The sequence below is a fragment of the Sphingobium sp. SA916 genome, assembly GCF_002894065.1.
GTDB lineage: Bacteria > Pseudomonadota > Alphaproteobacteria > Sphingomonadales > Sphingomonadaceae > Sphingobium > Sphingobium fuliginis.
Map to the genome: position 1 here is coordinate 114,050 of NZ_LXYF01000030.1, position 108,944 is coordinate 222,993.

Annotated in this window: 113 protein-coding genes and 2 pseudogenes (1 of these 115 cut by a window edge); 77 read left to right on the top strand and 38 right to left on the bottom strand. The window is 63.2% G+C overall.

Annotation, left to right across the window (positions count from 1 at the left end):
- Positions 1-1,773, top strand: partial view of a heavy metal translocating P-type ATPase gene (locus A8G00_RS08350; RefSeq protein WP_004212886.1) — the 3' portion only. 729 nt of this gene lie to the left of the window's left edge; the window shows 1,773 of its 2,502 coding nt (coding positions 730-2,502); the start codon falls outside the window, past its left edge; its stop codon occupies positions 1,771-1,773.
- Positions 1,770-2,519 (top strand): HAD-IIB family hydrolase, encoded by a 750-nt coding sequence (locus A8G00_RS08355; RefSeq protein ID WP_004212890.1) that lies wholly within the window; start codon positions 1,770-1,772, stop codon positions 2,517-2,519. The genes A8G00_RS08350 and A8G00_RS08355 overlap by 4 nt, the downstream gene beginning before the upstream one ends.
- Positions 2,520-2,715: 196 nt before the next feature.
- Here the strand turns inward: A8G00_RS08355 and A8G00_RS08360 are convergent, their stop codons facing one another.
- A complete protein-coding gene (locus A8G00_RS08360; RefSeq protein ID WP_103000451.1) occupies positions 2,716-5,607 on the bottom strand; it encodes a Tn3 family transposase in 2,892 nt (963 codons plus the stop codon).
- Positions 5,608-5,732: 125 nt separating this feature from the next.
- Between A8G00_RS08360 and A8G00_RS08365 the strand changes: the two genes are divergently transcribed.
- Positions 5,733-6,353: a recombinase family protein gene (locus A8G00_RS08365; RefSeq protein WP_008832583.1), complete on the top strand. Its 621-nt coding sequence runs from the start codon at positions 5,733-5,735 to the stop codon at positions 6,351-6,353.
- On the top strand, positions 6,350-6,880 hold the full coding sequence (locus A8G00_RS08370) for a GNAT family N-acetyltransferase (RefSeq protein WP_007686150.1): 531 nt from the start codon (positions 6,350-6,352) through the stop codon (positions 6,878-6,880). Before A8G00_RS08365 ends, A8G00_RS08370 begins: the two co-directional genes overlap by 4 nt.
- A gap of 66 nt (positions 6,881-6,946) precedes the next feature.
- Here A8G00_RS08370 and A8G00_RS08375 read toward each other — a convergent pair whose 3' ends face one another.
- The 7 genes from A8G00_RS08375 to A8G00_RS08405 all read right to left on the bottom strand — a co-directional run bounded on the left by A8G00_RS08375 (position 6,947) and on the right by A8G00_RS08405 (position 15,542).
- Entirely contained in the window at positions 6,947-8,242 is a 1,296-nt protein-coding gene (locus A8G00_RS08375; protein ID WP_013039108.1) for a hypothetical protein, read from the bottom strand.
- A 248-nt stretch (positions 8,243-8,490) separates the two neighbouring features.
- Positions 8,491-8,895 carry a copper-binding protein gene (locus tag A8G00_RS08380; protein WP_007406376.1) on the bottom strand — a complete coding sequence of 135 codons (405 nt, stop codon included), beginning with the start codon at positions 8,893-8,895 and terminating at the stop codon, positions 8,491-8,493.
- Positions 8,892-12,035, bottom strand: a complete 3,144-nt coding sequence (locus A8G00_RS08385) for an efflux RND transporter permease subunit (RefSeq protein ID WP_007406408.1) — start codon at positions 12,033-12,035, stop codon at positions 8,892-8,894. The genes A8G00_RS08380 and A8G00_RS08385 overlap by 4 nt, the downstream gene beginning before the upstream one ends.
- Complete coding sequence (locus tag A8G00_RS08390) at positions 12,032-13,522, bottom strand: efflux RND transporter periplasmic adaptor subunit (RefSeq protein WP_007406384.1); 1,491 nt, start codon at positions 13,520-13,522, stop codon at positions 12,032-12,034. The genes A8G00_RS08385 and A8G00_RS08390 overlap by 4 nt, the downstream gene beginning before the upstream one ends.
- Positions 13,519-14,781, bottom strand: coding sequence for a TolC family protein (locus A8G00_RS08395; RefSeq protein WP_013039107.1), 1,263 nt, complete (start codon positions 14,779-14,781; stop codon positions 13,519-13,521). The genes A8G00_RS08390 and A8G00_RS08395 overlap by 4 nt, the downstream gene beginning before the upstream one ends.
- A 63-nt stretch (positions 14,782-14,844) precedes the next feature.
- Positions 14,845-15,102 carry a hypothetical protein gene (locus A8G00_RS08400; protein ID WP_007683334.1) on the bottom strand — a complete coding sequence of 86 codons (258 nt, stop codon included), beginning with the start codon at positions 15,100-15,102 and terminating at the stop codon, positions 14,845-14,847.
- 77 nt (positions 15,103-15,179) lie between these two features.
- Positions 15,180-15,542, bottom strand: coding sequence for a hypothetical protein (locus A8G00_RS08405; RefSeq protein ID WP_007406428.1), 363 nt, complete (start codon positions 15,540-15,542; stop codon positions 15,180-15,182).
- 243 nt (positions 15,543-15,785) lie between these two features.
- Here A8G00_RS08405 and A8G00_RS08410 point away from each other — a divergent pair, with 243 nt between their 5' ends.
- From A8G00_RS08410 to hutC, 18 genes are all read left to right on the top strand, one after another.
- Positions 15,786-16,142 carry a hypothetical protein gene (locus A8G00_RS08410; RefSeq protein ID WP_004212653.1) on the top strand — a complete coding sequence of 119 codons (357 nt, stop codon included), beginning with the start codon at positions 15,786-15,788 and terminating at the stop codon, positions 16,140-16,142.
- A gap of 140 nt (positions 16,143-16,282) precedes the next feature.
- A complete protein-coding gene (locus A8G00_RS08415; protein ID WP_103000452.1) occupies positions 16,283-16,762 on the top strand; it encodes a heavy metal-responsive transcriptional regulator in 480 nt (159 codons plus the stop codon).
- Positions 16,759-16,980 (top strand): hypothetical protein, encoded by a 222-nt coding sequence (locus A8G00_RS08420; RefSeq protein ID WP_007406426.1) that lies wholly within the window; start codon positions 16,759-16,761, stop codon positions 16,978-16,980. The genes A8G00_RS08415 and A8G00_RS08420 overlap by 4 nt, the downstream gene beginning before the upstream one ends.
- 59 nt (positions 16,981-17,039) lie before the next feature.
- On the top strand, positions 17,040-17,360 hold the full coding sequence (locus tag A8G00_RS08425) for a hypothetical protein (RefSeq protein ID WP_007406382.1): 321 nt from the start codon (positions 17,040-17,042) through the stop codon (positions 17,358-17,360).
- A gap of 23 nt (positions 17,361-17,383) precedes the next feature.
- The gene (locus tag A8G00_RS08430) at positions 17,384-19,294 is read left to right on the top strand and encodes a 2Fe-2S iron-sulfur cluster-binding protein (protein WP_013039106.1); all 1,911 of its coding nucleotides are present in this window, start codon (positions 17,384-17,386) and stop codon (positions 19,292-19,294) included.
- A complete protein-coding gene (locus tag A8G00_RS08435; RefSeq protein WP_007406424.1) occupies positions 19,294-20,022 on the top strand; it encodes a hypothetical protein in 729 nt (242 codons plus the stop codon). The genes A8G00_RS08430 and A8G00_RS08435 overlap by 1 nt, the downstream gene beginning before the upstream one ends.
- The gene (locus tag A8G00_RS08440) at positions 20,019-20,741 is read left to right on the top strand and encodes a hypothetical protein (RefSeq protein ID WP_043150670.1); all 723 of its coding nucleotides are present in this window, start codon (positions 20,019-20,021) and stop codon (positions 20,739-20,741) included. Before A8G00_RS08435 ends, A8G00_RS08440 begins: the two co-directional genes overlap by 4 nt.
- Positions 20,728-21,171: a DUF1622 domain-containing protein gene (locus A8G00_RS08445; RefSeq protein ID WP_007683337.1), complete on the top strand. Its 444-nt coding sequence runs from the start codon at positions 20,728-20,730 to the stop codon at positions 21,169-21,171. The genes A8G00_RS08440 and A8G00_RS08445 overlap by 14 nt, the downstream gene beginning before the upstream one ends.
- A 14-nt stretch (positions 21,172-21,185) precedes the next feature.
- Entirely contained in the window at positions 21,186-21,626 is a 441-nt protein-coding gene (locus A8G00_RS08450; protein ID WP_007683338.1) for a four-helix bundle copper-binding protein, read from the top strand.
- 116 nt (positions 21,627-21,742) lie between these two features.
- Positions 21,743-22,048 (top strand): hypothetical protein, encoded by a 306-nt coding sequence (locus A8G00_RS08455; protein ID WP_007683339.1) that lies wholly within the window; start codon positions 21,743-21,745, stop codon positions 22,046-22,048.
- A 333-nt stretch (positions 22,049-22,381) separates the two neighbouring features.
- On the top strand, positions 22,382-22,783 hold the full coding sequence (locus A8G00_RS25575; RefSeq protein WP_013849877.1) for a hypothetical protein: 402 nt from the start codon (positions 22,382-22,384) through the stop codon (positions 22,781-22,783).
- 442 nt (positions 22,784-23,225) lie between these two features.
- A complete protein-coding gene (locus A8G00_RS08470; protein WP_007683341.1) occupies positions 23,226-24,746 on the top strand; it encodes an aldehyde dehydrogenase family protein in 1,521 nt (506 codons plus the stop codon).
- Positions 24,747-24,772: 26 nt separating this feature from the next.
- Positions 24,773-25,798 (top strand): alcohol dehydrogenase AdhP, encoded by a 1,026-nt coding sequence (gene adhP, locus A8G00_RS08475; protein WP_007683342.1) that lies wholly within the window; start codon positions 24,773-24,775, stop codon positions 25,796-25,798.
- A 25-nt stretch (positions 25,799-25,823) separates the two neighbouring features.
- Complete coding sequence (locus A8G00_RS08480; protein ID WP_007683343.1) at positions 25,824-27,530, top strand: copper resistance system multicopper oxidase; 1,707 nt, start codon at positions 25,824-25,826, stop codon at positions 27,528-27,530.
- Positions 27,527-28,513 carry a copper resistance protein B gene (locus tag A8G00_RS08485; protein ID WP_009823975.1) on the top strand — a complete coding sequence of 329 codons (987 nt, stop codon included), beginning with the start codon at positions 27,527-27,529 and terminating at the stop codon, positions 28,511-28,513. Before A8G00_RS08480 ends, A8G00_RS08485 begins: the two co-directional genes overlap by 4 nt.
- 98 nt (positions 28,514-28,611) lie before the next feature.
- On the top strand, positions 28,612-29,748 hold the full coding sequence (locus A8G00_RS08490; RefSeq protein ID WP_235181686.1) for an MFS transporter: 1,137 nt from the start codon (positions 28,612-28,614) through the stop codon (positions 29,746-29,748).
- A gap of 68 nt (positions 29,749-29,816) precedes the next feature.
- A complete protein-coding gene (locus tag A8G00_RS08495) occupies positions 29,817-30,254 on the top strand; it encodes a DUF411 domain-containing protein (RefSeq protein WP_020820514.1) in 438 nt (145 codons plus the stop codon).
- A 140-nt stretch (positions 30,255-30,394) separates the two neighbouring features.
- Positions 30,395-31,135 (top strand): histidine utilization repressor, encoded by a 741-nt coding sequence (hutC, locus tag A8G00_RS08500; protein WP_004213136.1) that lies wholly within the window; start codon positions 30,395-30,397, stop codon positions 31,133-31,135.
- A gap of 3 nt (positions 31,136-31,138) precedes the next feature.
- Here the strand turns inward: hutC and A8G00_RS08505 are convergent, their stop codons facing one another.
- From A8G00_RS08505 to A8G00_RS08520, 4 genes are all read right to left on the bottom strand, one after another.
- Positions 31,139-31,873, bottom strand: a complete 735-nt coding sequence (locus A8G00_RS08505; RefSeq protein ID WP_004213137.1) for a PepSY domain-containing protein — start codon at positions 31,871-31,873, stop codon at positions 31,139-31,141.
- A complete protein-coding gene (locus A8G00_RS08510) occupies positions 31,870-32,574 on the bottom strand; it encodes a PepSY domain-containing protein (RefSeq protein ID WP_020820516.1) in 705 nt (234 codons plus the stop codon). Before A8G00_RS08510 ends, A8G00_RS08505 begins: the two co-directional genes overlap by 4 nt.
- 10 nt (positions 32,575-32,584) lie before the next feature.
- A complete protein-coding gene (locus tag A8G00_RS08515) occupies positions 32,585-35,287 on the bottom strand; it encodes a TonB-dependent receptor (protein WP_015449259.1) in 2,703 nt (900 codons plus the stop codon).
- A gap of 738 nt (positions 35,288-36,025) precedes the next feature.
- Entirely contained in the window at positions 36,026-36,592 is a 567-nt protein-coding gene (locus A8G00_RS08520; RefSeq protein WP_015449258.1) for a TetR family transcriptional regulator, read from the bottom strand.
- Positions 36,593-36,661: 69 nt separating this feature from the next.
- Here A8G00_RS08520 and A8G00_RS08525 point away from each other — a divergent pair, with 69 nt between their 5' ends.
- From A8G00_RS08525 to A8G00_RS25585, 3 genes are all read left to right on the top strand, one after another.
- The gene (locus A8G00_RS08525) at positions 36,662-37,492 is read left to right on the top strand and encodes an SDR family oxidoreductase (RefSeq protein ID WP_020820517.1); all 831 of its coding nucleotides are present in this window, start codon (positions 36,662-36,664) and stop codon (positions 37,490-37,492) included.
- Positions 37,493-37,743: 251 nt separating this feature from the next.
- Positions 37,744-38,229 (top strand): hypothetical protein, encoded by a 486-nt coding sequence (locus A8G00_RS25580; protein ID WP_016743853.1) that lies wholly within the window; start codon positions 37,744-37,746, stop codon positions 38,227-38,229.
- A gap of 18 nt (positions 38,230-38,247) precedes the next feature.
- Positions 38,248-38,406: a CorA family divalent cation transporter gene (locus A8G00_RS25585; RefSeq protein WP_254908007.1), complete on the top strand. Its 159-nt coding sequence runs from the start codon at positions 38,248-38,250 to the stop codon at positions 38,404-38,406.
- A gap of 62 nt (positions 38,407-38,468) precedes the next feature.
- Here the strand turns inward: A8G00_RS25585 and A8G00_RS08535 are convergent, their stop codons facing one another.
- The 9 genes from A8G00_RS08535 to A8G00_RS08575 form a co-directional block, all read right to left on the bottom strand.
- Positions 38,469-38,876: a response regulator gene (locus A8G00_RS08535; protein WP_007683354.1), complete on the bottom strand. Its 408-nt coding sequence runs from the start codon at positions 38,874-38,876 to the stop codon at positions 38,469-38,471.
- Between the two features lie 81 nt (positions 38,877-38,957).
- On the bottom strand, positions 38,958-39,581 hold the full coding sequence (locus tag A8G00_RS08540; RefSeq protein WP_020820519.1) for a response regulator transcription factor: 624 nt from the start codon (positions 39,579-39,581) through the stop codon (positions 38,958-38,960).
- A complete protein-coding gene (locus A8G00_RS08545) occupies positions 39,571-41,106 on the bottom strand; it encodes a PAS domain S-box protein (RefSeq protein ID WP_020820520.1) in 1,536 nt (511 codons plus the stop codon). The genes A8G00_RS08540 and A8G00_RS08545 overlap by 11 nt, the downstream gene beginning before the upstream one ends.
- Before the next feature lie 59 nt (positions 41,107-41,165).
- Entirely contained in the window at positions 41,166-41,639 is a 474-nt protein-coding gene (locus tag A8G00_RS08550; RefSeq protein WP_004212732.1) for a DUF305 domain-containing protein, read from the bottom strand.
- Between the two features lie 90 nt (positions 41,640-41,729).
- Complete coding sequence (locus A8G00_RS08555; RefSeq protein ID WP_020820521.1) at positions 41,730-42,878, bottom strand: copper resistance protein B; 1,149 nt, start codon at positions 42,876-42,878, stop codon at positions 41,730-41,732.
- Positions 42,878-44,803, bottom strand: a complete 1,926-nt coding sequence (locus A8G00_RS08560; RefSeq protein WP_020820522.1) for a copper resistance system multicopper oxidase — start codon at positions 44,801-44,803, stop codon at positions 42,878-42,880. The genes A8G00_RS08555 and A8G00_RS08560 overlap by 1 nt, the downstream gene beginning before the upstream one ends.
- Positions 44,804-44,869: 66 nt before the next feature.
- A complete protein-coding gene (locus A8G00_RS08565) occupies positions 44,870-45,436 on the bottom strand; it encodes an RNA polymerase sigma factor (protein WP_007683367.1) in 567 nt (188 codons plus the stop codon).
- The gene (locus A8G00_RS08570; protein ID WP_007683368.1) at positions 45,433-45,873 is read right to left on the bottom strand and encodes a periplasmic heavy metal sensor; all 441 of its coding nucleotides are present in this window, start codon (positions 45,871-45,873) and stop codon (positions 45,433-45,435) included. The genes A8G00_RS08565 and A8G00_RS08570 overlap by 4 nt, the downstream gene beginning before the upstream one ends.
- Positions 45,873-46,145 carry a hypothetical protein gene (locus tag A8G00_RS08575; protein WP_004212738.1) on the bottom strand — a complete coding sequence of 91 codons (273 nt, stop codon included), beginning with the start codon at positions 46,143-46,145 and terminating at the stop codon, positions 45,873-45,875. The genes A8G00_RS08570 and A8G00_RS08575 overlap by 1 nt, the downstream gene beginning before the upstream one ends.
- A gap of 133 nt (positions 46,146-46,278) precedes the next feature.
- Between A8G00_RS08575 and copC the strand changes: the two genes are divergently transcribed.
- From copC to cueR, 5 genes are all read left to right on the top strand, one after another.
- Positions 46,279-46,656 carry a copper homeostasis periplasmic binding protein CopC gene (gene copC, locus A8G00_RS08580; RefSeq protein WP_007683372.1) on the top strand — a complete coding sequence of 126 codons (378 nt, stop codon included), beginning with the start codon at positions 46,279-46,281 and terminating at the stop codon, positions 46,654-46,656.
- Positions 46,657-46,660: 4 nt separating this feature from the next.
- Positions 46,661-47,605 (top strand): copper homeostasis membrane protein CopD, encoded by a 945-nt coding sequence (copD, locus tag A8G00_RS08585; protein ID WP_020820523.1) that lies wholly within the window; start codon positions 46,661-46,663, stop codon positions 47,603-47,605.
- Between the two features lie 36 nt (positions 47,606-47,641).
- Positions 47,642-48,316 carry a class I SAM-dependent methyltransferase gene (locus A8G00_RS08590; protein ID WP_020820524.1) on the top strand — a complete coding sequence of 225 codons (675 nt, stop codon included), beginning with the start codon at positions 47,642-47,644 and terminating at the stop codon, positions 48,314-48,316.
- A 107-nt stretch (positions 48,317-48,423) separates the two neighbouring features.
- Positions 48,424-50,781: a heavy metal translocating P-type ATPase gene (locus A8G00_RS08595; RefSeq protein WP_020820525.1), complete on the top strand. Its 2,358-nt coding sequence runs from the start codon at positions 48,424-48,426 to the stop codon at positions 50,779-50,781.
- A complete protein-coding gene (gene cueR / locus A8G00_RS08600; RefSeq protein ID WP_020820526.1) occupies positions 50,778-51,176 on the top strand; it encodes a Cu(I)-responsive transcriptional regulator in 399 nt (132 codons plus the stop codon). Before A8G00_RS08595 ends, cueR begins: the two co-directional genes overlap by 4 nt.
- Positions 51,177-51,202: 26 nt before the next feature.
- On the opposite strand, the gene A8G00_RS08605 is transcribed toward cueR, so the two are convergent.
- Both A8G00_RS08605 and A8G00_RS08610 read right to left on the bottom strand, forming a co-directional pair.
- On the bottom strand, positions 51,203-51,838 hold the full coding sequence (locus A8G00_RS08605; RefSeq protein ID WP_020820527.1) for a response regulator transcription factor: 636 nt from the start codon (positions 51,836-51,838) through the stop codon (positions 51,203-51,205).
- 413 nt (positions 51,839-52,251) lie between these two features.
- Complete coding sequence (locus tag A8G00_RS08610; RefSeq protein ID WP_025160581.1) at positions 52,252-55,221, bottom strand: Tn3 family transposase; 2,970 nt, start codon at positions 55,219-55,221, stop codon at positions 52,252-52,254.
- Between the two features lie 142 nt (positions 55,222-55,363).
- Between A8G00_RS08610 and A8G00_RS08615 the strand changes: the two are divergent.
- From A8G00_RS08615 to hmpA, 4 genes and pseudogenes are all read left to right on the top strand, one after another.
- Positions 55,364-55,813: pseudogene (locus A8G00_RS08615) on the top strand (integrase); the annotation flags it as partial.
- Positions 55,814-56,132: 319 nt separating this feature from the next.
- A complete protein-coding gene (locus A8G00_RS08620; RefSeq protein ID WP_020820530.1) occupies positions 56,133-56,612 on the top strand; it encodes a group III truncated hemoglobin in 480 nt (159 codons plus the stop codon).
- Positions 56,605-56,880, top strand: a complete 276-nt coding sequence (locus A8G00_RS08625) for a DUF1971 domain-containing protein (protein ID WP_020820531.1) — start codon at positions 56,605-56,607, stop codon at positions 56,878-56,880. Before A8G00_RS08620 ends, A8G00_RS08625 begins: the two co-directional genes overlap by 8 nt.
- A 39-nt stretch (positions 56,881-56,919) precedes the next feature.
- The gene (gene hmpA, locus A8G00_RS08630; protein WP_004206960.1) at positions 56,920-58,131 is read left to right on the top strand and encodes an NO-inducible flavohemoprotein; all 1,212 of its coding nucleotides are present in this window, start codon (positions 56,920-56,922) and stop codon (positions 58,129-58,131) included.
- 42 nt (positions 58,132-58,173) lie between these two features.
- On the opposite strand, the gene A8G00_RS08635 is transcribed toward hmpA, so the two are convergent.
- The 8 genes from A8G00_RS08635 to A8G00_RS24735 all read right to left on the bottom strand — a co-directional run bounded on the left by A8G00_RS08635 (position 58,174) and on the right by A8G00_RS24735 (position 61,816).
- The gene (locus A8G00_RS08635) at positions 58,174-58,419 is read right to left on the bottom strand and encodes a hypothetical protein (RefSeq protein ID WP_020820532.1); all 246 of its coding nucleotides are present in this window, start codon (positions 58,417-58,419) and stop codon (positions 58,174-58,176) included.
- Between the two features lie 17 nt (positions 58,420-58,436).
- A complete protein-coding gene (locus A8G00_RS08640; RefSeq protein WP_020820533.1) occupies positions 58,437-59,132 on the bottom strand; it encodes a superoxide dismutase in 696 nt (231 codons plus the stop codon).
- Positions 59,105-59,305, bottom strand: a complete 201-nt coding sequence (locus A8G00_RS24730; RefSeq protein ID WP_021318857.1) for a hypothetical protein — start codon at positions 59,303-59,305, stop codon at positions 59,105-59,107. The genes A8G00_RS08640 and A8G00_RS24730 overlap by 28 nt, the downstream gene beginning before the upstream one ends.
- The gene (locus A8G00_RS08645; protein ID WP_020820534.1) at positions 59,302-59,700 is read right to left on the bottom strand and encodes a hypothetical protein; all 399 of its coding nucleotides are present in this window, start codon (positions 59,698-59,700) and stop codon (positions 59,302-59,304) included. The genes A8G00_RS24730 and A8G00_RS08645 overlap by 4 nt, the downstream gene beginning before the upstream one ends.
- Positions 59,697-60,374 (bottom strand): carbonic anhydrase, encoded by a 678-nt coding sequence (locus tag A8G00_RS08650; RefSeq protein WP_020820535.1) that lies wholly within the window; start codon positions 60,372-60,374, stop codon positions 59,697-59,699. Before A8G00_RS08650 ends, A8G00_RS08645 begins: the two co-directional genes overlap by 4 nt.
- Positions 60,371-61,012, bottom strand: a complete 642-nt coding sequence (locus tag A8G00_RS08655; RefSeq protein WP_008828739.1) for a peroxiredoxin — start codon at positions 61,010-61,012, stop codon at positions 60,371-60,373. Before A8G00_RS08655 ends, A8G00_RS08650 begins: the two co-directional genes overlap by 4 nt.
- A 97-nt stretch (positions 61,013-61,109) precedes the next feature.
- Positions 61,110-61,346: a hypothetical protein gene (locus A8G00_RS08660; protein WP_129926611.1), complete on the bottom strand. Its 237-nt coding sequence runs from the start codon at positions 61,344-61,346 to the stop codon at positions 61,110-61,112.
- On the bottom strand, positions 61,343-61,816 hold the full coding sequence (locus A8G00_RS24735; RefSeq protein ID WP_125445753.1) for a hypothetical protein: 474 nt from the start codon (positions 61,814-61,816) through the stop codon (positions 61,343-61,345). The genes A8G00_RS08660 and A8G00_RS24735 overlap by 4 nt, the downstream gene beginning before the upstream one ends.
- A 64-nt stretch (positions 61,817-61,880) precedes the next feature.
- On the opposite strand from A8G00_RS24735, the gene A8G00_RS08665 reads away from it, so the two are divergent.
- Both A8G00_RS08665 and A8G00_RS08670 read left to right on the top strand, forming a co-directional pair.
- Complete coding sequence (locus A8G00_RS08665) at positions 61,881-62,729, top strand: LysR family transcriptional regulator (protein WP_020820537.1); 849 nt, start codon at positions 61,881-61,883, stop codon at positions 62,727-62,729.
- Positions 62,726-63,211 carry a DUF6306 domain-containing protein gene (locus A8G00_RS08670; protein ID WP_020820538.1) on the top strand — a complete coding sequence of 162 codons (486 nt, stop codon included), beginning with the start codon at positions 62,726-62,728 and terminating at the stop codon, positions 63,209-63,211. The genes A8G00_RS08665 and A8G00_RS08670 overlap by 4 nt, the downstream gene beginning before the upstream one ends.
- Before the next feature lie 29 nt (positions 63,212-63,240).
- Here the strand turns inward: A8G00_RS08670 and A8G00_RS08675 are convergent, their stop codons facing one another.
- The gene (locus tag A8G00_RS08675; protein WP_029986492.1) at positions 63,241-63,684 is read right to left on the bottom strand and encodes an Rrf2 family transcriptional regulator; all 444 of its coding nucleotides are present in this window, start codon (positions 63,682-63,684) and stop codon (positions 63,241-63,243) included.
- A 227-nt stretch (positions 63,685-63,911) separates the two neighbouring features.
- Here A8G00_RS08675 and A8G00_RS08680 point away from each other — a divergent pair, with 227 nt between their 5' ends.
- From A8G00_RS08680 to A8G00_RS08715, 8 genes are all read left to right on the top strand, one after another.
- Positions 63,912-65,546, top strand: a complete 1,635-nt coding sequence (locus A8G00_RS08680) for a nitrite/sulfite reductase (protein ID WP_020820541.1) — start codon at positions 63,912-63,914, stop codon at positions 65,544-65,546.
- A complete protein-coding gene (locus A8G00_RS08685; RefSeq protein ID WP_020820542.1) occupies positions 65,539-65,979 on the top strand; it encodes a DUF934 domain-containing protein in 441 nt (146 codons plus the stop codon). The genes A8G00_RS08680 and A8G00_RS08685 overlap by 8 nt, the downstream gene beginning before the upstream one ends.
- 161 nt (positions 65,980-66,140) lie before the next feature.
- On the top strand, positions 66,141-66,470 hold the full coding sequence (locus tag A8G00_RS08690; RefSeq protein WP_235181669.1) for a hypothetical protein: 330 nt from the start codon (positions 66,141-66,143) through the stop codon (positions 66,468-66,470).
- A 402-nt stretch (positions 66,471-66,872) separates the two neighbouring features.
- Positions 66,873-67,142: a hypothetical protein gene (locus tag A8G00_RS08695; protein WP_020820544.1), complete on the top strand. Its 270-nt coding sequence runs from the start codon at positions 66,873-66,875 to the stop codon at positions 67,140-67,142.
- A gap of 145 nt (positions 67,143-67,287) precedes the next feature.
- A complete protein-coding gene (locus A8G00_RS08700; protein WP_025160579.1) occupies positions 67,288-69,363 on the top strand; it encodes an FUSC family protein in 2,076 nt (691 codons plus the stop codon).
- Positions 69,360-69,584, top strand: a complete 225-nt coding sequence (locus A8G00_RS08705) for a DUF1656 domain-containing protein (RefSeq protein WP_020820546.1) — start codon at positions 69,360-69,362, stop codon at positions 69,582-69,584. The genes A8G00_RS08700 and A8G00_RS08705 overlap by 4 nt, the downstream gene beginning before the upstream one ends.
- Before the next feature lies 1 nt (position 69,585).
- Positions 69,586-70,485 (top strand): efflux RND transporter periplasmic adaptor subunit, encoded by a 900-nt coding sequence (locus tag A8G00_RS08710; protein ID WP_020820547.1) that lies wholly within the window; start codon positions 69,586-69,588, stop codon positions 70,483-70,485.
- Positions 70,479-71,888, top strand: a complete 1,410-nt coding sequence (locus A8G00_RS08715; protein WP_015449302.1) for an efflux transporter outer membrane subunit — start codon at positions 70,479-70,481, stop codon at positions 71,886-71,888. The genes A8G00_RS08710 and A8G00_RS08715 overlap by 7 nt, the downstream gene beginning before the upstream one ends.
- Positions 71,889-72,020: 132 nt before the next feature.
- On the opposite strand, the gene A8G00_RS08720 is transcribed toward A8G00_RS08715, so the two are convergent.
- The 3 genes from A8G00_RS08720 to A8G00_RS08730 all read right to left on the bottom strand — a co-directional run bounded on the left by A8G00_RS08720 (position 72,021) and on the right by A8G00_RS08730 (position 74,846).
- The gene (locus A8G00_RS08720) at positions 72,021-72,404 is read right to left on the bottom strand and encodes a hypothetical protein (RefSeq protein ID WP_103000453.1); all 384 of its coding nucleotides are present in this window, start codon (positions 72,402-72,404) and stop codon (positions 72,021-72,023) included.
- 146 nt (positions 72,405-72,550) lie between these two features.
- Positions 72,551-72,931, bottom strand: coding sequence for a response regulator (locus A8G00_RS08725; RefSeq protein WP_021318860.1), 381 nt, complete (start codon positions 72,929-72,931; stop codon positions 72,551-72,553).
- A gap of 130 nt (positions 72,932-73,061) precedes the next feature.
- Positions 73,062-74,846, bottom strand: a complete 1,785-nt coding sequence (locus A8G00_RS08730) for a chloride channel protein (protein WP_015449309.1) — start codon at positions 74,844-74,846, stop codon at positions 73,062-73,064.
- 94 nt (positions 74,847-74,940) lie between these two features.
- Here A8G00_RS08730 and A8G00_RS08735 point away from each other — a divergent pair, with 94 nt between their 5' ends.
- The 9 genes from A8G00_RS08735 to A8G00_RS08780 all read left to right on the top strand — a co-directional run bounded on the left by A8G00_RS08735 (position 74,941) and on the right by A8G00_RS08780 (position 81,089).
- Positions 74,941-75,336 (top strand): MarR family winged helix-turn-helix transcriptional regulator, encoded by a 396-nt coding sequence (locus A8G00_RS08735; protein ID WP_015449310.1) that lies wholly within the window; start codon positions 74,941-74,943, stop codon positions 75,334-75,336.
- Between the two features lie 424 nt (positions 75,337-75,760).
- The gene (gene metB, locus A8G00_RS08745; protein WP_021318862.1) at positions 75,761-76,933 is read left to right on the top strand and encodes a cystathionine gamma-synthase; all 1,173 of its coding nucleotides are present in this window, start codon (positions 75,761-75,763) and stop codon (positions 76,931-76,933) included.
- A 37-nt stretch (positions 76,934-76,970) separates the two neighbouring features.
- Positions 76,971-77,219, top strand: a complete 249-nt coding sequence (locus A8G00_RS08750; RefSeq protein ID WP_015449313.1) for a hypothetical protein — start codon at positions 76,971-76,973, stop codon at positions 77,217-77,219.
- Positions 77,220-77,296: 77 nt separating this feature from the next.
- A complete protein-coding gene (locus A8G00_RS08755; protein ID WP_021318863.1) occupies positions 77,297-77,626 on the top strand; it encodes a hypothetical protein in 330 nt (109 codons plus the stop codon).
- Positions 77,626-77,979 carry a DUF488 domain-containing protein gene (locus A8G00_RS08760; protein ID WP_021318864.1) on the top strand — a complete coding sequence of 118 codons (354 nt, stop codon included), beginning with the start codon at positions 77,626-77,628 and terminating at the stop codon, positions 77,977-77,979. The genes A8G00_RS08755 and A8G00_RS08760 overlap by 1 nt, the downstream gene beginning before the upstream one ends.
- Before the next feature lie 47 nt (positions 77,980-78,026).
- Complete coding sequence (locus A8G00_RS08765) at positions 78,027-78,257, top strand: hypothetical protein (RefSeq protein WP_021318865.1); 231 nt, start codon at positions 78,027-78,029, stop codon at positions 78,255-78,257.
- Positions 78,258-78,429: 172 nt separating this feature from the next.
- The gene (locus A8G00_RS08770; protein WP_146032578.1) at positions 78,430-78,723 is read left to right on the top strand and encodes a hypothetical protein; all 294 of its coding nucleotides are present in this window, start codon (positions 78,430-78,432) and stop codon (positions 78,721-78,723) included.
- Between the two features lie 9 nt (positions 78,724-78,732).
- Entirely contained in the window at positions 78,733-80,178 is a 1,446-nt protein-coding gene (locus tag A8G00_RS08775; protein WP_103000455.1) for a nucleotidyltransferase, read from the top strand.
- Positions 80,175-81,089, top strand: a complete 915-nt coding sequence (locus A8G00_RS08780) for an S-4TM family putative pore-forming effector (RefSeq protein ID WP_146032579.1) — start codon at positions 80,175-80,177, stop codon at positions 81,087-81,089. The genes A8G00_RS08775 and A8G00_RS08780 overlap by 4 nt, the downstream gene beginning before the upstream one ends.
- A 12-nt stretch (positions 81,090-81,101) precedes the next feature.
- Here A8G00_RS08780 and A8G00_RS08785 read toward each other — a convergent pair whose 3' ends face one another.
- Positions 81,102-81,698 carry a hypothetical protein gene (locus tag A8G00_RS08785; RefSeq protein ID WP_103000457.1) on the bottom strand — a complete coding sequence of 199 codons (597 nt, stop codon included), beginning with the start codon at positions 81,696-81,698 and terminating at the stop codon, positions 81,102-81,104.
- 222 nt (positions 81,699-81,920) lie between these two features.
- Here A8G00_RS08785 and A8G00_RS08790 point away from each other — a divergent pair, with 222 nt between their 5' ends.
- The 20 genes from A8G00_RS08790 (at position 81,921) to A8G00_RS08890 (ending at position 99,616) form a co-directional block, all read left to right on the top strand.
- Positions 81,921-82,682: a LuxR family transcriptional regulator gene (locus A8G00_RS08790; protein WP_103000458.1), complete on the top strand. Its 762-nt coding sequence runs from the start codon at positions 81,921-81,923 to the stop codon at positions 82,680-82,682.
- Between the two features lie 16 nt (positions 82,683-82,698).
- Positions 82,699-83,442 (top strand): LuxR family transcriptional regulator, encoded by a 744-nt coding sequence (locus tag A8G00_RS08795; protein WP_253257945.1) that lies wholly within the window; start codon positions 82,699-82,701, stop codon positions 83,440-83,442.
- A 72-nt stretch (positions 83,443-83,514) separates the two neighbouring features.
- Positions 83,515-84,126 (top strand): acyl-homoserine-lactone synthase, encoded by a 612-nt coding sequence (locus tag A8G00_RS08800; RefSeq protein WP_103000460.1) that lies wholly within the window; start codon positions 83,515-83,517, stop codon positions 84,124-84,126.
- Between the two features lie 10 nt (positions 84,127-84,136).
- Positions 84,137-85,066, top strand: coding sequence for a phytanoyl-CoA dioxygenase family protein (locus tag A8G00_RS08805; protein ID WP_103000461.1), 930 nt, complete (start codon positions 84,137-84,139; stop codon positions 85,064-85,066).
- Positions 85,067-85,130: 64 nt separating this feature from the next.
- A complete protein-coding gene (locus A8G00_RS08810) occupies positions 85,131-85,472 on the top strand; it encodes a hypothetical protein (RefSeq protein ID WP_103000462.1) in 342 nt (113 codons plus the stop codon).
- A complete protein-coding gene (locus A8G00_RS08815; RefSeq protein WP_103000463.1) occupies positions 85,469-86,137 on the top strand; it encodes a lytic transglycosylase domain-containing protein in 669 nt (222 codons plus the stop codon). The genes A8G00_RS08810 and A8G00_RS08815 overlap by 4 nt, the downstream gene beginning before the upstream one ends.
- A complete protein-coding gene (locus tag A8G00_RS08820; RefSeq protein ID WP_103000464.1) occupies positions 86,134-86,472 on the top strand; it encodes a TrbC/VirB2 family protein in 339 nt (112 codons plus the stop codon). The genes A8G00_RS08815 and A8G00_RS08820 overlap by 4 nt, the downstream gene beginning before the upstream one ends.
- Positions 86,469-86,819, top strand: a complete 351-nt coding sequence (locus tag A8G00_RS08825) for a type IV secretion system protein VirB3 (protein ID WP_103000465.1) — start codon at positions 86,469-86,471, stop codon at positions 86,817-86,819. Before A8G00_RS08820 ends, A8G00_RS08825 begins: the two co-directional genes overlap by 4 nt.
- The gene (locus A8G00_RS08830; RefSeq protein ID WP_103000466.1) at positions 86,812-89,223 is read left to right on the top strand and encodes a VirB4 family type IV secretion/conjugal transfer ATPase; all 2,412 of its coding nucleotides are present in this window, start codon (positions 86,812-86,814) and stop codon (positions 89,221-89,223) included. Before A8G00_RS08825 ends, A8G00_RS08830 begins: the two co-directional genes overlap by 8 nt.
- A 3-nt stretch (positions 89,224-89,226) precedes the next feature.
- Entirely contained in the window at positions 89,227-89,946 is a 720-nt protein-coding gene (locus tag A8G00_RS08835) for a type IV secretion system protein (RefSeq protein ID WP_103000467.1), read from the top strand.
- Positions 89,946-90,158 (top strand): EexN family lipoprotein, encoded by a 213-nt coding sequence (locus tag A8G00_RS08840; protein WP_103000468.1) that lies wholly within the window; start codon positions 89,946-89,948, stop codon positions 90,156-90,158. The genes A8G00_RS08835 and A8G00_RS08840 overlap by 1 nt, the downstream gene beginning before the upstream one ends.
- A gap of 18 nt (positions 90,159-90,176) precedes the next feature.
- Positions 90,177-91,121, top strand: a complete 945-nt coding sequence (locus tag A8G00_RS08845; protein WP_015449342.1) for a type IV secretion system protein — start codon at positions 90,177-90,179, stop codon at positions 91,119-91,121.
- Positions 91,122-91,455: 334 nt separating this feature from the next.
- Positions 91,456-92,154: a virB8 family protein gene (locus tag A8G00_RS08855; protein WP_021245264.1), complete on the top strand. Its 699-nt coding sequence runs from the start codon at positions 91,456-91,458 to the stop codon at positions 92,152-92,154.
- The gene (gene virB9, locus A8G00_RS08860) at positions 92,151-93,008 is read left to right on the top strand and encodes a P-type conjugative transfer protein VirB9 (RefSeq protein WP_007684609.1); all 858 of its coding nucleotides are present in this window, start codon (positions 92,151-92,153) and stop codon (positions 93,006-93,008) included. Before A8G00_RS08855 ends, virB9 begins: the two co-directional genes overlap by 4 nt.
- A gap of 3 nt (positions 93,009-93,011) precedes the next feature.
- On the top strand, positions 93,012-94,235 hold the full coding sequence (gene virB10, locus A8G00_RS08865) for a type IV secretion system protein VirB10 (protein WP_103000470.1): 1,224 nt from the start codon (positions 93,012-93,014) through the stop codon (positions 94,233-94,235).
- 3 nt (positions 94,236-94,238) lie between these two features.
- A complete protein-coding gene (gene virB11, locus A8G00_RS08870; protein ID WP_007684605.1) occupies positions 94,239-95,243 on the top strand; it encodes a P-type DNA transfer ATPase VirB11 in 1,005 nt (334 codons plus the stop codon).
- Entirely contained in the window at positions 95,227-97,188 is a 1,962-nt protein-coding gene (locus tag A8G00_RS08875; RefSeq protein WP_103000471.1) for a type IV secretory system conjugative DNA transfer family protein, read from the top strand. The genes virB11 and A8G00_RS08875 overlap by 17 nt, the downstream gene beginning before the upstream one ends.
- Entirely contained in the window at positions 97,178-98,041 is an 864-nt protein-coding gene (locus tag A8G00_RS08880) for an LPD7 domain-containing protein (protein WP_103000472.1), read from the top strand. The genes A8G00_RS08875 and A8G00_RS08880 overlap by 11 nt, the downstream gene beginning before the upstream one ends.
- Before the next feature lie 45 nt (positions 98,042-98,086).
- Positions 98,087-98,779 (top strand): HEPN domain-containing protein, encoded by a 693-nt coding sequence (locus A8G00_RS08885; RefSeq protein ID WP_103000473.1) that lies wholly within the window; start codon positions 98,087-98,089, stop codon positions 98,777-98,779.
- Positions 98,780-98,782: 3 nt separating this feature from the next.
- Positions 98,783-99,616: a DUF3883 domain-containing protein gene (locus A8G00_RS08890; protein ID WP_103000474.1), complete on the top strand. Its 834-nt coding sequence runs from the start codon at positions 98,783-98,785 to the stop codon at positions 99,614-99,616.
- 36 nt (positions 99,617-99,652) lie between these two features.
- Here the strand turns inward: A8G00_RS08890 and A8G00_RS08895 are convergent, their stop codons facing one another.
- A complete protein-coding gene (locus A8G00_RS08895) occupies positions 99,653-100,636 on the bottom strand; it encodes a YafY family protein (protein ID WP_103000475.1) in 984 nt (327 codons plus the stop codon).
- Between the two features lie 104 nt (positions 100,637-100,740).
- Between A8G00_RS08895 and A8G00_RS08900 the strand changes: the two genes are divergently transcribed.
- From A8G00_RS08900 to A8G00_RS08915, 4 genes are all read left to right on the top strand, one after another.
- Positions 100,741-104,040 carry a TM0106 family RecB-like putative nuclease gene (locus A8G00_RS08900; protein ID WP_103000476.1) on the top strand — a complete coding sequence of 1,100 codons (3,300 nt, stop codon included), beginning with the start codon at positions 100,741-100,743 and terminating at the stop codon, positions 104,038-104,040.
- A gap of 3 nt (positions 104,041-104,043) precedes the next feature.
- Entirely contained in the window at positions 104,044-105,153 is a 1,110-nt protein-coding gene (locus tag A8G00_RS08905) for a DNA repair exonuclease (protein WP_103000477.1), read from the top strand.
- Positions 105,150-107,780, top strand: a complete 2,631-nt coding sequence (locus A8G00_RS08910) for an AAA family ATPase (protein ID WP_103000478.1) — start codon at positions 105,150-105,152, stop codon at positions 107,778-107,780. Before A8G00_RS08905 ends, A8G00_RS08910 begins: the two co-directional genes overlap by 4 nt.
- A 142-nt stretch (positions 107,781-107,922) precedes the next feature.
- Entirely contained in the window at positions 107,923-108,795 is an 873-nt protein-coding gene (locus A8G00_RS08915; RefSeq protein WP_103000479.1) for a WYL domain-containing protein, read from the top strand.
- Positions 108,796-108,857: 62 nt separating this feature from the next.
- Here A8G00_RS08915 and A8G00_RS08920 read toward each other — a convergent pair.
- A pseudogene (locus A8G00_RS08920) lies at positions 108,858-108,944 on the bottom strand (integrase catalytic subunit); the annotation flags it as partial.

Genomic DNA, 108,944 nt, shown 5'->3' on the forward strand with positions numbered 1-108,944 from the left:
CTCCGGATGAAGAAGTTCGAGATCGACACGCTGATGTTGGTCGCTGCGGCCGGCGCCGCTGCGCTGGGCGCATGGGCCGAAGGTGCGCTGCTGCTGTTCCTGTTCAGCCTCGGCCATGCGCTTGAGCATTATGCAATGGGCCGCGCCAAGAAGGCGATCGAGGCGCTGGCGAAGCTCGCGCCCGAAACCGCGACCGTGCGACGCGGCGGGCAGACCAGCGAAATCCCGGTCGAGCAGATGGTCGTCGGGGACATTGCCATCGTCCGCCCGAACGAGCGCCTGCCTGCCGACGGCTTCGTCATCAAGGGCACCAGCGCGATCAACCAGGCCCCGGTCACGGGTGAAAGCATCCCGGTCGACAAGGTGCCGGTCGCAGATGCCGCAGCGGCACGCGCCAAGCCCGATGCAGTCGACGCGGAAAGCCGGGTTTTTGCTGGTACGATCAACGGCGGCGGCGCGATCGAGATCGAGGTGACACGCCGTTCCAATGAAAGCGCGCTTGCCAAGGTCGTGAAGATGGTGAGCGAAGCGGAGACGCAGAAGTCGCCGACGCAGCGCTTCACCGACCGGTTCGAACGGATCTTCGTGCCCGCCGTCCTGGTCCTGTCAGTGCTCCTGCTGTTCGCATGGGTGGTCGTCGACGAGCCGTTCCGCGACAGCTTCTATCGCGCGATGGCGGTGCTGGTGGCGGCAAGCCCGTGCGCGCTCGCGATCGCAACGCCGAGCGCGGTCCTGTCGGGCGTTGCCCGTGCAGCGCGGGGCGGCGTGCTCGTGAAGGGCGGTGCACCGCTCGAAAACCTCGGGTCGCTCAAAGCGATCGCTTTCGACAAGACGGGCACGCTGACCGAAGGTCGTCCGCGCATCACTGATGTCGTGCCCGTCGATGGCGCCGATGAAGGCGAGTTGCTGGCGCTGGCTGTCGCCGTCGAAGCGTTGAGCGACCATCCCCTGGCCCAAGCGATCGTCAAGGACGGCCGCGAACGTCTGAACGATCGTGCCGTGCCGACTGCCGGCGACCTCAAGAGCCTGACCGGTCGGGGCGTCACCGCGAGCGTGGATGGCGAGACGGTGTGGATCGGCAAGGCCGAGATGTTCGGAAGTGAGGGCATTCCGGCGCTGGGGCAGGGCGCGCAGGACGCAATCGCGAAGCTGCGCGAGAACGGCCGCACGACAATGGTGGTCCGCAAGGGGGACCGCGACCTGGGCGCGATCGGCCTGATGGACACGCCTCGCGAAGCTGCCAAGACCGCGTTGCGTCGGCTGCACGAGATGGGCGTGTCGCGGATGATAATGATCTCCGGCGATCACCAGAAAGTCGCCGAAGCGATCGCCGACGAAGTCGGGATCGACGAAGCGTGGGGCGACCTCATGCCCGAAGACAAGGTTGCCGCGATCAAGAAGCTCGCCGGCGAAGACAAGGTCGCGATGGTGGGCGACGGCGTGAACGATGCGCCGGCGATGGCAAGCGCCACGGTCGGCATCGCGATGGGCGCGGCGGGGTCGGACGTTGCGCTGGAGACAGCCGACGTGGCGCTGATGGCCGACGATCTGGCGCACCTGCCATTCGCAGTCGGTCTTAGCCGCCATACCCGTGGAATCATCCGGCAGAACGTCTTCGTCAGCCTGGGTGTCGTCGCCTTCCTGGTGCCTGCTACCATCCTCGGCCTCGGCATTGGGCCAGCGGTGGCGGTTCATGAGGGATCGACGCTGCTCGTCGTCATCAATGCGCTCAGGCTGCTCGCCTACCGCGATCCGGCAGGGAAGGCGGCATGAAGTGGCTGATCGCCTTCGACCTCGACGGCACGCTTGCCGAGAGCAAGCGGCCGTTATCGGAGGATATGGCCGCAATCCTCGCCCGATTGCTCGCCATCACGGATGTGGCGGTGATCTCGGGCGGGGACTGGCCGCAGTTCGAAAAGCAGATCGCCTCGCGCCTTCCTGCCGGCGTCGCGCTCGACCGTCTCTGGTTGATGCCGACCACAGGCACGAAACTCTATCGGTTCATCAATGGCGCTTGGCGCGCGGTCTATGCCGAACTGTTCGACGACGCGGAGAAGGCGAAGATCCGCACGGCCTTCGATCAGGCGCTGACCGATGCCGGTCTCGCCGACGAACGTATCTGGGGCGAACGGATCGAGGACCGGGGCAGCCAGATCACCTTTTCGGGCCTGGGGCAGGCAGCGCCGCTGAAGGAAAAGGAAGCGTGGGATCCTGACCGAAAGAAGAGGACCGCGTTGCAGGCCACGTTGCGCGCGAAGCTGCCGGAGCTCTCGATCAATCTCGGTGGCACGACATCGATCGACGTGACCAGAGCAGGGATCGACAAGGGCTATGGCCTGAAGCGCCTGAGTGCCGAGAGCGGTGTCCCGCTCGACGGGATGCTGTTCATTGGGGATGCGATATTCCCCGGTGGGAATGACTATCCCGCTGCTGAAATCGGCCTCGACACAGTGAGGGTGCGCGACGTCGCGGAAACCACCGCCGTCGTGACCGCCATCATCGCGTGTCTGCACCGATAGGATCAAGATACATGGTCGGCTCCATCGCGGAATGCCGCATTGTCAAAGCTCTGGCTTCTGTCGCTTAGGGCAGCGCTTCCTAAAACGAAAAGAAGGCAATGTGCGCGTCTCCGCGAACAAAGCCTCCAGCGATCAATCTAAGAGATTCCGCCGCGCTTCTCAATCGTAGGGGGCGTTTGCGGGAGGGGGCGGAATCCTACGCTAAGGATTTGGGCCAGCGATATTCCCCGGTTAGATTGATGTGTTCCCATCCCAACGGCGAGACGTGGGCGAGTAGATCAGGCGCGATATGGGTACCGCTGGCGGCCCGGGTATTGACGACCTCGCCGAGCTTCATGGTGTTCCAGAATATGATGATGGCGGCGAGCAGGTTCATTCCGGCGATGCGATAGTGCTGGCCTTCGCCGGATCGATCCCGGATTTCACCTCGGCGGTGGAAGCTGATGGCGCGCTTTAGGGCGTGGTGGGCCTCACCCTTGTTGAGGCCGATCTGAGCCTGGCGCTGGAGGCCGGCATCAAGAATCCAGTCGATCATGAACAGGGTTCGCTCGATGCGGCCCACCTCTCGCAATGCGAGGGCCAGCTCATTCTGGCGCGGGTAAGAGGCGAGCTTGCGAAGAATCTGGCTGGGGGCGACGATCCCCGCTGCGATCGTCGCCATGATGCGCAGGATGTCGGGCCAGTTGCGCTCGATGAGCGGTTCATTGATCTTACCTCCGACCAGCGCTCGCACATTGGCCGGCGTCGCGTTGGGCGTGAAGGCATAGAGTCTTTTCTGAGGGAGATCGCGGATACGGGGGGCGAACCTGTAGCCGAGCAAGGCGCAGGCGGCGAACACATGATCGGTGAAGCCGCCCGTGTCGGCAAAATGCTGGCGAACGCGGCGGCCCGCGTCATTCATGAGCAGCCCGTCCAGGATATAGGGAGCCTCGCTGACCGTTGCCGGGATCACCTGGGTTGCGAACGGCGCATATTGATCGGACACATGGCTGTATCCCTTGAGGCCCGGGACGTTGCCATATTTCGCGTTGATCAGATTCATCGCCTCGCCCTGCTCGGTAGCAAGGAAGAACTGCCCGTCTCTGGATGCCGATTGCCCTTGTCCCCAGAAGGCGGCCATGGGCAGGGCGGCGTGGGCCTCCACGATCATGGCGAGCGCCCGATCATAGGCGCTGCCTTCGACATGCCAGCGCGCGATCCGCAGCAATTCCCAGAAGCTGTGCGTGTTGGTCGCCGCCGCCATCTTGCGCAAACCGAGATTGACGCCTTCCGCCAGCAACACGTTCATCAGGCCGATCCGGTCGCTGCAGGGCGCGCCGGTGCGCAGATGCGTGAACGCCTCGGAAAATCCGGTTCGCTCATCGACTTCCAGCAACAGATCGGTGATCCTCGCGGGCGGGAGCTGTTGATAGAGATCGAGCACGAGATCCTCGGCCCCTTCGGGCGTGTCGGCCCTCAGCTTGTCGATGTGCAGCTTGCCGTTCTCGATGATGCCGCCTGGGATCGTGCCGGTTCGCGCCGCGCGGCCAAACTCCTTCAGCCGTGTATCCAGTCGAGCCCTGCGCTCGGCCAGCCATTCGCCGGGTCGCAGCGGCACGGCGAGCCGCGCGGTCTGCTCTATCGCCTGTGGCGGGACCAGAAGCTGCTTGAGGTCGCCATAGCGGCGCGATCCCGCCAACCATATGTCACCGGACCGGAAGGCGTCGCGGATGTGGAACAGCACCGCGATTTCCCAAAGCCGGTGGTCGCCGCTGGGCTCAGCGCAAAGATGACGATGCCATTTCGAGTTGGGACGTAGAAAATCCACCGGCGGATCGACCTTGATCCCGTTACGCAGCATCGCAACGGCCGCCAGAAGAGGCGTGGCGATCGGCGCCGCCTGCATGTCGAGCAGGCGCAGCATCCTGGGCGCGTAGAGGCGGAAACGGTGATAGCCGTCCAGCACACGGCTGAGCGGGTCGGCCGCGAGCACGTTGGTCAGCGCGGAGGCCGTGGCGACAAGGGTTCTGAACCGTTCCCAGCCAGGCCCGGTGGCGATTATCCCGTCCAGGGCCGTGCCATCGTCCTGCGCTCCAAGCAAAGCACCACCGATTTCGGCAAAGGACTTCAGCGTGTCCCGAACGGCCGCCTTTTCGTCGGCGATCCTGGTGTTGCAAAGGCGTTCGGAGGCCCGATAGAGACGGCCTACGATGCGATCGTGGGTCTCCACGATGACATCGGCCAGCGATGACCGCCATTCCAGGGTGCAGACAGCGAGGATCGCAAGCCGCCTGTCTTCGGGCAGATCACGCATGCCGTCGGCATAATAGCGCTCGCCCTGCCGGCGAAGCCGGGTCACACGATGCGCCGGCACGCCGTCCAGCAAATCCGCCGGAAGATCGAACCTTTGAAGATATTCCAGTCGATCCATCAGCCGGTTAGCGGCTGCTGAATTTGCGCCAACCTCGAACTGTCGCAGCCATACGAAGCGCGTGACGCGACCATCCACCGTATCCTCCAACAGGTGAGCCAAATTCTCGCTCAGGGTTGGCGTGATGCGATGGGCGATAAGATCCTCGATCCGGCGCTCGGCCTCAACCAGCGCATCGGCGCAAAGGCGCTCGATCGTCGAGGAGCCGGGAAGGATCGTGCGGGTGCGGCGACACTCCGCAACGAAGCGACGGGCAAGATCCTCATTCGATGTCGCCGCCTCGGCTTCCCGAGCGATCCATTCGCGCAAATCCCGTGCGCCCCGCCCCGAAAAGGAGCGATAGCCGTAGATTCGGCGAAGGTCCGCCAGATGCTCGTGCCGGGTCTCCTCGCGCGCGGCATAGAGGAGTAGATCGTCGCTGGTCAGGCCGAGCTGGGCCGCGATGAAATCCGATACCTGCGCCGGGATCAACTCGCCAGGAGCGAGCACCCGGCCCGGGTAGCGCAGGACGCACAGTTGCAGCGCGAAGCCAAAACGATTGTGGGCGCGCCGGCGCTGGCGGATATGCCCGAGATCCTCATCGCTGAGGGTATAGTGCCGCAGCAGCTCACCTTGATCGACCGGCAAGTGAAGCAGCGCCTCGCGCTGTCGATCGGTCAGGGTCACGCGACGCGGCATACATGCTCCTTATTCTTTCCGAGCTACGGTTTGAGATAGCTTGATTGAGATGCTGGTTAAGATACACAATAGCCCAATCTTATGTGCTCATGTTCGTCACCGCCTCAAACCTTCGTTTGTGATCCATGCTGATCGGCTACGCCCGCGTGTCCAAAGCCGACGGCTCGCAGTCGCTCGACCTGCAGCACGATGCCCTTCGCGCTGCCGGTGTCGAGCCAGGCAATATCTATGATGATCGTGCATCCGGTAGCCGTGATGATCGCCCCGGTCTTGCCGCCTGCCTGAAATCGTTGCGCGACGGCGATGTCCTCATCGTTTGGAAGCTCGACCGGCTCGGCCGAACGCTCACCCACCTGGTCAGCACGGTGCAGAATCTGTCGGATCGCGGTATCGGTCTGCGGGTGCTCACCGGCAAGGGCGCGCAGATCGACACCACGACGCCATCGGGCCGGATGGTGTTCGGCATTTTTGCCACACTGGCGGAGTTTGAGCGGGATATGATCCGCGAGCGCACCATGGCTGGCCTGGCCGCTGCCCGCGCGCGGGGACGCAAGGGTGGCCGCAAGTTCGCCCTCTCCAAGGCCCAGGTGCGGCTCGCTCAGGCTGCTATGGCCCAACGCGACACGTCCGTTTCCGACCTCTGCAAGGAACTCGGGATCGAGCGCGTCACTCTCTACCGCTATGTCGGTCCCAACGGGGAACTCCGGGATTACGGTCAGCGCGTGCTTGCTGCCAAAACGCGATGATGATGACGGGAGCCCCGATCAAACTTACCCAAGCGGACGCCGCAGACGTTGCAGACCTGTACAACCGTTGCAGCGACTATTTCCTGTTGCAGGACGGGGCCGCGCCCACGCTGGACGATGCTCGCGAGCTTTTCTCCGATGTGCCGCCCGAAAAGAGCGCCCACAATCAAGCTGTCCTGGGATGGAAGGGGCCTGGCGGCCTATATGCAATCGCGGCCATCCTCCGCGATTATCCGCGTGATGGCACATGGTATCTCGGCTTCATGATCGTAGATGCCGCACAGCGTGGTCGTGGCGTCGGACGCTCAATTTACTCGACGGTCGAAAGCTGGGCCGCTGCGAGAGGTGCCACAGAGATTCGGTTGGCCGTGCTGGAAGCGAATGAAGCGGCAGAGCGATTTTGGCGTTCTCTCGGCTTCATTGAGTATCGGCGCGTTGGGCCAGACACCTTCAAAATGCGTAGCCATCGCCGGATAGAACTGAGCCGTCGCCTTTCTGGCGCGACCGTAGAAGGCAGCAACAAGTAAGATCTCGCGCCGGCTATCTGGGCGAGCTTGGCGTAGGATTCCGCCCCCTCCCGCAAACGCCCCCTTTCAGGGAAGGGGGCTTGAGATCGCCTTGATGGCCTTCAATCCCGTTCCAAAACGAGCGATCGCGTCCCTGTTTCTCTCCAGCTCGCCATAGGGCAGATAGGCGAAGTCGAGATCGGCAATACGGCTGAAAGCCGGGCGACGGAGTTGCGCGCGAACGTCCTGCTCGCGCGCATTCGGTGCGACCAGGAATAGCCCGGCGGCAGCGTGCAGATCGCTCCCCGACAGCGCCAGATCGAGCATGCGCACGATCCCCGAGTAGATCGAGGTCGAATGTTCAACCTCGAACGCGGCGGCGACGCCGTCGCCACCCTTCGCCAGCCACAACACGTCGATGAGGCGGATCGAGTCCGCTCCGGGAGAGGTCGCAATGGCGTCTGGAAGGCGCTCGAGGCATCCCTGTCCAAGCGGGCAGCCAGCGTGAAGTCGACCGCGGTCATTGGCGGCGATCCACACATCGTAACCGAGGGCATGGCCGAGGTCGCGCAGCCAGGCCTGGATTTCGGCGTGCGTGCGATCGGTTTCGCCCTGCGCGGCGGCTGTCTTGTCGAGCCGGCTTGCCTCCGCTCTGGCATGTTCCAATCTGCCGAGCCAGTCGTCGGCCGCCGTTGCGTCATCCTCCAGCGGTGGCGCGGGATAGCGGCCCGAGCCAATGTCGAACAACAGTCCGCCGATCGCGCCGAGATCGTTGGAGAGCAACTCGCGGTAACGGTCGTTGAGGTCGAGGATGCCGGCGCGCATGGCGAGAAAATGATCCCATGACCCGAGCTTCACCTTGGCGCCGGTGACGGCATTGTAGCCCTTGACGATCGCGGTATTGAAGGGCGGCACCAGCGTCGGGTGAAGGAAATAGAGCAGGTTGGCCGCCGCCGGCCCCAGCCCCTTGATCTTGAGCGCGTCTATGCTGCGGATGTGGCTGATGATCTCCTCGGCGGTATCGCAGCACGAGCAATTGTCGAGCAGGCGACCGAACGCCCGCTGGTTGTCCGGGCTTTCGTAGATGTCTGGAATGCGCAGCTTGGGCTTCCACAGCCAGGCATGGTCGGCGCCCTTGAAGATCTGCCGCTGTTCGGCGATCGAGTGGACAACCGTTTCCAGTGACGAGCCGCGATAGGCGACGCCGAACCGCCCACTTTCGATTTCTGCGACCACCTGCTGCAGCCCGCGACGGATGGAGCGGAAGTTTTTCAGCCGTTCGTCCCACAGAAACCAGGAGCGATAGGTGGCGCCGGGATCGTCTCGCCAACGACGGACAAGCTCGCTCACGAGATCATGATGTGTCGCGGGTAACAAGGTCATACTGGCTGGGTCATCTAAACTGGGCTCCTTGCCGTTCAGGCTATCGCGAGCAAGGGCGGCTTGCACGTTCAATGTGCGATCCGCGAAGCGTGCTCAAATTGTCGGTGATCGCGCAGGGAAACGCCGCTGGCATTGGGCGTTGCCGGTCGCAACCGTCGACCGGGCGCACAGCCAGGCAGACGGCCGGCACGGGCGTCGCCGCCCGGGAGCGGCGCCGCAACCAGCTTTTTCCGGTCGAACTTAGCGGATCACTGCTTTGCGATCGCGGTGACCTCGCCATCGCTGCCCTTGAGCGAGAGGTCGAAATCGACCTTGTCGCCGACCTTGACCGCATCGGTGATCGACGGCGCGGCCTTGAACGCCATCGTCATCGCGGGCCACTTGGCCTCCGGGATCGGACCATGATCGAGCGTGATCGTGCCTGCCGCCTTGTCGATCGCGGTGACGGTGCCATGGCCCTTGGCCTTGATCGCGGCGTTCGCGTCAGGCGCCATCGACATGTTGCCCATGTCGCCGCTCATGGTCGCGGCGGGCGCCGCCTCGTTGGTCTCAGTCGCAACGGGGGCCTCCGCCTTCTTGCCGCACGCGGCAGTCAGGGCGGCGAGGCCGAGGGCAATGGTCAGTCGTGCATGGTTCATCGTCTTCTCCTTCATGATGAAACGGGTTGAGGGATGGGATCGGTCTTGGGCCGGCGCAACAGCAGGTAGGCGGCGGGCAGGACGAACATTGAGAGCAAGGGCGCGGTCAGCATGCCGCCGATCATCGGCGCGGCAATCCGGCTCATGACCTCCGAACCCGCGCCTGATCCCAGCAGGATCGGCAGCAGGCCGGCCAGGATCACCGCCACCGTCATCGCCTTGGGACGGACGCGCAGCAGCGCGCCTTCGCGCACGGCGGCCTCGACCTCGGCAGCGTCCGGATGTGCGCCGCGCTCGGCCAGCGCGTTCTTGAGATAGATCAGCATCACCACCCCGAACTCGGCGGAGACGCCGGCGAGCGCGATGAACCCGACCCCGGTGGCGATCGACTGGTTGAACCCCAGCAGATAAAGCGTCCAGATGCCGCCGGTCAGCGCAAACGGCAGCGTCCCCATGATCAGCGCCGCCTCGTCGAAGCGGCCGAAGATGAGGTAGAGCAGCACGAAGATGATCAGCAGCGTCGCGGGCACGACCAGCTTCAAGCGGTCGACCGCGCGCTCGAGATATTCGAACTGGCCAGAGTAAGCGATGCTGACCCCAGGCGAGAGCCTGACCTGTTTCGCCACCGCACGCTGCAGATCGCCGACCACCGAGGCAAGATCGCGCCCGCGCACATCGACGTAGACCCAGGTCGAAGGCCGGGCATTCTCGGTCTTGAGCATCGGCGGTCCCTCGGCGATCGAGACGTTTGCCACGGTGCCCAAGGTGATCTGCTGGCCCGCGGGCGTCAGGATCGGTAGCGCCCGCAGCCTTTCGAGGCTGTCGCGCAATTCGCGCGGATAGCGCACGCTGATCGGATAGCGGGCGAGGCCCTCGACCGTCTCGCCGATCGTCTCGCCGCCGATCGCGCCGGAGACGATGGCCTGGACGTCGGCGATGTTGAGCCCGAACCGCGCGGCGGCGGCGCGGTCTATGTCGACATCGACATAGCGTCCGCCGGTCAGCCGCTCGGCGAGCGCCGAGCTGACGCCGGGCACGCTCCTGGCCACGGTCTCGACATCATGCGCGATGCGGTCGAGCTCGGCGAGGTCACTGCCCGACACCTTGACCCCGATCGGGCTCTTGATGCCCGTCGCGAGCATGTCGATGCGGTTGCGGATCGGCGGCACCCAGATATTGGCGAGACCCGGAAGCTTCACCCGGCGATCGAGCTCGTCGACAAGGCGTTCGGGCGTCATGCCCGACCGCCACTGGTCGCGGGGCTTGAATTGGATCGTCGTCTCGAACATTTCGAGCGGCGCGGGATCGGTCGCGGTCTCGGCGCGGCCGGCCTTGCCGAACACGCTTTCGACTTCGGGCACGGTCTTGATCAGGCGGTCGGTCTGCTGGAGCAGCTCACTCGCCTTGGCGGCCGAGAGGCCCGGCAGCGCCGAGGGCATGTAGAGCAGGTCGCCCTCGTCGAGATTGGGCATGAACTCGCCGCCGAGCCGGCTGAGCGGCCAGGCCGTGGTGGCGAACACCAGAGCCGCGATCAGCAGCACTGCCTTGGGCCGCTTCATCGTCCAGTCGATCGCGGGCCGGTAGATATTGGTGAGCCAGCGATTGACCGGATTGGCCTGCTCGGCCGGAATGCGGCCCCGGATCAGCCAGCCCATCAGGATCGGCACCAGGGTCACCGACAGGATCGCGGCCGCGCCCATCGCATAGGTCTTGGTGAAGGCGAGCGGCGCGAACAGCCGGCCTTCCTGCGCCTCCAGGGTGAAGACCGGAATGAACGACAGCGTGATGATCAGCAGGCTGAAGAACAGCGCCGGCCCGACCTCGGCCGCCGCCTCGGTGACGACGATCCAGCGCATCTCGCCATCGAGATGTCTGTCCGGGTGATCCTGCTCCCAGCGTTCGATCCTCTTGTGGGCGTTCTCGATCATGACGACCGCCGCATCCACCATCGCGCCGATGGCGATGGCGATGCCGCCCAGCGACATGATGTTGGCGTTCACCCCCTGGAACCGCATTACGACGAACGCGGCCAGCACACCGAGCGGCAAGGTCAGGATCGCGACCAGCGCCGAGCGGACGTGCCAGAGGAACAGGGCGCAGACCAATGCGACGACGATGAACTCCTCGACCAGCTTGCGGGTGAGGTTCTCGACCGCGCGATCGATCAGCTGCGAGCGGTCATAGACCGTGACCACCTCGACGCCCGGCGGCAGGCTTTTCCTGAGATCGGCGAGCTTGTCCTTGACCGCCGCGATGGTCTCACGGGCGTTCTTGCCTGACCGAAGAATAACGACGCCGCCGGCGACCTCGCCTTCGCCGTTCAGTTCGGCGATGCCGCGCCGCATCTCGGGGCCGACCTGGATCGTGGCGACATCGCCGAGCCGGACGGGCACGCCGCCCGCCGCAGTCTTGAGCGGGATTGCCCGGAAATCGTCGAGCGTTTTCAGATAGCCCGAGGCGCGGACCATATATTCGGCCTCGGCCATTTCCAGCACCGAGCCGCCGGCTTCCTGATTGGCTTGGCTGATCGCCTGCACTGCCTGGGCGTGGGTTACGCCGTAGGCCGCGAGCTTCACCGGATCGAGCAGCACCTGGTACTGCTTGACCATGCCGCCGATGCTGGCGACTTCGGCCACGCCGGTCACGGTCTTCAGCTCGTAGCGCAGGAACCAGTCCTGCAACCCGCGAAGCTGCGAGAGATCGTGCCGGCCGGTGCGGTCGACCAGCGCATATTCATAGACCCAGCCGACCCCGGTCGCGTCCGGCCCGAGCGCGCTGCGGGCGCTGGCCGGCAACCGACCCTGGACCTGGTTGAGATATTCGAGCACGCGGCTGCGCGCCCAGTAGAGATCGGTGCCGTCCTCGAAGATCACATAGACGAAGCTGTCGCCGAAGAAGCTATAGCCGCGCACCGTCTTGGCGCCGGGCACCGACAGCATGGTGGTGGTGAGCGGATAGGTGATCTGGTTCTCGACGATCTGCGGCGCCTGACCCGGATAGGAAGTGCGGATCACGACCTGCACGTCGGAAAGATCGGGCAGCGCGTCGATCGGGGTCGAGCGCACCGCCCACAGGCCCGCGCCGACCAGCGCGAGCATGCCGAGCACGACGAAGAAGCGGTTCCTCACCGACCAGCGGATGAGATGGGCGATCACTGGCCCGCCACCTTCGCCATATGCCGCAGCGTCGGTCCCGCCGGGGGCCGGTCGAACCCGAACCGGACCCGGTCACCCGCCTTGAAGCCGCGCGCGATGCCCGGATTGGCGAGCGCGAAGGTCATCGTCATCGCCGGCCAGTCGAGCGCGGGAACGGGCTCGTGGCTGAGCGTCACCGAATTGGCCGTGATCCGCTCGATCTTGCCCGTCGTCTCGTACAGCGTGGCTTTCGACGCTGGCGCGGCGATGGTCGCCGATGCCGCACCGCCGCCGATCGGCCGCGCCTCGATTCCCGACAGGCTCGCCTCGGAATCGATCAGGAACTGCCCCGAGACGACGACGTTCTCGCCGGGCGACAGGCCGGCAAGGATCTCGGTCTCGCCGCCTGCCTCGCGGCCGATGCGGACCTCGGCGGGATGATAGCGCCCGTCGCCTGCGGCCAGCATGACGAGCGTGCGCCTGCCCGTGCGGATCACCGCTTCGCTCGGCACCAGCAGCGCCGGCTTGGCATCGCCGCCAAGCGCGACGCTGGCGAACATGCCCGGCCGCAACCGGCCGTCCCGGTTGGGCAGCTCGATCCGCACGGTGAGCGTGCGGCTGTCGGCCTGCGTGGTCGGCAGGATCGCGATCACCCGGCCGGCGAAGCGCTCGCCGGGGAAGCCCGCCAGCGTGGTGCTGGCATTCTGGCCGACCCGGACATCGCCCGCGCGCGCTTCGGGCACCGCGGCATTGAGCCAGACGGTGCCGAGCCCGCTTACCTGGGCGAGCGTCTGGCCCATGGCGAGCGTCACGCCGGCACGGGCGTCGAGCGTCTGGATCGTGCCCGAGATCGGCGTCGTGATCGTCACCACGCCGTTCGGGCGTCCGCTCCGCTCGACGCTGGCGATGAGGCCGTCGGACATGCCCATCAGCCGCAGTCGCTGGCGCGCGGCCGCGGTGAGGTCGGGCTTGCCGAGCCGCCTGACGCTCAGATATTCGGTCTGCGCGCCGCCCCATTCGGGCAGGAGCAGGTCCGCGATCGGCGCGCCGGCGCGGACCACGTCCCCGGGCGCTCGCGCATAGACGCGGCTCACGAACCCGCCCGAACGCGCCTGGATGACGGCGACGTCGCGCTGGTTGAAGTCGATCGTGCCGGTGACCTCGAGGGCCGAGGCAAGGCTGCCCATCTTCGCCGCGACGACCCGCAATCCCAGGCTCTGCCGCGCGGCGGGATCGACGGCGACCGTGGGGGCCGCGCCGGCGCTTCCTCCGTCCGCGTATCGCGGCACGAGCTGCATATCCATGAAGGGCGACTTGCCGGGCTTGTCGAACTTCTGGTTGGGGAACATCGGATCGTACCAGTAAAGGACTTTGCCTGCCCCGGCGGGCGTGGTCGCCTCCGATTGCGGTGCCTGGCGATGGCCAGCCCAATAGCCTGTGCCGCCGGCCAGCAGCGCGACAGCCAGGATCGATGCGCCCCAGCGCAGCGCGGATTTATCGAGCGTCATGGCCGCTCCTCCCCATAGGTGATAGTGATGCGGACCGCGTCGCGCGCGACGTCGGCTTCGCGGTTGAGCGCCTCGACCTCGGCCTCCGCGAGCCCGAGCGTCGTGAGCAGCGCGGCGCCAAGGTCGAGCTTGCCGGCGCCATAGCTGTCGCGGTCGAGCTCGGCGCGGTGCCTGGCGAGTGGCACCAGCGTCTCGCGGGCATTGCGCAACCGGGAGAGATGCATGGCATGGTCTGCGAGATCGGCGTCGAGCTGCGCCACCAGCTCGCGGCGGATCGCCTCGCGGTCGAACCGACCCCCTTGCGCAAGGCTCTCGCTTGCAGCGATCCTGGGGTTCTGGCGCTTGCCGGCGAACAGCGGCAGGTCGATCGACACGCCGACCGAGGCCATGTCGCCGTACATGGGATCGCGCCGGCCATAGGTGACGCCGACCTTCCAGTCGGGGCGCTTGTCGGCGCGCGCGAGACGCACGTCCGCTTCGGCGACTGCGATCCGCGCGTCCTGCGCGCGCAGGGCGGGAAGCGCATCGATCCCGGCCCGCAGCCGGATCGGATCGACATCGAGCATCGGCGGGTCGCCCGTCGCCTGCGGGTCGGGGTCGCCGGTATAGCGCGCGAGCCGGGCCCGCGCCTGCGCCACCACCGCAGCCATCTCGGCGCGGCGATCGGCGATGGCGGCGCGGAGCTGGTCGGGCTCGAGCGCCTGGCTCGGGCGCGCGCTGCCCGACGCCAGGCGTGCGGTCACGGTCTTCTGCAGGTCGTCGAGGCTGGCATCGAGCAGGTCGAGCTGCCGGAGCCGGCGTTCTCCATAATAGAGATCGACCCAGGCGAGGGCGGTCTCGAGCCGCACGTTGCGGCCTTCGACCAGCTCGCCCGCCTCGGCGATACCGATATCGGCCGCGGCGCGCGCGGCGCGTGCATGGCGCTTGGCGAGATTGGGGAAGGTCTGGCTGAACCCGATCGTCGCCATAGTGAAATCGTCGCGCGTGAAGCTGCCGGCATTGGGGCCGCTCACCGGGAAGTTCTGCAGGCCCAGGTCGAGCGTCGGATCGGGCAGGCGATCGGCCGCGACCGCCGAAGAGCGGGCGCCGGCTGTCGCCGCCGCGCGCGCCTTGAGGCTTGGCGCGTTGGCGGCAGCGAGCCTCACTGCCTGCTCGTAGGTGAGCGGGCCGGCCGACACCGGCACGGCCCAGGCGCTCGCAAGCGTCGCACCGATAGAGAGCAACAGGCGTCGCACAGCGCGCCTCGGCATCATGATCATGGATATCATCCCCTCATGACAGAGGCGGCGCGCCAAGATGTGACGCGCCGCTCCGGAGCGGGTTTAGCCCTTGTCCGACCTGACTGCGCCGCGCATGCAGTCGGCGGCGCTTGCCTGCATCATCGCGCAATCGCAGCTGGCCATGTCCCGGCTGTCGGGCACCCATATGCGGACACGCGCAGGGCCAGTCGCCCGCGGACCATATTGCGGCGCCGACCGCCATTCCCAATGGCCTTGCGGCGTGCGGCTCGCGTCGGTTGCAAGCGCAGGCGCGGCGAGACTGAGGGCCGCCACAAGGGCGGCCGGAAGCAGTTTGATCATCACGAAAACCTTTGACTGAAAAGAAGGAAACCGGGCGCGCACGCATCGATCGATGCGCGCAGCCCGTGCTCGTTCAATCAGGCAAGGCTGGTGGGAGGATCCGGCTCGGGCGCAACCGCCTTGCCGGTCAATATCGTGTCGGTCGTCCAGAAGCTGGGCGCGTCGTAGAGACGCGCAGGCGCAACGCCGCCTGCCAGGTCCGCTGCGACCAGCGGGATCACGCACCCCATCGCGGCGATGCAATCGAGCGTCAGGCCCTTGCAGGGCTTTTCGCTGGGCGCAGGCTGCTGCTTGGCCATCATCGCCATGCAGTCCGCATCCATGCCCTTGGCCAGCGGCGCGCCTGCCGCCTGCGGCACGCTGTGCGCGGCCGCCATCTGGGCTCCGAAGAGACCGGACAGCGCTCCGATGACGAGCAGGAGGGCGAGCAGGCGTTTCACGGGCCTCGATATCTAGCGGGTTTCGCGGGCGCAGCCAACCAAAGTCTCGCGCCGCGCGGATTTTGAAGTGCTGACGGCTGATTCCGTCAACTCCGCGTCAATAAAGATCCGGCCCGGGGAAGAAGATCGGCTGCGGCCTCTACGTATATCGAGGCTGGACCCGGGACCGTAGTCCCAAGCCTGAAGAGACGCTCTTCCCCTCGGCAAAGTCCGGGCGGTGGCTTACCATCCAAGGAGGTGAATATGGTCAGGAAAACTCTCATGGTCGCGCTTGCCGGCATTTCGATGCTTGCTGCCGTCCCCGCTATGGCCCAGGGCATCGGGCACAGCCTGTTCATGCGCGGCTCGATCGTCGACACGGGCAGCAACGGCACGGTCGTCTGCATCGGCAAGGCCGATGGCGCCGAGGTCGGCCAGAAGCTCGAGGTCTATCGCGTCGTGACCCATCCGGGTCCGTCCAAGGGCGTGGCGCCGACCTATCACCGCCAGCTCGTCGGCCATGTGACGATCGACCATATCTTTGACGATCACTTCGCGCACGTGTCCGTCGCCGACGGCACGCCTGCCAGGCACGACATCGTCGAGCTTCGCAAGAACTGACAAGCCGGTGGCCCGGCGGCACGGGCTGCCCTGCGACGCGTCGGGGCAGCGGGCCGCCGGCGACGAGGAGACCGTTCGGGGTCAAAGCGAAACCGCTTGACCCTGGACCATGGTCCAACCGGCATGATCGAGCGGATGACATGGGCAATTTCAAGATCGGCGAACTGGCCGCGGCCGCAGGCGTGGGGCGGGATACGATCCGCTATTATGAGCGGATGGGCCTGCTGCGCGAGCCCGCGCGCACGGCAGCGGGCTACAGGCTCTACGACGCGACCGACCTCGAGCGCGTCAATTTCATCCGCTCGGCGCAGGAGCTTGGTTTCACACTCGAACAGGCCCGGCAGCTGCTGGCACTCAGGGCGTCGGACACCGCGCATGCCCAGGCCGTGCTCGATATCACGCTTGCCAAGATCGCGGACGCCGAAGCCCGGCTCGAGCGCCTGTCGGATATCCGCGACATGCTGCGGATGCTCGCCGACGAATGCCCGGGCGAAGTGCCGGTCTCCGATTGCCCGATCGTCGCCTTCCTGACGGCGCGGCGGAAAGACCAGCAGCATAACAAGAAACATCAGGCAGCGCAGGACGAACGATCACCACGAGCGAAAGGGGTTTTGTCATGAAGAAAATGCGTTTGATCGCCGTCCTCACGCCGGCGCTGCTTCTAGGCGCCTGTGTGACCACGCGGCCGACCTCGGCGCAGGTCGAGAGTTGCCGGGCGATGGAGGGCAATATGGGTCTCCAGACGCCGCATGATCATGGCGAGATGAAGGGGCAGGGGCGCAACCCGATGAACCTCTCGCACGACCGGTGTCTCCGGATTCTGCGCAGCGCGCAATGAGCCGGTCCGGACGCCAGGGATGGCGCCCGGACACAGTTTTCAAGCCAAGGAGCAAAGCCATGATCGACCATGCGAAGAAAGCCCTTCCACTTGTCGGCGGAAGCCTGTTGCTGGCGCTCGCGCTTTCGGGCTGCGACCGCCAGGCCGACCAGACGGTGCCGCCCGCGGCGAACAGCGTCGCCGCCACCCCGGTCCTGACCGACAGCGGCAACGCTGCAGACGCGGCGCCGATGGACGCGATGAGCAACCAGGCCGAGATGGAGCGGCATCACCGTCAGGCGATGGACCATGACGCGATGCGCGCCGGGGCCGGCAACCAGACCGCGCCGGCACCCGATCCCGCGCCGGGCAATGCGGCGATGCCGATGAAGGATATGTAGGCTCGCACACTAAGGGGATGAGGATGTCCAGGCGGATCAGCCTTCGACGCTTGAGCCTCGGCTGCGCAATCGCTCTCAGCCTGTCCGCGAGCGCGGGCGCGCAGGAGGGCGAGGATCATGCCGCGCATCATGGCGCAGGCATGCCGGCCGGCGGGGGCATGTCCGCACCGGCAGAGCCGGGGTCGTCGGACATGGCGAAGATGATGAACCCCATGATGGATCGCATGATCAATGGGGAAGGGGAGAATGAGCACGGCCACGAATCGCGCCGGACCGGCTTCATCTCGCAGCTGCTCGCCTTTCCCGCGCTTGACGAAGCGGCAAGGCAGCGGGTCGCTGCGCAGGCCGGCGAACGGGTAAGCACGGGTCTGGCGATGATCAACGCCGCCTCGGCCGACGGCGCGCGTGCGACCACGGTCTCGGCCCGGCTCGATGCGGCGCGGCGCCTGCGCGAGGGAACCGACCTGTTCCGCTCCGGCACCGCCGCGCAGGGCGCGATCGGGGGCTTGCAGCCGCCCCGGGAGGTCGGGCTTGCCTGGCTGCGCGATCAGCTCGACATCGACCAGGCCGCGCCCGGCCATGCCGATCACTGGTTCGGCATCTCGCCCTCGCACCTCCTTCTCATGCTGTTCCTGGGGCTGGTGAGCGCCACGCTTATCGCGCTGCAGATCTTCCGCCTGCGGCGGATCGGGGCGATCGCCGGCGGTGTCGCCACCGCCAAGGTTCCAGCAAAGCCGGAGCCGAAGGCTGCCCCTCCCGCTACCAGGGTTGCGCCCGCGCCTGCACCCGTTGCCGACAGCGCCGGGCTCGCGCCGAGCAATGCGGCCGCACCCGCTGGGGCGTCGCTGCGCAAGCCCAAAAGCTGGGCGGGGCAGCTGCGCGTGGTCCAGATCGTGCGAGAGACGCCGAGCGTGCTGACCTTCCGGCTCGCGGACCCGACCGCCGACCGGCTGCCGTTCGACTTCCTGCCGGGCCAGTTCCTGCAGGTCGAGGTAGAGCCCGAAGCGGGCAAGACCGCGCGCCGTTCCTACACGATCGCCTCTTCGCCGACCCAGCGGGCCTATGTCGAACTGACGGTCAAGCGCGAGGAGCAGGGCGTGGTCTCGCGATACCTGCACGACAAGGTCGTCGCCGACGATCTGCTGAAGGTCAGCGGACCGTTCGGCGCCTTCACCTTCACGGGAACGGATGCCCAGAGCATCGTGCTGATCGCGGGCGGGGTCGGCATCACCCCGATGATGTCGGTGCTGCGCTATCTCACCGACACCGCGTGGAAGGGTGATATCTTCTTCTTCTACGGCGCACGGTCGACCGAGGAATTCGTGTTCCGCGACGAGCTCGAGCGGCTCGAACGCCGTTTTCCCAACCTCCATGTCGTCGCCGCGATGCAGCGCGCGCCCGGCACCGTCTGGATGGGCCCCGAAGGGCCGATCACGCGCGAGATGATCCTGGCCGCGGTGCCGGAGATCGCGAGCCGGCGCATCCATATGTGCGGCCCGCCGGCGATGATGGGCGCGATGCGCGGCGTGCTGGCGGAACTCGGCGTCCCCGACGCGCAGCTGCACACCGAGGCGTTCGGTCCGGCCTCGCTGCCGGCCGACCACGAGGATCTCGAGGTCAAGCCCGCGCCCCCGCCAGCGGATAAGCCGGCCCCGAGCGCCGAGGTGGCGCCGAGCACGGTGACCTTCTCCGTGTCGGGGGTGTCGGCGGCCTTGCCCGCGGACGAGACCGTGCTGGAGGCGGCCGAGGGCGCGGGCGTCGAGATCCCCTATGCATGCCGTGCGGGCACATGCGGCGCCTGCGTGGTCAAGCTGCTGCAGGGCGAAGTGACGATGGAGGTCGAATCCGGCCTTGCGCCCGCCGACAAGGCGCAAGGCTATGTGCTCGCGTGCCAGGCGAAGGGGACGGGCACGCCGCTCGTGGTCGAAGCCTGATGCGCGAACGCAGCGACATTGCCGTGGGCCTGCTGGTCGCGTTCCTGCTGCTGTTCCCGTTCGGCTATCTCGTGCATGTGTCGCCCCGCTTTCCGGGTAGCCTGGCCGGCGGGATCATCGGGATCGCAGCGCTCGTGCTGATGCTGCTGACGCTTCCTTATGTCGCGGCCAAGCACATCGCCTGGGTCGACAAGGCGCTCTCCCGGGTCGTCAGCAAGCCAACCCTGCTCGCCATCCACATCTATGCCGGCGTGCTGGCGCCGATCCTGGGTCTGGTCCACGCCGCGCACAAGCTCGAAAGCCCGGTCGGCCTGCTTCTGACCGTCCTCCTGCTGATGACGGTCATCACCGGCTTCATCGGCCGCTACCTGCTTGCCCAGCTTGGTCGGGCGCTGCGCGGACGCAGGTCAGAACTGGCCTCGCTTCGCGCCGCCTTCCTCGAGGAGCCGGCGGCGCCGACGCAGGCCGATACCGCAGCCCCGCCGCTGTCGGGCTGGAAGCGCTATCTGTTCGTCGCCGGGGATGCGTCCGCGGGCCAGCGCCCCCAGGACAAGGCGGGGATCGCCGCAGCGCTGGCCGATACCGAATTCGCGATCCGTGCCGAAGAGGCAACCAACACCCTGTTCGCGCGGTGGCGGTTCCTGCACATCCTGCTGGGCTGTCTCATCTTCGCGCTGCTCGCGCTCCACGTCGGCGCGGCGATCTATTACGGGCTGCGCTGGCTATGAGCTGGCAGCGTCTTTCCTACGCCGTCTTCATCGCAGCCCTGCTGGTGATGGTCGCCGCGGTCGCGATCCGGATGCGATCGGACGCGCCGAGGGATGCCGGCCTGGTGGCGCAGCTCGTCTCGCCCGGCCCGCTCTCGAGCGCGCACCAGTCCTTTGCCGGCCAATGCACGGCCTGCCACACGCCGGGCAAGGGCGTCGAAACCCGGACCTGTCTCACCTGCCATGCGGGCACCGATTTCGGGACGAAGCAGTCGACGCAGTTCCACGCGAAAGCGACGCAGTGCACCTCCTGCCACGTCGAACATGAGGGAGAGCGCGGCATCATCCGCATGGATCACGCCGCGTTGCTCGACATGGCGAAGTGGCGGCAGCCTTTGGCGGGCATGTCGACAAACATTCGAAGCCTGACCCCCGAGACCGCGCTCAATTGCGCGAGCTGCCATGCGTTCCGCGATCCGCACCAGGGCCTGTTCGGCACCGACTGCGCGAGCTGCCACAAGACCGACAGCTGGAAGATCGCCAATTACCGCCATCCATCGGTCAATTCGACGCAGTGCGCCGAGTGCCATAAGGCGCCGCCCAGTCACTTCATGGAGCATTTCAGCATGGTCTCGCAGCGCGCAGCCGGATCGAAGGCGCGCGTCGACCAATGCTATGCCTGTCACGCCACCGACAGCTTCAACAATATCCGCAAGCGAGGCTGGTATGATCACCATTGAGGCCGACTGGCTGAGCGCCTTCTTCCGGCTCGCCGTGATCGGCCTGGAACTGGCGGGCACGCTGACCATCCTGGTCGGCGCGGGGCTCGCAACCTTTCTGTTTGCGCGGCGGGCGAGGGCGGGCGACCGAACCGAGGCCTATAGCACGTTCCGCTCGGCGCTCGGCCGCAGCATCCTGCTCGGCCTGGAATTTCTGGTCGCCGGCGACATCGTCAAGTCGCTGGTGATCAACCCGACGCTCGACGATCTCATCGTGCTGGCCGGGCTTGTGCTGGTGCGGACCTTCCTGAGCATCTCGCTCGGGGTCGAGATCAACGGTCACTGGCCCTGGGAGGAAACCCGGATGGCGCGGGAGAAGGCGCGTGCGGCGTCGGATGGGTCGCCGGCGACGGCTGAGGCCGCCGGATGCGGCACACCGCGCAAGGGATAGCCGATGGAGGGTGCATGATGATCGAGAGACGCGAATTGCTGATGGCGGGCGCCGGCCTTGCCGCCGCCGGAACGCTGGCTGCGCCGGCGGCGGGGCAGCAGCATCGAATGGAAGGGATGGCGATGTCGATGACGGACTGCATCGACGATTGCCTGGCTTCACACCGCATGTGCCTCGAAACCGCCGCCTGGCTGACGAAGCAAAGCAGCGCGCTGGCGAGCGCGTCGTTGATCGCCATGCTGAACGACTGTGCGGAACTGTGCCAGGCGACAGCCAACTCGATGCTGCGGGAATCGGCTCTGCACCGCATCCTGTGCCGCGCCTGCGCCGATGCTTGCGAGCGCTGCGCCGAGGAATGCGGGCGTCATAGCGAGGACCAGCGGATCGCGCGTTGCTCGGCCACCTGCAAGAAATGCGCGGCGAGCTGCCGAATGATGGCGGACATGACCGGCTGACCACCCGCTTCGCATATTACGTATACTGCCGGGTCAGGACCGATACCATCTCAAGGGCAAGCTCCCGGAGGAGCGAGAAACGACCGGATCTGAAGCCGGTCGAACGGAAACCAGACTTGAAGGAATCGATAGTGCGCAAGAAAACGGTAGTTATCACTTCGCTCGCAGCCCTCGGCCTCCTTGCCCTCGGTGCCGGGCCTGTTCTCGCCGATGGCATGCCGTCGGACATGCCGGATCTCGAGGAGACGCTCAAGGCCAAGCCTGCGCCGGCTCAGTCCGGCACGGCCCATATGGAGGGCATGCGGCACGGCAAGGACCAGATGCACGGTGAGATGATGCGAGGCCACCGGATGGCCATGCGGGAATCGGGGAGCCAGGAGGGGGCTTCTGACATGTCGCATCGGTCGGGCGGGGGGTGCTGAACCAAAAGCCCATCAGAGGTCGGTTGATCAAAGCCTCACCATACAAGGCGTTGGTATCGTTTGACCGGGCCGCAACGTTGGTCCGCCGTTTCCCCGGCGGGCCAATTGCGTTTCAGAATAAAGGTCTGCACGAGCTTTAATGCGATGCAGTCATGAATCCGCTGGACCCTTGGACCATGGTTTCGCCCGCAAGATCGCGGGCCTGCCAGTCCTGATCCAGTGCGGATTCGTAACTTACGTATTCAGACCAAAGGGCCAAGCCCGCATGAGGGGTCGGTATGGTCGCGGTCGCAAACGGCGATCGGGCAAGGACTCATCATGCGGAGAACCACAATGCGAAAGACGAAACTTCTAGTCGGCGCGATCGGCTGCCTGGCGACCCTGAACTTCGCTGGCGCGGGTCTGGCGCAATCGGCACCCGCCGCGCCCCAGCACGCCCCTGCGCAGCCGAAGCCATCCACCGCCCATGCCCATCAGCAGGGGATGGATCATGGAGGGCAGCAGATGCACGACCAAATGATGCAGGATCACCAAGCCGGCATGCAGAAGCCGCAAGGCCAGCAGGGCGCTGCGGGCATGGCCGGAATGTCTGGTGGCTCGTCGCAGGGGAGCGGTTCGAGCAAGGCTGGCAAGCCCAAGAGCGGTTGCTGCAAGATGCCGATGAAAAAGGCAAAGCCGGCCGCCAAGAAGAAACCGGCCACGCCTATGGCCGACAAGCCGATGAGCGACATGTGAGGTTTCCAGCCCCGAGAACAGACCCCTGGGGCTGAGGGCCCGCCGCTGCCCCCGCGGCGGGCCTGTTCTTCAAGAGGTGTTCCAAGTTTCTAGGATTTCATAACGAGAAGCAGGCGTCCACCGCGAGAGAGAGGAGCCCGCGATGCGTAAAGCTCCAGGAGTTGGCACCGAGCTGCGGGTCCGCGCTTACGATTAAGAGGTCCGACCAAGCATGGCCGGATCAACTTCAGTGACCTCTGCGCCGCGATTGAATGGCGAGAGCCATTGCCTGCTTAGGCGACGAGATAATCTATGAGCTGATGAGAAAATCATCGGCTTCTTTTGCGTGTCCAGCCTGGCGCTTCGTAAAAACTCTGCCTGATTTTTGTCTGCGGAACTTACTTATAGGCCGTCTCATCAGAAGGCCTACTTCATCAGGCATCGGTAAAGATGGAGACAGGCGATGTTCGAGAAGGCGATCGGGACCATCAATGCTGCGGCGTCCTTCCGACACCGCTATGATAATTTCATCGGTGGTCGATGGAGCGCTCCAGCGAGCGGCGAGTATTTCGCGGACACGAGCCCGATCAATGGCGCCCAGATCGCCGAGTTTGCGCTGTCGACGCCGGAAGATGTCGAGCGCGCGCTCGATGCGGCGCACGCCGCCAAGGATCAATGGGCAAGGATCTCGCCCGCCGACCGCGCCAGGATTCTCAATCGCGTCGCCGACCGGCTCGAGGATAATATGGAGTTGCTGGCGCTTGCCGAGACGATCGACAACGGCAAGCCGATCCGCGAGACGCGCGCTGCCGACGTTCCGCTCGCGATCGACCATTTCCGCTATTTCGCCGGCTGCATCCGGGCCGAGGAAGGCGGGATCTCGACGATCGATGCCGACACCATCGCCTATCATTTTCGCGAGCCGCTTGGCGTCGTCGGCCAGATCATCCCGTGGAACTTCCCGCTGCTGATGGCGGCGTGGAAGATCGCCCCGGCGCTGGCGGCGGGCAACTGCACCGTCATCAAGCCCGCATCCCAGACGCCGCTCACCTTGCTGATGTTCGCCGAGCTCACCGCCGACATCCTGCCGCCCGGCGTGCTCAATGTCGTCACCGGCCCGGGACGGACCGTCGGCCAGGCGATCGCCGCCAATCCGCGCATCGCCAAGGTCTCGTTCACCGGCGAGACCGTCACCGGCAAGCAGATCATGCATGCGGCCGCCGACCATCTGATCCCCCAGACGATGGAGCTTGGCGGCAAGTCGCCCAACATCTTCATGGCGGACGTGCTCGACGAGGACGATGCCTTCTTCGACAAGGCGCTCGAAGGCTTCACGCTGTTCGCGTTCAACAAGGGCGAGGTCTGCACCTGCCCGTCGCGCGCGCTGATCCATGAGTCGATCTTCGATCGCTTCATCGAGCGCGCCGTGGCGCGCGTCGCCGCGATCCGCCAGGGCGATCCGCTCGACCCCTCGGTCCAGGTCGGCGCGCAGGCGTCGGAGGACCAGCTCCACAAGATCCTGGGCTATATCGATATCGGCAAGGCCGAGGGCGCGCAGTGTCTGGTCGGTGGCGCCAAGGCGCTGCCGGGCGGTGCGCTCGACCAGGGCTATTTCGTACAGCCGACCGTGTTCGTGGGTCAGAACCACATGCGCATCTTCCAGGAGGAGATCTTCGGTCCCGTCCTGGCGGTCACCACCTTCAAGACGGTCGAGGAGGCGATCGCACTTGCCAACGACACCGCCTACGGTCTTGGCGCGGGCGTCTGGACCCGGAGCGGCAACACCGCCTACCGTCTGGGCCGCGCGATCGAGGCCGGGCGGGTCTGGACCAACTGCTATCACCAGTACCCCGCCCATGCCGCCTTCGGCGGATACAAGGCGTCGGGCTTCGGGCGTGAAAATCACCGGATGATGCTCGACCATTATCAGCAGACCAAGAACCTGCTCGTCTCCTATGACGAGCACGCGCTCGGCCTGTTCTGACCCCTCGCTCAAAAGGAGAAACGGACATGGCGAAAACCATGAAGGCGGCGGTCGTCCGCGAATTCGGCAAGCCCCTGGTCATCGAGGACGCGCCGATCCCGACGGTCGGCCCCGGGCAGATCCTGGTCAAGATTGCGGCAACCGGCGTGTGCCATACCGACCTGCACGCGGCAGAAGGGGACTGGCCGGTCAAACCCAACCCGCCCTTCATTCCTGGCCATGAAGGCGTCGGGCATGTCGCCGCCGTCGGTGCGGGCGTCACCCATGTGAAGGAAGGCGACCGGGTCGGCGTGCCCTGGCTCTACACCGCCTGCGGGCATTGCGTGCATTGCCTGGGTGGCTGGGAGACGCTTTGCCACGAACAGCAGAACACCGGCTATTCGGTCAATGGCAGCTTTGCCGAATATGTCCTCGCCGATCCCAACTATGTTGGTCACCTTCCCGACAATGTCGACTTCCTCGACATTGCGCCGATCCTCTGCGCGGGCGTCACCGTCTACAAGGGATTGAAGGCCACCGAGGCCCGACCCGGCGAGTGGGTGGTCGTCTCAGGGATCGGCGGGCTCGGCCACATGGCGGTGCAATATGCCCGTGCCATGGGTCTCAATGTGGCCGCGGTCGACATCGACGATAGCAAGCTCGACCTCGCTACACGCCTTGGCGCCACACTGACGGTCAACGCGCACAGCGAGGACCCTTCGGCAGCGCTCAAGAAGGCGATAGGCGGCGCGCACGGAGCGCTCGTCACCGCCGTTTCGCCCAAGGCGTTCCAGCAGGCGCTCGGCATGGTCCGGCGCGGCGGCACGGTCGCGCTCAATGGTCTGCCGCCGGGCGACTTCCCGCTGTCGATCTTCGACACCGTGCTGAACGGCATTACCGTGCGAGGCTCGATCGTCGGCACGCGGCTCGATCTGCTCGAGGCACTGGCGTTCGCCGGCGACGGCAAGGTCAAGGCCACGGTCCATGCAGACAAGCTGGAGAACATCAACGACGTCTTCTCCCGCATGCACCATGGCGACATCGAGGGCCGGATCGTCCTCGACCTCGCCTGAACCCGACTTCGCGAAAGTACAGTTCATGTCTCCCTTACATATCCGGCCGATCGCACGGCGCCGTTTCGTCCAGGGGCTGGCGATCGGCGGCGCGGTTGCCGGCTTCGCCCCGGCGCTTCTCGCGCGATCCGCCCCAGTCTCGCCCGCCGAGCTTAGCGGGACCGAGTTCGACCTCGAGATCGCCGAGCTGCCAGTCAACTTCACCGGCAAACGCCGTATCGCGACCGCCGTGAACGGCAGCGTGCCCGCGCCGGTCCTGCGCCTGCGCGAAGGCGACACGGTCACGCTCCGTGTGCGCAACGGCCTCAAGGAGATGTCGAGCATCCATTGGCACGGCATCATCGTGCCGGCGGAGATGGACGGCGTGCCCGGCATCAGCTTTGCCGGCATCGCGCCGGGCGAGACCTTCACCTATCGCTTCGAGGTCCGCCAGAGCGGAACCTACTGGTATCACGCTCACACGCTCGCCGAGCAGACGGGACTCTATGGAGCGATCATCGTGGAGCCGAAACAGGCGCCGGCGGCGCGGGCGCCCGATCGCGACTATTGCATCGTGCTCAGCGACTGGTCGGACGAGCCGCCGCTGCAGATCTTCCTCAATCTCAAGAAGCAGAGCAGCTACTATAATTTTGCGCAGCCGACAGCCGGCGACTTCCTCAAGGATGTCGGCGCCATGGGCCTTGGGAAGGCGCTCGAGCGGCGGCGGATGTGGAACAGCTCGCGGATGAACCCGACCGACTACAGCGATGTCTCTGCCGCGACCTACACCTATCTGATGAACGGCGCGCCGCCCGCCGGCAACTGGACCGGTATCGCCGCGCCCGGCGAACGCGTGCGCCTGCGCTTCGTCGGCGCGGGGACGGCGACGTTCTTCGACGTGCGGATCCCGGGGGTCGAGCTGACGGTCGTATCGGCCGACGGGCAGCCGGTCGAGCCGGTCACGGTCGAGGAATTCCGGATCGGCCCGGGCGAGACCTATGACGTCGAGTTCACCATGCCCGAGGGCGGCGCCCGCACCATCTTCGCGCAGGCGATCGATCGGAGCGGCTATGCCCGCGGCACGATCGCACCGGCTCCGGGCATGGCGGCAGCCGTGCCGCCGCTCGATGCCCGGACCTGGCTCGAGCCGGTCGACATGATGGGCGCGATGGCGACGATGGGCGCAATGGGAGGCGACGCGCATGCCGGGCACGGCATGACCGAGATGCCGGCCAGGGCACAGCACGCCCGCACCGAATATGGCGCCAATACCGACATGCGCGTCGACTATCCCCGCACCAATCTGGACGATCCCGGCGCCGGGCTGCGCGGGCGCGGCTGGCGCGTGCTGACGCTGGCCGATCTGCGCACGCCGGGCGGCGATCCCGACCCGCGCGAGCCCGAGCGCGACATCGAGCTGCATCTGACGGGCAATATGGAACGGTTCATCTGGTCGCTCGACGGCATCAAGCTCAACGATTCCCGGCCGCTGCATTTCAAGCCGAACGAGCGGCTGCGCGTCACCTTCGTCAACGACACGATGATGGCGCATCCGATGCATCTGCACGGCATGTGGAGCGATGTCGAAGGCCCGGACGGCGCCTTCCAGGTCCGCAAGCATACGGTCGTGGTCCAGCCCGCCCAGCGGGTGAGCTTCCGCGTCACCGCCGACGCCATGGGCCGATGGGCCTTCCACTGCCATCTGCTCTATCACATGGCGGCCGGCATGTTCCGGGAGGTGGTGGTCGCATGATCCGGATTATCCCCTCGCGCGGCATTGCTCTTGGCGTTGCCCTCTTCCTGGCGCCGGCGATCACGGCTCCCGCCCTCGCGCAGGATGCCTTGCCCCCGTCGCCCGCCGCCACCCCTGCCCAAACGGCCACTCCCGATCCAAACTCACCTTCCGCGCAAGGCTCTCAGGAGCATGCGGGCATGGACATGCCGGGCATGGATATGACCGACACGAAGGCGTCCGGTAACGGCGCCACGATGGACATGGGCTCGATGCAGGGTGGCAAGGCCCCGCCGGACGCGCGCAACTCGGACGATTATGCCGACGGCTATCGCAACTCGACGCTGCCGGGCTATGAGATGGCCGACAAGCTCTCGATCCCCAAGATACTTGTGGATGAGCTCGAGTTCACCAGCGGCAACGAGGGTCAGGGCGTGGGCTGGACCGTGCTCGTCACCAAGGGTCAGGACAATGACAAGCTCTGGCTGCGCAGCCAGGGGCTCAAGAACTCCCGCGACCAACGTCTCGATCCGGAGAGCAGCGTCGAGGCGCTGTGGTGGCACAGCAAGAACCCGTTCTGGGGCACGCTGCTCGGGGTCAGGCAGGATCTCGGCAAGGGTGCGACCACCTGGCTCGCCGCCGGCGTCGAGGGACTGGCGCCCTATTGGTTCGACGTCCAGCTCACCGGCTATGTAGGAACCGATGGGCGTCTCGCGGCGCGCGCCAAGGCCTCCTATGAGGTCCTGTTCACCAATCGGTTGATCCTTACGCCGCAGGTGGAAACCAATATCTATTCGAAGCGGTCGAGCGATCGGCAGCTCGGCAGCGGCTTCAGCAATGTCGAGCTGAGCGGACGGTTGCGCTACGAGGTGTCGCGCAAGTTCGCGCCCTATATCGGCTTCGTCTGGGAGCGCGCATTTGACGGCACGGCCGATTTCCGTCGCCTGCGCAGGGAAGGGCCTTCCGAACACAGGCTAGTGATCGGCTTGCGCGCCTGGTGGTGATCCGCGGATGGCCACTCGAGGGATCGACCGCGAACGCGCCGCGTGACAAGGCTGGATCGCAAGCCAACGGTCGCTGGCCGGCCTCCTTTTTCGTCTTGTTGCTCGCGGCGGCTGCGGCGTCGGCGGGACAGACGGCCATTCTCGCCTTCCTTCCGGCACTGGTCGACCCGGCTCGTGGCGCGCTATCGTCAAGCGCTCATGATTTTCATGTCGCGAGCCTGACCGCGGTCCATCCCCTGGCAGCCTTGCTGGCGGCGCCGCTCTGGGGCTGGATCGCGGACCGGGTCGACTATCGGGCGATGTTGCGCGCAGCGCTGGTCATCCTCGCCCTGGTGACCGCGCCGATCGGCCTCGTCGGGCTGCCTGAGCTTTATGCATTGCGCCTGGTGGCGGGGATGGCGTCGGCCGCCATCATACCGTTGGGCTTGCTCTGCGCGAGCTTTGCCGCAAACGAGCGCGCGGACCAGGCGCGGCGCTTCACCTGGCTGACCGCCTTCTTGTTTCTGGGCGATCTCGCCGGTCCGCTGGTGGCGGAGGTCTCGGCCGCGATCCTGCCCCGCGCTCCCCTCATGATCCTCGCTTTCGGCATCGGTGCCGTCGGGGCGGCGCTTTGCGCCGTGCGTCTGCCGCGCTGGTGTGCACCTTGCATCGATGGCGGAGACCTGCCCGCGCCGACGCTCGGCGCGACGCTGATCCTGCTTTTCGTCACGATCGTCGCGGGCGGCGGGCTGGCGGCGATGCATGTCAATCTCCTGGTGACGCGGAGCGTCATTTCGCTGAGCCGCGAAGAGATCGCCTGGATGCTCAGTCTCTGCGGATTGGGCATGCTGGCAGCACAGATCTTCCATGCGAGGCTCGATTGGCTGGTGACCATGCCGAGGCGGCTTGCGGGGCTGACGCTCGGCCTGCTGGCTGCGGCGCTCTTCCTGTTCCCTGTCGCCGCGAGCATGGCCGAACTCAGTGGGATCATCGTTGCTGCCGGCTGGAGCTCGGCAACCCTTCGATTGGTCACCAGCTTCTGGATCAGCGGTGCGGCAGCCCCTTCAGGTCTGAAGCTCGGTCTCCAGCATTCCGCCGCCAGCATCGGGCAGGCGCTCGCGCCGCTGGCGATCGCCGTCGTCGCTCCCGGGGCGCAGCACTTAGTCTTGTGGGGGATTGGTGGTCTGTCGCTGGCGCTGCTTGTGTCCTTGCCGCTCGCCTGGAGGCCGCGCGCCATCGTGAAATCTTCAGCGTGATGAGGGGTAGGGGGCATCAATGCGTATAGATCATTAGGAACCCTATCGCATGCTTCCGGGAGCCGTTCATGAAGACCCGTCTTTCTGCCGCCTTGCTGTTCCTCGCCCTGCCCGGCGCAGCGCTTGCGGCGAATGATGTCGTCGTCCACCGGGACCCGGGTTGTGGATGCTGTGAGAAGTGGGCCCAGGCGCTTCGCGCGAAGCTGGGCCGCACGGTCATCATGCGCGACGATGCGTCGCGCGGGGCGCTTCAGCGGAGGGCCGGCATGCCGGGCACGCTGGCATCCTGCCACAGCGCGATGGTTGATGGCTATCTGATCGAGGGCCATGTCCCGGTCGCCGATATCAAGCGCCTGCTGGCAACCCGTCCCGTAGGCGTCAGAGGCATTGCGGTGGCGGGGATGCCGATCGGCTCGGAGGGCATGGAAGTGGCAGGCGCCGCCCGCCAACCCTATGCGGTGGTGTCGTTCGGCAGTTCGGGCCAGAAGGTCTTCGCGCGGCATTGATCACGCACGCCTCGGCTCTCGCTGGTGATTTCCTGTTTGAATGACTGGGACTTGCTCGCCCCCACCTGTATAGTCATTTGATGCATGCTCCCGCTCGCCCCCATAGCCGCGCATCCGCTCCCCGGACGAAAGCTGCTTCTGTGGGCGAACCCGCGGTCGACGCTGCCGGTGCGGAGAAGCAACCTCGCTATGTGGCGATCAAAGACAGCATTTTCGAGGACATCCGGGAAGGTCGCCTGAAGCCCGGCGACCAGACGCCGTCAGAGGCCGAGCTCGTCGAGACGTTCAAAGTCTCGCGCATGACCGCAAACCGGGCGTTGCGGGAACTGCAATCGGCCGGTGTCGTGGTACGGCGGGCGGGGCGGGGCAGCTTTGTCGCCGAGCCCCGGCCGATCGGGCAGCTGATCGAGATCCGCAACATCGCGGAGGAGGTGCGCGGCAGGGGCCACGCCTATCGCGCGCGCGTCATTTATAATATCGAGATACGGGCTGATGCGGAAAGGGCAGCTCTGCTGGAAGTCGGCTTGGGCACGCGCCTCTTCCATTCGCTTATCGTCCATCACGAGACCGAATTCCCAATTCAGGTCGAGGAGCGCTTTGTACTGGCATCTGCTGCGCCACGCTACGGAGAGAGGGATTTCAGCGCCTCGACGCCGAATGAATATCTGACACGTGTTGCCCCGCTCGAGCGAGTAGAGCACCGGGTGTGCGCGGCGATGCCGGATACAGCCATGCGAACAATGCTGGGCCTCGCTGAAGGAGAACCAGTGCTAATGATGACGCGCAGAACCTGGAGTCGCGGACGTCTCGTATCGCACGCTTGGCTCACGCACCCGGGCAATCGGTTCGAGCTATCGGCGGCTTTTTCTGTTGGGACCTAGCGATCAGCCCGCGCCCAACTTGACGGCCGATTTGCGCCTGCGCCGCAACCATCGCACGTCGGCGCGACTGAAGCTCTTAAACAGCAGGTAGAAGCCCGTCCCCGACAGCCACAAAGTACCGAACGCAACGAAGACGATCAGCGGGTGATTGAAGCTGGTGCGGTTCACATAGTCCATGTTGTGGAGCATCCAGAAGAAATCCCAGGTGCGCCATGTGTCGCCGCGCATGACCAGGAATCGGCCGGTGTCGGCGGAGATGTAGGCGCTGCTGTTCTCTGCGTCCGCGAAATCCAGTCGCCACATGGTGCCTTCGTGCTCGCGCGCTTCCACATTCGGTTCGGCGAGCAACGTTGCCTTGCGGATCGGTGCTTCATTCACCATCGTCGCGACGTCGCGCGCGACCTGCTCGTCGACCCGAACCGGGGCGCCGCTCGTCGCGTCGATTAGCCGCGTGCCCGTGGTGGATCGAAGCTCGTAGACGGGGCGTGTGGCAAGGGACCGCAAGGCGATGCCGAGCACGGGACCATCAAGAGCGAGCTTTGCCGGCGCAATATAGTCACCGGCAGGTAGGGCGTGCTGATGGCTGGCCTGCGCACTGTGTCCGCCGACCTTCTCCTGATCGAGCAAGGCCATCATCGAGCCGCTCAGAGCCCAAAGGAGAAACTGCACGCCCAGGATCAGGCCGACCCATTTGTGGATGCGCCGAAAAAAGAGCGGGGTGAACCGGATTTTCTTCATGCCTTCTTCTTCCTGCGCCGCGGGAACGACCAAAGCAGCAGCCAAGCCCCGGCCAGCGCCATGGCAAGGGCACTCCAGGTCGCCACGCGCAGCAGCGGATTGTTGACGTCGGAGCGATCGTCATAGTCCATGATGTGCAGCATCCACGCGAAATCGAACACGCGCCACAGCGCATGGCGGCGCGAGATCAGCTCACCGGTCTGCGGAGAGAGATACAGGGTTGGCCGGTTCCAGGCATCGAATTCGACCTGCCAATAGGGAGGCTTGCGCGCCTGCATTTCCAGTGGCGCCGTCGTCAGCAGCCGGGCTGCGACGATGTCCCCGGTGCCGCTGTAGATGCGCCGAGCGGCGGCGCGGATTTGTGCCTCGCTCAAATCGGGGATGGGCTGTCCCGAACCTGCATCGAAGAGTCTTGGACCACCCGGGGTTTGCGCGCGCCAGACGGGCTGATCCATGAACCGTTGCAGGCGGATCTCGGACGCGTCGGGAGCCGATTGAACAATCCGCACCGGCGGGACGAAGCTCGCAAGGTCGATGGGGGCGACGACCGGTGGGCGGACCAGATCGTCGCCATGGATGATGTCGATATGGACGGCCACCATATAGAAGCCGGTCAGCGTCCAGAGCAGAACCTGGACGCCGACGATCAGGGCCAGCCACTTGTGCGTCCGGCGGATGACCAAAGGCCAGCGAATTGCCATGTGCTGCCCTTCAGAACGCGGTTCGGAAGCCGGCGTAGAAGCGCCGTCCGAGCAGATCATAGGTCATCGTGTCGGTGTTGGCATCGGTGAAGCTCTGGATATAGGGCGCCTTGCGGTCGAACAGATTGTCGGCCCCGATCTGGAAACGTGTCTTCTCGTCGATCGCGAAGGCAAGCTGAAGATTGTGGTAGAAGACGTTCGGCGTGCGGTAGCCGATGTCGCCGGCCGATGCGTTGAAGTCGGTAGCCTTGCCGATCCATTGTGTCGACCAGGTCGCGCTGATGCCGTCCTTCTCCGCCGTCAGCACGCCATAACCACGCCATTTCGGATAGCCGCCATTGCCGCCCCCGATAAACCCGTCGAAATAGATCGGCGCGCCGCCGGGGAAGGGGTTTACGACATATTTGTTGAGATAGGTCATGTTGAGATCCAAGGAGATCTTCACCTCGCCCACCGCACCACTGTACACCAGACCCAGATCGAGACCATTCATCTCCTCGCGGCCGGTGTTGATGGGCTGGGCGGAGAGGTAAGTGACCTCGCCGGTCAGCGCGCTGCGCGTAAAGTCGCTGCAGAACGGGTGCGACAGGTTCTGGCTCGCATAGCAGACTGCGAGCTTGGTCGAGCCGGGAATGGCCCGGATCGCGTCCTTGATCTTGATGTCGAACCAGTCTGCCGTCAGCGACAACCCTGGGATGATGCCGCGCGGCGATATCACCGTACCAACGGTCCAGGTCGTGGAGCTTTCGGGCCGAAGGCTCTGGTTACCGCCCACTGTGGTGAGGATCGTGGTGCCGAGCTGCGTATAGTTGGCCGGCACACCGGACGCCTGACAATTGGCGATCAAGGTCACGTTGCCGCTGGAGGTGTAGCGCGAGCAGGGATCGGTCGTGGTCAGATTGCCTTCCGAGACGCCGCCGAAAAGCTCCGGCACGTTGGGAATGCGAAAGCCCGTCCCATAAGTGCCGCGCAGACGGATGCTGTCATTGACTACCCAGTCGGCACTGAGCTTGTAATTCCAGTCGCTCCCGAAGAGATTATAGTCTGAGTAGCGGACTGCGCCATCGAGCGTGAGCGCCTTGGCGAAAGCTGTGTTGGCAAGCACCGGCACCGATAGCTCGAGATAGGCTTCCTTGGCGGTGCTCGAGCCCGAAATAGGATCCTGCTGATTGACGTTCGCCACGCCGAGCACCGTCAACGGGTCGGGATCGCGCCAGCCTTTTTCGCGCCGATAGACCACGCCGGTGGCGAAGGACACCGCGCCGGCTGGAAGGGAGAAGAGATCGCCGTTGAGGTCAGCCGTGACCGTGCCGAGTTCGTTGCCTCCGCGATCGCGCGAGGTGAACAGAATATAATCCAGAACCTGAGGTGTCAGGTCTCCGAACCCAAGATAGTCACCGCAGGGGATGGCCGCGCCCGCCGTGCTGGAGCATTTGCTCCTGTCGAGCGTGTTCGCGACGCGCTCGAGATTGGCGATGTTGGTCGAGCCGTCGACGGCCGTGTTACGCCCGAAGCTGCCCGCGACTTCCCAGGCCCAGTCGTTCGCCAGCTTGCCGCGCAGCCCGAAGGTGCCTTGCCAGGTATCGGTCTCCTGGAAGAAGTGGCGCGCGCCGGGTTCGGCGAGGCGGCGCTGGGCCAGGACCAGGTTCTGGCCGGTCGGATTGGTCGGATTGCTGGCTGGTATCGAGAGATTGCGCAGCGTGCCGGGTGTCGCGATCTGATTCGACTTGCGGAACGTATAGAGGAACTCGCCGAACGCCTGGATACCGTCGGTCAGCGCATAGTCCGCGAAGAAGGCCGTGCTGACGCGCTCGACTGGGCTGACCGCATTGAGAAACGGGTTCGAGTTGAAGTTGTGCTTGGCGGGACTGTAAGGCTCGTAGAAGTTCCCGTTCCCTCCGGGTACCTGGTTGAAGTTGATCTGTTGGCCGTTGGGCAGCACCGCGCGTCCGCCGATCGTCGAGGCGCTGTTGACGCAGCTCAGCGAGCCCGGCGTCGTTTCAGCGAGCGAGCAGGGCGCACGCGAGGCCATGTTGACGGCGCTGGTCTTCTGGTAGGTGACTGCTGCCATGAACCCGCCACGATCGTTGCGAATGCCCCAAAGTAGGTCCGCGGTGAGATCGGAGCCGTCGCCGCGCTCGGTAATGCCTTGTCGGACGCTGAGACCCAGGCCTTCATAATCGGTGCGCGTGACAAGGTTGACCACGCCGGCCATGGCATCGGCCCCGTAGATAGCGGACGCGCCATCCTTGAGGACATCGGTGCGTGCCAGCGCCACGACCGGGATCATGTTGAGATCGGGTGAGGAATTGGCGCCGGTGCCGCCCGCGACGAGGCGTCGGCCGTTGAGGAGCACGAGTGTGCGCTTGATGCCGAGGCCGCGCAGATTGACCTGAGCAGTGCCATAACCGTTGTTGGTCCAGTAGGCCGATGTCTGGTTGCCCGCGAAGCCGGCATTGGCCGGCAAACGCTGCAAGGCGGTTTCGATATTGACGATGCCGGTATTTTGGATCTGCTCGGCGGTGACCACGGTGGCCGGTCCAACCCCGGCCAGATCCTGCCGACGGATTCGTGAGCCGGTAACGACGATGTCGCTGTCATCCCCCAGGACTTGTGCTTTTGGCTGCGGTGTCGGATCGGCCTGAGCGAGAGCCGGCGCGGCGTAGCCCGCGACGATGGCGGCGCTGCCGAGCAGGGCCATCCTGATGGTCATGTGCAATCCCCCTGACGTTTTAGAACAGCCACAGACAACATCAGTTGTATATACAGGTCAACAGTATTTTTCCTGTTTTTCCAATACCTTATTCTCGTGAAATTTAGATATAGATATAGCTATAATACGCACGCCAGACGTCGAACCCTCATGACTGAAGAGATATTTTTGCGAGCGCTCATTTGCAAAGCTGCTGAGATAGGAGATAGAATATCATATGGTAATACAGCCTCGCACGCTTCGATTTGATGATCGGGACATTTGGCCGGCAAGAATGCGAAGCGGCATGATCACATGTTATTGGTGTCGGCGTGATATACCTAGGTATAGCGCTAGAGATGCTCCGGGAACATTAGTCCTTTGCTGAGCTTGCACGCGCCAGGGAAAGTAATACCGATGCGGACCGCATTTGATCCTCGTTTCCTGGATGTGTCGCGCCTTCTTCCGGATTGAGCCGCAGGTTCGCCTTTTGAGGCAGATGAAACGACTCCTGACGAAACGTCGTGCGACGAGTCCGGCGACCTGAGATCGTCGCGCAGCCACTGGGTCACTTGGCGATGATCCAATCCGGTTCGGCAGTGGCGGCGCAGTCCTCGAACGTCGATCGCATCCGCGGAGCCGACGGGCCGGCTTGTGCTTGAGCCGCCCTGATTTTGCCGCTGGGCAGTACGGCAGGTTGCGAAAAATGCTTGCTGTGTCCCGGTCGGCGCGCGGGCGTGCAGCTCGCGCCTCGCACGATCACACGCGCAGCAGTCGCCCCACCGCCCGCATGATCGTCGCCCGGCGCGCCGCGTGCTCGGCAGCGTCGCGTGCAGCTCCGGTCATGCACCAGAGCTGGGTGAGGGCGGCGACAAGCCGGACGACATCCAGGGGCGTGAAGTCGGCGACGATCCGCCCCTCGGCCTGCGCCGCTGCGATCCCGTCCAGCTTCTCCCCGAGAAGGACCTCGCCGGCCGGGAGCATCAGAACATCCTGGCCACGCTCCAAATGATGCCAGGTCAGCAGCCTCCACAGGCGCGGGCGTTCGACCAGCAAGTCATAGGTGCGCCCCGCATAACCCTCAAGATCATTGGGATCGAAGCGATCGGCCTGCGCCGCGTCCATCACTTCCTGCGTCAGCGCGGCATCGAAGAGCGCCTCCTTGTCCCCGAAATAGGTGTAGAGCATCGGCTTGCTGATACCCGCCGCCTGCGCAATCCGGTCGATCCGCGCGCCCGCCAGCCCATGGGACGCGAACTCCTCGGTCGCTGCAGCCAGGAGCGTCTCGCGGCTCTGTGCGGCATTCCGCCGGGTTCGTTGCTTCATCACACCTCCAAGCATTGACGCATTCCAGGTTTCAAGTTACCTACCAGTTGGTAATATATGGAATAACATATGTCCAATCACTGGTTTCTCACGGGCGCGTCCAGCGGCATCGGCCGCCATCTGGCCGAACTGATCCTGGCCGCTGGCGACGACCTTACCGCGACGGCCCGCAAGCCCGAAAGCCTCGATGATCTCGCGGCGAAATATCCGAGCCAGCTGCGCGTCGAAGCGCTCGACGTCACGGTCAAGGACGATATTGCTGCGGTCGTGGCCCGGGCGCAGGCGCGTCGACCCGTCGATATTCTGGTCAACAACGCCGGCGGCGGCGTGATCGGCGCCACCGAAGAGATGTCGGACGCCGAGGTCGAAGGCCAGATCGCGCTCAATCTCATGGCGCCCATCCACATCACCCGCGCCTTTGTCCCCGCCATGCGGCTGCGCGGGAGCGGCCGGATCATCCAGATCTCCAGCGCTAGTGGTCAGGGCTCGCTTCCGACGAGCAGTCTCTATCATGTGGCCAAATGGGGCCTGGAGGGCTTCAGCGAATGCCTCCACCAGGAGCTTGAACCCTTCAACCTGTTCGTGACACTGATCGAGCCGGGCGGGGCGCGCACCAGCTTCAGCCACAATCTGCAATTCGCCAGCGAGATCGCCGCGTATCGCGATACGCCCGCCGGCCATATCCGCAAGATGTTCGAGACCGCCGGAAACGAGCTCTACACGCTCGACCCGCAAAAGATCGCGCAAGCGATCGTTGATGTCGCAACCAGCGACCATCCGCCGCTGCGCGTGACTCTGGGGGGTGACGCTTTCGGCGTTGTCCAGGCGGCGCTGCAATCGCGGCTCGCCTTTCTGCAGTCCCAGGAAGCGCTCGCGCGCTCGGTCGCTTTCGACAGTTGAGCTTTTCCGTCTTCCAGCTTTCGTCTTCGCGCGGTGCGACGCGCCTCACCGGGGCCCGGCAACCCTGTCGTCAGCGCCGTTATCCGATACTTAGGTATAGTCATCCGACACGATTGCAGAGGCGCCACACGGGCAATCGCTTGGTACCATCGCAAGAGAGGAAAACCCTCGCGGTCGCCAATCAAGGGTGCGCAGACCTTCGCAGTCTGCGTGCCCTTGATGTGGCAGCGCGCCGCCCAGCCACGCGCGTCATGAACGGGAGCGGCCTTCTGCGAAACCCAACGCTCCGCCGCATTTTCTATAAGCTCTCGCTCGAATTGCTGCGCGCCGCCTTCTTCTTCCTGCGATTGGGCTTGAAGAATGACGAGTGTTTGTGCGCGCGTCTCAATAGGCGAGGCACACGGCTTCCGGTCGCCGCCGCCGTTCTTTGTCACAATGGCAAACGGCTACGGCCGGCGACCCTGATCGATCCGGCGTGCGAGCACGTCGGCAAGGATGACTTCGTGTGGATCAAAATGTCCCAGCCCAGCGAAACAGAACTTGCCGACATCGCCGGGAATTACGGCCTTCACCCGCTTGCCATGGAAGGTGCCGACAACGGCCACCAGATTTCGAAGCTCGACGATCACATGCTCAGGGTTGAGAGCGCCATCACCGGCATCCGCGACATCCTGATCTCGGTGTTCGAGGCGAGTCACCTGCTCGAACAGCAGCGCCAAGGTGCGATCACCCGTTAGCTTGCCGCCCGGGCTGCGATCCTCGCGGTGCCTACCGCGATTGCCGGAATCTACGGCATGAATTTCGAGAATATGCCCGAACTGAAGACGCAATGGGGATATTTCGTCATCCTCGGCGTCATCGCTGCGGTCTGCATTGGGCTCTACATCCGGTTCAAACGTAGCCACTGGCTTTGACGGCGCAGATCGGCTTTCCACATCGCGCCGGGCTGAGGCTGCCGGGGGCCGGCCGCCATAACTCAATGCTTTCGCAGAACCTCGGCGCGGTGCCGGTCCAACGCATCGAGCAAAGCCCTGCCGATCAAAGGCTTTGCGAGAACGTGATCGAAGCCCGCCTCGGCGGCCCGCCAGGCCAGCAGCGTGTCGTGAAAGCCTGAGATCATGATGGCGCGTCCCGACCATCCGATCTCGCGAAGGTGACGCAGCATCGCGAATCCGTCGATGTCGGGCATGCGATAGTCGAGGATGACGCAGTCTGCCTCCTTCGCGCGGGGGTCGGCCAACAGCGCGTGGCCGGTCGTATATCCCCACACGGCATAGCCGCGCGATCTCAGCAGCAGCTGGAGGCCACGCCGCACGCCGGGATCGTCGTCGGAGACGAGGATGGTGTATCTGCCATCATGCTGAGTGGAACGGACCGATGGCATTGCGAGAAGCGGACACCCGTGTGACGATTGCACCATCGATCGCATATCGCGCCTCGTCCCGTCGCTACGTAGAGGTCGCAGTCACTTCGGCTTGCGGCCCATGCCCGCGGCAAAGGCGATCCGCAGGGCTTCGGACAAATTGCGGACCTCGAGCTTGGCCATCAGGCTCGCGCGATGGACCTCGACCGTTCGCGATGAACAGCCCAGGTCATAGGCGATCGTCTTATTGGGCAGGCCGTTCGCCAGCCCTTCCAGCACTTCACGCTCCCGGGGCGTCAGTGCAGCGACCCGCACGCCGGCTTCAGAGGTTTCCAGAGTGCGAAAGTCGACATCGTCGAGACGCGCGAACGCGCGGCTGACGGCGCCGAGCAGGGCGGCTTTCTCGAAGGGCTTCTCGAGAAAGTCGACCGCGCCGCCTTTCATGGCCTGCACCGCAACCGACACGTCGCCATGGCCGGTCAGGACGATGACCGGCATATTGACCCCGCGTGCTGCCATGGCGGCCTGAACCTCGAGACCGTCCATCTTGGGCATGCGCACGTCGAGGATGACGCAGCCGACGGCCGCCGACTTCGCCTCCTTGAGAAACTCCACGCCCGAGGCATAGGTCACGACGTCGTAGCCCGCGGTCTTGAGCGCAAAGCTCGCCGCCTTGCGGATGCTCTCCTCGTCGTCGACCAGATGGATGACGCGTCTATCCCCCATGTTCCTCCTCCGCCCGCGCATGGATCAAGGTAAAATGAAAGCGCGCGCCGCCGCGGTCGGGGCGCTCCATCCAGATACGGCCCCCATGCGCTTCGATGATGGTCCGGCAGATCGAAAGGCCGAGGCCCATGCCGTCGGCCTTTGTCGACTTGAACGCCGTGAAGAGCTGCTCCCGGACCTCGTCGGCGATGCCGGGGCCGGTATCCGCCACGGTCACCTCGATCAGCCCGTCAGGGCGCAACCTGGTCGCCACCTTGAGGTCGCGAACCGGACACTCCGCCATCGCCTCGATGGCATTGCGCATCAGGTTGACCAGCACCTGCTGGATCTGCACCCTGTCGACGAGGACCGGCGTCGCGGCGGGATCGACTGCAAAGAAGCTGCGGATGCCGCGCTCGCGGGCGTCGACCAGCGCGAGCTGGCTCGCCTCGGCGATGACCCGCGGCAGCTCGTGGAGGCTCTTGTCGACCTCGCCGCGGGCGACGAAATCGCGCAGGCGCCGGACGATATGGCCGGCCCGCAGCGTTTCCTGTGCCGCATCATCCATCAACGACCGTAGCGACACGAAGGGTTCGTCGTCCCGCTCGTCGAGCATGTCGCGGATCGTCTCGAGATAGAGCGCGACCGCGGCAAGCGGCTGGTTGAGCTCATGCGCGAGGGTCGAGGCCATCGTGCCCATCGCGCTCAGCCGGGAGACATGGACCAGCTCTGCCTGCAGTTCCTTGAGCCTGAGCTCATCCTGCTCCTTGGCGGTGAGATCCCGGATGAAGCCGGTGAACAACCGCTGCCCGTCTTCACCGGCCTCGCCAACCGACAGCTGCATCGGGAAGGTCGAGCCGTCGCGGCGCTGGCCGACCACGACGCGGCCGAGGCCGATGATCCGGCGCTCGCCGGTCTGGAGATAATGCGCGATATATTCGTCGTGCCGGTCGCGATCGGGCTGGGGCATCAGGCAGGAGACGTTGCGGCCGACGAGCTCGGTTTCCGAATAGCCGAACAGGCGTTGGGCGGCCGCGCTGAACGACGTGATGGCGCCGGTCTCGTCGATGATGATCATCGCATCGGGGACGGTCGCCAGGATCGACTGGAGATGCTGCTCGCGGGTCTCGATTGACGCCCGGACCGCCGCCTCGTCGGTGACATCGCGACTGATGCAGGCAAAGCCTCGATGTGCGTCGCCTTCGAACAGGGCGCTGATCGTCAGGCGCGCGAGATATTCCGCGCCGTTCTCGCAGACCCGCCACGCTTCGCGCTCCAGCGTGCCTTCGTGAAGGGCGGCCGCCAGGTCTGCGCACGGGCGGCCGGCCGCAATCTCGTCGGGCGGGTAGAACAGGTCATGGGGCTGTCCCAAGACGCGATCGAGGGGCCAGCATTCGGCACGCTCGCCTTCTTCATTATAGCTCAGCACGATCCCGGCAGGATCGAGCAGCGTCAGGACGTGGCCGCCAGCCTGTCGCAGGAACAGCGGCGCAAGCCGCGCTACGTCGCTGGCAATCTCGTCCGGCCCGCGCCTCGTGTCGACCATCGTCCCGGCTCACATGCCTGGCCGGGCGCACGGATCCGGGCGTAGCCCGACCGTGCCACTCAGCGCCGCGCGAGTATGGCCTTCATCTCGTCGATTTCCTGCCGCTGCGAGCGCTTGATCGCTTCGCAAAGCCGGATGACTTCCGGATCGCTGAGCTTTGCTTCCTGGCACATCAGGATCGCCCCGGAATGATGCGGGATCATCGAGCGCAGAAAGGCCGTGTCGCCGATCGTGGTCTGGGTGCGGATGAGCGCAAAGCTGCCGAAGAAGGCGACCAGCGACGCGGCGATCAGCGCGATGTTGGCGGCTTTCGACGCGAACATGTGCCGCATGGCGACGATCATCAGCACCACCATCGGCGCGACCATCATCAGCGTCATGTAGAGCATGTTGAGGTTGTTGTAGAAGCTGTCGAGCCCGTCGATCATGACGAACATCACCAGATACATGATGACGCCGCTGATGACGGTCTGAACGGCAAGGCTCCAATAGGCGCCCATCTTCCGGGTGTTCATGTGGGACGAATGGTCCATGGCGTATCTCCTTCGCTCGGCGCCGGCCGACCTTGGTATGAGTGTAACGCCCCGCTCTCCTGTTCGCCCCCGCCATCAGCCGTCCTGATGCTAAAACCAGAAGCGAACGCCGGCGACGAAGCTGGTCGCATGGACGTCCTCGCCGGCAAGCCTCGACAGCCGCGCCGTGTCGCCGGCTTTGCGCAGATAAGAGACGCCGATATAGGGTGCGAACTGGCGGCTGAACTCATAGCGCAGGCGCGCGCCGAGCTCTATGTTGACCAGCCCCGAACCGATGTCGTTCTCCGGAATATCCTGCGCGGCGAAATTGACCTCGGCGCGCGGCTGCAAGATCAGGCGCTGGGTAATGCGCTGGTCGTAATAGCCCTCGACCCGGCCCAGAACATCGCCCTTGGTCGAGAGGAACAGCGCGCCTTCGACTTCGAACATGCCGGGAGCCAGGCCCTCGACGCCGACCGTCGCGTAAGTGCGGTCGGGCCCGCGGCCGAAGTCCTGGCGGATACCGCCCTGAAGATTGAAATAGGGGTCGATGGCCCGGCTATAGAGCACCTGCACCTCCGCGCTGTCGATGCCGCGGCCGAACTCGCCTTCGCCCTCGCTCTTGAGCCAGAGCCGGTTGATATCGCCGCCGTAAAAGCCTTCGCCATCCCAGCGATAGCCATCGCGACCGCTATGCGCTTGATACTCGAACAGGTTGAGCAGCACCTGCCCGAAATTGTTGCCGCCGCTGTCCTTCATCATGATGTCGCGTGAGCGCGCCATCTCGGCGCCGGGAAAATCACGATCGGCGAAGTGGTCGCTGGGGGGAGGCGGCGGGGGCGCATTGCCGGCCGGAAGCGCCGTGCCGGTCATTTGCATGCCGGGCATGGCGGTCTGGCCATGCTGCGAATGGTCCATCCCGGGCATGTCCGGCATCGCGCCGTCCTGATGCTGGGAGTGGTCCATGCCCGGCATGTCCGGCATCGCGGGAGACGCGGGTTGCGGCTGACCGGCCGCATCTCCCTGCGGCGCAGGACTGGCCTGGTGCTGCGAATGGTCCATCGCCGAGGTGGCGTCTGGCGCTGGTGTCTGAGCGCGCGGCCTGGCGGCGGCCTTGTCCTTCTTCTTCTCCTGCGCCGGCGGCACCTCGCCCGGCGGCGCCATGCCGGGCATGCCGTGCATTGAATGATCCTGGGCAAAGGCGGGCGCGGCAGCGAAAAGGGCGATCGCGCTCACCAGCGGCGTGAGGATGCGGGTCATTACGCGTCTCCCTTCGGACGGACGCTCACGACCCGCATCATCCCGGCATGCATGTGGTAGAGGAGATGACAGTGGAAGGCCCAGTCGCCGACCGCGTCGGCGGTGAAGTCCCAGGTCACCTTGCCGCCGGGCTGGACGATTACCGTATGCTTGCGTGGCGCATGATCGCCATGCCCCGTCACCAGCTCGAAAAAATGCCCGTGAATATGGATCGGATGCCCCATCATCGTGTCGTTGATGAGATTGACGCGCACCCGCTCGCCTTCGATGAAGGGGATCGGCTCGTGATGGTCCGACATTTTTTCGCCGTCGAACGACCACATGAACCGCTCCATGTTGCCGGTGAGGTGAATGTCGATGCTGCGGCTCGGCGCGCGCACGTCCGGATTGCGATCGAGCGCCATCAGGTCCCTGTAGACAAGCACCTTGTGGCCGACGTCGGCGAGGCCCTGGCCGGGCTCGCCGGTGCGGTCGACGGGCATCGGCGAGATGGTCTGGACGCTCGGGTCGCGCTTCACCTGCGGCGCGTTCGAGAAGTCTCGCATCTTCATCGACCCCATCGCGTGCCCGCCATGGTCCATGCCCGCCATCTGGCCATCGGCGCCCATCGCGCCGTGGTCCATCCCGCTCATCGCGGAATGATCCATCCCCGAATGATCCATGCCTGCCATGGCGCTATTGTCCATGGTCGCCATCGCTGCCGCCGCGCCGGTCGCGAGGCGCGCGGACGCGTTCTTCTCGGCCGTCGGATCGACGCCCCGCATAGCGCCGCCCGACATGTCCATGCCTTCCATGCCCGGCATCGAGGACATGTCCATGCCCATGTCCTTCATGTCGGCGAGCGGCCGTTTGCGTAAGGGGGGAACCTCGCCGGCCATGCCGGCGCGCGGCGCGAGCGTGGCACGCGCCATGCCCGAGCGGTCGATCGCCTCGCCGACAAGGGTGTAGGCCTTGTCATCGCCTGGGCTGACAACGACGTCGTAGGTCTCGGCAACACCAATCTGGAACTCGTCGACGGTGACCGGCACCACATTCTGCCCGTCGGCCTGGACGATGGTCAGCGGCAGGCCGGGGATGCGGACGTTGAAGGTGGTCATCGCCGACGCATTGATGACCCGCAGCCGCACCCGTTCGCCCGGGGTGAAGAGCGCGGTCCAGTTGTCCATCGGACCATGGCCGTTGACGAGATAGGTGTAGGTGGATCCGGTCACATCGGAGATGTCGGCCGGGTCCATCCGCATCTGGCCCCAGTCGAGCCGGTCCTTGAGCGGCTGATCCTTGCCCGACAGGAGCCCGGCCAGGGTCTGGCGCTGGAAATTGAAATGGCCGGGGTTGACCTTGAGGCGCCGGAAGATCGCCTGCGGCGAGAGCGCGCTGTGATCGGCGAGCACGATGACATGCTCGCGGTCATAGGCGACCGGATCGGCACCGGCGGGATCGATGATGATCGGGCCGTAATGGCCTTCCTGTTCCTGCAGGCCTGAATGGCTGTGGTACCAGTAGGTGCCGCTTTGCACGACGGAGAACTGGTAGAGGTAGTTCGAGCCCGGCTTGATGCCCGGAAAAGACACGCCCGGCACACCGTCCATATTGGCCGGCAGGATCAGCCCGTGCCAGTGGATCGAGCTGTCCTCCTCCAGCTGATTGATGACGTTGAGCCGCACGCGCTGGCCCTCGCGCAGCCGGATCAGCGGGGCGGGGACCGTGCCGTTGAGGCCGATTGCCCGGAACTTGCGCCCGTCGATGGTCATCGACTGCCGGGCGATGGTGAGCGTAATGTCTTCGCCCGACACGGTCGGCAGCGTCGGTCGCATCCCCGGCGAGATCGTCTGCGCCCAGGCCGGCAGCCAGGCTGACAATGCTGCGCCGCCGCCGGCGAGGGCCGCGCCGCGGAGGAACTGGCGGCGGTCGAGAGCAGAAATCATTCGGTTGTCTCAGCTTTAAGAAAGAGGGCGTACCTATTGGGAATACGCAGCATGGCCTCATCCCCCTCAAACTTTCTTTAATATTTCCGAAAGGCGTGCCCTAGCTCGATAGAGGCGCGTTTCGACCGCCTTCTGGCTGATCCCGAGAATTTCGGCGGTTTCAGCTTCCGATTTCTCGTCGATCGTACGCAAAATAAGCGTGTCCTTGAGGGAAGACGGCAGGGCAGCAATCGCTTTCATTGCTTGCGCGAGCTGCTGTTCGGCCCCGATCGCCTGATCGGGCAGCGGTGCGTCGTCGGCGACGCCGTCCGCCTCGCCGAGCGGTAGGGCTAGGGCAAAGAAATTTCGAACCGCTCGCCGACGCCGCCAGTCATGGCATTTGTTGATGACAATCCGGGACATCCAGACCTGGAAGGGTCGGGTTACGTCATAGCGGTTGAGTGCGGCAAAGGCCGCGACGAAGCTCGCCTGGGTGACATCCAATGCCTCATCCATAGATCCGACATGGCTGCGCACGAGCCGGTGAACCCAACCTTGATGCCGGCGGACCAGCTCGCCATAGGCCGCTTGCCGGCCTCCAAGCGCCAGAGCCGCGAGCTCCCCGTCCGAGCAGTCGGGGAGGCACGCGGTCATTCGGATTTGGCCGTCAGCGCTTTCACCACGGCGTCGTCGAATTTGTCCGTCTGATCCGGGCGCAGCACGGCCCGCATCGCGAAGATATGCTCAAGTGTTTCTTTCTGCAGCGCGCCCATGGCCTGGTGCGAGCGATCCACCGCAGTTGCGACTTGCGGGCCATAGCCATGCTCCGCTTCGATCGCTTCCGCGAGACGCGCATTGTCGGCGCGCAATTCGGCCTCCAGCGCTTGACGCCGGATCGCGTAGTTCTTCTCGATTGTCTCGAGTCGGCTGTGTTGCGCTGAATTCAGCTTCAGATCGCGATGGAGCAGCTCGTGCAGCTCATTTTCGACCGGGCGCACTGGAACCACATAGACGCGGCCAATGACAACGCCAGCGATCGCCGCGGCGAAGGTCACCAGGACGAGGAGCAGGAGCCGGCGGCGGTCGCGCATCACTGCGAGCTCAGCAGCGTCGAGGGCGCAAGCGCGAGCCGAGCATCGAAGGGCGATAGCGGTTTGGCATCAGCAGACCGTGTCGGAACTGCCGAGCCGGCAATTCCGATGAACAGCGCGGTTGCGGCCGCGATGCCGAACGTCATAGCGCCAAGGCTTGGTATGGCCCGGATGCGCGCTATTTCCGCCATGACCCGGCTTTCCAGGCCGCCGAGCCTGGGATCGAGAGGCGCATCGCGCAACCGCGAGAGCAGGTGGTCAAGTTCATCCATGGTGCTTCTCCGTCTTCATCCTTCAATACGCACGATGGTCCAGGAACCCTTGCTGTAGATTGAAAAGAATAATTGCGAGGGGTGGGGGCTCGGGCTGCGTATTGTCTCATGGGATCTACAGGAGAATGTTCCAATGCGTTTCTTTTCGCCTCTCGCAGTTATCGCCGCCGTCGGCCTGAGTGTTTCTGCTCCGGCCTACGCGCATCCCAAGCTTGTGTCCTCGACGCCCGCCGCGAACGCCAGCGTCTCGGCGCCTTCGCGTATCACGCTCACCTTCAGTGAAGGTCTGATGCCGAAGCTGTCGGGCGCCGAGATCGTGATGACCGGCATGCCCGGCATGCCCAACCACCGCATGGCGGTAACCGGCTTCAAGACGTCCGTCGAAGGCGACAAGACGCTCGTGCTGACGCTCGCCAAGCCGCTCATGGCGGGCAGCTATCAGGTCGCCTGGCACGTCGTCTCGACCGACACGCACCGCATCCAGGGCAATCTCGCCTTTACCGTCAAGTGACGCCATGAACGACGTGGCACTCGTCGCCGTCCGCTGGGCGCTCTACGTCGATCTCGGCCTGTTGTTCGGCCTGCCGCTGTTCGCGCTCTATGCGCCCGGCGGCGGCCGGATGGTACAGCGGCATCTGCCGATGGTAGCAATGGTGGCCGGTCTCGCCTGTCTCGCCCTCCTGCTGTCGGCGCTGGGGTTCGCGTTGCAGGCAGCGGCCATGACCGGGCTGCCGCTCACCCAGCCTGATCTTTCCATGGTCGCAGAGCTGTTCAACGGCACGTCCATGGGAACGGCGCTGAAGGCGCGCCTCGTCGCGCTCCTCGTTCTTCTGCTCTCCATCCCCTTCTATCGCCGGCAATCCCGTCCTGCCTTCATCGCCTCCACTCTGGCAGGCGCGGTCGCACTCGCGACCCTCGCCTGGAGCGGGCATGGCGCGGCCGGCGAAGGCGAGGCGGGCTGGCTGCAACTGGGGGCCGATCTCATCCATCTGCTCGCCGCGGGCGCCTGGGTCGGCGCGCTTGCCGCATTCCTTGCGCTGGTTCTTACCAGGCTCGCAACCGATGATCTCGCCACTGAAGACATGGACCGGGTCATGCTCGCCGAGGAAGCGCTGCGGGGCTTCTCCCTCGTCGGCACGATCATCGTCGCCCTGCTGATCCTGACCGGGACGGTGAACGGCTGGTTCCTGGTCGGCCCGGGCAACATCGCGTCTCTCGGGCAGTCGACCTACGGCCTGCTGCTCATCGCCAAGCTGCTGCTCTTCGCCGGCATGCTGGGCCTGGCCGCGCTCAACCGTTATCGCCTGACCCCGGCACTTGCGCAGGCGATCGAGGAAGAGGACGCGCCACGGGCGCAGGCGCTGCTGCGCGCGAGCCTCGTCGTCGAAGGCGGTCTTGCGATCGTCATTCTCGGGCTGGTCGCCTGGCTGGGGACACTGTCGCCACCCATGTCGATGTAGCTTATCGTTTCGGACGCCTCGCGTTGGGAGAAGCCAATGCAATCCTACACCCCGCCGCTCGGGACCGGATCGACGAAAGACTATGATCGCGCGATCCGCCTGTGGACGCGGGAGAAGCGGTGGCGTGCCGCCATGCTCGCCGCCCTGGCGCCCAAAGCCGGTGAGACGGTCGTCGACGTCGGCTGTGGCACCGGCAGCTTCGCGCTGATGCTCAAGCAAGCCGAGCCCAGGACGCAGGTGATCGGTCTCGATCCCGATGCCGAGGCGCTCGACATCGCGCGGCACAAGGCCGCTGCGCGGCAGGCCGATATCGACTGGCGTCAGGGATTTGCCAGGGACGTGGCCCCGGGCACCGCCGACGCTGTCGTATCGAGTCTCGTGCTGCATCAGATGCCGGTCAGGGAGAAGGCGGCAACCCTGCGCGCCATGTTCGCCATGCTGCGCCCGGGTGGCCGCCTGGTGATCGCAGATTATGGCCGCCAGCACGGTCTCATGCGGCTCGCCTTTCGCCTGACCGTGCAGCGACTCGATGGCATCGATGATACCCGACCCAACGCCGACGGCGTGCTCCCCGGCCTGATCGCGGCGGCCGGCTTCAGGCATGTGGCCGAGACGTTTCGGCTCTTGACCATCACCGGCGCGATCGAATTGCTTACCGCGCATCGACCGGCGCAGGCCCAGGGCCTTACGGTTGCGAACGACCTTGGCTGATCCCGGCCGAGCGACCGGGTACGCCGATTTGGCCGCTTAGGCGATTACGTATTGACCCTGACACGGTGTCAGACCCTAGATCGTCAGGCGTCGAAAGGAGCAAGGCGATGAACGAGACACATGGAGCGGCGCATGGCGGCGGTTGCTGCGGCGGCCACGGCGGCGCGAAAGCGGCGACCGGCATCAAGGACCCGGTCTGTGGCATGACCGTCGATCCGGCGACCACCGCGCACCATGCCGATCATGGCGGTGAACGCTATCATTTCTGCAGCGCGGGCTGCCGGGCAAAGTTCATCGCCGATCCCGAGCGCTATCTCGGCCCGCCGGCACCGCCGTTCGCAGCGCCCGTGGGCACGATCTGGACCTGCCCTATGCATCCCGAGATCCGGCAGGACCATCCCGGGTCCTGTCCGATCTGCGGCATGGCGCTCGAACCCGCGACCGTGACCGCCGACAGCGGTCCCAGCCACGAGCTGGTCGATTTCACGCGGCGTTTCTGGGTTGGCCTGGTGCTGGCCCTGCCGGTGCTGATCCTCGAGATGGGGGCGCACCTGTTTCCTGTGATCCATCGCCTCGTGCCGATGTCGACCTCGGTATGGATCCAGTTCGTGCTGGCGACGCCTGTCGTGCTCTGGGCGGGCTGGCCGTTCTTCGAGCGTGGCTGGGCCTCGCTCAAGACCCGCAACCTCAACATGTTCACCCTGATCGCGATGGGGACGGGGGTCGCCTGGATCTACAGCGTCGTCGCGACGCTCGCGCCTCAGCTGTTCCCGCCTGCCTTCCGCGGCGAGGACGGCATGGTTGCCGTCTATTTCGAGGCCGCCGCGGTGATCACCGTTCTCGTGCTGCTCGGCCAGGTGCTCGAACTGCGCGCGCGTGAGCGGACCTCGGGCGCGATCAAGGCGCTGCTCAACCTCGCGCCCAAGACCGCGCGCCGGATCGCCGCCGACGGGAGCGAAGAGGAGATCAGTCTCGATCTGGTCGCGGTCGGCGACCGCCTGCGCGTGCGGCCGGGCGAGAAGGTGCCGGTCGACGGCGTAGTCGAGGACGGCCGCTCCTCGCTCGACGAGTCGATGGTCACCGGTGAATCCATGCCCGTCACCAAGGCCAAGGCCGACACGGTGATCGGCGGCACGCTCAACCAGACCGGTGCGCTGGTGATCGTCGCCGACAAGGTCGGACGCGACACCATGCTTGCGCGGATTGTCCAGATGGTCGCCGAGGCGCAGCGCTCGCGCGCGCCGATCCAGCGCATGGCCGATCAGGTGTCGGGCTGGTTCGTGCCCGTGGTCATCGCGGTTGCGGTGGTCGCGTTTATCGCCTGGGGTATCTGGGGCCCCGAGCCGCGCTTCGCCTATGGGCTGGTGGCGGCGGTCGCCGTGCTGATCATCGCCTGTCCCTGTGCACTGGGTCTCGCCACGCCGATGTCGATCATGGTGGGCGTCGGCCGCGGCGCCGGACTCGGCGTCCTTATCAAGAATGCCGAAGCGCTCGAGCATATGGAGAAGGTCGACACGCTCGTCGTCGACAAGACAGGCACGCTGACCGAAGGCCGCCCTGCCGTCACCCAGGTCGTGCCGGCGCCCGGCTTCGACGAAGCCGAGTTGCTGCGGCTTGCCGCCTCGGTCGAACGGGCTTCCGAACATCCGCTCGCGCTGGCGATCGTCGAGGCTGCGAAGGATCGCGCCATCGCCACGAGCGACGTCACCGACTTCGACTCGCCGACCGGGCGCGGCGCGCTCGGTACGGTCGAAGGGCGGCGCATCGTCCTCGGCAATGCGCGGTTCCTCGCCGACGAGGGCGTCGCCACCGAGGCGCTCGCCGGCCAGGCCGACGCACTGCGACGCGATGGCGCCACCGCAATCTTCATCGGAATCGACGGCACCGTCGGCGGTGCCTTCGCCATCGCCGATCCGGTGAAGGCCACGACGCCAGAAGCGCTCGCCGCGCTCAAGGCGGAGGGTATTCGCGTGGTCATGCTGACCGGCGACAACCGCACGACAGCGGAAGCGGTCGCCCGGCGCCTGGGCATCGACGAGGTCGAAGCCGAGGTGCTGCCCGATCAGAAAAGCGCCGTGGTCGCCAAGTTCAAGCGCGAGGGGCGGGTGGTCGCCATGGCCGGCGACGGTGTCAACGACGCCCCCGCGCTGGCCGCCGCCGATGTCGGCATCGCCATGGGCTCGGGCACCGACGTCGCCATCGAGAGCGCGGGCGTGACCCTGCTCAAGGGCGACCTCACCGGCATCGTCCGGGCGCGTAAGCTCAGCCAGGCGACCATGTCGAACATCCGCCAGAACCTCGTCTTCGCCTTCATCTACAATGTCGCGGGCGTGCCGGTGGCGGCGGGCGCGCTCTATCCGCTGTTCGGCATCCTGCTCTCGCCGATCATCGCGGCCGCCGCCATGGCGCTCTCCTCGGTCAGCGTGGTCACCAACGCGCTGCGACTCAACCGGAAGGCGCTGTGAACATCGGCGAGACGTCTCGGCGGAGCGGCGTCTCGGAGCGGATGATCCGCCATTATGAGAAGATAGGCCTCATCCCGGCGCCGCCGCGCCGGGGTGCGGGCTATCGCGACTATGACGAGCGCGATCTTCATCGCCTGCGGTTCATCGCCAATGCGCGCGATCTGGGGTTTCCGATCGAGGAGATCCGCACTCTGCTCGGCCTTTGGGCGGATACGGGTCGCGCGAGTGGCGAGGTGAAGCGGCTTGCGCTGGCCCGTGCCGAGGAATTCGAGCGCAAGGCGGCAGCGCTGACGGCGCTGCGCGACACGCTGGTCGATCTCGCCGAACGCTGCCACGGCGACGCGCGGCCGGATTGTCCGATCATTGCCGAACTCGCCACGGGCCGATCCGCATAACGTCCGATGTCGCAGGATGGTGAAGCCTAATGGCGATCGTCCTCAGGCGATCCGTTCAGGTCCACAGCAAACGCGATCCGTAGCAAGTCGGGCAAACTTTGGGCTCCCAGTTTGACCATCAGGCTGGCTCGATCCAGCTCGACCGTGCGCGGCGTGGTACCGAGTTCATCTGCGATAAAGCTATTGGGATAGCCTCGCGCAATCCCTCTAAGAACGGCCCGTTCGCGCTGCGTCAGTCTCGCGGCTTTCGACAGCGCGTCGGCCTGTTCTGCGGCACGCCCGGTTATATTCTCCAGCGAGCTGAAGGCGCGGTCGATCGCGCCAAGCAATGCGGCCTTTTCGACCGGTTTGGCGAGAAAGTCGGCAGCGCCCGCCTGCATTGCCTGCACGGCGAGCGTGGGATCGCCATTGCCGGTGAGCATGACGACAGGCATATCAATCCCGCGTCGCGTCAGCTCCACCTGGACCTGAAGGCCGTTCATGTCCGGCATGTGCATGTCGAGGATCACGCAGCCTTTCTTCGCGTCACCCGCGGCCGACAGAAACTCCGGCCCCGAAGCGTAGGCCTCGACGGCGAAGCCGGCGGTACGCAACGTGAATCGCAGTGCCTTTCGGATTGTCTCTTCGTCATCGACGATGTGAACGACGCGCTTGTTCCCCATACTCCTCGGATCGATCTGGAGTGCCGCGCCGCAAAGGCACCGCTATTGGGGAGGCCTCTTACGGGCAGGACCATGGTCCAAGGTCAAGGCCGAAATATTGCCGCAGCAGTTCCAACGGCGCAGGTGCTCGACATCGCCCCGATACGGCGGCTCTTACCACTGGAGTTCGGGCACCTCCGTCTGGTCTCCTGGAAGGGGGGCGCCCCAAAACGCGGCGGCCGAAAACGTACACGCCCTCAACGGGGCTGAACGCGCTACCTGCAAAAAGGGGCGTGAGGCCCAAAAGTGCGTCTGTCGGGCTCGACTTCAGAGCCGCAAAGCTCGGGCACCTGCTGGGGACATACGAGCCGTTCTAGGCCTCACCTCAAGATTTGTTCGCCAGACAACGCTAAGCTGGAAATACTGAGAACATCCTAGGCGACGAGCCGAAGTCTGCCGTTCGGGTCGTGGAGTGCTCGGTACCCGCGGTTGCCGCTGAAAGATGCATCTTCCCAAAGGTAGTCACCTGTGAGGCCGATATGCGACCAACCCAGAGGTGAGACGTGCGCTAGCAGTGTTTCGTCGATCTCAATTCCCGAGTACCGCAGGTGATCGGCGGCCCGGCCGAGATAGAGGGCATTCCAGTATGCAATGGCGGCGATGAGCAAGTTGAGCCCAGATGCGCGGTATTGCTGGTTCTCAAGAGTTCGATCGGTGAACCGGCCCTGGCGGTTGGTGTAGACGGCGTCTGCCAGAGCGTGCCGGGCCTCTCCCTTGTTCAATCCGGCTTGGCAGGCGCGGCGCAAATCAGGCTGTTCCAGCCAGTCGAGCGTGAACAACGTCCGCTCGATGCGGCCAAGTTCGCGAAGGGCAAGGTCAAGCTTGTTCTGCCGGCGATAGGCGGAAAGCTTGCGCAGGATGATAGACGGAGCAACAGTTCCTTCCCGAATTGAGGCGGCCATTCGGACGAGATCATCCCACTCTGCCTCAATGGTGCCGACCTTGATCGCCTGGCCGAACAGACATTCGATGCCTTTGTAGTTTGCACCGGATACGATGGTTCCGAGCCGCCGGTCTGCAAGATCACGCATTCGAGGGACGAAACGGAACCCGAGCAGGTGGCACAGGCCAAAGACGTGATCCGACGCACCGCCGGTATCGGTATACAGCTCCTTCAGTGGCAATTCGCGGGCCCCTAGCATCAGGCCGTCGAGCACGTATGGGGCTTCGTTTGCGGTGGCAGACATGATGCGCGAACTGAACGAGGCAAAATGGTCGGAAAGGTGCGAGTAAATTTTGATACCTGGCTCGTGACCGTATTTTGCGTTGATCTCGGCTGCGCCCGATCGGATCCGGCCGGTGCGGAAGAACTGGCCGTCGGATGATGCACTGACACCTTCGCCCCAGTTTCGCGCGAACGGGAGGCGGTGATGTTCGCGCACAATCTGGGCCAGAGCAGCCTCGTAGTTATCGGGCGAGATATACCAGTTCTGGGTCCAGGCGAGCTGCGCATATGTGACGCCCTGGCTGGCGTTGGCCATGCGTTCGACGCCGAGATTCGTACCATCCGCCAGAATGGCGGCGAGCACGGCAGCGGGCTTATCGTGCTCCTTGCCCGAGCGGACATCCCGAAATGCAGAGAGAAATCCGGTACGTTCAGCGACTTCGAGCAGGAGTTCGGTAATTCGGACGCGCGGGAGTAGGGCATCGAGTTTGCGGTCAAGAGCTTCCGCTTCTGGTGGAGTCGCCGCTTGCAGCGGAACGACTTTCAGCTTTTCGCGAACGAGCGTCACGCCAGGCAAGCGGCCGGTCCGCAGCTGATGCGCGAAGTGACGCAATCGCCGATCAAGTTCGGCGCTCTTATGAGCCAGATATTCTCCGGAATTCACGTTGATCGGCAGTTCGGAGATTGCCGATTGTGCGGCCTTGCGGGGGAGCAGATAGGCGTCGAAACGCTGGTAAGCCCGCGTTCCTTCGACCCAGACATCGCCCGCTCGCAGTTTATCTCGAAGTGTCGCCAGCACGGCCGTCTCGTAGCGCGGACGGCTGACCTTTCCTCCCTCCATTATCAATTTGGACCAATGCCGATTGGAAAAGGGCATCGGCGGGTTTGCTGGCAACTGCGTACCCCAACTGCCGTTGGCCTGCTTGAGGAGATCGAGAGCGGAGAGCAGGTTGGTCCCGCTGCCCGAGGCCTTGAACGTGAATGTGTCGAGGAAGTTGCGGGAGAACCGGCGCAGTGTAGCGTATCGCTCGGTTGCAAGAACCAGAGTGTCCTCCTGAGCGAGATCCGCCAAGGCATCGACGTGCGGACGGGCTGCCATCAGGCGATGCCAGCCCACCATCTCATCGACCAGGACCAGCGGATCGCCGCCAGTTTCCTCTGCCATATCCAGCGCCGCGATCGTTGCACCAAACAGTCGCATGAGCTTGCCGACCGAAGGTGCTGTGTCCTGATAGCGGCGTTCCTGGCCACGCTTGGCTCGGGTGAACAGCCCGCCAATGAGGCGCTCGAACATCAGGATTGCGGCATCTGCAAGCTTGACCTCGAGATTGACGACCGCGGCTGCCAGCGTCGCTCTGCGGCGATTGTGGGAATAGTCGGCCAACAGAAACGGCGGAGCGACGCTGCCCTCGCGCACGAATTGGCCAAAGCGGAAGCCCGTGGTTGCTAGGCTGATTGCCGGTTCAATCCCGAGATCACGTATGAACCGCAGCCGCTTGAGAAGCGCATTCATGTTCTTGGTTGACGGAGATCCGGGCATATCCCGCAACCAAGCCAGCGGCGTCATACCAAGGGCTGGGTCATTGATCAGGAGTGCGTCGAGCAACTCCAATGTACTGCCGCCCAGTTCGGCGACGATTTCCGATGCTGCGCGCTTACGAGCGCGTGCTCTCCCGGCAAGCCCGGCCCGCTCGAGGGTGTCGGGCGGGGGCAGAATAAAGCGCTCCGCCTTCAGGTTATCCATCAAGGATCTGGCAATTGTTTCTCCGCGGTCACTGCGCATGGCTGCACGGGCTGCAAGTTCAATAGCGTGGGCAACATCCGCGCGTGTGAACGGCCTAAGACCGAGGTAATCAGCGGCAATTGAGCTGTGGTCGGTTCGCGTTTGCGGACGTTGGCCATAGGCACCGTATGTGCCCGGAGCGACGCCAAGCTGCGCAGACAGGTAGTTGAGTATAGCATCGGGGATGTCCGAGTTCGTGCGCAGCCCAAACCCAGGATGCCGCAGTAAGGCAAGGTGAGCAGCAATACCGAGCCGATTAACGGGGCCTCGTCGCTTTCCGATGATATCCAGGTCTTCGACCGTCAGCGTGTAGTTCCTGATGATCGAGAAGTGGTCGGTTCTTGGTAGGAATAGCCGCTCGCGCTCTTCCCGCGTCAGTAAATTGCGCCGCGCCATGTTGTACCCCGCCTGAGTCGGAATGACCCCCCAATCGGTCAGGCTAGACCCGCGCAATGGGGCAGGCATGCAAAAAGGTTATTGCAGAGTTTCAGAGACATCTCCGGCTTAGCGTTGTCTGGCGAACGAACCTTGAGGTGCCCCCCTGTTTCGCCGGGTGCAGGTGCGCCGCTACAAGGCGCGGGCTGCGGTCAAGGGGCGGCGGATCGAGACGATTTCTGGCCGCGAAAGCTGGGATCTGCGCAAGACGTTGCCGAAGTCGGCGGTGCCGGCGCGCACCGAATATGATGTGGGAGAGGGGGCGTTGCACCCGGGTTCGATCGGGCCGATCTGGCGGGCAATGATCCGGCGCGCCTTCGACAAGGGCGCGCTGAGCGACCTCACCGCCGATGATCTGGCGCAGTTGCTCAAGGGCGTGAGCGCGCATTCGACGCGGGTGGGCTTGAACCAGGATCTGTTTGCGAGCGGCGAGGATCTGGCGGGGATCATGGATGCGCTACGCTGGAAGAGTCCCCGGATGCCGCTCGCCTATAATCGCAATCTGGCGGCAGAGCAGGGTGCCGCCGGCCGCTTGATCGCGAAAATCGGGTGATTAGATCTTGAGCTGCGCATAATTAGGTATTTGTGACGGTGTTTGAAAATTCCGAGTGCGCCAGATCACGCGGATTAGCGTTCCAGCGAATGTCCGACGGAATCGGAAAAGAAAACCCGCCCGTCTTTTGACGGGCGGGCAAGGAAAGGTGTCTACGTCTTACCGAGACTCCTTCGGGTCGCTGGCTGATGCTATGCCTTCGTGTTTCGGATTCAAGGCTAAACTAGCGGGGCTGAGCAGTTTCTCAGGCTGTGTACATCGCCGCGACCGACGACCTGGAAATATGCGCTAGCCTTGCGTTTATGCGCAATCATGATAGATGTATTATATATACATGATTGGAGCGCGAGTCGTGGACGGTGTCTCGAAAATCAGAGAAGAAGAGCTGACTCCTTTGGTGGAGGAATTTTACGCGCGGGTCCGCGCCGACCCCGCGCTTGGGCCGATTTTCAACGATGCGATCGATGACTGGCCGGAGCATCTTGGGAAGCTGACTGCGTTCTGGTCCTCCGTCATGCTCACCAGTGGCCGATACAAGGGGCAACCGGTGCCGGCCCATTTGAAGCATAAGGCCAGGATAACGCCCGCGCTGTTCGAGCGGTGGTTCGCACTCTGGGTTCAAACGACCAATGACAGGATGACGCCCGAAGCGGCAGCGGCGCTACAAGCGAAGGCGCGGCGCATCGCCGAGAGCCTGCAACTGGCGATGTTCTTCCAACTGGAGGAACGGAGTGCTGCATCGGTCGCCAACGCGGAACGTAAGGATGCCATCGAGCGACCAGGGCAAACCCATGGCTGAAATCTTGCCTTACCGTTCCACGCCGGTGTTCAACCAGGACACTCTGCCGGCTGCCTTGCGCGCGCGACATGACACGAAGGCTGGTGTTTGGGGCGTGATCCGGGTTTTCGAGGGCGAACTCCGGCTAACCTACCTCGAGCCACCTTCGGAGATCGTCCTGACGCCTGACCAGCCTGGCTTGATTCTCCCTCAGCAACCGCATTTCGTAACGCCGACAGGGCCGATGAAGATGCAGGTGGATTTTTACGATCACATTCCCAAGCTCTGACATTCCGGGATTTTCAACGCATTCAAAAAGGAGAAGTTGATGACGCAGCCCCTCAGCGATCAGACCATTGCGCTCGTCAAGGCGACCGTCCCCGCGCTCGAAGCGCATGGCCTCGACATCGTGAACGAGATGTATTCCCGGATGTTCCAGAACCCGAACATTCGCGACCTTTTCAACCAATCGCACCATGGTGATGCCGGTTCGCAGCCGCGGGCACTGACCGGCGCCATTCTCGCCTATGCGAGCAACATCGAAAATCTCGGTGCGCTTGCCCCGGCGGTCGAGCGGATCGCGCAGAAGCATGTTGGCCTGCAAATTCTGCCCGAACATTATCCGCACGTTGCCGAGGCGCTCCTGGGGGCGATCAAGGCGGTGCTGGGGGATGCGGCCACCGATGAAATTCTCGCTGCCTGGGGCGAAGCCTACTGGTTCCTGGCCAACATCCTGATCGCCCGCGAGCAGCGAGTCTACTCAGAACAGAAGGATGCGACCGGCGGATGGAATGGCTGGCGCGATTTTCGCGTCGAGGACGTCGTGCGTGAGAGCAGCGTCATCAATTCCTTCGTTCTGCGCCCCGTTGATGGCGGGGCCGTCATGCGGCACAAGCCCGGGCAATATCTGACCTTCTGGCTTGAAATTCCGGGACATCCGCCAGTCAAGCGCAACTATTCGATTTCAGCAGCCCCCAACGGCGAAACCTATCGCATTTCGGTCAAGCGTGAGCCGCTTGGTCTTGCGTCAGGCTGGCTTCATGATGAAGCCAAGCCGGGCACGGTGCTCAAAGTTGCCGCGCCTGCAGGCGAATTCTTCCTGGCAGCGCATGTCGAACGCCCGGTGATCCTCCTGTCGGGCGGCGTGGGGCTGACCCCGATGGTGGCCATGCTCGAAACGCTTGCTGAGGGCGAGGCGGGAGTCCCCGTGCACTATGTCCACGGAACTCATGACCGCGATACCCACGCAATGCGTGATCATGTTCGCGCTGTCGCTGGGCGGGGCAAGTCAATCACCGTCACCGATTTTCATCAGACCCCGCTCGAAGATGAAGTCGCAGGACGGGATTATGACGTCGCCGGCATCATTACCGATGAATGGCTGGTCGCCAACACGCCTGTAGGTGAGGCCGATTACTATATCTGCGGACCACGCCCGTTTCTGCGGCACGCCGTCTCGACCTTGTCGCTGGCTGGCGTCCCATCCGACCGCATTCATTACGAATTCTTCGGTCCGGCGGACGAATTGCTCGCCGCCTGACTGAGCGCGGAAAAGGGCGACATCGCCCTTCTCCGCGTCTACTCAAACCGCCATGTCGGCGTGATCTCGGACTTCTGGACGCACTTGGGCGTCAGCGACAGGTTCCTCGACGAGAATCGCGAACTTGGCACCCTGGTAATAGATGCTGGGCCGATGCCAGGCCCGCGTCACGACGACGACCGTTCCGTCGATCTCGATCTCTTCGCCTGCCTGGGGTGACCGCGCGAAGTGAAAACTGCCCCGGGCTGCTGGGGAACTGCTATCGCCAGCCAAAACGTCAACGAGCATTTACTTCTCCTCCTTATTCAACGGGCGGTCTGTGATGGTGGATAGCGCCACGGCTTGCCCTGGCCGATCGCTGCGTCAAACTGCGTTTCGGCGAAGCTCCAATTTGCGAGCCTGTTCCACCAGGACGTGATCCAGCCCGCGCGATCCTGGCGGTAATCGATGTAGTAGGCATGCTCCCACACATCGCAAGCAAGCAGCGGCGTCACCCCTTCCTCAAGGATTGGGCTACCCGCGTCGTGGGTAGAGATCACCTCGAGCTTGTCGCGCTTCGCGATGAGCCAGACCCAACCCGATCCGAAATGGCCCGTTCCTTCAGCGGAAAAACGCTGTCTGAGCGTTTCGAGACTCCCGAATTCGGACGAAATGGCGCTGGCGAGCAGCCCGGCAGGTTTAACCGTTTTCGGCGCCATGCTCTCCCAAAAGAAGCTATGGTTCCATGCCTGGGCTGCATTGTTGAAGACGCCCTTCGCGCCGCTGCCGTGCGCGATACGGATGATTTCCTCGAGCGTGTGGGCCGAGAAATTCTGCTCGGCCAGCAGCCGATTGAGCGTTTCCACGTAGCGTGCGTGATGTTTGCCGTGGTGGATCTCCAGTGTTTCCGCCGAGAGGACAGGCTCGAGATCCTTGGTCCCATAGGGCAGGGGAGGCAATTCGAAGACGAGCCTCTCAAGGTCGGATTGAGGTATTACAGCATTGCGGCTTTGATCAGCCATCGCTTGTCTCCTTGAGCAGAAATAGCGCCGGAAATCGTTTCGGCCGAGGCGTGATGATGCGGCACCATCCGGCGCAGATAAGTCGGTAGGAAGGCCCTGATGATGAGCGCTGCGGGACCATTGCTGATGCAGCCGCACAGGGCGCTGCAATGGTCTTTGGTGAGAACGGTCAATGTGCATAGGACAGCTCCGCCCTTCGCGCATCGAGCGCGGCCATGCACAGGGCGATTGCCTCAACCGGGTGATGGGCTGTCCATTGGCCAAGCTCGCCCACCACGGTGGTTCCCTGGGGGCCGGCTTCGATCCAATAGCCGGATGGCACCAACATAGCGGCAGCGCGGCAAGTCGCCGTGTAGAGCAGTGCCCGAACGTGGTTGCCGTCGTCCTGCAGCCAGACTCCCGGAGCAATAACGGTCAAGCTGCGCAGTGCCGGAAATACGGCCAGCGCAATCCGTGCATCAATGTCGCGATCGGGTTCACTCGCGCCCTTGCAGGCGGAGATGGCGTCGACGAGGCTGTCGTCATGGCCAATCGCCCTCACGCGGCACAGGGCGCGCACGGCGATCATGACGCGCCTGCAATCCGGAGTTTGGGAACTGCCTCATCGGGGTGGCGGCTGACGGGTGAGCAGACCGGTTGGAGAAGGCCGTCTCCAATGGCGTAGACCCAACCGTGAAGCGTTAGCGCAGCGTGCCGCGCCCAGGCCCGAAGAACCAATGGGTTGGCTGCGAGTGCTTTCACCTGGGCGCGGATATTATGTTCGCACAAACGGTCCGCATTGGTATCCGGGGTGCAGCAGACTGTTTGATAGAGCTCACGCACCGGTGCGAGCCAAAGCCCGATCGCGTCGTCCCTGTCCGGTGCCATTGCCGCTTGAATCCCGCCGCACCCGTAATGGCCCACGACGATGATGTGCTCGACCTTCAAAACATCGACCGCGAACTCCAAGGCGGCGGCGAAGTTAGGATCGCTCGGCGTGGCGAGATTGGCGACGTTGCGATGAACAAACATCTCGCCGGGATCGAGATCGACGATTTCGGTGGCCGGCACCCGGCTGTCCGAACAGCCGATCCAGAAGTAGCGTGGCCGCTGCTGGCCTACGAGCCGTTTAAAGAATCCGGGATCGATCAGGGTTTTGGCGTCAGCCCATACGCGGTTGCGGGCCAACAGGTCGGAGAGGCCGCCGTCGTCTGCTCCGTCGGCGGCGGTCTGTCTTTTTCCACTCTCCTCCAATTGCCTCATTGCCCGGGAGCCTGCAGATCGACGACCCGAAGGTAGGGCTTCAGTGTCTTGTAGCCTTGTGGGAACTGCCGGGATGCCTCCTCGTCCGACAGCTTCGGCGATATGACGACCGGCTCGCCAGGTTCCCAGTTGACGGGCGTTGCGATGCTACGGGCATCTGTAAGTTGAAGGCTGTCGATGGCACGGAGAATCTCGGCAAAATTCCGACCGGTCGAAGGCGGGTAGGTCAGGATCAGCCGCACCTTGCGTGACGGATCGATGACGAAGACGGAACGGACAGTGACCGTCGGGTCGCTCTCGGGGTGGATCATGTCGTAGAGCGCCGACACCTTGGTGTTGGCATCCGCGATCATCGGGAAGTCGAGTTTCGTCCCTTGGGTTTCGTGAATGTCGAGCTCCCATTTGTGATGGGCTTCGACCGGATCCACCGAGAGGCCAATGGGTTTGACGTTGCGTTTGTCCCATTCGGACCGGAGCTTGGCAACCTCGCCCAGTTCCGTCGTGCAGACCGGCGTAAAATTCTTGGGATGGCTGAACAGGACACCCCAGCTTCCGCCGAGCCAATCGTGGAAGCTGATGCGACCGTGCGTGCTGTCCTGCTCGAAATCGGGGGCGATCTGCCCGAGCTGAATGGCCATGGGAACTCCTTCATATCGCAGATCTGATGTGGAGATGGACGAAGCATCATACAAACGAATGTTATTATTATTTATCAGCAAAGATATTGGATATAAATTAGCGCCGGGTTCCCGGTCCGAGCCCCACGATCACGAGGAGGGCTATCGGCATGGCGAACAGCACTATCCCATTGCCGTCCCCTTCGGCGACGAAGCCGTTTTGGCGGAGCAAATCGACAAAAAGGCGGATCGAGACGAAGGCGATGCTTGCGGCGAAAATCAGATAGAGCCCGGACATGGAGGGCGGGCGCTCTGGTCCACGCGCTTGTCGGTCATCATCGTTGTCAGCCTTCACGGCAGCTTTGTCCGTGACGAGGGAGGCGGTTTGCGGCGGCAGGTTTCCTGAAGATTAGGGGCATCTTCACCCGACGGCTGTCGGTCTTCAGATGACCACAGCGCGATGAAGTCAAACGGAGGGGGCACTTCCTGCCAGGGCTGACGCACTCGGCGATGTGCCGTTTGTTCCCAATCGAGAGAGAGGATCACACCGATACAAACCGCGATCACGAAGACCACCACGGCAACGAAGACATCGTCACTGATCGCACCAGCGTCGTAAAAACTGAAAAGTGCTATGCCTATCCCTAAAACCAGCAACGCCAGCGCTATGCTGACTTTCCAGATTTCGGCCCGCGGCGGCGGCGGTTCGGGCGTGAAGCGGCCTAAAGGTTTCATCTGAAAGTTCGCCCAAACCGTTAGACGCCTTATGGTTGTTGGTGCCTGTCCAGGGTCGATCACACGGGTCTTGCCTTGTGATCCCATCATCGGCCCGCTACCATGAAGCAAGCAAATGAATATTATTGCGCATTGAGCGCAAGGATGATGGTTTATGGATATCAATGTTGCGCGCACATTCTTGGAAGTCGTTAAAACCGGCAGTTTTGTGAACGCTGCGTCGAACCTTCACCTCACGCAGACCGCAGTCAGTGCCCGCATCCGGGTGCTTGAGGACCTGCTCGATCGGCCAGTATTCATCCGCAACAAGGCAGGTGCGAAGCTGACACCGGCGGGCGAGCAGTTTCTGCGCTTTGCAACCACCATGGTGCAGGTCTGGGATCGGGCGCGCCGCGCCGTCGCGCTCCCGCCGGGACGGGAGACCGTGGTAACGGTCGGCGCCGAGCTCAGTCTGTGGAGTCCCTTGCTGCGGCACTGGTTGCTCTGGATGCGTCGGGAATGTCCGGAAATCGCGGTAAGCACCCATATCGACACATCCGAACGCCTGATGGAGCAGGTCCAGGATGGCTCACTCGATATGGCGGTGCTCTATGCCGCGCCGAGCCGTCCGGGGATCATCGCCGAACTCTTGTTCGAGGAAAAGTTGGTCCTGGTGCGGACCACGCCAACCAGCAGCCCTCTCGCACCGGAAGATCATGTTCAGATCGATTGGGGTGAGGAGTTTGCCGGGAGCTATCACGCCGCTTTCCCGGATCAGCCTAACTCCGTCGTTTCGATCAGCTATGGTCCGCTCGCGCTCGATTATATCCTGGCGACAGGGGGTAGCGGCTATTTTCGCAAAGGCTTCATCCGCTCCTATCTCGAGGAAGGCCGCCTCGCTCTCGTCCCCGGAAGTCCTGAATTTTCGTACTCGGCCTATGTCGTCCACAGCACAAAGGCCGACCCGGGCGTGATGGACCGCATTCGTGCCGGCCTCAAGGCGGCCGCGGCGATTACAGCATGACCGTGAACGAACCATCCTCGCCCGTTTGCTACGCCAGCGAAGCCGATGACATTTACATGGGCTTTGCCGGTCGCGAGGAGATCCTCGCGGCGCTCAACGAACTGCTGGAAGCCGAACGGGCCGGCGCCCGCGTCGCGCTCGCCAGCACCAAGTCGGCGAACGATCCCGACTACGCCGAACTGATGCGATCGGTCCGTGCCGACGAAGCACGTTGGTGCGCGATGCTCTCGAGGCAGATCAGGCGATTGGGCGCAGCGCCCTCACGCAAGACCGGCGCCTTTTACAAGAAGGCGTTGGCAATCCCTGATCCGCTTGAAAGGCTCGCCTTTCTCAACCGCGGACAAGCCTGGGTGGTTCGCAAACTGGAATCTCTGACCCCTAGGGTTCGTGACGAGGCATTGCATGCCGATCTGCGCGAGATGCTCGAGAGCCATCGGGTCAACATCGATCGCGCCGCAGCGCATCTTGAAGCGGAGCATTGACCTGCGCGGAAATCCGCAGGCTGTATCATTTAGTCCATGCCGACGCCGAGCGGTGATTGGCGGTTAATCAGCCGCTTCATGGCCTCACGATCGGACAGGAGATCGGAAATCCGGTAGGTATCGAATACCGCCATCATCGCCTGCATGCCTTGCGCCAGCACGCCGGTCAGTCCACATGCGGGAGACAGCGCACACCCGGAACAATCTGCGAGTTGGAAGCCTTCCTCGGTGCGGCGGACGACCTCGCCGACGGTCATCTCATCCGCTGGTCGGGCGAGACGCATGCCGCCGGCGCGACCGCGAACGGTTTCGATGAAGCCGTCGTGCGCCAGGGCGTTGACGACCTTCATCAGGTGATTGTGGGAGACATCATAAGCCCGCGCGATTTCGCCGATCGAACACAGGCGCTCTTCGTGAAGGGCCAGGTGAATCAAGACCCGCAGTGAATAATCCGTGTAGCGTGTCAGCCGCACGCAGAACTCCCGAGAAACAATCTGCAAACACCATACCTGTATGTCACAGACATGTTAAGGCCGGGATTGCCCTCGATGCCGGCTTGCAACGATCGGCCCATGGTTGTTGGCCTGCAGCGACCTGCCTTATCGAGCAATTATTTTGATGGATCGCTGCATTAAAAGTCATTTTGTGCATGAGTGCTCGTGATGCCATCCTGATGTCCCCTTGGGCGTGAGAGGCTGATATGTACAAATACGACGAGTATGATCAGGCCATGGTCGATGCCCGGGTCGAAGAGTTTCGCGACCAGACGCGCCGTCGGATCGAAGGCCATCTCAGCGAAGACCAGTTCAAGCCTCTGCGGCTCAAGAATGGGCTCTACCTGCAACTGCACGCTTATATGCTGCGCGTAGCGGTGCCTTACGGCACGCTCAATTCGCGGCAAATGCGCAAGCTGGCGCATATCGCGCGCAAATATGACCGAGGCTACGGTCATTTCACGACACGACAGAACATCCAATATAACTGGATCAAACTGGCGGATGCGCCCGACATCCTCGCTGAGCTCGCGACGGTGGAAATGCACGCCATCCAGACGAGCGGCGAGAGCATTCGCAACCTGTCGGCGGATCATTATGCTGGAGCTGCTCCCGACGAGATATGCGATCCGCGGCCCTGGGCCGAACTGATCCGCCAGGCCACGACGTTCCATCCAGAATTCAGTTATCTGCCGCGCAAGTTCAAGATCGCAGTGATCGCCGCGCAGGAAGACCGTGCCGCGCTGCGCTGGCACGACTGTGCACTGCGCATCATCAAGAACGAGAACGGTGAGCAGGGGTTCGAGGTCTATGCTGGCGGCGGTATGGGGCGCACGCCGATTATCGCTTTCCCGATCAGGGCGTTCTGTCCGGCAGGCCAGATCTTTTCCTATATCCAGGCGATCCTGCGGGTGTGGAACCGGCATGCGCGGCGCGACAACATCCACAAGCAGAGGATGAAGATCCTTGTTCATGAACTGGGGGAAGAAGAGTTCCGCCGTCAGGTGGAGATGGAGTTCGAGCACATCCTGACGCTGGGCCGGGATTTTCCGCAGGCCGAGTATGACAGGATTGCCGCCCATTTTGACCCGCCGCCGTTCGAGACCGGGCTTTCCGAGGAGCTCGACCGCTCCGATCCCGACTTCGCGCTATGGGTCGATCGCCAGGTCGCCGCACATAAGGCGCCCGGTTATGCCATCGTCAATATCAGCCTCAAACCCGACGGGGGTATAACCGGCGACATTTCAGCCGAGCAGATGGAGCTCGTGGCCGACCTTGCCGAACGCTACAGCTTCGATGACCTGCGCTCGACGCATGTCCAGAATCTCGTGCTGCCCCATGTGCGCAAGCGGGATCTCCATGCGGTCTGGCAGGCGCTGGACGCGGCGGGGCTGGCAAGCGTCAATCTCGGCCTCGTCACGGACATCATCGCTTGTCCCGGACTCGATTATTGCAGCCTGGCCAACGCGCGTTCGATACCCGTCGCCCAACAGATCGCAGAGCGCTTTGCCGATCTCGATCGTCAGCTCGACCTCGGCGAACTCAAGATCAAGATTTCGGGCTGCATCAACGCCTGCGGTCATCACCACGCGGCCCATATCGGTATCCTTGGTGTCGATCGTAAGGGCACAGAGAACTACCAGTTGCTGCTTGGCGGGTCCGGGGCCGAGGATGTTTCGCAGGCCAAGATCACCGGGCCGGGCTTCGACGAGACCGGGATCGTCGATGCCGTCGAACGCACGATCGAACGCTATCGTGAGATTCGCGAGCCAGGTGAACGCTTTCTCGATTGCTATCGCCGCGTTGGCATGGATCCGTTCAAGGAGGCTATTTATGGGTGATCCGTTACGCTTCCGGGACGATCCGGCACCGGATGAGCCGGGAGTTTCCCTGGATGCGTTTCTCAATCAGAAGGACGCAACCTCAGTGCTTCTCGAGGCGGGCGATGATGTCCGCGCCTTGTTACCCGAACTTGGCCGCGTACGGCTCGTCGAGATCGACTTTCCGCGGTTTCGCGACGGGCGTGGTTTTTCCAGCGCAAGCATATTGCGCGAGGCGGGCTACACAGGCGAAATCCGCGCGATCGGTGACGTGCTCATTGATCTCGTATTCTTTATGCGGCGTTGCGGCTTCGACAGCTTCGAGCCCGACGCCCCCTTTCATCCGGGTGCCGTCGATGCTGCGCTGAGCCGCTACCCTGACGTCTATCAGTCCGCGACAGATGGGCGAGTACCGATTTGGGCGCTGCGGCATCCCCAATTCGCCACGGAATGAAGGCAGTTCCTTCCTCTGGTTTGGACGGTAGTTCGGCACCTGGCGCGCGCACCATATATTAACCAGACCATCGTGCCTTGAATGCTGGAAGTGATGAGCGGGGTCCTTGTAAATATATCGCAACACGATATATTGGAACGAAGGGCGCGGAGGGGATGTCGATGGAGGCAGATATGCCGATGTTGCAAATCCTGGTCACGGCTGTCGGCCTGACGTTGGGCAGCTTGCTGGTCGCGATATCGCTGTCCTGTCTGGCTTGGTGGCTGGCCACCCGCGTTCATCATCCGCGCTGGGGCGCGGCTTTTCTGCTCATCATAGTCGGTGGCACCTGGCTGGCTGCGTTAGGGCAAAGTGAGTTCGTGAAGATGGCCACCGTGTTCGCTCTGGTTGGGGCAGGCCTGCTCTATCTGGTAGGCCGGGAAGAACGGGATGGAGGATCTTCGCGCGATACCAAGCCGGGCCGCTCCGCCCTCTCTAAAGGAAAGCACTGATGGCAACGCAGATCTGGATCTATCCTGCCCTCATCGCGGTTCTAGGCCAGAATAGACGGCCGAGCTTTGCTGAAATGCGCAGTTTCGTTCGACGAGCCCGACGTGAAGCCGCTGCAGCTGGGGGTTCGGACGTAGCACGCCGAGGGAAGGTGCGTCGCCTGATCGAAGCGGCTTTGAAAGCGCCAACTCCTCAGTTGATAGCGGACGAATAGGCGCTTCCTACTCTCGCTTTGCGAACGCCCCTGCGTGCTATGCTGATGCCCCGTTTGCGCGACCTGAGAGTTTTTGCGCTTAACCTGCAAAAACATTCGTTTGCGACGCAGTGCGCATTCTTTCACCCTGCTTCTATCAAACCATGAAGATAGCTGGTTGCGAGCGAGCATCGACAGGAGAGGATGCCGCATGAAGAGGTTTATGTCGGGCGACCCTGCTGCACAGGCCGTTTTTACATGGTCGCGGGCTCTATGGACGCTTCTGTTCGCTGGGCTCGCGTTTGCTCTCTATTGCCTCAGCGAATATCGCCTCCTCAGTGAGGAGCAGATTATGCTGCTGATTTTCCTCGCCGTACCGATCGCCGCATTCTTTGTGTCAGGCAAAGGGCAGGACATGTCTGATGGTTCGAATAAGACAGACCAGGGCACCAATTCGCGCGCGTCCACAAGAAAGAATTAAACGCAAAATATTTGCGTTTATCCATTAATATTTTGATTTACGGTTTAGGGTGCTGGCTCGGTTAAAGGGCTTTCTCATATCCATGGGAGGTAATGACCACGGTCGCTGTCGATCGTGACAATCCCGTTTGTCATGGTTGTCAGTGATGCTTGTTGCGTTTGCAGGCGGGAAACGCCTGCCAGCCTCTCCCTTGGTGGTTGACCCCCAGAAGCTGCTCTTTTCGCTCAGCAGCTTGCTGGCGGCAGCCGCTACGTTGGCCATAGCCTTCTCAGCCAGTTTGCCGCGCCCCTGGTGGGCTCTGTTGACGGTATACGTTACCGCTCAACCCATGGCCGGTGCCTTTCGGCCCAAGGTTCTCTACCGTCTGGGCGGCATACTAACCGGTGCCGCTGTCACGATCCTGCTCGTTCCCAACTTGCAGAACTCGCCCGAACTTCTGGTCTTGTGCCTCGCGGCCTGGACAGGTTTCTGCATCTATCTTGCGGTTCTTGATCGCACCCCGCGTGCTTTCCTGTTCCAGATGGCGGCGTTCAGCTCAGCGGTGATCAGCTTTCCCTATCTCGATGATCCGGGGAATATTTTCGAAACCACGGCCGCGCGGGTGCAGGAGATGACGGTTGCTATCCTGTGCGTGACGGCGGTTCATGCGCTGCTCCAACCCTGGAGCGCGACGCCGGCTATTCGCGCCCGTGTCCAATCTTTTTTGGGTCACGCCCGCCGCTGGACCGCAGAGGCGCTTGGCAGTCAACATACCCGTCTCGAGGACGCGCATCGCCGCGCACTGGCGGCGGACGTCACCGAACTCGGCATGATCGCGGTCCATTTGCCGTTCGATCAGCGCTGGGCTCCCGCGACCCGGCGACGGGTTACGGCCTTGCAACAGCAGCTCGCCACCGTCCTGCCACTTGCCTCGGCTGCGGCGAACCGGCTCGACCGTCTTCGCGAAGCTGGCGATCTCCCCCCGGAGCTCGAAGCTTTGCTGGCCGACGTCACCGACTGGCTGGATGATGAGCAAAGCGAGCTGCACCGGGTGGGATCGCTGGTGCGGCGGTGCGAGGCGCTGGCGGCTGCCGCTGAGGCGCGCGGCGACTGGAACGGCCTGCTGACCGCGAGCGCCTGCATCCGCATCGCCGAGTTCCTGACCGCATTGGCCGCGAGTCGAAGGCTGGCGGACAGGATCGGGTCACCGGGTCGGCCCAGCGCTAAAATTCTTGCCGCAGAATCCTTTTCGCTTGCCCGCGATCATGGCGTCGCTGCGCTCGCGGGCCTGGCGACCGCCACGGCAATCGGGCTCTATTGCGCCGTCTGGATCCTGCTCGCCTGGCCTAATGGATCGGCGACCGCGGCCTTTGCCGCGCTCATTACCTGTTCTTTTGCCGCACAGGACGATCCCGCGCCGGTGATCGGTCGCTATCTCGTGGCGACGCTCAAGACCTTTCCGTTGGCGGCCCTCTATCTTTTCGTGATCCTGCCCCGGGTCGATGGCTATGAAATGCTGATCGTCACCCTGGCGCCAGCCTTGCTGTGGATGGGCTATATCCAGGCCGATCCCGCACGTTCGCCGCAGGCATTGCCGATGTTCTCCTGCTTCATCGTCGCCATGGGCTTTCTCGCGCGTTTTCAGGCGGATTTTGCACTGTTCATCAACACGGGGTTGGCCCAGCTGGGTGGAATTGTAGCGACGCTTGCCGTCACCCGCATGTTCCGATCGGCCAATGTCCTGTGGACCGCCCGGCGTATCCTGCGCGCGAACTGGGGTGAACTGGCCCTACTTGCGGACATTCGTCGGCCGTTCCGTCCGGACCGCTGGACGGCAAGAGCGGTCGATCGGCTCGGGCAGGTGGCTGCACGCATGGCGGTGGCACCCGCCGGCGATAGACTCCGTGCCGCTGACGGTCTGGCGGACCTCAGGATCGGCCGCAACATCATTCCGATCCGCCGGGCGCTGTCTCATGTCCCGCATAACGTGCGGCACCGCCTGGGCGCGGTACTTGCCGTGCTGGCGGTGTTTTATGGGGATCGCTGGCGCCATGGCCATGCGGATGCTCCGCCGCCCGGCTTGCTCGATCCGATCGACCGGGCCTTGGAAGCGCTTCTCAGCCTGCCGCTCGATGAGCATCGCCGGCCTGCCTTGCGGGCGCTGGTAGGGATGCGCTGCAATCTCTTCCCGACTGCCGCTGCGCCCCATATCGTTTCATCAAGAGCTGGGGAAAGCGCATGATCGAGGAGATCAATGTGCTCGGCGTTTATATGCCGGCGGCGCTCGCCTGGGGCGTGCTGGCCGCGGTGCTCGTCTATATTGTGCGCGGGCTCCTGCAGCGCCTGCCGGGCTATCGACTGCTCTGGCACCCAAGCCTGCTCGAGCTCGCTCTCTTCATTCTGCTGTGGTGGGGCCTGAGCGCGCTCGCCGATAGTTTCCTCTACCGATGGGTCGCGTCTTGACATGTTGCACCGACAAAATCTCCTGCGATCGCTCGCCACGCTCCTCGTCATACTCGTAGTTCTGGGGGGGATATATGCACTGTGGCTGCGCTATCAGGTCGAGCCGGTCACGCGCGATGGCAAGGTGCGCGCGGACATGGTGCCGGTGGCCGCCGATGTCAGTGGGCTCGTCACCGAGGTGAAGGTCGCCGACAATCAGAAGGTCCGAAAGGGCGAGATACTCTTCATCATCGACCGTCCGCGCTACCGGCTTGCGCTGGAACAGGCCGAGGCCAACGTGGCAAGCCAGCGCACCGCGCTCGCGCAAGCTGTCCGTGAGGATCGGCGCAACCGGGCCATGCCCGAAGTGATCGCTGCTGAAGTGATCGAACAAGGCACGGCGCGGGTCGAAGGACTGCGGGCGACGATTGGTCAGGCGGTGGCAGCGCGCGACCTGGCTCGCTTCAATCTGGAACGAACCATCGTGCGTGCACCGGTGGACGGGACCGTGTCCAACATGTCGCTCCAGCCCGGGGTCTATCTGACGGCCGGCAAAGCCGCGTTAGCGCTCGTCTATGACCACTCGCTCCGGGTGGAAGGTTATTTTGAGGAAACAAAATTGCCGGCGATCCGCGTCGGCGACCGTGCAAGCATCTACCTGATGGGCGTTGCTGACGAGATCGAGGGGCATGTTCAGAGCATTGCGGGCGGTGTCGAGGATCGCGAGCGGGCCGGAACCGACGGGCAACTGGCTAATGTAAACCCGTCCTTCACCTGGGTTCGCCTCGCGCAGCGCATTCCCGTGCGTGTCACGATTGATAGAATACCGCCTAATGTACGGATGATTCCGGGCCAGACGGCCACGGTTGTCGTTCATCCGCGCGATGATGGGCGCAGAGTACACCGGAGCCTGCCATGGTAAGGCGCGCGCTGGTGCTGGCGGCTGCAGCCGCGCTGGGCGGCTGCACGGTGGTCGGACCCGATTATCATGTGCCTGACGCCGCGATGGTGAAGGCACCTGCGGCGCAAGGCGCGTTTCAGTCGATAGGCGCGGCCACGACGCAGGAACCGCTGCCCGATCATTGGTGGCGGCTCTACGAGAACCCGACCCTCGACCGGCTGATCGAACAGGCATTCGCCGCCAATACGGATCTGCGAGTGGCCGAGGCCAATCTCGAACGCAGTCTGGCCTTGCTCGACCAGCGCAATGCGGGCCGGGAAATTCAGGGCAGCGCGAACGCCGAAACAAGCTGGGCCCAGCGCTCGGCGGAAGCCGAGTTGAGCCATGTAAAGCCGCCGACGCGGCAAATCTACAATATGGGCATCGGGGCCAGCTATGATCTCGATCTGTTCGGCGGAATAAAGCGCGGGATCGAGGCAGCAAGTGCCGATGCCGACGCTGCCGTGGCGGCGCGCGATCTGGTGCGTGTGACCGTCGCGGCCGAGACGGCGCGCGCCTATGCCGACATCTGTAACGCGGGCTATCAGCGCGATGTGTTGGGTCGTGCGATTGCTGTCCTAGAGCAAAGTGTTCGATTAACCCGGATCATGGTGTCGCATGGACGCGCGGCACCCTATGAACTGGACCGGCGACAAGCGTTGCTCGAAGCGAGCCAGGCCCGGCTCCCACAATTGGTGGCGCGCCAACGCAACGCCCTTTTCCGTGCCACAGCGCTGGCCGGTCGCATGCCGAGCGACGCGGACCCCGGCCTGTTGGCGTGCCATGCCCCGCTTGCGCTGACACGCATGATCCCCGTTGGCGACGGTGCCGCGCTGCTCAAGCGTCGGCCCGACATCCGCATGGCCGAGCGCCGGCTCGCCGCGGCGACGGCGCGGATCGGCGTCGCCACGGCGGATCTCTATCCAGACATCCGCCTGGGGGCATCGATCGGCTCCACGGGGGCTGCCGCCGATTTCCTGTCACCGCTTACCAACCGTTTTGGTCTCGGGCCGCTGATCAGTTGGACGCTCAACCGACATGCCGTTCGCGCCCGCATTGTGGCAACTGAGGCCCAAAGTCGCGGCGACCTCGCCGCGTTTGACGGCGCGGTGATCAAGGCGTTGCGAGAGGTTGAGACGGCGCTGACCAATTATCAAGCTGGGCTTGAGCAGCAGGAAAGCCTGGATCGTGCATCCGAAGATGCCATGCGAGCAGCGATGCGGATAAGTCAGTTGCGGCGTGGAGGCAAGATCGCCGCGTTGCCCGCGCTCGAGGCTGAACGTGATCGGATCGCGGCGGATCAGGCGGCGGCCGAGGCGCGCGCGGCGATCAATGACGATCAGATTACGCTGTTCCTCACACTTGGCGGAGGATGGACCAACTGAAACGCGATGTGATTTCCTCTGCCGTCAGAACCTGGGCTGCCACGTTTGCTGCTGGCGCGTGCGCGCAGCCTTCCAGGATTCGCTGACCGACGACCGCAGTACAAATTCGGTGATGCCGAACCCGGTTCCCGCTCATTTCTCCTCGACGGTGCGGTCGAGCGTGAGGCTCCCCACCTTGCCATCGTCGAGGTGGACGACCGCCGTCCAGTAAAAATTGGCTCGGTAGTAGTCATGCACCATCATCCAGTCGGAATAGACACAACGCGCGATCTCGGGATCTTGCCGATCGCCCGTGCAATGCGCGCCAGCCTCTTCAAGGACGTCGAGCGCGCTCCAGAAGTACGTGCCTGGCGGAATCTCCCGGGCAAGAGTGGTGCGTGCCTTCTCGATGTCATTGTTCCACTGATAGTCGTCTTCGAGAACGGTGAATTGCAACGACGGCTTTGCCTCGTCCTTCGCCTCGAGTTCAGACGGGATCAAAAGCAGCGCGACGAGCGCGAGAAGAGGTTTACACATATTGTGCCTTCTAGCGGGATCGAGCCAACGCAAAACCGCAAGATATTGAAGTTTTCCATCAAGAAATCTGTTGTGATGCCGCCGCGCTTCTCAGCTCTCTCGATCTCGAAAACGCAGGTCGTTTGTAAAGACTGGTGACGAGACGCTCAGGGCGTCGACGATATAAAAATGGACGAGATCGCCGTCAGCATTTGCGACGTTCCGTATGGCTTGGGAACCATGATACTTTTGGGAACACCATAAAGCGGCCATTCTGCGGCGCTATCTCCTGATGCATACACCACAGGAATATCCGGTTGCAGTTCTCGGGCGCGCCACGATACCTCCCATCCGTTGGGACCCACCCCAAGCCTCACATCGGTGACCACTCCGGCGATTTCAGGATGACGGCTATCGAGAATAGTGATGGCATCCACCCCACAGGTCGCGGCGATGACCACGTATCCGCCGAATTCTAGCATCTCCTGCAGCGTCCACAGGATAAGCCGCTCGTCCTCAACCAGCAGCAGCACCTTGGCGTCCGACATGCGACGTCCCCCCGTTCCTCCTTTTCCGATGCCGCGGCAGGAGTTTGTATCGCAATACGAACGAAAATAGGTGCGGGTTGGTTCCCCGGTCCCGTCCTTGCACGTCGTAACCGACCGATCCTAGGCCGTTCTACTGCGTGCGTGGTTGGAGTTTTGTTCCGAGATGGCGTGAGCGACCAAGTTCGGCATGGCGGTTTGCGCTGCGGGTCTTGAGCAGATCCTGGCGCGAAAGGATGCCGAGCACGCGCCTGGTTCCGGGCTCGATGATCGGAATGCGACCGATGCCGGATTCGACGATGAGATCGGCGACGACGCCGGTGGGCGTATCGGGATAGGCAACGGGCTGTGCTGCGTCCGAGATGGCGTCGATGAGCGGCGTTTGATCGTCGTCGCGCTCGCCCTGCCAGCGCAGGGCATCGGTGCGAGAGACGAGACCCAGCAATCTTCCTTGCGGGTCGGTCACCGGATAGCTGCGATGCACGGCTTTGGTTGCGAAGAAGGATACCGCCGCCTCCACGGTCATCGTGCCCGGTAGGGTCGCCGGATCGCGCGTCATGATCTGACCGGCCTGGATGAGGTCGAGCGGATCGACCGTATATTCCTGCAGGATATGCCGTCCGCGCCGCGCGATTTTCTCGGTGAGGATCGATCGCCGCATCAGCAGCACGCTGATGGCATAGGCGCCGCCCGCAGCCGCGATCGTGCATGGGATGGCGCTGAAGTGCCCGGTGAGTTCGACCGCGAAGATCGCGCCGGTCATCGGCGCACGCATCGCGCCGCTCATGATTCCCGCCATGCCGATCATGGCCCAGAACCCCGGATCGCCGGGCAGGAACTGCCCGAGCAGGAAGCCGGCTGCGCCGCCCAGGATGAGGAGCGGGGCAAGAACGCCGCCAGACGTGCCCGACCCCAGCGCGACCAACCAGACGATGGCCTTCACGACGAGGAGCGCAGCAACGACCCGGAGCGATAACGAGCCATTGAGGAGAGCCTCGATGCTCGCATAACCGGCGCCAAGCACATGTGCATCGATGAGACCACCCAGACCAACGACCACCGCACCGATCGCCGGCCACCACATCCAGTGGAATGGCAGGCGATGGAAGAGATCCTCGATACGGTAGAGGGATGTCGATAGTAGAGCGGCTTCAAGACCGACGACGAGGCCGATCCCGCCGGAAGCGAGCAGGGCCCAGCTTTCCTGCGGAGCCATCGCCGCCATTGGAAACATCGGTCCCGATCCGAGCAGAAGCGGACGCCAGGCGAAGGAAACAAGTGCTGCAACGAGGACGGGGACGAAGCTGCGCGGTTTCCACTCGAACAGGAGCACTTCGACGGCCAGCAAGATCGCCGCGAGCGGCGTACCGAAGATGGCGGTCATGCCGGCTGCCGCACCGGCCACGAGGAGCGTCTTGCGCTCGGCCGCGCTGAGATGGAAGCATTGGGCGAACAGCGAACCAATGGCCCCGCCCGTCATGATGATCGGTCCTTCCGCGCCGAAGGGTCCGCCACTGCCGATCGAGATCGCTGAGGACAGGGGTTTGAGCAGCGCCACCTTGAGCGACAGTCGGCTCTCGCCGAAGAGGATCGTTTCGATCGCCTCGGGAATGCCATGGCCGCGAATCTTGTCCGATCCGAAACGCGCCATCAGACCCACGATAAGGCTGCCGATGATCGGAATCACGACCACCAGCCAGCCCACCGATGCGTCGGTTATCACGGAGTGATCGGCGGAGAGTCGACCGAACCAGAAGAGATTGGTGGCAATCGCAATGAGTTTGACCAGCACCCATGCGCCGAAGGCACCGCCCGTCCCGACCACGACGGCCATGACCGCCAGCATGACCATGCGGCGATCGACACTATGGTCGGCGAGTTGGTGGCCTTCAACGGAACGTGGGGGTGTCAGCGACATGAATCGATATTATCCTGCAAAAGTAGCTCGAGCCCATTATATCGCATTGCGATGTATTTCAATCAGTGAGGATCAATTGAGGCAAAAGGATAAATTGCTGGGGGATGCCGACTATGTGGCGCTGGCCTCATTTCGCCACGCCATTCGCCGCTTCCAGGCGTTCAGCGAGGAAAAGGCCATCGAAGTCGGGCTGACGCCGCAACAGCACCAGGCTCTCCTCGCGATCCGGGGCTGTCCGCCGGATGAAGCCACCGTCGGCCATGTCGCTGAACGTCTGATATTAAAGCCGCATAGCGCCACGGGCCTGATCAATCGCCTCGAAGCCTTGGCGCTTATTACGCGCGAGGCGGCTGCTACCGATCGCAGGCGGGCGCTGCTACGCCTTACCCCCAAGGCTTATGCCTTGCTCGACGCCCTGTCGGCTGTCCATCGCGAGGAAATTCAGCGCTTGCGGCCGGTCTTCACCGGCATTTTCGAACAATTGGGATGAGCAAGCAGCATTTAATGCAATTATGATGCATTGAAACAGAAATAACATTCATTTGTCTTATGGTATTCTAACCGGCACAACGCGATCTGCAGAGTGAAGTTGCTTCACGACAACAGCGCCCGGAGAGGATCCTGCGAAAGCAGGCCGGAGCGCGGGAAGGGAGCCAGAAACCGAGGATAAGTGCATGACGCAGACGGAGTATGGCGATCGGTGCAGGATGTGGCCGCATCGCCGGAAGGCGGCGCAGGCGTCTCGGTTTAGCGGCTACTTCACCAGGTTAGACGCCGGCTCGCGGCCCCCCCTGCCGCAGCCGGCGTCTTTCCGAAGTTCGGTCAGGCCGGTCACTTACAAAATATTTGGGCCGCAAACTGGCCACTCAGCCGATCTGGCATCGTACTTCAAGTAACAGAGGGGCGTTGCTTCAATGACTGAACCCAAAGATCAGGCATCTCGCCTTCAGACAGTCGCCGCCGCGCACGGCGTTGCCAGCGATGTGGCCTTTGGAGCTGTCGCTCCGCCGCTTTATCTTTCGAGCACATATGAGTTTGCCGGCTACGATCAACCGCGCTCCTATGACTATGGTCGGGCGGGTAATCCCACCCGCGATCTTCTCGGGCAGGCACTGGCGAAGCTTGAAGGTGGCGCAGGCGCGGTCATCACGGCGAGCGGAATGGCCGCGCTCGATCTTCTCGTCGGGAGAATGGGGCCGGGCGATCTTATCCTCGCACCGCATGATTGCTACGGCGGTACGATGCGCCTGTTGAAGGCGCGCGCGAACCGAGGGCATTGCGTCGTCCGGTTCGTTGATCAGGGGGACGAGAGCGCCTTTGCCGCCGCGCTGGAGGACATTCCGGCACTGGTGCTTATCGAGACGCCGAGCAATCCCTTGATGCGGGTCGTCGATATCGCAGAGCTTGCCGCAAAATCGCGCTCGGCGGGGGCTGCGGTTGCCGTCGATAACACGTTTCTTTCACCGGCTATCCAGCAACCGATCGCGCTGGGCGCGGACTATGTCATCCATTCCACGACCAAATATCTCAACGGCCATTCCGACGTGATCGGCGGCGCAGTTGTCGCGGCTGATCCGGTGCAGGTCGATGATTTGCGTAATTGGGCAAATGTCGTGGGGAGCACAGGCGCGCCGTTTGATGCCTGGCTAACCTTACGGGGCCTTCGCACGCTATTTGCCCGGATGGAGCAGCAGCAGCGCAACGCGATGATCGTCGCGCAATATCTCGACCGACATACGGCGGTGTCCCAAGTCCACTATCCAGGTCTCGTCGCCCATCCCGGCCACCGGATCGCCTCACGCCAGCAGCGCGGTTTCGGGGCGATGTTGAGCTTTGAACTCGCAGGAGGGGTGGAAGCGGTTCGGCGGTTTGTCGCTGCGGTCGGCTATTTCACGCTCGCGGAATCGCTGGGTGGGATCGAGAGCCTGGTCGCGCATCCGGCGACCATGACCCATGCCGATATGGGCGAGGAGGCGCGCTCAAGAGCGGACATCAGCGACAGCCTGCTACGGCTTTCGATTGGCCTCGAAGCCGAACAAGATCTGATCGCCGGCCTCGATCAGGGATTGGCGGCATGCGCGGGATGAACGCGCGCGGCAATCCTGGAAACTTCAGGAGAGAAATGTGCCCGGTTATGTATGGCTCGTGGATTTTTTCGGACTGCTTCTTGTGCTGCTCGGTTTCAACATGGCGTTCCGGCAGGCCAGCTTCAGGCGAGCTATCGGACGCCCGAAACCGCCCGCAAGCCGGTTGCGAGCGGGAAATGAGGATGAGGATCCGCTGACCTATATTCTGCGGATCGCCGGTGTCATGATGATGGTCTTCGGTATCGCGATTGGCGGTATGCTGACCTTGTTCAATCTGGCGCGATGAGTAGTCGGGATTGAGGCTCGATGTTCTGATCGCTGCGGCCAGGATGGCTTTGGTTTAGGCGAATACGGAGCGGGCCGATGACGCATGAATATGATGATCCAATCAATCCCGAAGCGGTCGCCGCCGCCGCGCGGCGCATCGCCGAACGTCACCGCGTCGAGGATCGACCGCTTGATCTGCTTGTCGAAGAGGTCGTGCTCGAACGCTTCTGCGGCTGCGTGACGTCGGCCAATGACAGTCGCAGCGCTTCGATCCTGGCTGGCCTTAAGCTGGAAATCACGCGCCAAGTGCGTGAAGTGTTGGCAAGCGGCAAACTCATCGATGAGATCGATGAGGCTTCGATCGAATCTTTCCCGGCAAGCGATCCTCCGGCCTGGGTCGGACACAAAGCCAGGAAAGGCAGTTGATGGGCAAGATACAGATCAAGCGGATCTATGCGCCTCTCGCACCAGACGATGGCTGTCGCGTGCTTGTCGATCGGTTGTGGCCGAGAGGGGTCTCTCGCCAGGCCGCGGCTCTCGATCTGTGGCTCAAGGACATCGCACCCAGCCCGGACCTGCGAGGATGGTTCGCTCACGATCCCGCGCGTTTCGACGCCTTTCGGCAAAAATACCGTGACGAGTTGACCCACAACACTGAGGTGGTTGGGCAGCTGCTCGCCCTCGCAAAAAGGCAGGACATCACGCTTCTTTACGCAGCACGCGATCCTGTGGTGAACCATGCCGCTGTCCTGGCGGAGTTTCTTGCAGGGGTGAGGTAACGAACGTGACGTATCTGTTCGCTAAGGGCGAACGCATAGGAAACGTCATGTGGCGAGGGGCAACTGACGGCGCGAAGCGGCTGCGAGGCATCCGGATCGAGGTCAAGGCCCGTATCGACCTTGCGGGCTGGGGCAAACCGGTCACCGCGCCAATATGCCTGTTCTGGACCAAGCTGATCGTCACCGATCACTGTTCAGAAGATCTGGCTGCGGTGCCTGGCGCCTGGCGTGGCGCGATCGAGATCGACGCTTCAGGTCGCCTCGCCAGTTTCGCCTGAGCGCAGCGCCGGTCCTGAATTCACGTAGTTCCCAAGTCGTCCGCACGGACAGACGGATACCTGGCTTCGTGGCCCTGCGAACGGCGATTTCCTTATTGTGAGCATGGGTGTCCGTTTTTGTCATCCTCATCGCCGATTGTAACGGTGTGACAACCGAATCGGAGACGATAGGATGAAATGCGTAAACAGGACCGTGATCGGCCACCATATCATCGATATCGATGGCTGCCTGCGGGCGACCAATCATTCGTCTGTGTCTGCCGAGGATATTCTCGCACTCGGTGGGTTGGCGACACGCAACTTAGAGGTTTGGCTGGAAATCTATGGGGAGAGCTGGCTGCTCGGCCCTCTGGATCGCGTCGAACTCGACGCGGATACGGTCGCATTTTTCCGGACGCGCGCGGTCACACCGGTAGGCTTCGCCTTCAATCGTGCGGAGCGCACGACCATCGCTCTGGCGGCCTGAGGCGATATCATGAAGCTGGTTTCTCAATTCACGTCGTTTCTCAAAGACACGGTCAACCTCAATCAGACCCGCATCGACCTGCTTGAATCCAATGTGGAAGCGATCAGGAACTTCATCCGCCAATGTGAATGGTCCCCCCGGGTCCGTGGATTTGAAGAGCAGGGTTCGTGGGCGCACGACACGATTATCAAGCCGGTTGATGGCGGCGAATTCGATGCCGACCTGCTGGTTGTCGTCGACCCCGTCGATGGCTGGAGCGCGAAGGACTATGTCGCGAAGCTGGGAAAGGCATTCGCTGACAGCTCCGTCTATGGCTCCAAGGCCAAAACCTGGGATTATTGCGTCACCATCACCTATCCCGGCGAGCGCAAGGTGGATATTGCTCCGCTGGTTCGATCGCGGAAACATGACGGAAGCCTGGAAGTCTGCAATCGTGCTGCCGACCGCTTCGATGCGAGCGAACCGGTCGAATTCACGGCTTGGCTCCGTGAGCGCAACACGCTGTCGGGATCAAACAGCTTCCGCAAAGTGACGCGGTTAATGAAGTATCTCCGGGACATCAAGACCACGTTCACCTGCCCTTCGGTTTTGCTCACAACGCTGCTGGGCATGCAGATTCACTGGTATGATAAGGATTCCGACGCATTTTCGGATGTCCCCACCACCTTGCGGACGGTCATCGGACGGCTTGATGATTGGCTGCAGGATAGGCCGGCCAAACCGCGGGTGGAGAACCCGAAGCTTTCGAGCGAGGATTTTGCCGCCAGCTGGACCGATACCCAGTATCTCAACTTCAGGTCCTTCATTCACAAATATCGTGGATGGATTGACGAGGCCTATCTCGCGGAAGACCGCGCTTCCAGCATCACCGCGTGGCGCCGTGTTTTCGGGGAAGCCTTTGCCAAGGGCGAAGTGGTAGAAGCTTCCAAGGCCAATGTGGAGGGCGTGTCGCGAGTGCGGGCTTTGCTGACCAGTACAGCCGCTCATCTCGACAGCCTGGTAGAGGTCGTTCGTGATTATGGCGTGTCGATCCTCCCGGACTTCTTTTACCGTCCCCCGCATATGCTCGAGCCTAGCTGGAGCAAGGCGGCGCACGTGTCGCGCGACGTCCATGTCACGGCGACCTGGCATCAATCCCGCAATTCCACACCTATTCGGGTGGTAACGCCAGGAGAGGTGCTGCCTCGACGGGGAGGCCTGTGGTTCGAGGCAAGGATCGGCGGAGGACAGCTGTTGCCCAGCGGGTTTCGGGTACAGTGGCGCATCACCAACACCGGCGCTGCGGCGCTGTCACTGCGGCAGGGGCGCGGCGACTTCTATACTCCCCAGCAAAATGGACGGCGGTGGGAGGAACTTCATTATCGGGGAGTGCATCTCGCCGAGGCCTTCATCATCAGGATGGCCGACGATGTCCTTGTCGGGCAAAGTCCGCCGTTCCATGTGGTGATTGAATGACCATGAACGACATAGCTGAGCGTCAGAACACACCGCATTTCTTACGCCTGCTGCGGGCCCGGTCCGAAATCTATCGGCGCGCGACCCATTTGCAGCTGGTGCAGGTTACTTTGACTGTCGTTGTCCCGGTTGTGATGGCGATCGTCGCGCTATTCATGCCCGCGATACGCCCGGTCGCCGCCGCGGTATCGGTCAGCCTCACGCTTATCGACATCGGATTTCTCGACAGAGCCTTGAAGCGCCGCTTGAAGACTGCGGCTCTGATCTGCGAGCGGTTCGACTGCGACCTTCTAAAACTGCCATGGAGCAAATTCGCCGCCGGCAAGCCGCTTGAACCGGAGATTATCGCCGAGGCGGATCGGCGATGGCCCAAGGGTGATGCAAAGCTCATCGATTGGTATCCGGCTGCTGTTGGACGGGCGCCATTGCATTTAGCGCGGATAATCTGCCAGCGAACAAACCTGTGGTATGACGCAAAGCTGCGCGAAAACTACAGTTTCCTGTTGGTCGCCGGGGCGGTAGCAATCGTGCTCACGCTGGTAGCTGCCGGGCTAGCCCTCAATCTGCCCTTCACCGATTTCGTTGTCACAGTCCTCGTTCCAGCAACCCCGGTTCTGTCCTGGGCGGTGCGCGATGCTTTCCGGCAGCGTGATGCGGCGGATGCTCAGAAACTGGCCCGCGCGGAGGCTGAAGCATTATGGGAATTGGCGCTCGCGGGAGGTTGTGACGACAGCGAATGCGAAAGACGGTCGCGCGAATTTCAGAACAGCATATTCCAGCGCAGAACCAGCAATCCGCTGCTCCTGCCTTTCGTCTATCATTGGCTCCGATCCGGAATGGAGATCGACATGAACCTAGGGGCCGCTGATTTTCTGCGTCAGGCTGGGATAGCCGAGGTCAATCAATCCTGACGGCAATCTTGTTCAAATGCTGCAGGCTGGATGCAAGTTCGCTTGTCCCGTGAACGCGAATTCACCTTGGACCGACGCTTTCGGCGCGCGAGCTGCCGGGCCGAGAAGACGCGCATCCCCAACCAGTGTATAGACGGCGTGGCGTTGCCCGCCGCGGTTTTGGTGGTCGATGCGATAGCCCTGATAGTGGCGGCGTAGGAATCCTGCATTCACGAGTTCAGAAACGGCGCGGCTGAGATTGCTTTTGCCCGCAGTTCGAATGCGCGCGCGCATTTCCTCGGTGACCGCCCGCTGTGCATCCTGCGCATCGCGCGGAAGCACGCCGCTTCTGACGAGGTCTCGATGGACCCGCTCGGCCAAGGCCACGTTACGTGTGCTGCGCTGGGCCATTGGCGTGAGCGCGTCGCAAAGCCAGTCACGCAGCGAAACAAGCTCGTTGTCCCGCTTGATCCACGGACCGGCGCTCCCGTCGGGGCCAGCAACCTGCGCAATTAGGTTGAGCAGCATGAAGGCGTAGCGGGGGCGACTTGAGACCTGCGCCAATCTCTCGAGCACGGCTGCGATATCGCAGCTGGCGGCAGGCTCGAGAGGCGTGGTGGTATGAAACATAACGCGACTGAATCAAGCACATACAAGGATCAATGTGAATCCGAAATCCGCATCATGAAGCGTTCTTTGTCGCCTATGACACTTTACCAGCAGGCAAAGTGTCATAGGCGATTCATTCCAAGCAGATTTGTTGCGAATCGTTCTCAACTCACCGTGATAATCGCGGAGCTGGCCGCTTAACGCTGGACGAGAAGTTCTTTTGGCGACGAGCTTCGACCGTCTATGGCGAACAGGATAAGAGACTGCGGCCGCCTGGACGACCTCACGCGTTTCGCACAGGAATGTGCGCGTGTTGGAAATCTCGGCGATTTGCAAGACACGATCGATGCGGCCGTGCGCGAACTTGGCTTCCGCTGGTTCACGCTGCTCCACAATGTCGATCTTCGGCACGGAGGCGGGCAGCGCCTGTTCCTGACCACCTATCCGCCGGCCTGGCTCGAGGAGGTGCTCGAGGAGCGCCACTATATCGAGGACCCCATCCACGCGGCCTGCGCCCGCACGCCATCGGGGCTCGCCTGGGATCGGGTGGGCGACGTGCTTGAGCTGTCGTCGCGCCAGCGAAGCATCCTGAAACGCGCCAGGAATCATGACCTTGCAGCGGGCTATAGTTTGCCGATCAGGACGCCGGGTGAACCAGAGGCGATTTTCACCGTCGCCCGATCGCGCGATGAACCGCTGGATGCGGCGGAAATTCTCACCGCCCGGTTGCTGGGTTCGGTCGCTTATGACCGGGCGCGCGAACTGCTCGGCGAAGAGATGCGGACCTTGGCGTTCGTTTCCCTCAGTCCGCGCCAGGTCGAATGTATCGCGCTCGTGGCCCAAGGGAAGAGCGATTGGGAGATTGCCCAGATCCTCGGACTTAGCCGCGACACCGTGCACGAATATGTTGAATCCGCGCGCCGGCGCTACGGCGTGCGGCGCCGAACGCAGCTGGTGCTGCGCGCGGTTCGCGACGGTCATCTCAACATGGACGCGCTCCTCTGATCTCGCTTGGGCCGTGATGATCGGGCTTGGCCAAGTTCAAGAATTCTGCGCGGTCGCCGCGACAATCAAGGACAGTCGAGCACTCGCCGGACTGATGGCCGAGATCACGCGTGAGATGGGTTTTCGGTACTTTGCCCTCGTCCACCATATCGACCTTAAGCCAGCAGTGAGCTCTGTCCATATCGTCGATTATCCGCCAGAATGGGTGGAGCGTTTCCAGGCGCGTCGCCTCTATGCCAGTGACCCGATCCACCGAGCCAGCCATCGCACTAATATCGGCTTTGCCTGGTCGGCGGTGCAATCCCTCATCACGCTTAGTGCTGCTGATCGATCGATCTTGGCGGAGGCGCACGACGCCGGGCTGGGCGATGGTTTCACAGTTCCTGCCCATATTCCTGGTGAGATGAATGGGTCCTGCTCATTCGCCATGGGGGCGGGCGACGTGCTCGATCAGCGCCAGCTCCCGCTCGTTCAGCTCATTGGCAGCTTCGCATTCGAAGCTGCGCGCAGACTGTCCCGGCAAACCCAAGCTCCATGCGAAGGCCCGAGCCTGACTGAGCGGCAGGCTGAATGTGTAGCGCTGGTCGCGCGCGGGAAAACCGACTGGGAGATCAGCCAGATCCTCGGCATCGGGCAGGAAACGGTGATCCAGCATGTCAAGGATGCGCGCGACCGCTACGGCGTGACGAAGCGCACGCTGCTGGCGATCCGGGCTCTGTTCGATGGACATATCAGCTTCGCAGATGTTTTCGGCCGATGATCTCCCCAGGACAGGGGATAACCGAAAGGACGCGGGCCTGATCGACTGACCGCCTCACCAAAGGAGGCTGTCATGCATATCGTAACCGGCGCTGCCCGCGCCATGGAGAACCACCTGTTCCGTTCGATGTTCGAGGAACGCAAACGGGTATTCGTCGATCTTCTGCGCTGGGACGTGCCGGTCCTCGCCGGTCGTTATGAAATCGACCAGTTCGACAATGACCGTGCCGTCTACATCGTGATAGCCGACGCCGAAGGGGAGCATCTTGCCTCGGCGCGGCTGCTTCCCACGACCGGTGACCATATTCTCGGCACCATTTTCCCCGAGCTGTGCGAACAAGCGCCTCCCCAGGGTGGTGCGATCCTCGAGATAACGCGCTTTTGTCTTGCACGACGATTGCGCGCACGAGAGCGCCTGGAGGTGCGCAATCGGCTGGTGTCCGCGCTCGTCGAATATGCGCTCTGCAATCATATCGGCAGTTACACCGGCGTCGCTGAGTGGTCCTGGTTCCAACAGATCCTGAGCTTTGGCTGGGCATGCCGTCCCCTCGGCACCCCCGGCTCGACAAGCGGACGCTGCCTTGTCGCCTTACAGATCGACATTGACGGCCGCACCCGCGAGCAGCTGCAGGCCAGCGGCATCTGGCGCTCGGTCGGCCTTGCCGATCTAGCCCAGGCTGCTTGAGGAGGGCGCTATGACAAATCTCTCCACCTATCGCCAAGCTGTCGAACCTGCGGTCGATGACGATTTGCAGCGGCAGGGCTTCTGCGTGTTGCGGGACATCGCATCCAAGACAGAGATCGCGGAGATCGATCAGGCCCTCGATCCGCGTTTTGCCGCCACACCCTTTTGTCAGGGCGGCTTCTACGGTCCGCGCACCAAGCGCTTCGGCGGCCTTTTGAAACGCGTACCTGCTGTCGAGCGGCTCGTGCGCCATCCCGCGATCATGTGTTTGGTGCGGTCGGTTCTCGACCCCTGGTGCGATACCATCCAGCTCAACCTGACGCAGGCGCTCGAACTGCATCCAGGAGCCCCGACGCAGTTTCCTCACAGGGATCAGGATATGTGGCGTGGCCCGACCGGCGAGATCGAATATCTCGTCAACGTGATGTGGCCGATTTCTCCGTTCAAAGCTGAAAACGGCGCCACATTGATCTGGCCTGGGAGCCATAATGCCGGCTCCACGCAGGACGCGCAGCCCGTGGCGGTTGAGGCGGAGCCGGGTTCGGCGATCCTCTTCCTCGGTTCTACGCGGCATGGCGCCGGCGCCAACATGACTGGCGCGATCCGGCGTGGCATCATTGTCAGCTATTGCTTGGGCTGGCTGAAGCCCTACGAAAATCAATGGCTGACCTATCCGCCCAATGCGGCCCGTGCGTTCGATCCAGAGCTTGCCGCGCTGGTCGGCTACCAGCAGCACCGTCCCAATCTCGGCAATTATGACGGCCAGTGTCCGTCCATCCTGCTTCGGGGCGAACCGCCGGAATATCTGGCTGCCACCGATGCCCTGCGACCGGATCAGGAAGGTGCGCTGGCCGAATTCCTGGACCAGCAACGCACAGGCCAACTCCCCCCGGCTGGGGGGATTGCCGAAATCGGGCCGGGCGGAACAAAAGAGAGGTGAAATCCAACGGATAGCTGACGCCAATTCCCGACGTGGGAGGTGTCTCTCGCGGGGGAATGACCCGATGCAACGCGTGACTCTCAGCCTGGCGGTGCTCGCCATGGGCACCGCCCTTCGACCGACTCCCGCGCGAGCGAATGACTTGGGCTGCCAGGTTCTACTGTGCCTCTCCAATCCTGGTGGCGCGACGCAATATGCCCAGTGCGTCGCGCCCATGACCAAGCTGTGGCAGCGCTTGGCCACCGGCGGCTCTTTTCCCGGCTGTAGCGGCGGCGGTGTTGCTCGTACCAAGGTCTACGATCGCGATTCCGCAATGCGGCGCCGGGTTGTCATGACCTTCAGCGATGGACGCCGCGAAACCTACTCGCTGGCCCATATCGAGCGGCTGCAGGATCTCGCTCGATGATCCTCGACGTCGCCAGTCTTCTCGCCCTTGCCGGCTCATGCGCGCCAAGCGTGGCGCCTGAGACGCTGATCTCGATCGTTCACACGGAAAGCCGGTTCAACACGCTGGCGATCGGGGTCAACAGTCCGGGTGCGCGCAAGCCGGTGCCGGCGACGAGGGCACAGGCGATTGCCGCCGCGCGTCGCCTCATTCGCCAAGGCTACAGCATCGATTTGGGCTTGGGGCAGATCAACAGCGCCAACCTCGGATGGCTGGGTCTGTCGGTGGAGGATGCCTTCGAGCCGTGCCGCAATCTTGCCGCCGCCGCGCGGGTGTTGACGACCAACTATCAGTCGGTGGCGCACTCGGCCCAGAGTTCGGACCATGCGATCGCAACAGCGCTCTCGCTCTACAATACCGGCGATCGGCGGCGCGGCTTTCGCAATGGTTATGTCGCCCGGGTCTATGCCAGCGCGTCGACCATCATCCCCCTGATCCGCGGCAGGCTAACAGCGCCGGCCCTGCCGGCGCGCGTCCAGCTTGCCGACGCGGCGATCGCCAAACGGCAACCCTCTGGGCTCGCAGCGACGCAGGCGGCCGGTTGGAACACCGTTGCCGATGCCCGGCAAGCCTCGCTCATGGTCTTCGGGGACGGGGCAACTTCTCAGAAAGGACAGCATCCATGACAGCGATCACCGCCCGCCTGGGCTCCCAGCCCCAATGGGCGCGTCTTCTGCTGCGCATCGCCGGCATCGTTGGTCTGGCGGTAGTTCTCTCTTTGCTGCTGAGTGATCCTGCTCATGCGCAAGGCGCGGACGGCATCACGTCCATGGCGGAGAACATCAAAACCTGGCTGACGGGAACCTTTGCCAAGACGATCGCGGTCATTGCCGTCGTCATCGTCGGCTTCATGTTCTTCACCGGACGGGCGAGCCTCGGCCTTTTGGTGACGGTCATCGTCGGCATTTTCATCGTCTTCAGCGCGCAGTGGATCGTCGATACCATCACGGGTGGCGCGTGAAGGAGGCCGCGCCCTCGACCGAGCGGCTGCGCGAGGAAACGCTTTTCCTTGCGGTGACCCGGCCGACGATGTGGCTGGGCGTACCGCTCGAAGCGTCCTTGCCGATCGCGCTTGCTGCCTGTCTCACCCTGATTGTTAGCGGAAATCCGCTTTACGCGGTGGCGATCGGCGGCGCGTGCCTCGCGGTGGCGCGCCTCATCGTGCGCCACGACGCCAATGCCTTTCGCCTGCTATGGTTATGGACTTTGACCAAGGCGCGCTGCCGGAACCGCGGCTGGTGGGGCGGCAGTTCCTATTCGCCGCTGCCGGTCGCGGGGATGAAGCGCAAGGGTTTCGCGCGTGGCTAGCGCCGCCGCCCAGCTGCCGCCGCGCAAGACCCCTTGGCGGGTTCTGGCCCGAGAAGCGGAGCCCGGGCGCTATCTTCCCTATGCCCGCCATGTGACGCCCGATGTGATTGCGCTCGATAGTGGTGATCTCATGATGATGTTCCGTCTCGAAGGCCTGGCTTTCGAGACGGCTGATCCGATCCACCTCAATGATTGGCACGAGAAGCTCAACGGCACCTGGCGCAACATCGCCGACGATCGGCTTGCGATCTGGACCCACATCGTCCGCTCAGCCGTAGGGGACTATCTTGAAGGGCAGTTCCGCTCAAAGTTCGCCGCCGAGCTCGACGCTAAATATCGGGCGCGCGTCACCGCCAAGCGGATGTTCGTCAATGAGCATTATCTGACGCTTCTCATGCGTCCGGCCGTCGGATCGGCCGACCGGACCGGGCTGCTGCTCAAGCGGATCGCGAAAGCCAAGGCCGCAGAGGAGGAGGTCGATCCCGATGAACTGGCGCGCTTCGAGGAGAAGGCGCGCGACATTGAGAAGCTGCTCCGCCGCTGCAGTCCGGCACGCCTTGCTCTCTACGAGCATAATGGCCTGATCTTCTCCGCCCCGCTTGAGGTGCTCGAGCAAGTGATGATGGGTGCGCGATCCAGGGTTCCGCTCGTCCGCGGGCATCTGGGATCCGCGCTTTACGGCGAGCGCGTGATTTTCGGACGTGAGACGGTCGAGATCCGTGCCCATGACACGAGCCGCTGGCAGGGAATCTTCGGCATAAGGGAATATCCCGCGCTGACGCGCCCGGGACAGATGAATGCCTTGCTCGGCCAGGATTTCGCCTTCGTCGTCTCGCAATCCTTCACCTTCATGGGCAAGGCGCGGGCAGCCGAACGTCTACGCCGCCGGCAAAACCAGATGGCCTCGACCGAGGATGCCGCCGCGAGCCAGGCGCTCGATCTCGCCGATGCCGCCGATGATCTGCAAAGCAACCGGTTCGTACTTGGCGAGCATCATTTCTCGCTTGCGGTCTTCGCCGATAGCCAAAGGCTGCTTGCCGACAATCTTTCGGCCGCGCGTGCGGCGCTGGCCGATGCTGGTTTGGTGGCGGCGCGCGAAGGACCAGCGCTCGAAGCAGCGTTCTGGGCGCAGCTGCCCGGAAATTTCGCATGGCGGGCGCGACCGGCGGCGATCACCTCGCGCAATTTTGCTGCCTTGGCGCCGTTCCATACCTATCCCGCAGGCCGGGCCAAGGGGAACCATTGGGGGCCTGCGATCGCCATGATGAAGACGGCCGCGCAATCGCCCTATTATTTCAACTTCCATGTTGGCGACTTGGGTCACACACTGATCATCGGTCCTTCCGGCGCGGGCAAGACCGTCGTCCAGAATTTTCTCATGGCGCAGCTCGAGAAGACGGGCGCGCAGCAGATATTCATCGACAAGGACCGCGGCGCGGAGATCTATGTCCGATCCGCGGGCGGGATCTATCTGACGCTGAAGAATGGTGAACCTACGGGTTTCGCTCCGCTGCGGGCACTCGACTATGGTCCGCGCAATCTTGTCTTCCTGGGGCGCCTGATCCGGCAGTTGGTGACGCCGGTTGGAGGCCAACTCGGCGTCACGCAGGAGCGCATGATCGATGAGGGGCTGGCCTCGCTCGGACGCCTTTCGCCGGAGGACCGCTCCATTCTCGCGCTTCGCCAGCTGCTCGGTCAGCGCGACCCGGAAGGCATCGGCGCTAGGCTGGAGAAATGGGCGCGGGGCGGATCGCTCGGCTGGGTGTTCGACAATGAGATCGACGCCTTGTCGCTTGAGGCGCCGTTTGTCGGCTTCGACATGACCGATTTTCTCGACAACCCCGAAGTCCGCACGCCGCTCATGATGTACATGTTCCACCGGATCGACGGTCTCCTCGACGGCCGGCGGCTTGTGATCGACATCGACGAATTCTGGAAAGCCTTGGGGGACGATGCGTTCCGCGCCTTTGCGCAGGACGGCCTCAAGACCTACCGCAAGCAGAATGCCTTTCTTGTCTTCGGCACGCAAAGCCCTGCGGATGCGCTGCGTTCGGACATTTCGCACAGCATCATGGAGCAGGTTGCGACCAAGATATTGCTTCCCAACCCCTACGGCCGCGAAGCGGACTATGTCGACGGGTTGGGCCTGACCCAGGCCGAATTCAAGCTCATCCGGCATGATCTGAATCCGGAATCCCGCCGATTCCTGGTCAAACAAGGCCATGACTCGATCGTCGTCGAACTCGATCTTGGCGGTCTCTCCGACGAACTCGCCGTGCTCTCGGGCACCACGGAAACGGTGACGCTGCTCGACGCCATCCGCGCCGAGGTCGGCGACGATCCCGAAAACTGGCTGCCTCTCTTTCACCAGCAGCGTCGGTCTCCATCGAGCAGGAAAGGATGAGCTATGCGTAAAGGCAGATTCGCAGCGATCGGTGCGATTATTCTGGGAACGGCAGGTCCGGCCGCCGCCCAGGGCATACCGGTCTATGACAGCTCCGGCTATCTGCAGGCGCTGGCCACGGTCAAGAACACCCTGTCGATGATCGAGCAGGGCAAGGAGCAGATCGCCGAGGCCAAGCAGCTCTACGGCAGCTTCAATCAGGTAACAGACGTCAACGGCATCGCGTCATCGCTGTCCACGGACGGAATGCGCCATCTTCTGCCGCGCGAGGCCCGCGACCTCGGTAGGCTGATGTCGTCGGACAATGCCAGTCTCGGATCGCTGGGCAGTGCCGCAACCCGGATCCGCGATGCCAATCGTATTGACCTGCCGGAACTGCGGCCTGGCGCGTCCCCCTATGAGCGGGCGTCGCGCGACAACCTGTTGCGGAATGGCGATCTGGCCGCACGCGATGCCGCGATCGCGGAGTCGGCCTATGGCGTCTCGGCCCAACGCACAGCGGGCTTGGAAGAACTGCGCACCTCGCTCGACACGGCTTCGGACGCGAAACAGGTCATGGACATCCAGGCAAGGGTAGGGGTCGAAAACGCCCACATCCAGAATGATGCCTTGCAGTTGCAGGCGCTCCGCATGCGGCAGGATGCGGAGGATCGGTTACGTTCGCAGCGCAAAGGAGAAGAAGCTCTGGCCAAGCTTGAACAATCGTTGGGCGAGACCCGGTGATGAAATTAGCCGGACCCGCCGCACTGGTCGCAACGCTGCTGCTCTGCGCATGCGACGTAACAAAAGGGAAGGACGAACTCGCGAACTCACCGCAGGAGATGTCACGAATTCTGGAGGCCTGCTCAAACGGCACCCACATCGATCCGCAGGAGTGCAGCAACGCGAAAAGCGTCGAGAATTCCAGAAAACTTGAACAATCCTTGGGTCGATGAAGATCGCAGAACCGTTCAATGTCCTCCACCATTTTCTCGACCATCTATGCCGATATCGACGGCAAGCTCGATCTTTTTCTCAATGATCGATTGTCAAACGTCGTGGAAGTAATCCGGGGTCCACTCGCCGTCGGCCTCGTAATCTATATCGCCCTGTTCGGATTTATGGTCATGCGAGGTATAATTAGCGAGCCGTGGGGCGAGCTGTTCGCCCGGATGGTCAAGCTCTGTGTGTTGTATATGGCGGCCACGACAGTCGCCTATTCGGAGTGGATTATCGATCCGCTCTTCCACGGGATGCCCGATGCGATCGCACAGGCTCTTGCCGGTAAAACGATCGGCACCGCTGGTTCGGCATTTGACCACTATTTTAGTCAGGTTGACGATGTCATCCGTCTTATCCGGGCGGAAGCAGAGACGTACCTCGACATAAATCCTTGGAAGCTGGTTCTTTTGACGCTGGCGATTGTATTATACGCCTTGGCAGGCCTTTCCGCAGCTATAGGATTTGCCATTACGATATTCGCCAAGGTGGCGCTGGCGATCCTCATAGCTCTAGGCCCGATATTTATTGCTCTCGCTCTGTTCGAGCCGACTCGTCGGTTCTTTCATGGGTGGCTCGGGCAAGCCTTCAACTATATCATTCTAATTGCGGTGATCATTGCCATCACAGTGCTGGTCGCGGATTTGGGCGCGGCCGCGTTGGCGGAGGCTGAGGCCAAGTCGGACGTCACGATCGCTGCAGTCATCTACGCCGTCTACCTCTTCCTCGGGACGATTTTCTTTTTCCAGGCTCCGGCCATTGCCACCGGCATTGCGGGCGGCGCCGCTGCGGGGGTTGGTGCCTTCGCCGGGACCGCCTGGGGGACGATGGCATCTCCCTTCCGACAACGCCGCATTGCGCGCAACAGCCGCAATCTGGAGCGCGCCGCTCGTCGGGGCGGCTCCATCGAAGCGGCATAGTGAGACATCACCATGACCTTGCCCAGTCCTCAAAAATCGACGTTCACCATCCGCCAGGTTACTTTCTGCCTGATCGGAAGCCTTCCACTGCTGGGCCTCGCGGCATGCGCGTCCGGACCCAAGAAGCTGGCCGTTTGCAACGGGCACCATCTGCGTGACGTGAATATCTATGGGAGCGTTCTGCCCGGATCGCCGGTGCGGGCGACTACAGCGCCGCGCCCCGCACCGCCCATTCCTCCCTTGTCTCATCCGCAGGTGGGCGATCCACCGCCTCCGCCCGCAGTGCCAGCGCCTCCGGACGACAAGGTTTCCTTTGCGCCAAAGGACATTCGTTATGCGAGTTGCTGACGATGACGCGGAGGCGGTGCCTACTTCCGGGCTCAAACGCTATTTCCAGGAAGCGCGAAGCTGGGACCAGGACAGGGTTCGATCGGCATTGCGATCGACACGTATTGCTTGGACCGTGGCGACGGTAACCTCGATCCTTGCGGCCGCATCCATTTTTGCTGTCGCCGCGCTGGCCCCGCTCAAGACCGTCGTGCCCTATGTCATTCGGGTCAATCAGACGACGGGCGCGGTGGATGTCCAGACGGCGCTGACCCAGCGGCCGATGCGCTATGATGAAGCGGTCACCAAATACTTTCTCGCGCAATATGTCCGGACGCGTGAAAGCTGGATACCGGCGGCTGCCGAGGAGAATTTCCGCTTCGTGACAATCCTGTCGCAGCCGGCGGAGCAGCAGCGCTGGGCACGCTTCTTCAGCAACAACAATGCTGCCAGTCCCCAGAACGCCTGGGGGAAAAACGCAGTCGTCCAGGCGCGGGTGCGCAACATCGCCTTCATCAATGATCGGGTTGCCAATGTACGATTCACACGGATCGTCCAGACCGAGACGGATACGCAGAGCAGCGATTGGATCGCCACGGTCACTTTCGCCTATGCCAACGCGCCGATGGCCGAAGGTGATCGCTATCGGAACCCGCTCGGCTTCCAGGTCGAAAATTACCGCTCCGACCCGGAGGTAGTCCGATGAAAACATTGGTCGCTGCGGTTTTCATCGCGTTTGCATCCCTTTCTGCTGCCCATGCGGTTGAGGTCCCGCGTGGCGCTGCGTCTGACCCACGCGTCAAGTTCGTCGATTATGAGGAAGCGCAGGTCTATCGCATCGTCGGGACCTTCCGGACAGCAACCCAGATTGTCCTCAGCGAGGACGAAACGATTCAGCACGTAGCGCTGGGCGACACCGTCTCCTGGGAGGTGGCGGTGGCCGGCCACATCTTGTTCCTCAAGCCGCGCGAACGCGCTGGACCGACCAACCTTATCGTCACCACGTCTCGCGGCGGAACCTTAAGAAGCTATGCCTTTGAACTCACGGCTCGTAGTGGTCCGATCACCGGCCGCAACGGCCAGGCCTATTTCCAGGTCCGCTTCCGCTATCCGCGGGACGAGGCGGCGCGGGCCGAACGCCTGAGAGCGGCACAGATCGCGATGCAAGCGGCGGCGCTGGAGGCCCAGGCTGTTCGCGGTGCCCTCGACCATGCGGTGATCGAGGGTCCGCGCAACATGAATTACAAGGTTCAGGGTTCGAGCGATTTGCAGCCGTCGGAGGTCTCCGACAATGGCCAATTCACGGTGCTGCGGTTTCCGGCGAACCGGGAAGTTCCTGCCATTTATCTGGTGAGGCCAGACGGGTCCGAAACGCTGGTTCCGTTCGACGTTCGCGACGAATTCGTCGTCGTTCATTTGGTGGCGCGCCAACTGCGCCTGCGCCGGGGCGGCGAGGTGCTGTGCATCTATAACCAGGCGCCCGAACCTTATGGCGTCGATCATGGAACGAATACCGGATCGCCTCACGTCGAGCGCACCATCACCCATCCGCAGGAATGAACCATGGCCGATGAACCGTCCCCTGTCGTGCGCCCGCTGCCCGGTGCCGATCCAACGCCCGAAAGGCACGAAATTCTTCACGAGCGTGGAATCGAGCCGATCGGCGGCACGACGCCCGCGCGGCGCAACACCGCGCTGATCTTCGCCGGCACGGCAATGGTCTTGGGTATTCTCTGGGTGAATTCCGGCACGGGCCAGCAATCCTCGTCTCGTGACCTCACCGCGCCGGCAGGTGCAGCCCGGGAACGACCCGATATCGTCGCTCGGGAAACCGTCGATTATGCTGCGGTCGCGCCTCAACGCCGGCCGCTCGGGGCAGCCGACGCGGATCCCAATGCGCCGGTGCTCAATCCTGCAGCTGGCGTTCCCGGACCTGAAGGCCAAATTGTGCCCGCCATGCAGCCGGGCGCGGCACCGAGCGGGACCAGTGCCGCTCGGCCAACGCTTGCCGAGCAGGCGCGGCGGTCCACGCTGATCGCCTATGGAGGTCGCGATCTTGGCCGCGAGGCTGGCGCGCCCACAGCTGCAGGGGCTGCCGGCGAAGCGCCCGACAACGCTGCCGGAGCGCCAGAGAGCGGCGAGGGCAGGGCGCCCAACGCGCTCGATCTTTTGCGGCAAAGCTCGTCGATCGGGGAAGCGCGGGCCTCGATGCTGCCGAACCGCAACTTTCTGATTACGGCGGGCACGTTGATCCCCTGTATCCTGCAAACCGCCATCAATTCCGCGCAGCCCGGTTACACGTCCTGCCTGATCCCGCGAGACGTCTATTCCGAGAATGGCCGGGTCGTACTCATGGAAAAGGGCACGCGCGTTCTCGGCGAATATCGCGGCGGCATCCAGCAAGGGCAAAATCGCCTGTTCGTCCTCTGGACGCGGGCGGTCACTCCCCAGGGCGTGCGGATCGATCTTGCCTCGCCTGGCGCCGATGCACTCGGCCGAGCCGGGCTTGCAGGAGCGGTCGACAGCTTTTTCTGGGCGCGCTTTGGCGGCGCTCTGCTCCTCTCGCTCGTCGATGATGCCGCCTATATCGCTGGGCAAGCCGCCTCGAGCGGCAATGGCAATTTCAACAATGTGACGCGGGCGCCCAGCGAAGGTGCTGCGATCGCCTTGCAGAACAATATCAATATCCGGCCGGTGCTGAAGAAGAACCAGGGCGAGGAGGTCGGCATTTTCGTCGCCAAGGATTTCAACTTTGCCGATGTCTACAATCTGGAACTGCGGCGGTAAGTCATGCGCGATACCGCCGTCCTGCGCCACTATCTCGCGCCGCTCCTCCCGCTTCTGGAACCGGAGGATGTCACGGAGCTGGTGGTCAACCGTCCGGGGGAAGCGGGGATCGAGGACCGCCAAGGGTGGCGCTGGCAGGAGATGCCGGAGCTGGACAGCGACTGGCTTTCTACCCTGGCTGTTGCCGCGGCGAGCTTCACGCACCAGGATATCGATGGTCAGTCTCCGATCTGTTCGACGGTCCTGCCGGGCGGCGAGCGCTGCCAGATCGTCATACCGTCGGTCACCCCAAGCGGTTGCCCTTCCTTCACGATCCGCAAACCGTCGACCGTGACCCTGCCGATCGACCAACTGGCTGGGGCCGGGCTGTTCCGGATGACGCGCGCCAGCGCCAAGGGTCTCACCGATGTCGATGCGCGGTTAGTGGCGCTGCGCGACGCGGGCGACTGGCCGGAATTCTTCAAGGTTGCCGTTCCGGCACGCAAGAACATTCTGGTCAGTGGCGCCACGGGTTCGGGAAAGACGACCCTCGCGAAAGCGCTCATCCAGCTTATCCCACCGGAGGAGCGGTTGCTTACCATCGAAGACACCCGTGAGCTGGTCGTGCCTCATCGCAATGTCGTCCATATGGTCTATTCGAGCGAGGGGCAGGGCCTGGCCAAGGTTGGCGCCAAGCAGCTGCTCGAAAGCGCGCTGCGCATGCGGCCCGACCGCATCCTGCTCCAGGAGCTGCGTGACGGCACCGCCTTCTTCTATCTGCGGAACGTCAATTCCGGGCATCCCGGATCGATCACGACCGTCCACGCCGGTTCACCCGCCGGCGCGTTCGAACAGCTGACGCTGCTTGTCAAGGAATCGGAAGGCGGCCGCGATCTCGCCCGCGACGATATTCGCGGACTCCTTCGCATGCTCGTCGACGTCGTTGTGCAGACACGCCGTCACGGCGGGCGGTTTGAGGTCGACGAGATCTATTTCGAGCCGAGGATGGGCGATGCTGGCGCAGCGTAGTCCCTGGGCGATTGGCCTGTGCGTGATCGGCGCAATTCTGTTGTGGGCTGTCATTACCCTGTTCGTTGCCTTGTTCGGACTCGGGCAGATCGGACCTAATATCGATCTCGGCACTCTGCCGGCCTGGCTCTGGTATTATCGTGGTGATCCGCTGCTCGGGGATTGGATCAAGCGGGGTGCGATGGCCGGCGCCGCCGTAATCGCGCTTCTTGTCCTCACGATCCTGCGGCGAGACCCATCCTTGCACGGCAGGGCTCGGTTTGCACGCGAGGGCGAAATCCGACGCGAGGGGCTGCGTGCCCCGTCTGGCATTGTCGTTGGACGCAAAGCAGGGCGTTTCCTCATTTTCGGCGGAAACGAGCATGTCCTGCTCGAAGCGCCGACGCGCGCCGGGAAGGGCGTCGGTGTTGTCATCCCCAATCTGCTGACCTGGCCGGATTCGGTCGTCGTGCTCGATGTGAAGCGGGAGAATTGGAGTACCAGCGCCGGTTATCGCCAACGTGCCGGTCAATCGGTTTACCTCTTCGATCCGTTGGACCCTGAAGGGCGGACGGCACGGTACAATCCCCTGGCGCATATCCGGCGAGCCGATGACACCGAAGTCGTCAACGAGCTTCAGAAAATCGCAGTCATGCTCTTCCCCGCGCCGGAACGATCGGACCCGTTTTGGGCCGAAGCGGCGCGGGCGGCCTTCATCGGCGTCGGCGCGCTCGTTGCTGCCAATCCTGGCATGCCCTTCACGATCGGCGAGATCTATCGACGGCTGACCACTGGGGATCCCAAGAGCGATCTTCCCAAGGCCCTGGAAGAGGCGAGGGGGGCAGGACAGCGCCTAAGTCAGGCATGCGTCTCGGCAATCCAGGATTTCGCCTCGGCTTCGGACAACACCTTTTCGGGGATCAAGCAGACGATCACGGCGCGGCTCAATCTCTGGCTCAACCCCGTGGTCGATGCCGCGACCTCGGCAAGCGATTTCGACCTGCGCGAAGTCCGGGCGCGGCACATGTCGATCTATCTCGGTGTCTCGCCCGACAATATCGACCGGATCGCGCCGGTTTACAGCCTCTTCCTGCAGCAGCTGGTGGATCTCAACACGCGCGATTTGCCCGACGCTGCTAGCAATGTCCCAGTCCTGATCCTGCTCGATGAGTTCGCAAGGCTGGGGAAGGCCTCGGTCATCGCGGGTGGCTTTTCCTATGTCGCTGGATACGGCTTGCGCCTGCTGCCAGTGATCCAGAGCCGGGCGCAGCTGCGGGCCATTTATGGTCCCGATGTTACCGACGAAATCATCGCCAATTGCGGCCTTGAGGTGGTGTTCACGCCCAAGGAGCTGAAGGTCGCGAACGAGCTTTCAGAGCGGCTCGGCTTCTTCACGATGAATGTGAAATCGCGCAGCCGAACGATTCATGGGCTGTTGGCCAATCGCAGCATATCGGAATCCGATCAGCGCCGCGCCCTCCTGCTGCCGCAGGAGCTGATGCAGATGCCCAAGACCGAGCTCTTGTTGCTGCGCGGCGGGATCGCGCCGGTTCGTGGTAGGAAGATCGCCTTTTATCGAATGCCGCGCTTCATACGGCGCGTTTTGTCGCCGCCTATTCTGCCGTCGCGGCCTATCCCCGCTGCTCAGCCCCCAACTGTTCTGCCGCCAGGCAAGCATCAGGTGGTGTCCCCTTACAATGACGCGGAGGGACCAACGGCGAAGAGCACGGGCGGGGCCTTGCTGGAGGAGACCAAGATGCGGGAAATGACCGAGGGTGAACTGGCGGGCGCGGCTAAGATTACCGATGACATGCTCGTCCTGGGCGACCTGACCGACTTGCCGCCGCCCGGCGATGAAGCAGCGGCCATCGCTTTTGTGTCGGCGATGATCGAGCGGGCGCTGGTGCAGCCGGAAGGGGCGTCATCTTCACCCCTCATCCAGGAAAGGACAGATCATGGCCGCTGAAAAACCTGTGGTGCCACGCGGTATGAGCAAGCGTAGCAATACGATCGCTCAGGACGCGGGAGCCAGGTCGGCGAACGCGGCGCAATCGTCGCCCGAAGCAGCGAAGAAGGGGAAGTCGATTGATCCGTCCGTCCTCCCAGCGGCGTCGCCCGGTGACATTCCCGATGCCTTGCGAAAGCGCTATTTCTCCACGACGAGCAAATGGTCGGGCGAGCCCGCATATTTCACGACGGCACAGGCTAAGGAACCGGCGTTCCGCGACCAGGGCAGACGGCTCATCACCTCCAGCGAGAGCGACGAAGTTGTGCGCGATCTCGTTTCTATCGCTCGCCATCGCGGATGGTCGCACGTCCATGTTACCGGCAGTGAGACGTTCCGAAGGGCCGCGTGGCTCGAAGCCAGTCGCCAAGGTTTGGAAGTACGGGGATATCGGCCGAGCGAACGGGATTTGCAGGAGCTGGACCGAGTGCAGCGCGATGCTAGTCGCAACAGCATCGCCCCTGCCGTCACCGCGCCGGCGTCGCGCGAACCTGGGCTGGATCGACGCCAGGCTGATGAGGTGTCTAGGCAAACATCGTCGGAGCAAAGCCAGCGGAAGAATGCGCGGGCGGCCCAGAGCCAGCTTCGCGTGATCGAGACGGTGGTGCGCGCGGCCTTGTTCGACAATCCCGATGCCGTTGCCAGGGTGATGAAGGTGGCAAACGACAAGGTGCAAACGCATCTGCAGGCGGGCCGGCAGTTTCAGGCGGCCAAGGTGCGGGACACCTCGGTCCGGGCCGTTGAGCCGTCAGGCCGGAACCGGCAGGAACCCGGCAAGGAGCGAGCGCCGCTGCAACGATCTCGAGGTCGTTGATCGAGAGGGATTGAGCCTGACCAGCAAGGCTTTACCATATCGGTCATGGCCTATCGCTATCCGCCCGGCAGCCCGCTGCACCATGAGATCTTGAAGGCCAAGCAGCGCGAGCTGCGTGGCGATTTTCCGGAGCCGCTGACGCTCAGGGTGCATCGCGCGCTGTCGTGGCTGCGCCGTGCCGAGGCCGAGCAGGCCGATGAGGATGTCCGTTTCATCCTGCTCTGGATCGGCTTCAACGCTGCCTATGCCGGCGATGTTGAAGCATCGCGGGTGATTGGTATCCCCGAGGGCGAGCGGGGATTGTTCCAGGCCTTTTTCGCAACCCTTGTGGGCTTTGATGGCAAACATCGCATCTACGACATGGTCTGGCAGCGCTTCCCTCAGGAAATCCGGGTGCTTCTCGCAAACCGCTATGTCTTCCATCCCTTTTGGCAGCATCATAATGGAGCGCCTGGCTATGCGGATTGGGCAGAAAAATTGGAGCGATCTCGCGGCGCGATAGGCGCCGCACTGCGCGATCATGACACGGCCAAGATACTCTCGATCCTGTTCGACCGGCTTTATGTGCTGCGCAACCAACTGGTGCATGGTGGCTCGACATGGAACAGCGATGTCAATCGCGCCCAGGTCAGGGATGGCGCCGCGCTGCTCGGTTGCTTGCTGCCGATCTTCATCGATCTCATGATGGACAATGCCGGGCATGATTGGCCAATGCCGAACTACCCGGTGGTGGAATAGGCTGTGGCGGAAGTCTGGTCCGATCAGGAAATTGATCACATCGTCGCCGACTATTTCGCCATGCTCACCGACGAGCTGGTTGGTCGCTCCTTCAATAAAGCGGCGCGAAACCGCGATCTTCAAGCCGTGATCGACCGTAGCAAGGGCTCAATCGAGTTCAAGCATCAGAACATCAGCGCGGTCTTGCTCGGCCTCGGTCAGCCTTGGATCGAGGGCTACAAGCCGGCCGCCAATTTCCAGAATGCGCTGGTCGATGGCGTCCTGCGGTGGTTGGAGGCGCGGCCCGAATGGCTGGCTCCCGACACGCTCTCAAGAGCTGCCCTGAACGTACCGGAAGCGCAAGGATCACTGCGGATCGGGCCGCCGCCGACGGTGCGCAACGAACCGTCGCCGATCGATCCAGCGTTCATGGCCGCGATCGGCCGCAAATATGATGTCGCCGAGCGCGACGCGCGCAACCGGGCGCTTGGCAAGGCGGGTGAAGAATGCGTGTTGCATCACGAGCGCCGTCATTTATCTGCCGCGGGTCGCGACGATCTCGCGGACAAAGTCCGCTGGACATCTGTGCAGGATGGCGATGGTTTTGGCTTCGATATCCGGAGCTTTGAAGCGGACGGGCGCGAGAAGCTGATCGAGGTCAAAACCACCAACGGATGGGAGCGCACGCCCTTTCATATCTCTCGCAATGAGCTGGCCGTCGCCGATACGAGGCGCGAGGAATGGTGCCTCATGCGGCTGTGGAATTTCGCCCGTGCGCCAAGCGCCTTCACGCTGCGCTCGCCCCTGAGCGATCACGCACAATTGACGGCGACCAGCTTCCTCGCCGAGCTCAATTGAAAACCGCCGCCACGAAGGGCGACACAAATCGAACAATCAGGGCAGGGCCGGGAAGTCGGGACGCGCATGGCCTTCGACCAGCGCCCGCAGTCCTGCCGGTTCCAGCACTTCGACCTTGTCGCCCCATTGATAGAGATGCCAGGCCATTTCGAGCCAGCCTGCGGCCTTGAACCGCACAATCAGACTGCCGTCGTCCCGATATTCGGCCGATTGGTTGGGATGGAACTGGAATTCCGCTGCGCGCGAGGCTGCTTCGGGAAGAAAACGCCAGATGATCTCGCCATATTGGGCGGGGTCCTGATAAGCGCCGAAGGCCTGCGCCGCATGATCGTTCAAGGAAAAGCCGGACTGGATGGGAAAACTTTCATCGAGACATTCAGCGCTGTGGATGCGGTCGAGGCGAAAATGGCGGAGATTCTCGCCTCGGTCCGCCTGGCGTGCCACGAGATAGCTACGCAATCCTAGCAACAGCCCATGCGGCTCGACCGTCCGGGTTTCTGCGTCAGTCTCGCCATAGACAATACGCATTTTGAACGGTCCGCGCAGAGCCTCGATCAGAACGTCGGTGACCTCGGGTTTCATCGCGACCTTTGGGCCTGGCCGCGCCACTTGGCCCAGCGCGGATAGGACCGCCTCCGCATCGGCTTCGGACCGCAGCGCATCACGTGGGGAGAGGCGCGTGATCAGGCTGTCTCTTAGATCTTCCAGCGCACGGGCATGGCGGAGCCGGTTCTCATCACGGGCTGCGCGAGCGGCAATTTCCAGAGCCTCGATGGTGTTCTCCTGGCGCGGTTGCAGCCGCTCAGGGATGGGACTTTGGATGCGCCAGCGCCGACGGCGATCATCATCTTCCACAACAACGACATTCGCGAAATTATCCTCCAGCGCACTTGTCATGCGCTGCGCTGTGCGGTGCGAAATACCGAATTCTTGAGAGATTTCCTCAAGACTGATGCCCAAACGCCGCGAGGCGGCGAGTTGGGCGAGGCGCAGAAGATCGTTGGCCTTGGCGAAAGTCATTATACGTCCATGTCAGAGATTGACACCCTTGCATGCTAAGGAACAGGGTAGCGCCTGTCGAGGTGATTCCCTCGTGGGTGGCGTTGGGCAATCAAGGGGGCCAAGTGAGGACGATCGGGAACACCATCCTGTTTTCAGCGACGGACCTGATGCGGTTCGTCGGCTGCGCGCATGCGACAGTGCTCGACCTTGCCTATATGCGCGGCGAGCCGCTCGCTCCCCGGGAAGATACCGAGGATGCCGCGCTGCTTCAGAAACAAGGCGATGCCCATGAGGCCGCCCATTTGGAGAAGCTGAAAGACACGGGCAACGGGGTAGTCGAGATTGCGCATGGCGATCTTGCACAGAATGCAGACGAGACGCGAGCGGCTTTGGCGCAAGGCTCGCAGATCATCTTTCAAGGGGCTTTTCTCGCCGAGCGTTGGGGTGGCTGGTCCGATTTTCTCGAGCGAGTCGAGCGACCATCATTGCTGGGGCCGTTCAGCTACGAAGTGACCGACACCAAGCTCAAGCGCAAAGCTCATCCCAAGCATGTGCTGCAGCTCGTGCTCTATTCCGACCTTTTGGCGGAGATCCAGGGCGTGATGCCGGAGCACGCGCATGTGCAGCTAGGAGATGGCACGCGCGCGACGCTGAGGTTGGCCGACTATGCCCATTATGCGCGCGGTGCGCGGGTTAAGCTCGAGGCCTTTGTTGCTTCCCCTGAGCCAACGCGGCCGATCCCATGCGCGGATTGTTCGCTGTGCCGATGGGCCGACCATTGCGACGCCGTCCTCGCCAGCCAGGACAGCCTGTTCCAGGTCGCCAATATTACCCGCGGCCAAGTGAAGAAGTTGGAGGCGTCCGGTATCGAAACCATGGCCGCGCTGGCTCGGCATGACGGTCCGGTGCGCGGCGTTGCGAGTGCGACGGCGGAGAAGCTTGTCGGCCAGGCCAGACTGCAGCACGCGCGTAAAACCGGCGAACCCGCCTTCGAGTTGCGTCCGGCACAGCCAGGCAAAGGCTTTGACCTGCTCCCTCGGCCGCAGGCGGGCGATCTCTTCTACGACATCGAGGGCGACCCCCATTATGAGGGAGGCCTTGAATATCTGCACGGCGTGTGGACAGATGATAGTTTCCATGCCTTCTGGGCGCATGACCATGCCGCCGAAGCGCAAGCGCTCGAACGGCTGCTTGCGTTTTTCCGTGATCGCCTCACGGCTTATCCGGAGGCCCGCATCTATCATTATGCGCCCTATGAGATCACCGCGCTGCGGCGTCTCACCACACGCTATGGTATCGGCGAGGCCTTTCTCGACCGGCTCATGCGCGAACGCCGCTTTGTTGACCTCTATGCGGTCGTGCGCGGCGCGCTCATTGCTTCCGAACCGAGCTACTCCATCAAGGCGCTGGAGGCCTTTTATGGCTTGAAGCGTGAGGGCGAGGTCAAGACGGCGGGCGGGTCTGTCGTTGCTTATGAAAATTGGCGCGAGACGGGCGATCAACAAATCCTCGACGAAATCGAGGACTATAATCGGGTCGACTGCCAGTCGACCCAGCTTCTGCGCGATTGGCTAGTGGGCATCCGGCCCGATGGTCCGTGGCCCGTGCTTGCACAAGACGCGGCCGAGCAGGAGGTGGTCGAGGACGAGGAAACGACGGCGCTGCGCGATCGCCTGGCCGCATCCTCTCTGACTCCAGAGCGTCAGGAATTGCTGTTCAATCTGGGGCTGTTCCACAAGCGTGAAGCCAAGCCTGCTCAGTGGACGGTTTTCGACAGCGCGGCGCGCGATGAGGAAGAGCTTGTCGACGATCTTGACGCCTTGGCGGGACTCGAGGCGATATCCGGGATCGAACCCATCAAGCGCTCGGTGATGCGCACCTATCGCTTTCCGTCTCAGGAAACCAAATTGCGCGAAGGCGGCAAGGCCACTGTGCCCGGGATTGACGGGCCGCCGTCAACCGTTGCGATTGAGGCGCTGGATCGCGATGCGTGCACGATCACCTTGAAGGTCGGCGTGGCAAGGGCCGGACTCCTCACCGATCGGCTGACCCTGCATCCGGATTGGCCGCTCGATACCAAGGTGTTGGCCGCAGCAGTGCGCGACGTCACCGAGGATCAATGCGGGCCGCGGCGCTTGTCTGCCGTCGATGATCTGCTGTCGGGCGCCGCCCCGCGGCTGAACGGCATCGACGGCGATATCCTCTGCGGCGGGGAACCGGTGGCGGGCACCATTGCTGCGGCGCACGCCATGGACCAGACGTTGCTCCCGATCCAGGGACCGCCGGGAACGGGCAAGACGCACGTCACGGCCCGGGTGATCCTGGCGCTGGTCAGAGCGGGACATAGGGTCGCCGTCGCCTCGAACAGCCATGAAGCGATCCGCAATGTCCTGCTCGGCTGCCTGCGTGCTAGCGAGGAAGAAGGTGGCACCTTTACGGTGTCGTTTGCCCACAAGGTTTCCGGAGGCGAGGATGGCTATGCCAGCGATTGTCCCGTTCACCGCACCACGGCCAATGATGACCTGATCCTCGCCCGAGCCAATGTGGTCGGCGGCACGGCCTTCTTCTTCGCGCGCGATGAGAATGTGCAGGGCTTCGATTGGTTGTTTGTCGATGAGGCGGGGCAAGTGGGCCTCGCCAACATGGTCGCCATGGGTCGTGCCGCGCGCAATATTGTGCTGGTCGGCGATCCGCGTCAGCTGCCTCAGGTCATCCAGGGCGCGCATCCTGCGCCCGCCAACTTGTCATGCCTGGAATGGATGCTGGGCGAGCATGCCACCGTCCCTATCGATCGGGGCATATTCCTTGCCGAGACCCGGCGGATGCATCCCGCGGTTTGTGACTTCATTTCAGACCAGGTCTATGAGGGGCGGCTAGCCAGCCATAGCGATACCGAGCGCCAGAGCGTTACCGGAACGGCCTGGCCCACGGCCGGCGCATATTGGGTTTCGGTTGCTCATGACGGTAATGCCCAGATCGCCGCTGAGGAAGTTGCGGCGATCAGCGCGGCAATCGAGAATCTCCTGCAAGGGAGCTGGACCGACAAGAACGGCGCCACGCGCCCTATCGGCCCCGGCGACATCATCGTCGTCGCCCCCTATAATGCACAGGTCAACGCGCTGCGGGCAGGGCTGCCGAGCAGCATCCGCGTCGGCACGGTCGACAAGTTCCAGGGCCAGGAAGCCCCTATATGCCTGGTCTCCATGACGGCTTCCTCGGCCGACGAGACCGCCCGCGGCATGGAGTTTCTCTTCTCGCTCAACCGCATCAATGTCGCGGTTTCACGCGCCAAAGCGCTTGCGCTCGTTTTTGGCAGCGACCGCCTGCGCGAGGCCAAGTGCAGCAGCATCGAGCAGATGCGGCTCGTCAACACGCTCTGTGCGCTTCCGTCGCTTTCTGCGCCCCACAATACGGGATCTTGATCCATGCGTTTCCTTCACACAGCTGACTGGCAGCTCGGCAAGCCCTTCGGCCGGTTCGAGCCCGAGGTGCGCGCGGCGCTTGGCGAAGCCCGCTTCGACGCCATCGACCGGATCGGCGAAGTCGCGGCCGCCAACCAGGTGGAACATGTGATTGTCGCAGGCGACATCTTCGATACCGAGGGTCCCGAAGATAGGGTCATCGTGCAGGCAGTCTCGCGCATGCAGCGCTATCCCTGCCGCTGGTGGCTGCTCCCGGGTAATCACGACTATGCCCGCAACGGCGGACTGTGGGACCGCGTCCGTCACAAAGCCTCGGACAATATCATCCTGCTCACCGAGCCCGTCGCGCAGGAGATGGAAGCAGGGCTCTGGCTGCTACCCGCACCGCTCCTCCACCGCCACCATCACGACGATCCGACCGAGTTGTTCGATAGCATGGAAACGCCAGGCGCGAAGCTGCGTATCGGCCTTGCTCATGGTTCGATCCGCGATTTTACTGCGCGCGGCGAGACCAAGAACCAGATCGCGCCGGATCGCGCGAAGCGGTCCAGTCTCGACTATCTGGCGCTCGGCGATTGGCATGGCGCGCTCAAGGTCGATCCGCGCACCTGGTATGCCGGAACCCCCGAAACAGACGGTTTTCAGCGCGATGAGCCGGGCCATGCCCTGATGATCGAGCTTGCGCCGGGAGTGGAGCCAAAGGTGGAACCCGTGCGCACCGGCCGATTCCAATGGCTGCTCAGGGATTGGACCTTGCAGGACATGGCCGCCTTTTCGGCGGAATGCGACGTGCTGCTCTCGGCTATCGATCCTGCGGCAACGCTGCTGCGCCTTTCGCTTGCAGGCATCACGAGCCTTGCCGACCGCGTCGAGATCCTGTCGCGGCTCGAAGATGACCTGCGGCATCGCCTCCGTTTCCTGGATGTCCGGGCGGACGATCTTGTCGGCCGGCCGGGCGAGCAGGACTTGGCGGATCTCAAGGTCGAGGGATTGCTCGGCATAGCGGCTGAGAAACTCACCGAGACAATCGCAGCCGGCGGGACTGAAGCCATATTGGCGCGGCGCGCGATGGAGCGGCTCTTTGTCGAATATCATCGGGGGAGCCAAGGATGAGCCTGCAACTCCGGCGGATCAGCCTCAACAATTTCCGCAAGTTCCGCGAGCCCCTGACGATCGAAGGGCTGGGCGAGGGGCTCAACATCATCATCGAGCCCAACGAGAGTGGGAAATCCACGATCCTTGAGGCCCTGCGGGCGGCTTTCTTCGTCCGCCATGCCACGAAGAATCAGCTCGCCCAAAGTTTTGCGCCTTATGGCGAGGCGGTCGCGCCAGAAATCGAAGTCAGTTTCGATATTGGCACCGACAGCTGGAAAATCGCCAAGCGCTTTCTCAAAGGCGCCCAAGTCGAAGTCACGGGGCCGCAGGGCCGGGCGCAGGGCGAGGACGCTGAAAATCGGCTGCAAGCGCTTCTAGGGTTCGTCAAGGATAGTAGCCAGCGTGGCGACCCGACCACCTATGGCGCGCTCGGTCTGCTTTGGGTTCCGCAGGCGCAGGCGCTCGAAGTGGCGGCGCCCGGCAGCATCGTGCGCAGCAGCATCCAGGCAACGCTGGAGGCAGAGGTCGGGACGATCGTCGGCGGCGCTGCCTATGAGCGCGTCCGGAAGCGGATCGATGAGCAATATGACATTTACTGGACACCGACTGGAAAGGCGCAGTTGAAGGGGCGCTGGCAAGCGGCGCGGGATCGTGACCAGCAGGCGCGGCAAACCGCTGCGGATGCGACCAAGCGGCTCGATGCGCTCGAAAAGAGCTTCGGCGAGCTGGAAACCGCGCGCGGCCGACTGAAAGTTATCGAGCGGGAGCTGGCGGACGAGACCGAGCAAGAACAGCGCGCCGGTCTTGTTCAGTCTCTGGAGATCGCCAGGGCTGCTGCGCAGATCCTGGAGACTCGCAAAGCCGAGCATGAGAATTTCTCTGCAAACCTCGATCGTCTCGACGATCTGCAATCGCAGCATGAGGCGGCGAAGGAAGCGCTGACGGCCGCTGGCGAATCTTTGACCGCAATCACCGCCGATCGGGAGCAGCTTGGAGATCAGCTGGAAGCGGGACGCACGAAGGTGGTTGAGGCGAAGGCAGCGCTCGACAAGGCGCGAGATGATCGCGCCACAGCCCGTCAGGCGCTTGTGGAAGGGGACGCACGTCTCGCTAGGCGGCAGCGCCACGCGGCGATCACCGATGCACGCCAGCGGCACACCGAACTCCTCGATCTCGAAAAGCAACTGGCCAATGCCCGCAATCAGGCCGCACAGGTCATTCCAGCTGAGGCGTTCGCTCGCCTGGAGGCCAATGATCGTGCTGTCGCGGAAGCGCGGGCCGCCGTCAATGCCGGCGCTACCACTATCGAGCTTACGGGCGACGCTACGGGCATCACCATAGGCGGCGAGCCCCTGACACCAAATAGCCCGCGCACCTTGACCGGTGAGACGCAGATTGCCCTGGGCGGGGGCGTCCTGGTCATCCGTCCGCCGGCAACGGCAGCCAGCGCAACAGCCCGCCTCGCCGAATTGCTCGAGCGACAGGATCTGGAACTAGCCGAATGGGATGTGGCCGACCTCGCTGCGGCGCGGACGCGAAACGATACCGCGCGCGATGCGCAGGGGACCGTCCAACTGCTCGAAACCAAGATCACCGGCCTAACGTCGGCGCAACCGCTGTTGGATCTTGCGGCAGGCCCCGATGCGCTCAAGCTGTTCGTTGCAGGTGTTCCAGCGGAATCACCGGCGGCCGATGAAGACGAGGTCTCGACCGATCAGCTCACTCGACGCCTGGAAGAGGCGGAAACGGTCGTAGTGCGCGCTGAAACCCTGCACGACCAAGCCGTTCAGGACCTGCGAGAAATAGAGGATAGGGACCGCCCGCTTGCCGCCGCGCAGGCGGGCGCGGAGCGCGATCAGACCCATGCATCGGATCGCATCGCTCAGCTCGAAGGCAAGCCCGCTTTTGCCGGGCTTGCCGACGCCATCGCCAAAGCCCGGGAGGATGTTGCCCAGGCCGCTGTCAAGCTGGCCGAAGCGAAGCGCGACGCCACCGCACATGATGTGCAGGCGATCAACCGCAAAATCGAAACGATCGATAACCGGGCAAGGGCTGGTCAAACCCGGCGGAGCGATCTCGAAAAGGATATCGCCCGCCTTGAGGCGATCATTGAAAGCGAGGGTGGCAAAGGTCTGGCGAGCCTGGCTGCAGCTGCAACCGAGGAAGCCGATGCCGCGACACAGGCGCTGGCTCGGCTCGACGAAGAGGCGGCCACGGTCAAAATGCTCAAGGATGTGCTGGACGAGGCGCGTGCTGAGGCATCTCGAACCTTCGTTGGCCCTGTGGCCCAACGCGCTCGCGTTCATGTCGAGCGCCTTTTCCCCGGCGCCGACCTCAGCTTCGATGAAGAACTCGGTCTGGCCTCGGTCACGCGATCCGGCCTGAGCGAAGCCTGCGGAACGCTCTCAAAGGGGACGCAGGAGCAGCTGGCGGTTCTGACCCGCCTCGCTTTTGCCGACATGCTGTTGGAGCAGGGAACACCAGTTTCGCTGATCCTCGACGATCCGCTGGTCTATTCCGACGACGGCCGGCTCGATCTGATGACCGAGATCCTGGAGGAAGCCTCTCAGCGTATGCAGGTGATCCTGCTGACTTGCCGGGACCGAGCATTTCGGCATCTCGATGCCACGCGTGTGCAGATTTGAAAAGCCTCAGCGCTATCAAGGCATTGGTAGCGTCCGATACGCCGGCAACAAGGGTTGCTGCTGACGCCATTCCCAGTTAGACGATTTGAGAGTCAACTTTCTGGGTGGGTCTAGAAATTGATCCGCAGACAGGGGACTAACCGTGGACGAGAAACTGAATTTAAGATGGGGCGTCGAGCGCAAGCTCGAGTTCATCGAATTCAGGCTTTTTTGGGAAGGCTACGTCAATCGCGGGGATATCATCGACACCTTCAACGTGTCGGTCAATCAGGCCTCGACGGACCTGAACCGCTATCTCGGCCTAGCACCGGACAACATGAGTTATGACAAGAGCGCGCGAACCTATGTCCGCACATCAGCATTCAAACCGCTCTTCCTGAAACCCGATGCCAGCCTCTACCTGTCGCAGGTGCGTTCGCTGTCGGATGGCCTCCTCGATAAGCACGAGGCATGGATCGGAAACATCCCGGATTTCGGGAGCATCCCTTTCCCGGTCAGAGGCGTGCTTCCGACGGTTCTTCGCACGCTCGTAATTGCCATCCGTCGTCATGAGGCAGTCGAAGTGTGCTACCAGTCGATGTCCTCACCAGAGCCGCAATGGCGCTGGATCATTCCCCACGCCCTCGGGTTCGATGGCTTCCGCTGGCATGCACGCGCGTTTTGCGAGCAAAGCGGGCAATTCAATGACTTTGTTCTGTCCCGCATCGCGGAAACTAAGCAAAGCCGTCCGACGGACGCGCGGGCTACCAATGACACAGCGTGGCATGAGTTGGTGCATCTGGAAATCGGGGCTCATCCCGCACTCAGTGATGGTCAGCGTCGCGCCATCGAGCTCGATTACGGGATGATCGATGGGCAGGTGACTATCCCGGTCCGGCGTGCCTTGTTGTACTATGCATTAAAGCGATTGGGGCTGGATACGGATCCCACAGCCAGGCGTCCCCAGGATCAACAGATTGTGCTGCTGAACGCAGACAAGGTGGCGCCCCTGAACGGGAATGGCGCCGACTCATGATCCAGAAGGCGAACCCCTCAAAATATCGTGATCTGCCCCCGCCGAGTGAACCGATTGGTTTGTTAGTGTATTAAGCCCATCGCCGCCATATCCGGACGGAGGTGGAGCGAAGCGGAACCGGAGGCCGGATATGGCGGTGTCGCCGTTTC

Bases quoted from the DNA above. Each gene is read 5' to 3' on its own strand.
- A8G00_RS08355 (WP_004212890.1), top strand. From the start codon at position 1,770: ATGAAGTGGCTGATCGCCTTCGACCTCGACGGCACGCTTGCCGAGAGC.
- A8G00_RS08360 (WP_103000451.1), bottom strand. From the start codon at position 5,607: ATGCCGCGTCGCGTGACCCTGACCGATCGACAGCGCGAGGCGCTGCTT.
- A8G00_RS08365 (WP_008832583.1), top strand. From the start codon at position 5,733: ATGCTGATCGGCTACGCCCGCGTGTCCAAAGCCGACGGCTCGCAGTCG.
- A8G00_RS08370 (WP_007686150.1), top strand. From the start codon at position 6,350: ATGATGATGACGGGAGCCCCGATCAAACTTACCCAAGCGGACGCCGCA.
- A8G00_RS08375 (WP_013039108.1), bottom strand. From the start codon at position 8,242: ATGACCTTGTTACCCGCGACACATCATGATCTCGTGAGCGAGCTTGTC.
- A8G00_RS08380 (WP_007406376.1), bottom strand. From the start codon at position 8,895: ATGAAGGAGAAGACGATGAACCATGCACGACTGACCATTGCCCTCGGC.
- A8G00_RS08390 (WP_007406384.1), bottom strand. From the start codon at position 13,522: ATGACGCTCGATAAATCCGCGCTGCGCTGGGGCGCATCGATCCTGGCT.
- A8G00_RS08395 (WP_013039107.1), bottom strand. From the start codon at position 14,781: ATGATCATGATGCCGAGGCGCGCTGTGCGACGCCTGTTGCTCTCTATC.
- A8G00_RS08400 (WP_007683334.1), bottom strand. From the start codon at position 15,102: ATGATCAAACTGCTTCCGGCCGCCCTTGTGGCGGCCCTCAGTCTCGCC.
- A8G00_RS08410 (WP_004212653.1), top strand. From the start codon at position 15,786: ATGGTCAGGAAAACTCTCATGGTCGCGCTTGCCGGCATTTCGATGCTT.
- A8G00_RS08415 (WP_103000452.1), top strand. From the start codon at position 16,283: ATGGGCAATTTCAAGATCGGCGAACTGGCCGCGGCCGCAGGCGTGGGG.
- A8G00_RS08420 (WP_007406426.1), top strand. From the start codon at position 16,759: ATGAAGAAAATGCGTTTGATCGCCGTCCTCACGCCGGCGCTGCTTCTA.
- A8G00_RS08425 (WP_007406382.1), top strand. From the start codon at position 17,040: ATGATCGACCATGCGAAGAAAGCCCTTCCACTTGTCGGCGGAAGCCTG.
- A8G00_RS08430 (WP_013039106.1), top strand. From the start codon at position 17,384: ATGTCCAGGCGGATCAGCCTTCGACGCTTGAGCCTCGGCTGCGCAATC.
- A8G00_RS08435 (WP_007406424.1), top strand. From the start codon at position 19,294: ATGCGCGAACGCAGCGACATTGCCGTGGGCCTGCTGGTCGCGTTCCTG.
- A8G00_RS08440 (WP_043150670.1), top strand. From the start codon at position 20,019: ATGAGCTGGCAGCGTCTTTCCTACGCCGTCTTCATCGCAGCCCTGCTG.
- A8G00_RS08445 (WP_007683337.1), top strand. From the start codon at position 20,728: ATGATCACCATTGAGGCCGACTGGCTGAGCGCCTTCTTCCGGCTCGCC.
- A8G00_RS08450 (WP_007683338.1), top strand. From the start codon at position 21,186: ATGATGATCGAGAGACGCGAATTGCTGATGGCGGGCGCCGGCCTTGCC.
- A8G00_RS25575 (WP_013849877.1), top strand. From the start codon at position 22,382: ATGCGAAAGACGAAACTTCTAGTCGGCGCGATCGGCTGCCTGGCGACC.
- A8G00_RS08470 (WP_007683341.1), top strand. From the start codon at position 23,226: ATGTTCGAGAAGGCGATCGGGACCATCAATGCTGCGGCGTCCTTCCGA.
- adhP (WP_007683342.1), top strand. From the start codon at position 24,773: ATGGCGAAAACCATGAAGGCGGCGGTCGTCCGCGAATTCGGCAAGCCC.
- A8G00_RS08480 (WP_007683343.1), top strand. From the start codon at position 25,824: ATGTCTCCCTTACATATCCGGCCGATCGCACGGCGCCGTTTCGTCCAG.
- A8G00_RS08485 (WP_009823975.1), top strand. From the start codon at position 27,527: ATGATCCGGATTATCCCCTCGCGCGGCATTGCTCTTGGCGTTGCCCTC.
- A8G00_RS08495 (WP_020820514.1), top strand. From the start codon at position 29,817: ATGAAGACCCGTCTTTCTGCCGCCTTGCTGTTCCTCGCCCTGCCCGGC.
- A8G00_RS08505 (WP_004213137.1), bottom strand. From the start codon at position 31,873: ATGAAGAAAATCCGGTTCACCCCGCTCTTTTTTCGGCGCATCCACAAA.
- A8G00_RS08510 (WP_020820516.1), bottom strand. From the start codon at position 32,574: ATGGCAATTCGCTGGCCTTTGGTCATCCGCCGGACGCACAAGTGGCTG.
- A8G00_RS08515 (WP_015449259.1), bottom strand. From the start codon at position 35,287: ATGACCATCAGGATGGCCCTGCTCGGCAGCGCCGCCATCGTCGCGGGC.
- A8G00_RS08520 (WP_015449258.1), bottom strand. From the start codon at position 36,592: ATGAAGCAACGAACCCGGCGGAATGCCGCACAGAGCCGCGAGACGCTC.
- A8G00_RS08525 (WP_020820517.1), top strand. From the start codon at position 36,662: ATGTCCAATCACTGGTTTCTCACGGGCGCGTCCAGCGGCATCGGCCGC.
- A8G00_RS25580 (WP_016743853.1), top strand. From the start codon at position 37,744: ATGAACGGGAGCGGCCTTCTGCGAAACCCAACGCTCCGCCGCATTTTC.
- A8G00_RS08535 (WP_007683354.1), bottom strand. From the start codon at position 38,876: ATGCCATCGGTCCGTTCCACTCAGCATGATGGCAGATACACCATCCTC.
- A8G00_RS08540 (WP_020820519.1), bottom strand. From the start codon at position 39,581: ATGGGGGATAGACGCGTCATCCATCTGGTCGACGACGAGGAGAGCATC.
- A8G00_RS08545 (WP_020820520.1), bottom strand. From the start codon at position 41,106: ATGGTCGACACGAGGCGCGGGCCGGACGAGATTGCCAGCGACGTAGCG.
- A8G00_RS08550 (WP_004212732.1), bottom strand. From the start codon at position 41,639: ATGGACCATTCGTCCCACATGAACACCCGGAAGATGGGCGCCTATTGG.
- A8G00_RS08555 (WP_020820521.1), bottom strand. From the start codon at position 42,878: ATGACCCGCATCCTCACGCCGCTGGTGAGCGCGATCGCCCTTTTCGCT.
- A8G00_RS08560 (WP_020820522.1), bottom strand. From the start codon at position 44,803: ATGATTTCTGCTCTCGACCGCCGCCAGTTCCTCCGCGGCGCGGCCCTC.
- A8G00_RS08565 (WP_007683367.1), bottom strand. From the start codon at position 45,436: ATGACCGCGTGCCTCCCCGACTGCTCGGACGGGGAGCTCGCGGCTCTG.
- A8G00_RS08570 (WP_007683368.1), bottom strand. From the start codon at position 45,873: ATGCGCGACCGCCGCCGGCTCCTGCTCCTCGTCCTGGTGACCTTCGCC.
- A8G00_RS08575 (WP_004212738.1), bottom strand. From the start codon at position 46,145: ATGGATGAACTTGACCACCTGCTCTCGCGGTTGCGCGATGCGCCTCTC.
- copC (WP_007683372.1), top strand. From the start codon at position 46,279: ATGCGTTTCTTTTCGCCTCTCGCAGTTATCGCCGCCGTCGGCCTGAGT.
- copD (WP_020820523.1), top strand. From the start codon at position 46,661: ATGAACGACGTGGCACTCGTCGCCGTCCGCTGGGCGCTCTACGTCGAT.
- A8G00_RS08590 (WP_020820524.1), top strand. From the start codon at position 47,642: ATGCAATCCTACACCCCGCCGCTCGGGACCGGATCGACGAAAGACTAT.
- A8G00_RS08595 (WP_020820525.1), top strand. From the start codon at position 48,424: ATGAACGAGACACATGGAGCGGCGCATGGCGGCGGTTGCTGCGGCGGC.
- A8G00_RS08605 (WP_020820527.1), bottom strand. From the start codon at position 51,838: ATGGGGAACAAGCGCGTCGTTCACATCGTCGATGACGAAGAGACAATC.
- A8G00_RS08610 (WP_025160581.1), bottom strand. From the start codon at position 55,221: ATGGCGCGGCGCAATTTACTGACGCGGGAAGAGCGCGAGCGGCTATTC.
- A8G00_RS08620 (WP_020820530.1), top strand. From the start codon at position 56,133: ATGTATTATATATACATGATTGGAGCGCGAGTCGTGGACGGTGTCTCG.
- A8G00_RS08625 (WP_020820531.1), top strand. From the start codon at position 56,605: ATGGCTGAAATCTTGCCTTACCGTTCCACGCCGGTGTTCAACCAGGAC.
- hmpA (WP_004206960.1), top strand. From the start codon at position 56,920: ATGACGCAGCCCCTCAGCGATCAGACCATTGCGCTCGTCAAGGCGACC.
- A8G00_RS08635 (WP_020820532.1), bottom strand. From the start codon at position 58,419: ATGCTCGTTGACGTTTTGGCTGGCGATAGCAGTTCCCCAGCAGCCCGG.
- A8G00_RS08640 (WP_020820533.1), bottom strand. From the start codon at position 59,132: ATGGCTGATCAAAGCCGCAATGCTGTAATACCTCAATCCGACCTTGAG.
- A8G00_RS08645 (WP_020820534.1), bottom strand. From the start codon at position 59,700: ATGATCGCCGTGCGCGCCCTGTGCCGCGTGAGGGCGATTGGCCATGAC.
- A8G00_RS08650 (WP_020820535.1), bottom strand. From the start codon at position 60,374: ATGAGGCAATTGGAGGAGAGTGGAAAAAGACAGACCGCCGCCGACGGA.
- A8G00_RS08655 (WP_008828739.1), bottom strand. From the start codon at position 61,012: ATGGCCATTCAGCTCGGGCAGATCGCCCCCGATTTCGAGCAGGACAGC.
- A8G00_RS24735 (WP_125445753.1), bottom strand. From the start codon at position 61,816: ATGATGGGATCACAAGGCAAGACCCGTGTGATCGACCCTGGACAGGCA.
- A8G00_RS08665 (WP_020820537.1), top strand. From the start codon at position 61,881: ATGGATATCAATGTTGCGCGCACATTCTTGGAAGTCGTTAAAACCGGC.
- A8G00_RS08670 (WP_020820538.1), top strand. From the start codon at position 62,726: ATGACCGTGAACGAACCATCCTCGCCCGTTTGCTACGCCAGCGAAGCC.
- A8G00_RS08680 (WP_020820541.1), top strand. From the start codon at position 63,912: ATGTACAAATACGACGAGTATGATCAGGCCATGGTCGATGCCCGGGTC.
- A8G00_RS08685 (WP_020820542.1), top strand. From the start codon at position 65,539: ATGGGTGATCCGTTACGCTTCCGGGACGATCCGGCACCGGATGAGCCG.
- A8G00_RS08690 (WP_235181669.1), top strand. From the start codon at position 66,141: ATGGAGGCAGATATGCCGATGTTGCAAATCCTGGTCACGGCTGTCGGC.
- A8G00_RS08695 (WP_020820544.1), top strand. From the start codon at position 66,873: ATGAAGAGGTTTATGTCGGGCGACCCTGCTGCACAGGCCGTTTTTACA.
- A8G00_RS08700 (WP_025160579.1), top strand. From the start codon at position 67,288: ATGCTTGTTGCGTTTGCAGGCGGGAAACGCCTGCCAGCCTCTCCCTTG.
- A8G00_RS08705 (WP_020820546.1), top strand. From the start codon at position 69,360: ATGATCGAGGAGATCAATGTGCTCGGCGTTTATATGCCGGCGGCGCTC.
- A8G00_RS08710 (WP_020820547.1), top strand. From the start codon at position 69,586: ATGTTGCACCGACAAAATCTCCTGCGATCGCTCGCCACGCTCCTCGTC.
- A8G00_RS08715 (WP_015449302.1), top strand. From the start codon at position 70,479: ATGGTAAGGCGCGCGCTGGTGCTGGCGGCTGCAGCCGCGCTGGGCGGC.
- A8G00_RS08720 (WP_103000453.1), bottom strand. From the start codon at position 72,404: ATGTGTAAACCTCTTCTCGCGCTCGTCGCGCTGCTTTTGATCCCGTCT.
- A8G00_RS08725 (WP_021318860.1), bottom strand. From the start codon at position 72,931: ATGTCGGACGCCAAGGTGCTGCTGCTGGTTGAGGACGAGCGGCTTATC.
- A8G00_RS08730 (WP_015449309.1), bottom strand. From the start codon at position 74,846: ATGTCGCTGACACCCCCACGTTCCGTTGAAGGCCACCAACTCGCCGAC.
- metB (WP_021318862.1), top strand. From the start codon at position 75,761: ATGACTGAACCCAAAGATCAGGCATCTCGCCTTCAGACAGTCGCCGCC.
- A8G00_RS08755 (WP_021318863.1), top strand. From the start codon at position 77,297: ATGACGCATGAATATGATGATCCAATCAATCCCGAAGCGGTCGCCGCC.
- A8G00_RS08760 (WP_021318864.1), top strand. From the start codon at position 77,626: ATGGGCAAGATACAGATCAAGCGGATCTATGCGCCTCTCGCACCAGAC.
- A8G00_RS08765 (WP_021318865.1), top strand. From the start codon at position 78,027: ATGTGGCGAGGGGCAACTGACGGCGCGAAGCGGCTGCGAGGCATCCGG.
- A8G00_RS08770 (WP_146032578.1), top strand. From the start codon at position 78,430: ATGAAATGCGTAAACAGGACCGTGATCGGCCACCATATCATCGATATC.
- A8G00_RS08775 (WP_103000455.1), top strand. From the start codon at position 78,733: ATGAAGCTGGTTTCTCAATTCACGTCGTTTCTCAAAGACACGGTCAAC.
- A8G00_RS08780 (WP_146032579.1), top strand. From the start codon at position 80,175: ATGACCATGAACGACATAGCTGAGCGTCAGAACACACCGCATTTCTTA.
- A8G00_RS08785 (WP_103000457.1), bottom strand. From the start codon at position 81,698: ATGTTTCATACCACCACGCCTCTCGAGCCTGCCGCCAGCTGCGATATC.
- A8G00_RS08790 (WP_103000458.1), top strand. From the start codon at position 81,921: ATGGCGAACAGGATAAGAGACTGCGGCCGCCTGGACGACCTCACGCGT.
- A8G00_RS08795 (WP_253257945.1), top strand. From the start codon at position 82,699: ATGATCGGGCTTGGCCAAGTTCAAGAATTCTGCGCGGTCGCCGCGACA.
- A8G00_RS08800 (WP_103000460.1), top strand. From the start codon at position 83,515: ATGCATATCGTAACCGGCGCTGCCCGCGCCATGGAGAACCACCTGTTC.
- A8G00_RS08805 (WP_103000461.1), top strand. From the start codon at position 84,137: ATGACAAATCTCTCCACCTATCGCCAAGCTGTCGAACCTGCGGTCGAT.
- A8G00_RS08810 (WP_103000462.1), top strand. From the start codon at position 85,131: ATGCAACGCGTGACTCTCAGCCTGGCGGTGCTCGCCATGGGCACCGCC.
- A8G00_RS08815 (WP_103000463.1), top strand. From the start codon at position 85,469: ATGATCCTCGACGTCGCCAGTCTTCTCGCCCTTGCCGGCTCATGCGCG.
- A8G00_RS08820 (WP_103000464.1), top strand. From the start codon at position 86,134: ATGACAGCGATCACCGCCCGCCTGGGCTCCCAGCCCCAATGGGCGCGT.
- A8G00_RS08835 (WP_103000467.1), top strand. From the start codon at position 89,227: ATGCGTAAAGGCAGATTCGCAGCGATCGGTGCGATTATTCTGGGAACG.
- A8G00_RS08840 (WP_103000468.1), top strand. From the start codon at position 89,946: ATGAAATTAGCCGGACCCGCCGCACTGGTCGCAACGCTGCTGCTCTGC.
- A8G00_RS08845 (WP_015449342.1), top strand. From the start codon at position 90,177: ATGTCCTCCACCATTTTCTCGACCATCTATGCCGATATCGACGGCAAG.
- A8G00_RS08855 (WP_021245264.1), top strand. From the start codon at position 91,456: ATGCGAGTTGCTGACGATGACGCGGAGGCGGTGCCTACTTCCGGGCTC.
- virB9 (WP_007684609.1), top strand. From the start codon at position 92,151: ATGAAAACATTGGTCGCTGCGGTTTTCATCGCGTTTGCATCCCTTTCT.
- virB10 (WP_103000470.1), top strand. From the start codon at position 93,012: ATGGCCGATGAACCGTCCCCTGTCGTGCGCCCGCTGCCCGGTGCCGAT.
- virB11 (WP_007684605.1), top strand. From the start codon at position 94,239: ATGCGCGATACCGCCGTCCTGCGCCACTATCTCGCGCCGCTCCTCCCG.
- A8G00_RS08875 (WP_103000471.1), top strand. From the start codon at position 95,227: ATGCTGGCGCAGCGTAGTCCCTGGGCGATTGGCCTGTGCGTGATCGGC.
- A8G00_RS08880 (WP_103000472.1), top strand. From the start codon at position 97,178: ATGGCCGCTGAAAAACCTGTGGTGCCACGCGGTATGAGCAAGCGTAGC.
- A8G00_RS08885 (WP_103000473.1), top strand. From the start codon at position 98,087: ATGGCCTATCGCTATCCGCCCGGCAGCCCGCTGCACCATGAGATCTTG.
- A8G00_RS08895 (WP_103000475.1), bottom strand. From the start codon at position 100,636: ATGACTTTCGCCAAGGCCAACGATCTTCTGCGCCTCGCCCAACTCGCC.
- A8G00_RS08905 (WP_103000477.1), top strand. From the start codon at position 104,044: ATGCGTTTCCTTCACACAGCTGACTGGCAGCTCGGCAAGCCCTTCGGC.
- A8G00_RS08910 (WP_103000478.1), top strand. From the start codon at position 105,150: ATGAGCCTGCAACTCCGGCGGATCAGCCTCAACAATTTCCGCAAGTTC.